Below are 114,589 nucleotides of genomic sequence, written 5' to 3' on the forward strand. Positions count from 1 at the left end.
CGTTCGGACCAGGCGAAAGCCAAGGACGCGACCAAACTTGGCGAGGATGGCTTGCCGGTTCACAGCTTCCGTACGTTGCTCGACGACCTGGCGACGCTTGCGTACAACGTCTGTCACACCCCACTCAACCTGGATGCCAGGCTCGTCATGACGACGCGACCCACACCCGTTCAGGAAAAGGCCTTCCGCCTGCTCAACGTCAGCCCTGTCGCCTGTACCCAGTAATCGCTTCGCTCGCGCGCACATAACCGCGATAAATCAAAGAATTACGCGCGTCGGCGCTCAAAGCTCGGCCTAGCGTTTCCGCGACCGGACTAAACACATCGGCTCCTTCCTGGATCACCGGCTGCAATGCCTGATCTCGTGTCACAAACCTGATGCTCTCGGTCGGCAAATCGGACGCGAAACCTGGGCTGTGCGTGGTCAATAAAATCTGACAGCTGGGTTCGGACGATAGCGTCTTGAATGACTCGATCAGTATGCGTTGATTGTTCGGATGCTGGGCTGTTTCAGGTTCTTCGATCGCGTAAATGATGCTGCGGCTAGTGCCGGCCTTCAGCCGCCGCTCTGCTTCCGCTTTGAAAAAACTGACCAGGACAAGACGGCGTACGCCGCTCCCCCGCTTGTTCAGCGGAATGCCATCATCGGTGTCCATGCTGATTGAAAATAGGCCGATCCACTTAGCCGCTGCGGGCGGCGTAAATTGCGGCGTCAACTCTTTGGCAAGGTTCGGGTCGATCGTCTTCAACGCATCATGGTTGCTCTTTGCAATCAGCTCCGCTTTTTCGCGCACTTTGCAATCAGCTCCGCTTTTTCGCGCACTTTCTCCTGAATGCGGTTGATGTCTTCCTGCACTTCCGCAATGGCAGCGGCAACCGCGGCCTTCATCGGATTTTGCACTTCGCCATCGGAATCACGGCTGCTGCGATCACTCTGGAACAGCGCGTACATCGGCAGATAGTTCTCCAACTGATCCCAGATGCGCTTGCTATCTTCCTTGGGTTTGGTGACCGGCAAGGCAACCTCTTTGAGGCTAAGCTCCCCAGCCGCCGCCCAGAGAGCCTGCCGCATTCCGGGGTTGCCCTTAAGCGCTGCATCGAGCTTCCGGTCCTTGATAAGCTTCTGAAGATCTTTCTCCTTCAGATCGAGCAGATCGGCCACACCCTCGGCCGTAGGATGGCTTGCCAGAATAAAGACTTCACTGGTTGGCGTCTTCTTGCTGCAATCAAAGACCTTCCGAATTTTTAGCGTCCCTTTTGCGGAAAGCAGGTATTCACTCGCGAGCGTGGTCTCCGCGCCGGCATCCAGACTCAGCGTGGCGGGAAGATCTGAAAACTCACACGTGATGGACACAGACTGGTCGTCGCTATAGATATTCGCGTCGCCCTGTTCGATCTTCACCGTCTCGTTGTTGAAAAAGATTTCGAGTGCCTCGAGAATCGAAGACTTCCCGATATCATTTTTGCCGACAAAGGTGGTCAGATTGGACATCGGCACGATGACATCTTCCCGATAGCAACGGAAGTTTTTGATTGAAACAGATTCGAGAGCTGTATGACCGGTGAGGCCTCTGTTTCGGCGACACGTGCGCGATTGACTTCTGTGCTCAGCCGACCGCCGTAGAAGGCTTTCGAGACGATCTCCGCTATGGCCGGATCCATTCGTCGCTGCTCGGTAAGCGTCGCCGCGATCGGACGATGCGTGGGATTGGCGTGCCTGCGCCGCTCGTCGTCCTCAACGAAGGTGCGGAACGGCTCAAGTAGACGCAATGCCATATCTGTCGAGGCCTTCAGTCCGGCTGGATCGGAGGCGATCAGTTCCAGTCCATCGAGTTCACCATCACGCAGTAGTGCGCCCACATATTGGTCGGCAATCGCCAACGCTTCGCTCACTAGGCTCTGGTCACTGAGAATTCGCACAAGCCGGTCAGCCTCGAATGGCGGCAACTGATGGTGATCCCCGATCAGGAGCCGGCGGCCCGATAGCATAAGTGGACCGATCAATTCGGGCCCCGTCGCCTTGGCAGCCTCCTCGACGATGACCCAATCGAATTGCTCTCGCGCCTCGACAAGGCTTTCAATATCGGAAGAGTTGGCCGTTGAGATCACAATGTTCGCTGCGTCCAGCACAAGATGCGACACCGCGCCCAAGCCGGATCGTTGCTCTTTGTTCACGGAGTCTTTCGCTTGTTCGAGGCCGCTCGCAGCAGCCTTTAACTCTGCAATGCGGGCGCGTATCGGTTCTGGCGCTGTGCGAGCGAGAGCGCTTTCAGACAGACGCTCCAGATAGTCGAGTCCAGCTCGATGAACTTCTTCGTTGCTGGCGACTCTCCGCTCGGACGTTGTCGACCGGACAACGAGAACGTCATCTAGTCCTGCTTTCTTAAGGGTCTCCCTGATCTTGTCCTGCAGGTTGTCGAGGGCGTCGTGGCCTTGGGCGCTAATCAGCATCCGGGTCGAGCGATCTGCGGCAAAACGACGTCTAACCACCTCGGTCGCAAGTTTAGTCTTTCCGACCCCGGGCGGTCCCACCACGAAAAACGACGGTAGAGTAGACCAAAGGCCCACAAGGGCGTCCTGCTTTGGTGGATCCAGATCAAGGAACGCTTCATCCATGCGCGCATCTTCGCTGAAGTCTTCTCGGCTTGAGCGTCGAACTCGCCATGGGTCAGCCAGCATTTCAACTAGGTCGACGCGCGTATTCAACGCTTTGATATTGCGCAAGCGCCGGGCGATCACTTGCTCTGTGCCGGTGTCACGCTCGGTACGCAGAAAAAATGGTCCTTCATCGCGAAGGTCCTCGTCGATTTCGAACCGGTAAGCACGTCGGCCGCGATGATCAACGACATCGACAAAGCTCGCCACGACGTCGCTGGTTCGTGTGGATCCCAGTCCGGCCGCCCGGCAAAGTTGCCACTTCGCTTCGGCATCGCGATGCTCTTCTTCGAAGAGGCGCTTAAGAGCAGATGCGCTTTCTGATAATCCGACTTTTTTGGCAACACGGTCCCGTTCGTTGTCGGGTTCGGCTCGAATGGTCACCGATCGGCGACCATTATGTAGGTCGGTATCCAAGATTTCGACCGGGTAGACCTCTAGGGCCTTGACCACCGCTTCGACCGTTTGCACGAGCAGGAGCGCATCACGGATCGTGTCGGCCTCACTCGGTTCCGCTGTATCCCGGACGGGACTCGCGAATGTGCTCCAATCGAGTGCGTCTGCCCCAAAACGACCTCGTGCTTCGCGCGCCTCGCGGACATTTCCCGCGATCATCAAGGGCTGAAGCAAGCTATGTTCTTCGTTGTCGCCCAGGCCGAAAGTCTCTTTCTTGAGTTCGACCTTCTGGCAGATAGCGATGTCCCACACGGCCGATCCTTCGTCCCGAAAGGCAGAGAGCCTGTAGACCATCGTGGCGGTTACAAGTTTGAGTGAACTCGTCGCGGGATCAAAGGATCGAGGGACCAGAAGAGTTGCTCCGCCATCCAGGTCGGCTCGCACCCAATCTAGCTGGCGACGATATTCATCAATCGGAATTTCGCCGTCAGTTGCTTCATAGACTACCTCGCCGAGCTTTGAATGCCGGGCAAAATTCAGGATGAATGTGCCAGCGCGTGCGGACGCGGAATGAGCAACGCTTGCGATCAGATCGTCAATCGCGCTCCCAATCGAGTCTGCGTCGATCTGATCCATTCTTGCTGGCGTAACCAGCCGCTTTAACAAGATGCGTTCGGAGACATTAGGACAATGGCCGGATCGTTGCGGCCTGCGGGATAGACATCGCCTGACGCTTTTACTATGGAATCGAGGCAGTCCGCGATCATTAGGCCGATTGCATGCCAATCTTGCGCGAAGGAGTAGCTTTCGTTCCTGTGGGCAGCGGCAGTCAATCCAAGTTTTGCACGCGACCGGTCAGGAAGCTCGGTGCTCAGCCACAAACTCCATTCGAAGCCTCCGAGCTGGAAGTCCGGTTCGTCGGCGCCCTCAGTCATGACCACGTCTGTCCCGACGTGTCCATGTACCAGACCTTGGGCGTGAACGATGCCGAGTGCGGTGACAACTCGTTTGATGTTCTTCCAGATTAGGATTCGGGGCCGGGAGGCGCCAAGATTGCGCAGCCAGTGCTGGCGCGAAACCCTCTTGAGTTTTTCCGTCAGCGGATGCCCGACCCGCTCCAATAGCACGCCGAAATCCTGCTCGTCCTCGACGAATTCCAGGATATCGACAATTACGTCTCGAGCCCCTGCATAGGACATAACCCGCTGGACCTGGCGCATCTCGTGCAGCCAGAGCTGACGAAGATCGTCATCGAGCTGCGTGCCGGTTTTGCGCCAGAGCTTAAGACTGCGCTCTGCGCCTGAGTCCGTCTCCTCGACCTCGAAGATCGCCGGTCGAAGTGCGGCTCGACTGCCTGGCGCCACGGCGTCACCGACAAAGTCAAATCGATCATCAAGGGAGGCTTTTTTGCGTCTAGCAGTTTTTGCACTTGGCATTCTTATCCCCGATAACCCTGTACAGGGCGATGGTTTGTCTGACTTTATCCGATCGCTGGAGCTTTGAGGGGTTTGTGTCGTCGCGGGTATGGGTCAGGTGTCTCGGTTGATATGCATCCGAGGCCGTTGGCCGGTCGGGCACGGCAACGACAGAAAATTCTTGCGCGGTGAAAAGGTAGCTGCGTATAATTGCGTTCTTCGCTGCTGTGACTCCCGAGACAGGTTGCACGAGGTTGTTTCAGAGCGAGATGTTGCTGGAAAGCGTCAAATCGTAGATCATGTACCCCAAGTCGTACCCGATGGGGTTTGTGATTCACGAGACCCTTTGGTGGCAAAGGTCTGCAGGGAGTTTTTCGATCCCGCTCACCGAAATGAAGCTTTTTAAAGCGCCAGAGCATCGGAAAAAAAGCTTCACAAGAATCACAAAGCTGTTTATAATGTCGTTCTTCGCTGCTGACTGACAAGAAACTGATTAATAAGCTTAAAGTAGTATCAAGCGATTAAGAAAGTATTAATCGAAGTTAATCAGAATCAAGTTGGAGATTAAGCGAAAAGAGTAAAGACATTAACTGAAAAGTTTATGTCCCCATCGTCTAGAGGCCTAGGACATCACCCTTTCACGGTGAGTACAGGGGTTCGAATCCCCTTGGGGACGCCAAAACATCGGCGGCTGCCAGAAGCGCTGCAAGTTTGATGAGCCAACCAACCTCACGAACTGATGGAAAGAAGTGGAGCGGTAGTTCAGTTGGTTAGAATACCGGCCTGTCACGCCGGGGGTCGCGGGTTCGAGTCCCGTCCGCTCCGCCAACAAGTTGTAAAAGAAAATCCAGCTTAAGCTGGATTTTTTTCGTCCCCGTTTTTCCTCTCGTTTTACGTCCGCCTCGTTTCTTCGTACTCTTTCCCGCCATTCCGCCTTCGGTTCCTCCGGCTATTCTTCGTACACCGTCCCCGTTGCACCTTGTTGAACGTGTGGCGTGCGTGACATCGAATTTGCGCGCCCGTAAAACTCTCCATTGCCAGCGCGCACCGGCTGACTTAGTGTTGATGACTTGATTCAGTGCTTTCATCGCGCCATGCTCGATCCCACCGAAGCTCTCTCGCCGTTTCAGTTGCGCCTGGCGTCGATGGACGATTTTTCGTTCGCCGAGGCGCTCACGCGCAACAACATGAACGGCTACTATCGCCGCCACAATCTCGTGTGGCGCAGCGACCTTTTCCTCGGTAGCTGGCGCGAGTCGGAAAACTTCGTGCTCGAGTGCGACGGCCATGCGATTGGCGTCATGCGCGTGACGGAAGAAGACCAGTCGCTGCACATCCGCGACGTACAAGTGGTGGAAGGGTGGCGCAGGACGGGCGCGGGAACATTTCTCCTCGATACCGCGCACCGCTGGGCACGCGCACGCGGATTAAAAGAAACGCAGTTGCGCGTATTCGTCGATAACCCTGCTGCCCGGCTGTATATCCGCATGGGTTATAAAACCGCGGGTTCGCGGCTCGCGCAATTTGGTGCGATCCGCCATATGGTGCGCGGCGTTTAGCATTTCAGCGTTCGTCAGACCCACCGTTTTGACTGTCGTCTCGCGGCTCGCCGTCGCGGACAAAAAATGCCCGCGGACTTTCGCCGAATGCACGTCTGAACATCGCGGAAAAAGCGCTTTGGCTTTGATAGCCGAGCAGCAACGCAACTTGCGCAAGCGGACGGCCCTGGCTCAGTAACGGAATCGCCCGCGCCAGCACGGCTTGCTGACGCCATTGCGAAAAACTCACACCGAGTTCACGCCGGAATAAACGCGCGATCGTGCGCGTGCTTGCGCCTGCGAGCGTCGCCCAATGCTCGAGTGAATCGGCGGAAGCAGGATCGGCGAGGACGGCTTCGCATAATGCGAGCAGGCGTTTGTCGGTGGGCATCGGAATGGAAAGGGGCAGCGGGCGTGAGCGCGTGATTTCGTCGAGTGCGAGCGTGCCGAGCAGGCGTTCACGCTCGCTCGAAATCGTACGATCATCCAGAGCAACGGCCACCTCGCGCAGCAGCGGCGACACTTCCACGACGCGGCACGCATCCAGTCCCGGCGGCACCACGCTTGCATCGATGTACAACGTCCGCAGAAACGCGTCTTCCACGATAACGACTTCATGTGTCACGTTCGGCGGCACCCAGATTGCCCGCGACGGCGGCACCATCCACGTTGACCCTTCCGCTGCGATGCGCAGCACGCCGCGCGTCGTGCATGCGACTTGTGCCCACGCGTGCGTGTGCCGCGCAATCCGGACGCCGGCCGGCACGGGCCGCGAGCGAACCCGAATGGGATGCGCGAGCGTTGGCGACGACTCGGCCGGAATGTCGAGATGCTCGACTTCTTCGGGTTGGGGTTGTTGCAGTGGTTGCAGCGGATGATCAATGGGCGTGAACATGGTTTTTTAAGCGCTCCTCCACCGTGATATTAAATGCATCCGGGCGGCCGGGCTTTGAAGTGGGCGGACGGACGGTTTCTCTCGGCCGAGGCATCACGACATATCGACTGTCTTATGCACTTGGCATAATGCGCGTTGAATCTCACGGAAGGAATGAAGGCATGCAACACGTATTCGTCTACGGCACGCTGCGGGCGGGCGAGAGCAACGACATTCGCCTCGCAGCCGAGCGTAACGGGATCGCGGCGCCCGTACTAATTGGTTCGGGTCATATCAATGGCCGGCTGTACGATTTCGATGCCTATCCAGGCCTCGTGCTCGATCCTGCGGCGGGGCCGGTACATGGCGATATTTATCGAATCGATGAAACGCTTGTGCCCGTGCTCGATGAAATCGAAGAGATCGTGCCGGGTGTGATCGGTTTATACCGCAGCGAGCGCTTGCACGTGACCGTTCACGTGGATGGGCGCGCGCAGGAAATCGATTGCCTGGTTTATCCGGTCAGCGAGGAGGCGGTGGAAGGTTTGCCGCGTATCGATAACGGCGATTGGGTCGCTTATCGAAAATCAAGGTCGTAACTGGTTCATCTCCAATATAAAAGCCGCCCTGAGTTTCCAGAGCGGCTTTGTTTTGCAGAAGAGAAGACCTGCGTTAAGGCTTAAATCTCTTCATAAAGCGGCAACGTCAAAAACTCGGCGAACGTATCCGATGTCGACATCGCTTCGAAGATCGTCGCTGCCCGATCATATGGCGCCGTGTCGCCGGAGACGACCGCCTTCACCTTCACCAATTCTTCCTGCGTGAACGCGCGGACCATTTCAGCGGTCACCTTGCGGCCATCGTCGAGCTTGCCTTTCGGTGAGCGAATCCATTGCCACACTTGCGAGCGCGAAATTTCCGCCGTTGCCGCGTCTTCCATCAGGTTGTGGATCGGCACGCAACCATTGCCCGCAAGCCACGAACCAAGATAGTGGATGCCCACGTTGATATTGCCGCGCACGCCGCCTTCGGTAATGGGATCTTCAGGACGGAAATCGAGCAGATCGGTTGCTGTCACTTGCACGTCGTCGCGTTGCTTCGCGATCTGGTTTGGTTTGTCGCCGAGCACTTTCACGAACTCTTCCATCGCGATTGGCACGAGGCCCGGATGTGCGACCCAACCGCCGTCGTAACCGTCACTCGCATCGCGCGCCTTGTCCGAGCGCACGCCGCCCATGGCCTTGTCGTTGGCTTCGGCGTCGCCCTTGATCGGAATCAACGCGCTCATGCCGCCAATCGCCGGAGCTTGTCGACGGTGACATGTCTTCAATAATTGCAGTGCATAAGCGCGCATGAACGGCACGGTCATCGTGATCTTCGAGCGATCGGCGAGGCAGAAATCGGCGTCGTTCTTGAACTTCTTGATTGCGGAAAAGATGTAGTCCCAACGGCCGGCGTTAAGCCCCGACGAATGCTCGCGCAACTCGTACAGGATCTCGTCCATTTCGAACGCGGCCAAGATGGTTTCGATAAGAACCGTCGCCCGAATCGATCCGCGCGGTACGCCCACCATCTCCTGCGCCGCGACGAAAATCTCGTTCCACAAACGCGCTTCGAGATGGCTTTCCAGCTTCGGCAGATAGAAGTACGGACCGGCGCCGCGAGCCAGTTGCTCCTTCGCGTTGTGGAACAGGAACAGCGCGAAATCGAAGATGCCGCCGGACACACGCTGACCATCGACGGTCACGTGCTTTTCATCGAGATGCCAGCCGCGCGGACGAACGATCAGCGTCGCGGTTTTATCGTTGAGCTTGTATGACTTGCCCTTCTGTTCGAGCGAAATCGTGCCGCGTACCGCTTCCTTCAGGTTGATATGCCCGGTCAACTGGTTGTCCCAGTTCGGCGTGTTCGAATCCTCGAAGTCCGTCATGTACGAATCCGCGCCGGAGTTCAGCGCGTTGATGATCATCTTGCGTTCGACCGGCCCGGTGATCTCCACACGGCGGCGTTCGAGCGCCTTGGGCAAAGGTGCGATGGTCCAGCCGGCATCGCGGATGGATTGCGTTTCGCTCAGGAAATCCGGGCGTTCGCCTGCATCCAGCCGCTTCGTGCGTTCGGCGCGCGCCGCAAGCAAAGCCTGACGACGCGGCTCAAATGCGCGGTGAAGGGTTGCCACCAGCTCCAGCGCCTCGGGGGTCAGGATGGTCTCGTAGCCGGGTTTTATCTCGGCCGTGATGGTCATGCCCTGTGGCACGTGGGTGAGCGTGTTCGCCATGTTCTACATCTCCTTGGTCGGTCAGACGGTTTTGCGTGCTGGGTGAATCGGTGAAATCGATTAGTTGGTGGGACCGCGTGACATGCGCTTTGAAAGATCGAATGTCGTGGCGTGCTGATGCTGGGGGCAGCCTGCATCGATGAAAGCAAGCAGGTCAGTCATAGCGCGTCCCGCGCCGCGCGGCAGGACGCCGAGTTGTTCCGCGGGGAGCGCCATCCGGTTGAGCCAGAAGGTGGCGTAGCCAAACCACCTCGCGCCGGTCACGTCCCAGCCATTCGACGATACAAACACGATCTCCGATGCCGCCACGCCGATCGCTTGCGTTCCGAGCGCATAGGCAGCATAAGCGGGTTTGTAGGCCCGCACGGCGTCAACTGATAGGACGTGATCGAAGAGACCCGACATGCCGGCGCTTTTCACCGCGATGTCCAGCATCTGCGGATTACCGTTCGACAAGATCGCGAGTTTCAAATCCGGGCGTTTGCGTAGCGTTTTCAGTGCGGCAACCGTGTCGGGAAACGCCGCGAGGCAGGCGTATTCGTCCATCAGGCGCTTTTCCGCAGCCGGGGTGAGCGCAAGGTCGAGTTTCAGGCGCGCGGCGGCGTAGCGAAGCGCGTCGAGCGTGATTGCCCAGAACGGCTCGTAACGGGCGCCGGCGGGATCGGAAAGCGTGCGCAACTGCGTGTATTCGATCTGCTTTTGGCGCCACAACTGCGAAAGCGCATCGCCTTGGCCGGGGAATAACTGCTCGGCGGCCGCCACGACCGAATGCACGTCGAACAGCGTGCCGTAGGCATCGAAGATGACTGCACGAGGAGGCGAAATCGATGTCGGTGACATGGCGGGTGCTCCAATAGGTTAGGTCGTCGACTATTCTATTAGTGCGCCAGAACGACCGGAAGATGTATCCAGATCACTTGATCTTTGACTTTTTCGCGCCTAATCTGGGTGCCCAGTCATTCAAACACCGCACGTCTATGGACCGATTCAAGCAAATCGAAACGTTCGTGGCCGTCGTCGCGAAGGGAAGCCTTTCCGCTGCAGCACTGGCCGAGGACGTCGCGCCGGCTGTGATCGGCCGGCGGCTGGACGCGCTGGAAGAGCGGCTCGGCGTGAAACTGCTCGTGCGCACCACGCGTCGGCTGACGCTTACCTTCGAAGGATCGGCGTTTCTGGAGGATTGCCAGCGGGTGATTCACGACATGCAGAGCGCGGAGGCGAGCGTGTCGGCGGGCGGGGTGAAGGCGAGCGGACATCTGCGGGTGTCTGCGCCAGCGGGTTTCGGCAGGCGTCATGTTGCAGCGCTAGTGCCAGTTTTCACGTCGATGCATCCGGATGTATCGATCACGCTCGATCTCACGGACCGCATGGTCGACCTGGTCAATGAAGGTTTCGATTGCGCCGTGCGGCTTGGCGAGTTGCCGGATTCTTCGCTGGTGTCGTTGAAGCTGGGTGAGAACCGGCGGGTTTGCGTGGCGTCGCCTGAATATTTGCGGGTGCGCGGTGCGCCCGCCGATCTCGACGCGCTCGCGCAGCACAACTGCCTGCCGCTCGGGGCGAGCTCGAATCAGCAGCGCGGCTGGGTGTTCCAGAAAGACGGCAAGGTCGTGCAGATGCGCGTTTCCGGCACCATGGAATGCTCGGACGGCGCTGTGCTGCATGAGTGGTGTCTCGCCGGATATGGGCTGGCGTGGCGCTCATGGTGGGAAGTCGGCGATGACATCGCTCAAGGGCGGCTTGTCAGCGTGCTCGATGCTTTCGCCGCACCGCCTATCGGGATTCACGCCGTGTTTCCGCAGCGCCGGCATTTGCCGCTGAGAGTGCGCCTGTTTCTCGACCTGCTCAAACACACGTTCGGCGCGCCGGGGTATTGGGGCTGAATTGCCGGCCGCTTGGCCTGATTCAGTTACTACAATGAAAGTGCACGATGGCCACTGCCGAGGAGTCGACCATGTTCAAGCACATTCTGGTTCCGACGGACGGATCGGTCCTTTCGCAAAAAGCGATTGATGGCGCGATCGATCTCGCCCAGTCGGTGGGCGCGCGAATTACGGCCTACGCTTGCTTGCCGCTGTATCCGTATTCCCCTTTCGCCGATGTCGCCGTCGAGCCGCCCGGGGATTTTCATGAACGCGCCGAGCGTGAAGCACGGGAGCATCTTGGGGCTGTCGAAACGGCTGCTGCCGCTGTTGGTGTTTCCTGCAATTCGGTCACTAGCGTTGAATCCGCGCCTTATATCGGCATTATCGATATTGCGGAACGTGATGGCTGCGATGTGATTTTCATGGCATCACACGGAAGGAGGGGTTTGGGGAGTTTGCTGATTGGCAGCGAGACCCAACGGGTTTTGACTCACACCAAGATTCCGGTGATTGTTTATCGATGAAAGGGCTGCCATTGCTGGCTGATCAGCCTTGCGAGGTGCCGCGCGCCAGCCCCAAAAAAGCGAGCACTGCGCCGCTGGTTTCATTGGCCCGGCTGAACAGCAGCAGATCCGCCGACATGTCGGTCTCGGCAATCGGCCGATAGACCAGGTTCGGGATAGTGACCCGGTCAAGTGGCGCGGGTACCAGTGCCACTCCCAGTCCGGCCGCCGCCAGAGCGAGCACGCTCAACGTGCTGGAGACGCGATGGACTACGTTCGTCGCTTTAATAACGTGCTGTTGCAGCAGCGGAAACGCGTCGTCGCCAACCGCATACAGGATGAGCGTTTCCGTCGCCAGTGACTTGATGGAAACGCGCTTCTTTTTTGCAAGCGGATGGTCGGCCGTCATGGCTACCATAAACGGCCACGTGCCGATCTTTTCGGTGACAAGCCGGGGATAGGAAATGGAGTCGAGACTCGGGCTATATCCCACATCGAGATGGCCGGCAAGGATGGCTTCGCCCTGCAAATGCGGCGCCATTTCTATGATTTGCAACTGAGCTTCCGGATAGCCTCGATGAAAAACGCGCAAGTTGTCGGCCAGCTTGCCGGTCAGGACAGCGTTTCCCGCGAAGCCCACCTTGACGCTGCCGATTTCGCCTCTCAATGACCGTTGGACAACGCTCTTGGCGTGTTCCGCCTGAGCAAGCGTCCGACGCGCTTCGATCAGCAGGAGCGCGCCCGCTTCGGTCAATTCCACACGACGGCTGGTGCGCACGAACAGGGGGCCGCCCATGTCTTCTTCCAGCGCGCGAATTTGCATGCTCAAAGCAGGCTGCACGATATGTAGCCGCTGCGCCGCGCGGCCAAAATGCTTTTCTTCCGCGACGGCGACGAAATAGCGCAGGTGACGCAAGTCCATTCCAGCTCCGGTATCACTTAAACTGATCGATCAATCATATCAATCTATTTCACTTGATAGATGATCGGCGCGACACTCTTATCCATCAACTGGAAATCGAACAATGTCAGTTGAAATAAAAGGGAACTGAACATGAAAACGTATTGGGAAGACCGGCTTAGCATTGCGGACCTGATGACGGGCTGGATTCATCGCGATCTCGCGCAGTGGGATAGCTTGCGCGAACTGTTTCATCCCGACGGAACGATCGAGATAACGTGGTTCGAGGGTCTCTTCAGCGACTTTGTCGATGGCTCCATACGAATGGGCGCGTCCGACCTTCGCACCAAGCATTTCGTCGCAGGGCCGGTGGTGAGCTTTCAGGGCGATAAGGCCATTGTGGAAACCAACGCGATTATTGTCGGCGAGAATGTTCGGCTTGGCCTCGGCTGCAGCTCGCACAACCGTTTTTACGATCGTGTCGAAAAGCGCAACGGCGTATGGAAGATCGTGAAGCGTCAAAGCGTGTATGACATGGGCACATTCACTTTTCCGCGTGGCGTGGTCGACATCGATACTGAGCGCGTTGAACGATATCCGCGTGACTACGCACCGCTTGCTTATTTGCTTGAAGTAAGCGGCTTCCCGGTGCAAAAGACGTTTGCCACGAAAGGCAGCGAACTTGAGCGAACCATGAAGGAAGAAGGGCAGGCCTGGCTGCTTGGCTGACGGACTTGAAGTCTGCTACGCACACACCAGGTTGCGGAAATTAATTCAGGAGTTTTAATCAATGAAAAAATCAGGCGTGGTGCACACTGAAGATGCGGACATAGCGTACGACTGCGAAGGTCAGGGTCCCTTGTTGCTTTTGATCGTCGGCGGCAATGGCGACAGTCGCCGCTATGTCGCGCTATCGGCCCTGATGGCCGGCGCATACACCGTGGTCAGATACGACCGGCGCGCGAATTTCCGCAGTACCGGCGACACCACGGCCGATCTCGATCTGGCGCAACAAGCCCGAGATGCGGCGGCATTGACCCGCGCGATGGACGCGGGGCCGGCCTACGTGTTCGGCAATAGCGCCGGCGCGAATATCGCGATCAAACTCACTGAAGATCACCCGGAAGTGGTCAAGGCGCTGATTGCCCATGAACCGCCTATCGCCGGCATTCTGGCCGATGCCGTCGAGCACGCGGCTATCGCGAACGACATACACGAAACGTTCCTTACCCAAGGCGCCGGACCGGCGATGAAGAAATTCGCGAGTTCCATGGTCGGCGTGGATCGCGGGGCCGCCGCGCCCCCGGATCAGGGCGGAAACATGGACCGTTTCTTGGCCCATGAATTCTTGAGCATCAGCAGCTATGTTCCCGATCTCAACCGCATTCGCCTCAGCGGCGTGCCGGCGGCGACTGCCGTCGGGCGTGCAAGCGGCGACGCCTATTACGTACAAACGGCGCGGGCAATGGCCGAGAAGTTGGGCTGCGCTTGCGTAGAGATGTCCGGCAATCACGTCGCCTTTGCTGTCCATCCCGGCGTCTTTGCCGCGGAGCTGAGCGAGATTCTTGAGGGCTTCCGGGCGCAATCGGCGACGACCGCGGACTGATTCCCGCAGCGACTCTGCCAGCGCAAAAAGGGCATACGGCTTGTGGCCGTATGCCCTTCAAGTTCTCAAACCAGTCTCACCCTGAGCTGCAGCTTGAGTTGCGGCCTTTTAGGCGACTTTCTCCTCGAAGAACTGTTCATCTTCGGTAGAACCGTGCAACGCAGTCGTCGATGCGTCTTTTTCAACCGCTTGCGTCACGGCATCGAAGTAACCCGTTCCCACTTCACGCTGATGCTTCACTGCGGTGAAACCCTTCTCAGCCGCCGCGAACTCCGCTTCCTGCATCTCGACGAACGCGCTCATCTGATTGCGGGCATAGCCGTGCGCCAGGTTGAACATCGAATAATTTAGCGCATGGAAACCGGCCAGCGTGATGAACTGGAACTTGTAGCCCATCGCGCCGAGTTCTTTCTGGAATTTGGCGATGGTCGCATCGTCCAGGTTTTTCTTCCAGTTGAACGACGGCGAGCAGTTATATGAAAGCAGCTTGCCGGGGAATTCGCGATGAATCGCTTCAGCAAACTTCTTCGCGTACGCCAGATCAGGCTTGCCGGTTTCGCACCAGATCATGTCAGCATACGGCGCGTAGGCGAGGCCACGCGAAACAGCTTGTTCGAGGCCCGGCTTCGTGCGGAAGAAACCTTCCACGGTGCGCTCGCCGGTCAGGAACGGGCGATCGTTTTCATCGACATCGGATGTCACCAGATCCGCCGCTTCCGCATCGGTGCGGGCGAGCAGGATGGTTTTTGTACCGGAAACATCGGCCGCGAGACGCGCAGCCGTGAGTTTCGCGATGTTTTCACGCGTCGGCACCAGCACCTTGCCGCCCATGTGCCCACATTTTTTCACCGATGCCAATTGATCCTCGAAGTGCACGCCCGCCGCGCCTGCTTCGATCATCGCCTTCATCAGTTCGAATGCATTCAGCACGCCGCCGAAACCGGCTTCCGCGTCGGCCACGATCGGCTGGAAGAAGTCGAGATAGCCTTCATCGCCCGGATTTTTGCCTTCCGACCACTGGATCTGATCGGCGCGCGTCAGCGTGTTGTTGATGCGCTTGACCACCAGCGGCACCGAATTCGCCGGATACAGCGACTGGTCGGGATACATTTCACCCGCAACGTTCGCGTCGCCCGCCACTTGCCAACCAGACAAATAGATCGCCTTCAACCCGGCCTTGACCTGTTGCATGGCCTGGTTGCCGGTCAGCGCGCCGAGCGCATTGACGAACGGCTCTTCATGAATCGATGCCCACAGCTTCTCCGCGCCACGTTTCGCCAGCGTGTGTTCAACCGGCACCGAACCGCGCAGCCGCACGACGTCGTCGGCGGTATAGCTGCGCTTGATGCCCTTCCAGCGCGGATCCGTGTCCCATTGTTTCTGGAGTTCCTGAGCTTGTTGTTGGCGCGACATGGCGTTTCTCCTTTGATTACCTGACTAATAACTAATGGTGGGTCGTCTGGTTGAGCAGCCGGCAAGTCTTGGTGCTTCTGATTGCTCAACTCTTATATAAGAGTCTAGGGAAAGGAGAGGCGGGAGGCCAGCCACATATTGAAATTCAAGAATATAAATTATCGTTAATAATCAATTGTTTAAAATTTATATTCCACGATATAAAACAATCTTTCCCATACTGAGACGCTCGAACTTGTGCCATGCACCAACGATTTCGCGCCACAAGACCCCTTTCCGCATTGTGAAATTGAGGGCGTGGGCGAAAAAAAACCGACGCGCGAGGCATCGGTTCTTTTTTTGCTGGCGCACGCGAGAAGCGCGCGCTGCATTCTTTACGATTTAGCTGCCGCGACGCGGAGCGCGCGGGCCGTCGTTGCGACGTGCTGCATAACCGTCACGCGAACCGCCACCGAAGCCCGAGCCACCGTCACGCGATCCACCGCCGCTACGATAACCGTCACGCGAACCACCGTCGCGTGAATCGCGAGCACCGCCGGCGCTTGCCGGCTTGTTGCCCCAGCCGCCCGGCTTGGCCGAACCACCGTTGCCAGCACCGCCGCTTCCGAAACGACGACCTGCGCCGCCTGCACCAGCGCCCGGACGGCCACGGCCGCCAAAGCCAGGACGACCGCCGCCACCGCCGGCCGGAGCCGAACGACGCGGTTCGAAACCAGCAATTACGCTGACATTCAGCGGCAAGCGCACGAAACGCTCGATGCGCTTCAGCGCGCCTTGCTCAGCGTGATGCACGAGGCTGATTGCCGTGCCCGTACGGCCAGCACGGCCCGTACGGCCGATACGGTGAACGTAGTCTTCCGCGAACTTCGGCAGATCGTAGTTGAACACGTGCGTGATGCCGGGGATATCGATACCGCGAGCGGCCACATCGGTCGCGACCAGCACGCGCACCTTGCGCTCGCGCAGTGCACGAATCGTGCGGTTACGCGCGCCTTGCGGCAAATCGCCGTGCAGGGCAGCCGATTCAAAACCAGCGTCCGACAAACGGATAGCCAGTTGGTCAGCGTCGTTCTTGGTTGCCGTGAAAACGATAGCCTGATCGAGGCCAGCATCGCGCAACAGATGGTCGAGCAGACGATCCTTGTGATCGCGGTCATCGACGTAATGCACGGTTTGCGCAATGTTGTTCTGCGCTTCGAGCTTCTGAATGATCTCGATGCGTTCCGGGTTCTTCAACAGGCGGCCGGTCAGCGAGCTGATCTTGCCGTCGATGGTCGCCGAGAACAGCAGCGTCTGACGCGTGGCCGGCGTAGCGGCAACAATGGTTTCGATATCGTCGATGAAACCCATGTCCAGCATGCGGTCAGCTTCATCCAGCACGAGGATTTGCAGTTGCGACAGGTCAATACGGCCGCGTTCCAGGTGGTCGAGCAGACGACCCGGCGTAGCAACCAGGATTTCCGGGTTCTTCGCGAGCAGCATCAATTGCTGACCATACGCGACACCGCCGAGAATGCTGACCGTGCGCAACCGGCGCAGGTGCTTGCCGTACGTGGTCGCAGCAGCAGTAACCTGCATCGCGAGTTCGCGGGTCGGCGTCAGGACGAGCATGGTCGGACGAGCGACCGGCTGGGTACGGCGAGCCGGGCGGGCGTTCGGGTCATGCGGTTCACGCGGAGCCGAAGCCTTGGCTTTTTCGAGCTGTGAGAAACGTTCGATAGCCGGCAGCATGAATGCTGCGGTCTTGCCCGAACCGGTCGGGCTGGAAACCAGCAAGTCGCGGCCGGCGAGCGCTGCGGGAATCGCGCGCTGCTGAACCGGCGTCGGCACTTGATAGCCGGAAGCTGTCAGGGCAACAATGATCTCAGGCGACAGGCCGAGCGATTCGAAGCTCGGGCCGGTCTGCACAGCGATAGCAGCGGCGACGGGCGCAACTGAAGAAATAGGGGCGGGGATAGCAGGCGAAACAGATGCTGCCGGCGCGGCGGGTGCGTCTTCACCGAGCGCCAGTGCAGCGATGGAGTCCAGCGGGCTATGGGTGTTGCTCGAAGTCATGTCGATCCTTGAAACGGGGAATAAGGCGTGTGGCGCCAATCGGCATACCCAAGTCGTCAGATTCAGCGAGCAAAGAAGCAGCGAGCAAATCGAAAAACGGGGGCAGCTCGCAACAATAAAGGCGAGCTTTTCGTTAGAAGCTGTATCGGATTCGACAGGCCGAGGCGGCTTTGTCGTCAGCCTGATGCATGATCGGCCGAGAAAGGCCTAGCAGGGAGGGGACAGTTTCTAAACTGGATTGGAGCAAAACGCTACGAGGCGCCGCGCTGCGTGGGTTGAACAGCTAATGAATCGATAAAAAGCATCAATTCACCCGGTCACAGTGAAGCGCAGGCAAGAGTATAGCGGCAATTGTTGCGCTGCGCCAGATTTTAAGACAGTTTGATTCATCTTACAGTTTGTGGGCGGTGGGGAATTTCGCTTGGCGGTCATGGCGCCTACGTCTTGATGAAAGCGTTGCAAGGCGCTTAGTCGCCGGATGGTGGAAGCCGTCCGGCGATTAAGTCCTTCGGTCTTACGCCGATGCGCCGCTTTTCAACGATTCCACCAGCCCGATGTATTGCTGCTTCGCGGTGTCCTGCGGCATGCCCGCGAGCGCGGTCCAAGCGTCGTATTTGTATTTGCCGGCGATATCGGCGAAACCCGGCTTGTCGCCTTGCACATCGCCTACGCTTGCTTGCTTGTAAAGCGCGTAGAGGCGCAGCAGCGTCAGGTTACCCGGACGTTCGGGCAATTCCTTGACGTCTGCCTGGGCATGCGCAAATTGCGCGTCGAGTTCGTTGATTCCGCTCATTCGGTTCTCCGGACATGCTGGTTGAGGACCGCCGATCATAGCAAGCGGGTTGGGCGAGGTTGTCGAGGGTTTCTTCCAGAAACCCCGGGCGAAGAGGCGCAGTAAGCACGGGGCGGCCATTGTCTCCGTGGCGCAGAACGACTCGCGGCTACTCGGTTCCCGCAGTTCACTTTACTTCACGCATTACAATAGCGGCCATGACACGCACTGTTTTGCTCGCCCTCGATACCTCGACCGAATTCTGCTCAGTCGCGCTGCTGATCGCCGACCCGGCGGCCGCTGCCGGGTCCCATGCCGCGCCATCGGCCTATGAAAGCGCGCCTCATTATTCTGCGGGTGAGGTTCACGTCTGGTTCAGTCATGAATTGACGGGACCGGTTTCCAGCACGCGTCTGCTGCCCGCGATCCGCGAATTATTCGATACCGCCGGCCTGAAGCTGCAGGAAAGCAACGCGATCGCGTTCGGCGCCGGGCCGGGTTCATTTACCGGTTTGCGCACGGCGACCGGCGTCGCGCAGGGGCTGGCGTTCGGGCTGAGCGTGCCGGTGGTGCCGATCGGCACCTTGCTCGCGTGCGCGGAGTTCGCGCGCTTGCACGAGCCATCGGCGACCCGCGTGCTCGCCGCGCTCGACGCCCGCATGAACGAGGCGTACTGGGCGGATTTCCGCTGGGACCCAGCGACGGGATCGGCGGGAGAGTGGGCCACGATCCAGGCAGCATCGCTTGATCTGCCAGAGGCTATCGTCCGGCCGGACGAGCCGTTCACGCTGGCGGGCAATGCAGCGGCGGCTTTCGGTGAACGGTTGGCCATGCCGGCTGCCCCGGCGTGCCATATCGATTTCGATGCGCTGCCGCACGCGTTGCCCGTGGCGCTTGCCGGATTACGCGCGCTGCGTGCCGGCCGGACGATCGCGCCGGACCAGGCCGCGCCGGAGTACGTGCGTAACAAGGTCGCGCAGACCACCGCCGAGCGCATGGATGCGCGTGCCGCCAAAGACGCCGCTGCGGCTGCTGCAGGAGAGCAAGCCAATCGGGTCAATCAAGCCGACCCCGCCGCTCCAGTCGTTCCAGCGACGGAGCCTCTACGGTGAGCGGCGTGTTGATGGCGGATCGTTATCTGTCGTCGATGACGGAAGCCGATCTCGATGAGGTCGCTGCCATCGAGAAGCTCGCTTATGAATTCCCGTGGACCCGTGGCAATTTCCAGGATTCGCTGCGCAACGGCTATTTCGGCGTGTGCCTGCGTCATGTCACCGGGACGTTGCTGGGGTATTGCGTGCTCATGCCAGTCGTCGATGAAATGCATTTGCTGAACCTGTGCGTGGCGCCCCAGGCGCAACACGCCGGCGCCGGGCTCACGTTGCTGCGCGAAGCGGTGCGCATCTCGCGGCATCAGAAACTCGATGGCGTGCTGCTGGAAGTGCGGCCGTCGAATCCACGCGCCATCCAGCTATACGAGCGCTTTGGTTTTGCGACCATCGGGCGGCGCAAAAACTATTACCCCGCGCGGCATCGGTCGCGCGAGGATGCACTCGTCATGCGTCTGACGTTTTCAAAGGAGGCCGTGGATGGCGCTGCATAAGTCGATGCTCGAAGAGTTCGGGCTGGGAACGGTCTGGGTGAGGCGGGGGGCCGTGTCGGAATCGCCGGATGCGTCCGCAGCCGTGTCTTCCGATCGTAAAGCTGCGCTCGAGGTGCATCGGTCGGCTTCGCCCATGCCGGTCGAAGCAGCGCACGCGCCGGCGGCCCGGAAAGCTGATCCTGTCGATACGCTCACCGCACTCGATGCCGCTCTCTCCGCTGCGCAAGCGAGCGAGGGCAACGCGCGTCAAGCGCCGTCGGCAAAGATCGATTCGTCTCGTATCGATACCGCCGAGCCGCCCGTCTTCGATGACCTCCCCTGGCTCGACGATGTAGCTCCGCAAGCGCTCGCCGCTTCAGAAACTATCGACGACACCGCCGCCGATATCGCGACCCTCGACTGGGACACGCTGGCTGCTCGCGTCGCCGTGTGCGAACGCTGCCGTTTGTGCGAGCGTCGCACGAATTCGGTGTTCGGCGTCGGTGACCGGGAAGCGGACTGGATGTTGATCGGCGAAGCACCGGGCGAGAACGAGGACAAGCTGGGCGAACCGTTTGTTGGTCAAGCGGGCAAGTTGCTCGACAGCATGCTGCATGCGGTGGCGTTATCGCGTGAAGACAACGTGTTCATTGCAAACGTGATCAAGTGCCGCCCGCCCGGTAACCGCAATCCTGAACTCGATGAAGTCGCGCGTTGCGAGCCGTATCTCAAGCGCCAGGTCGAACTCGTTAAACCCAAGCTGATTGTTGCGCTCGGGCGATTTGCTGCGCAGAGTTTGCTCAAGACGGAAGCGAGCATTGCGACGCTGCGGGGACGGGTGCACGACTATCAAGGTGTGCCGGTGATCGTCACGTATCACCCAGCCTATTTGCTGCGCAGTCTCCCCGATAAAGCCAAGGCGTGGGCCGACCTGTGTCTCGCCCAAGCGACTTATCGCAAGTCGCTGCAGGCGGCAGACGGCCAGTGACGGCTGCCGCCGAGATCACGGCATTCCACGACCCCGCTGTAAGGGATCTCGCGTGGCTGCTGTTCTCGCCGGACTTGCTGAGCACTTCGCACGCGGGCGCGCCGCTCGCGCGGCCAGCCGCAACGGAGAGTGAGCGCGATGCCGTGTTGGCCTGGCTCATCGCGCTCGATCGCGACCCTGGAGAACTTCACGCGCAGGCTCACAAACCATCGCTCACGCGGCTCGGCTTTTACGCCGAAGCGTTACTCGATTACTTTCTGACGCATGGCCCATACGCGCGGCTTATCGCGGCGAATATCCCATTGCGTACGGCAGGACTTACGCTCGGTGAAGTCGATTTCCTGCTGGAGAACGGAAAGGGCGAACGGCTGCACTGGGAGCTCGCGGTGAAGTTTTATCTGCACATCGGCGAAGGTGAGGGGGCTTCTACGTTGGCTCATTACGTCGGGCCTAATCTGCAGGATCGCTTCGACCTGAAGCATGCGCGGCTCTTGAATCACCAACTGGGTTTGAGCGCACGCGATGAGTTCGCATCGCTCGGATTCGAGGGGCCGTGGCGCGCCGAGTTGTTCGTCAAAGGCCGCTTGTTTTATCGCGATGACGATGTCGCTCCTTGCTCAGTATCCGATGCACCGCCCGAGCTTGCCGCAGATCATCTGCGAGGGTGGTGGAAGACGGCATCGGAATGGCATGCTTCGAAAAAGGACGGGCTTTTCGCTTCGTTGCCGAGGTTGGGATGGATGGCAGAACGAACGTTATCGGCGCAAGAGGGTGAGGCGCTGGTTGAGCAGACGGCGGTGCTGTCCGAGCGCATTGCGACGCTGTCTTCACCGATCATGGTTGCGCGCTACGAACATTCCGATAGCGCAACCGGCGTTGTCTGGCGCGAACATTCACGCGGTTTCATCGTGCCCGATGAATGGCCGGAGCGCGCCGCGGAATTTGCGGGTTAAGTCTCGCCGCCGAGCCCGGCACAGCGCCCCTCACCACCACCTGAAAAAATGATGCACCGGGCCCACTCCGTGCCCAACATCAAGCCGCGCGCTCTGCTCGATCGCGCCGGTCAGATAGAGCTTGGCATCGGTGGTGGCGGCAGTCAGTGAGTTGCGTTGGGGCAGCAGCGCCGCAATCGATGACGACAACGTGCACCCCGTGCCATGCGTGTTCTTCACCGGCACGCGCGGTCCGCCAACGCGCAGCGCGCCGCTTTCCTCGATCAGCCAGTCGGGGCTATCGGCGGAACTCAGATGACCGCCTTTCATCAACACCGCCCGCGCGCCCAATGCTCGCAGCGCTTCGCCTTGGCGCACCATCGCGTCTTCATCTTCGGCCGATGCCACGTTCAGCAACGCAGCCGCTTCCGGCAAGTTCGGCGTGACCAGAGTCGCGAGTGGCAGCAGTTCGTCGCGCAACGCGGCCACTGCCTCCGGCGCGAGCAAAGCATGATGGCTCTTGGAAATCATCACGGTATCAAGCACCACATGTTCAGGCCGATATCGACGCAAAGCCGCCGCTACCGCGCGTACCACGTCCGCATTGGCGAGCATGCCGATCTTCACGGCATCGATGCGGATATCGTCGAAAACAGCGTCTAGCTGAGCGGTGACAAACGATGCGTCGGGCGTATGGATGGCCGTCACGCCCCGCGTGTTCTGCGCGGTGAGGGCCGTGATAACGGACAGACCATACGCACCGAGCGCCGAGAACGCCTTGAGGTCGGCCTGGATGCCAGCGCCGCCGCCGGAATCGGAACCGGCAATGGTGAGGACGTTGGGGATTGATTGGGTCATGGTATTCAGGAGGACTCAGGTGGATGCCAGCAATCGTTGCGCGGCGAGCCGTGGGTCGACGGCGGTGCAGATCGCCGATACCACTGCGATCCCGCCCGGCCGCGCGCGTTTGACATCGGCGGCGTTGTGCAACTGGATTCCGCCGATAGCCACCGTCGGGTGAACAGAACGCGCACACAGCGCGGCGAGGCCATCGATACCGCATGCCGCCGATGCGTCCGGCTTGGTGGGGGTATCGAATACCGGTCCCACGCCGACGTAATCGATCATGGCGCCCAGCGTGTTGGCGTGATCGACCTGCTCATCGTTCGATACCGACAGCCCGATCAGCGCCCGCGCTCCAAGCAGCTTCCTGGCGACATCCGGCGGCAAGTCGTTCTGGCCGATATGCACGCCATCGGCGCCGGACGCAAGCGCGACATCTACATGGTCGTTAATGATGAGCGGCACGCCGTACTGGCGCGTCAGCGGCAGCAGATCGAGCGCAAGCTCGAGCCATGCGCGTTTATGCCACTCTGGCGCGCGTAGTTGCACGGTCGTGACGCCGCTGTCGAGCGCGGCTCGAGTGACTTCAAGCGCACGCGCATGACCGCCGCATTGCACGGGATCGAGGACGAGATACAACGAAAGATCGAGCTTCATCACGCGTCGTGCGCGACGTCGCGCGATACGAGCGTGGCGGCGAACAGGTTTGCATCGAGCGATGCCAGCCGGTCGAGATACGCAACCGCGAAACTACCCGGCAACGCAGCGTCGCGCGATGCCAGTTCGCCCGCGATGCTCGAATAGGCGATAGCGGCGACCGTCGCGGCCCAGCGTTCGTCGTTATCGGCAACACCGACAAACGCCGCGACTGTCGCCGATAACGCACAGCCCACACCGGTCACGCGCGTCATCAACGGCGATCCATTCGATAACGAAACCGTCCGGCGGCCGTCGGTGACGTAATCGGTTTGACCCGTGACAGCGACAACGGCGCCTGTATTCAGCGCGAGGAGTTGGGCTGCGTCGAGCGCGGCTTCGGCCAGCGCGGTGCTGTCGACGCCACGTGCACTCGATTCACCGCCCGACAAGCTGATGATCTCCGACGCGTTGCCGCGAATCACGCTCGGATGTGCATCGAGCAGATCGAACGCGAACGCCGTGCGAAAACTCAGCGGGCCGACCGCCACGGGATCGAGCACCCATGGTTTATGCGCGCGATTAGCAGCTTCGACGGCCGCGCGGATCGCCTTGCTTTGCGGCAAGTCGAGCGTGCCGAGATTCACCGATACCGCGTTGACCAGCGGCACGAATTCGCCCACTTCCTCGCGGGCGATGACCATGGCGGGCGCGGCGCCCAGCGCGAGCAGCACGTTCGCCGTGAAGTTCGTGACAACGAGATTCGTCAGGCAGTGGACGAGCGGCGCGCGTTCGCGCACGCGCACGGCGAACGAAAAGAGATCGGCGGCGAGCATGGCAGGGTGTAAAGAAAATGGTGACAAGCGGGATTATCGCGCGCCGGGCGGTTGAATGCCCGGAGGCGTTTCAGACTTTGGGTTTGGCCATGAGCAAACGAGACGCCACGGTCGCCGTTCAAAGCCACCGCTCAATGACGCGATTCACCGATCAGCGCGACCGAGTCGAAGGCCCGCTGATTGGCCTGATGCCGTCGCATGACGAAGTACATCATCAGGCAGACGAAGGTGCCGAACAGCACGATCACGAATTGAATCGGGACGTCGAGCCAGACGAGGACCGCGTATAGGCACAACATCACGAGCACCGAGAGATTCTCGTTGAAATTCTGTACCGCGATGGAGTGACCCGCCGACAACAGCACGTGGCCGCGATGCTGCAGCAGCGCATTCATCGGCACCACGAAAAAGCCCGACAAGCCGCCGACGATCATCAGGAAGATATACGCGACGATCAGGTAACCCGGAACGTGCATGCGGCCGAAATAGATGCCCCAATGCACCGGAAACAGATGCTTCGAATAGAACGCGAGCAGCATCACTGCAATGCCCATCATGATGCCGACCGGCAGCACCGAGAGCGACTTCTTCAGCGGCACGCGGGCGGCCGCGAGGATAGCGCCGACCGCGACGCCGACCGCGATGATCGCCTGCAAGATGGCGGCCTCCGACAACGACATGCCGAGCGACACTTCCGCCCATTTCAGCACGATGAACTGCAGCGTCGCGCCTGCGCCCCAGAACAGCGTGGTCACGGCGAGCGAGATCTGGCCGAGCTTGTCGTGCCAGAGCGCGTTGAAACAATCGGCGAAATCGGTGATCAGTTTGAGCGGACGATGTTCCTGCTTCGGATAACGCGCGCCGGTGTCGGGAATCCGCAGGTTGAAAAGGGCCGCGACAATGTACATGAGCACGATCACGAGCATGGCGGCTTCGGCGGGGGTATCGACCTTCGGGATATGCCACTGAAGAATGTGCGAGGCAATGTGCGGACTGATCAACGCACCGCCCATGACCGTGCCGAGGATGATCGACCCTACCGTGGTGCCCTCGATCCAGCCGTTCGCCGCGACCAGACGGTCGGCGGGCAACAGCTCGGTGAGAATGCCGTATTTCGCCGGCGAATACGCCGCGGCGCCGAATCCGACAATGCCGTAGGCGAGCAACGGATGCGCACCGACCAGCATGGTCAGGCAGCCAACGACCTTGATCGAGTTGGTGACGAACATCACGTGGCCCTTCGGTCTCGAGTCTGCGAAGGCACCGACGAAAGCAGCCAGAACAACGTATGACAGCACAAAGAACAGCTTGAGCAGCGGTGTCATCCAGTTCGGGGCGTGAAGATCTTTCAGCAGTGCGATCGCAGCGATCAGAAGGGCGTTGTCGGCCAGCGACGAGAAAAACTGCGCGGCCATGATGGTGTAAAAACCTTTTTTCATCTGATCCGATGCTAGTCCGCACTGCGGGTAATCCGCCCCGTTCGCACACGGCGCGCTCGTCGCTCGCGTCCGGCTTCGCGCACGGGCTCCCGATCAGGCAATTTCTGTTCGAAATGGGTTGTGTGCACGGCTTTATAACACGAAAATAGGCGCATTCTGCCTAGCAGTAACCTGCATGACAATTCGCAGACGTTCGGGCCGGAACGTCACCGGTCTGCAAGGCGCCTATAAGGTATTGATTCGGGTACTGATTCAGCTATTGAGCCGCTACATCGGCTATTTTCGGATTTATCACCGCGCGCACGGTCTCTTGTTAAACGGCCATTCTATGCAATGATTGGCCGTTGGCACATCTACCCTGGGTTGTTCCGCCATGCTTCCAGGCGATCATCAATAGGGCACGATCGACTGCTGCCATAATGACGTCGGCGCAATGATGTTTGCGCAGAGGTTCAGACATCGTCAAGCTGTGACCGCTCTCGCGTAATCACCTGCTCATCACCTGCTTTTTTCCAACCAAACTTCCATGCCGCGCCCGATATCCGCCACGATCCACACCGCTGCACTCGCCAGCAATCTCGCTGTCGCACGCCGTCACGCGCCGAAATCAAAGATATGGGCTGTGGTCAAGGCCAATGCATATGGCCATGGCGTGGCGCGAGCGTTCCCCGGATTGCGCGCAACAGACGGTTTTGGCCTGCTCGACCTCGAAGAAGCGGTCAAGTTGCGTGAGTTGGGCTGGGCCGGTCCTATTTTGTTGCTGGAAGGTTTTTTCCGTCCGACGGATATCGATGTGATTGATCGATACAGCCTGACGACCGCCGTGCATTGCGATGAACAGTTGCGGATGCTGGAAATGGCGCGGTTGTCGAAGCCGGTCAATATCCAGTTGAAGATGAACAGCGGCATGAACCGGCTCGGTTATACGCCGGAGCGTTTCCGGGCAGCTTGGGAACGCGCGCGGGCAGTGCAGGGCGTTGGCCAGATCACGCTGATGACCCATTTCTCCGATGCCGACGGCCCGCGTGGCATCGATCATCAACTCGAAGCGTTCGAACGCGGTGCCGAAGGCATTGCCGGCGCGCGCAGCCTCGCCAATTCCGCAGCCACGCTGTGGCATGCAGGTTCGCATTTCGACTGGGTGCGGCCGGGCATCATTTTGTACGGCGCTTCGCCGTCGGGCAAAACGGCTGATATCGCCAGCACGGGATTGAAGCCCGCCATGACGCTCGCGTCCGAGCTGATCGGCGTGCAGACCGTGGCGGCGGGGCACTCGGTTGGCTACGGTTCGGTGTTCTCGGCCACAGGTCCTATGCGGATCGGCGTAGTGGCGTGCGGTTATGCGGACGGTTATCCTCGAGTGGCGCCCGAAGGCACGCCGGTTATTGTCGATGGCGTGCTGACGCGGATCGTCGGCCGGGTATCCATGGACATGCTGACGGTGGACCTGACCCCGATCCCAACTGCCGGGATCGGTGCGCCGGTGGAGTTGTGGGGCACGAAATTGCCGATCGATGACGTCGCGGCTGCGTGCGGCACGATCGGGTATGAGTTGATGTGCGCAGTCTCGCCGCGTGTGCCCATGCGTGCGGAATAGAGCGGGTTGTTCGACCAGATAACGACGGAATTCAGGAAGGCGAGTGGCGAAAGTAGCGAAGGTCAAGACACTGTACGTATGTAGCGACTGCGGCGGCCAGGCGCCGAAATGGCAAGGTCAATGTCCAGCCTGCGGAGCGTGGAACACGCTGGTCGAGTCGGTGGCGGAGTCGCCCTCGGCGCATCGCTTTCAAGCGCTCGCGAAGACCTCGCCGGTGCAGCGCTTGTCCGAGATCGAAGCGTCGGACGTGCCGCGCTTTACCACGGGTATCGGCGAATTCGACCGGGTGCTGGGCGGCGGTCTGGTGGCCGGCGGCGTGGTGCTGATCGGCGGCGATCCTGGCATCGGGAAATCCACGCTACTGCTGCAATCGCTGGCGGAAATTGCGCGTGAGCGGCCCGCGCTTTATATCAGCGGTGAAGAGTCCGGCGCGCAGATCGCGTTGCGAGCGCAGCGGCTTGGCTTGCTCGGCGATTCCGGGAATGCAGCGCCTGATTTGCGCTTGCTGGCGGAAATCCAGCTTGAGCGGATTCAGGCGACTATCGATACAGAGCGGCCGGAAGTGGCGGTCATCGATTCAATTCAAACCGTCTATTCCGAAGCGCTGACCTCCGCGCCGGGCTCGGTTGCGCAAGTGCGCGAATGCGCAGCGCAGCTCACGCGGATCGCGAAGCAGACGGGCACCGCCATCATCATGGTCGGGCACGTGACGAAGGAAGGCAATCTCGCCGGGCCGCGCGTGCTTGAACATATCGTCGACACCGTGCTGTATTTCGAGGGCGATACCCACTCATCGTTTCGCCTCGTGCGCGCGTTCAAGAACCGCTTCGGCGCGGTGAACGAGCTTGGCGTGTTTGCGATGACCGAGCGCGGTTTGCGCGGCGTGGCGAATCCATCGGCGCTGTTTTTATCGCAGCATGCGCAGAGCGTGCCGGGTTCGTGCGTGCTGGTGACGCAAGAAGGCTCGCGGCCGTTATTGGTGGAAGTGCAGGCGCTGGTCGATACCGCGCATGTCCCGAATCCGCGTAGGCTCGCCGTAGGGCTGGAGCAGAACCGGCTCGCGTTGTTGCTGGCTGTGTTGCATCGGCATGCGGGCATTGCGTGCTTCGATCAGGACGTGTTCCTGAACGCGGTGGGTGGTGTGAAGATCACGGAGCCCGCTGCCGATTTGGCTGTATTGCTCGCGATTCATTCATCAATGCGTAACAAGGCGCTGCCGAAGGGCCTGATCGTGTTCGGCGAAGTGGGGCTGGCGGGTGAAATCAGGCCGTCGCCACGAGGTCAGGACCGCTTGAAAGAGGCCGCGAAACTGGGCTTTTCGATCGCGCTGATTCCAAAGGCGAACGCGCCGAAGCAACCTATCGATGGGCTGGAAGTGATCGCAGTCGATCGGATTGAAGAAGCGATCGATCGCGTGCGATCACTGGCTTAAGGCTGCCTGGCATCCGTCCCTTAGTAATGTCGTGTAAAAAACCGCGGGGTTCCTGTAACCCACGCGGGGCGTCGTTTTTCTATGCTTGTATCGCGACAAACCCGGATACGAGCGCAAAAAGGAAAAAGGAACCACGCCTTGAAACACGCAGATCAAACCTTGTCTCGCCCAACCTTCCATCTGCGCGGTTGCCGTGTGTCCGCGCCCATTCAGCAGCCATGGGGCGGTGGATGCCGGATCGTCGAGTGGATCGACGCTGAAGGGCAAATATCGCGTCGTGTGGTGGCCGAAGACGTGACGGAAGACGAGGTCGTGGCGACCATTCGGCGACACGTAAAGGGACGCAAGCACGTACTGGTCGATGACGAAGGCATGCCGCGGCAAACGCTGCCCCGGCGCTAGAGGGCGCTACGGCTAGTAATGCAGCGGGCGTTCAGCCAATCTGCTCCAGTTCCTCGTGCGCCTTTAACCATTGCGCTTCGAGCGCTTCCAGCTGACCGTTCACATCGGCCTGACGGCGGATCGATTCCGTGAGTTGCGTCTTCATGGCGGGCTCGTAACTGGCGGCGTCGGCTACGAAAATATCGAGCTGCGCTTTCTCGGCATTCAGCTTGTCCATCTCCTTCTCGATCTTCGAAATCCGCGATTGCAGCGGCTTTTTCAAATGTGAGAGTTTCTGCCGCTCCTGTGCCTCCTGGCGACGCTGCTCCTTGCGGTTCTGCCCCGAATCCAGCGAATCGTCCGCTGAACCGTTGTTGACCATATCCTTGGCCGCCGCCCGCTGCTCGGCCGCGTGTTGCAGCAACCAGTCGCGATAATCGTCGAGGTCGCCATCAAAAGGCTGCAGCCGATGTTTGGCCACGAGCATGAAATTGTCCGTGGTGGCGCGCAGCAAATGGCGATCGTGCGACACCAGGATTAACGTGCCTTCGAACTGCGCGAGCGCCATGGTCAGCGCGTGACGCGTTTCGAGATCCAGATGGTTCGTCGGTTCGTCGAGAAGCAGCAGATTTGGCTTTTGCCAGATGATCAGCGCAAGCGCGAGCCGCGCCTTTTCTCCACCGGAAAACGGCGCGATCTTCGCAGTCGCCATCTCGCCGGAAAAATTGAAGCCACCCAGGAAATCGCGTAGTTCCTGTTCGCGTGTGTCGGGCGCGAGCCGGGCCACGTGCTCCAGCGCCGAGTCTTGCGGACGCAGCGTTTCAAGTTGATGCTGCGCGAAATAGCCAATGCGCAAGCCCTTACCCTCACGCACCTTGCCGCTCAACGCTTCAAGCGTGCCCGCCAGCGTCTTGATGAGCGTCGATTTCCCTTGTCCGTTCGCACCCAGCAAGCCAATTCGCTGGCCGTTCTGAATGGACAGCGTGACGCCTTCCACAATTGGCGCTTCACCAGCGTCCGTGTGATATCCGCAGCGCACGGACTCCATCACCATCATCGGGTTCGGCGCGGCATCCGGCGCGCGGAACTCGAATGTGAAAGGCGAAGAAGCGTGCGCCGGGGCGATGATTTCCATGCGCTCCAGCGCCTTCACACGGCTTTGCGCCTGCTTCGCTTTGGTCGCTTGCGCCTTGAAACGATTGATGAAGCTTTGCAGATGTTCGACGGTCTTTTGCTGCTTCACGTACGCGCTTTGCTGCAACGCGATTTGTTGCGCGCGCAGGATTTCGAACTGGCTGTAATTGCCGCCGTAACGCTTGATCTGCCGGTTTTCCAGATGCAGCGTGACATTGCAGACGGAATCGAGGAATTCGCGATCGTGAGAAATCACGATCAGCGTTCCCGGATACCGGTGCAACCAGTCTTCCAGCCAGATGATCGCGTCGAGATCCAGGTGGTTCGTGGGTTCGTCGAGCAGCAGCAGGTCCGAGCGGCACATCAGCGCTTGCGCCAGGTTCAGGCGCATGCGCCAGCCGCCCGAGAAGCTCGCCACGGGCTCTTTTGTTTGCGCGAGCGTGAAGCCCAGGCCGATCAGCAGGGTTTCGGCGCGGGCGGGCGCGGTATAACCGTCGGCGTCGGCGAAAGCGGCGTGCGCGTCGGCTTCAGCGGCGCCGTCGTGAGCCGCCGATGCCGCCGCAATTCGCGCTTCGATGCGTCGCAATTGCGTGTCGCCGTCAAGCGTGTAGTCGAGCGCGGTGCGATCCACGGCCGGCGTTTCCTGCGCGACGTGCGCGATTTGCCACGACGGCGGCATCGAGAAATCGCCACCGTCGGAGTGCAGATCGCCACGCAGAACGGAGAAGAGCGTGGACTTCCCCGCGCCGTTAGCGCCGATGAGCCCCGCCTTTTCGCCAGGATTGAGCGCGAACGTGGTCTGTTCGAAGAGCGGTTTGGTGCCGCGGGCGAGGCTGAACTGGTTGAAGCGAATCACGGCGTGGAGACCCAGGCAGGTACGGGAAAACGCTATTTTAGACCGGCGCGGGTGCGCGTCACCGGCTCATTGACATTGGGACGCCGTTAGCCGATCGGCCGAGTGTTTTTTGACCCGGGTTTCGCTTAGACTGGATTTTTTCAGGCGGAGCATCGAATGAACCCTATCTACTCGTTTTCGGCGGAAACCCTGGGCGGCGAAACCGTCAGCATGGACAGTTATCAGGGCAAGGTGCTGCTGATCGTGAACACGGCGAGCGAGTGCGGGTTCACGCCGCAGTACAAGGGCTTGCAGGAGTTGCACGAGCGTTATGCGGATCGCGGGTTTGCGGTGCTGGGCTTCCCGTGCAATCAGTTTGGCAAACAGGAACCGGGCGATGCGGCGCAAATTGGCAGCTTTTGCGAGCAGAACTATGGGGTCACGTTTCCCATGTTTGCGAAAGTCGATGTGAACGGGGCGAACGCGCATCCGCTGTTCCGTTATCTGACCGAGGAAGCGCCGGGCGTGCTGGGAACGGAAGGCATCAAGTGGAACTTCACGAAGTTCCTGGTCGACAAGCAAGGCAACGTGATCACCCGGTTCGGCTCGGTGACGAAGCCGGATGCGATTTCGAGTGATATCGAAAAGCTGCTCTGACGCCTGATTGGCGTTAGTGGCTTGATCTGACGGGACCGGATGCTTCGGCTGTCTGGTTCTTTGAAGGCGTCGTCCGGCCGGGCGTCGCCGATCAACATATTCTGTCTGTGTTCCCGGGAACCCATCCGGTGTTTCTGCACGCCTGTATGTCTCCGGAGCGCTCGAGTCGAAGGGCACGTTATAGCGCTCAGACAATCGCCCGGCGGCCCGCCAAGCCCGGCAACGGCTTTCGTCCAATTGCCGTGAGTTGAAATTATGTCGGACATATTCATTTTTTACGGAGAAATTAAGTATGATTTAATTTTTTCTACCCATACCCATTGGCCGTCGCGATGAAACCAGAAAACGCAGGCTCGCCAACCATGACGAAGCTGCATGAGGCGATCGTTGTCCATCTAGTTGACGCGATCGTTTCGGGCGACTACCCCGTTGGCTCGTCCTTGCCAAACGAAATGGAACTCGCCACCGCGCATGGCGTAAGCCGTACGGCTGCCCGCGAGGCGATGCAGAAGCTCGCTTCACTTGGCCTGATCGAGAGCAGGCGACGCAAGGGCGCGACCGTTCTCGCGCGGGAATCGTGGAAATTGCTGGATGCGTCGGTGCTGGACATGGCGGTCTTGCGGGTAGAGGACGTGTCGTTTTTCCAGGCGCTGGTCGAAGCGCGTTTGTTGATCGAACCACGTGCCGCCGAACTTGCGGCAACAAGGGCTTCCGAGCGTGATCTTGCGCGGATCGAAGCCGCGCTGAACGCGATGGCCGGCGAAGCGGACGGCACGCGCGGCGCAGGCTGGGCGGCGGCGGATGTCGCTTTTCACGCCGGCATTATCGAAGCGGCCGGGAATTGGGTCTTCACGCAATTGATCGGCACGGTCCGGGCCGCGCTGGACGCAGGCATTCGCCTGACCGGCAAGCAGGCGCTGTCGGCAGAGGCGTCGCTGGAACAGCATTGCGCTGTATTCGATGCAATCCGGAGCCGCCAGCCCGCAGAGGCGCACGCGGCAATGACGCGGTTGCTGCTCGCCACTCAACGTGACTTCAACGCGCTGGAAAAAGGCGCGGCTCGGTCTGAAGTTGTGACCAGAAAGATGGCTTCTCAAGAACAAGAACAGGACATTGGGTAATCGCGCGCCGTCCTTAAGTCGTCCTTAAACCGGCACGCACATCCATCTCAACACCCCACAACGGCGCTCCGCAACGAGACAAGACATGCGCAAACTTCGCTCGCAACAATGGTTCGGTACACACGGCAAGGACGGTTTCATTCACCGCTCGTGGATGAAAAACCAGGGCATTCCCCACGACAACTTCGATGGCCGTCCGGTGATCGGCATCTGCAACACCTGGTCGGAACTGACGCCGTGCAACGCTCATTTCCGTGAGCTGGCGGAATACGTGAAACGGGGTGTTCGCGAGGCGGGCGGCCTACCGCTCGAATTCCCGGTGATGTCGCTCGGCGAGTCGAACCTGAGACCGACCGCCATGTTGTTTCGCAATCTCGCGTCAATGGATGTGGAGGAATCGATTCGCGGCAATCCTCTCGATGGCGTGATCCTGCTCGTCGGCTGCGACAAGACCACGCCCGCGTTGCTGATGGGCGCGGCATCGTGCAATTTGCCCGCGCTCGCCGTATCCGGCGGGCCGATGTTGAACGGTCGCTATCGCGGCAAGCCGATCGGTTCGGGCACGGGCGTCTGGCAGATGTCGGAGGAAGTGCGCGCGGGCACCATGACGCAAGAGGAATTCACCGAAGCCGAGTCGTGCATGAACCGTTCGCGCGGACATTGCATGACGATGGGCACAGCCTCCACCATGGCGTCGATGGTCGAATCGCTCGGCATGGGCTTGCCGCATAACGCGGCCATTCCCGCCGTCGATGCCCGCCGTCAGGTGCTGGCCCATATGGCGGGCCGGCGTATCGTCGATATGGTGCATGAAGACCTCACGATGGACAAAATCCTCACGCGCGAAGCCTTCGAGAACGCAATTCGCACGAATGCCGCGATTGGCGGATCGACGAATGCGGTGGTGCATCTGATCGCACTCGCCAAGCGCATTGGCGTGCCGCTGACGCTCGACGATTGGGAGCTGGGTTCCGACGTGCCGTGTCTCGTGAATCTCCAGCCTTCGGGCGAATACCTAATGGAGGATTTCTACTACGCGGGCGGTTTGCCGGCCGTGCTGAAGCAGCTTGGCGAACACGGTTTGCTGCACAAGAACGCGCTGACCGTGAACGGCAAGACGATCTGGGACAACGTGTCGAATGCCCGCAACGACGACGAAAAAGTCATCACGCTGTTCGCGGCACCGTTCAAGCCGAAGGCCGGTATAGCAGTGCTGAGGGGCAATCTCGCGCCGAATGGCGCCGTGATCAAACCGTCGGCGGCATCGCAACATTTGCTGAAACATCGCGGCCGCGCGGTTGTGTTCGAAAATGTGGAGGAATTGCACGCGAAGGTGGATGACGAAGCCCTTGATATCGATGAGCACTGCGTCATGGTCTTGAAGGGCGCGGGGCCGAAGGGTTATCCAGGGTTCGCTGAAGTCGGCAACATGCCGCTGCCGAAAAAGGTGCTCCAGAAGGGCATTACCGACATGGTCCGCATTTCGGATGGCCGGATGAGCGGCACTGCGTACGGCGCAGTGGTTTTGCACGTGTCGCCGGAAGCGGCAGCGGGCGGACCGCTCGCGCTTGTGCAGACCGGCGACATGATTGAACTCGATGTCGAAGCGCGCCGGCTGCATCTGGAAGTTTCCGATGAAGAACTCGAACGGCGTCGTGCGTTATGGACCAAGCCGGCGTCGCCACTGCGCGGTTATGTGAAGCTCTACGTCGATCACGTACTGCAGGCGGACCAGGGCGCCGACCTTGATTTCCTCGTCGGCTCAAGCGGCGCGCCTGTGCCGCGCGACTCTCATTGAACATCGAAGATCAGGTCCGACGCATATGACTGCAACAAACGATTTCTCGCCCGCCGGCATCTGGCCGGTTCTCTACGCTTATTTCGATGAACACAACGAGCTCGATCGCGACGCCATGCGCGTGCAAGTCGAGCGGACCATTGCCGCCGGTGCTCCCGGTATCGTGGTACTCGGTCTCGCAACCGAAGTGCAGCGTTTGTCGCGGGCTGAGCGTGAGCAAGTGGTGAACTGGGCGCGCGAGGACATTGAATCTCGCGTCCCGCTGGCGGTGACCGTCACCGGCGACACCGTCCAGGAGCAGACCGAATTCGGCAATTGGGCCGTGGCGCACGGCGCGCAATGGCTGATTCTGCAACCGCCATCCACGCGAACCGAGCCCGAACGCTTTTACTTCGATTTCTTCGCCGCCGTCATGAACGGCTTGACGGACACAGCCGGCGCAGGCATTCAAAACGCGCCGGAATATCTGGGCGTCGGTTTGTCGCCGGAAGCGCTTGCCGAACTGGCGCAGCAGTGCCCGAATTTTCGCTGGTTAAAGGGTGAGGGCCCGGCGACGGTGTTGCGTACGACCATCGACTGCCTGGCGGCGGCCGGCAGCACAATGCCTGTTTTCAATGGGCGCGGCGGGCAGGAGTTGCTCGACAACTTGCGCGCCGGTTGCGCGGGCATGATCGTCGCGCCGGACAGCTTCGATCATCAGGTGGAGATTTTTCGCGCATTCGCGAACGACGATCCGGCCGCGGCGCAGCTGCACTACGAGGAGGTGTTGCCGGCGATTGTCTTCGTGATGCAGTCGCTCGACGCGCTCACGTGTTACGGCAAGCGCATTGCGGCATGGCGAATGGGGTTTGAGGTGAAGCACGATCGCGGGATCAAGCCGACAGCATTCGGCCTGGAATGCGCCCGGCGATTCGCCCATCACCTCGGACCTTACGTGGGCTAAAAGCGGGGCTTAAACCCGCGTCAAAGAATGGGTGAAAACAAGCGCGCGACGTGCATCGCCATGCGGCGCCATGCTGGCGCGCCGAGATAATCGTCGCGGCTGATTTCCCATGATTGCGCAAAGTCATCGAGCAGCATTTTTTCGACTTCGCTCGCAAAGCCCTTGTCCACGGTCAGGACCATGATCTCGAAGTTGAGACGAAACGAGCGGTTATCGAGATTCGCGCTGCCAATGGCGGCGGACATGTCGTCCACCAGCACCACTTTCTGATGCAGGAAGCCCGGGCGATATCGAAAGATCTTCACGCCTGCGAGCAGCGCATCGTAGGCATAGAGTTTCGACGCAGCAAACACCACGCGATGATCGCGGCGGCTAGGAATCAGGATTCGCACGTCGACGCCGCGCAAAACGGCAAGCCGCAGCGCCGAGAACACGGCTTCATCGGGAATGAGATACGGCGTCGTGATCCAGATCCGCGAACGCGCCGCGTTGATTGCTTCGACGAAAAACAGCGAGCACGTTTCCTGATGGTCGGCGGGGCCGCTCGCGAGGATGAGGCAGCTCATATCGTCTGCTGATGTCTTCGACGCTTCCACTTCCGGAATGCGCTGCGTCGCCCAGTACCAGTCTTCGATGAACACAAACTGAATGCTCGCGACCGCCGGGCCGCGCACTTCAATGTGCGTATCGCGCCAGGGCGACAAACGCGGATTCGCGCCGAGATATTCGACGCCCACGTTATGGCCGCCTACAAACGCACATTCGCCATCGACTACCACGATCTTCCGATGATTACGGAAGTTGATCTGGAAGCGATTGACGAACTTGCGCTTGGTCGCGAACGGATGCGTTTGCACGCCGCCCGCGCGCAAGGTGTTGACGTAGCGTTTGGGTAAATCGAAGCTGCCGATGCTGTCGTAGAGAAAATAAACGCGCACGCCTTGCTGCGCTTTTTTGAGCAGCAGGTCTTTCAGTTGATTGCCGAGATCATCGGCGCGGACGATGAAAAACTGCACGACCACATAGCTTTTCGCTGCGTCGATGGCTTTGAAAATTGCATCGAACGTGGCGTCGCCGTTGATCAGCACACGCACGGAATTGCCGCGCAGGAACGGCATGCCGCTCAACCGCGTCAGCGCACGGATAGTTGGATGGCCGAGATATTCCGCCGGATCTCCGGCCGCTGCGCCGCGCAGGCGGGCGGCTTCATCGGGAAAATTCCATTCTGTCGGATGCGCGCTCTTGCGCAGGATCTCGTTTTCCAGCCGGCGCGCGTCGATGTAACCAGCGAACTTGCTGCGCCCGAGAAAGAGATACGGGATCAGCGTGAAGTACGGCATGGCGACAAGCGACACGGCCCACGCGACCGCGCCTTGCGAGGTGCGCGTGTTGAGCACCGCGTGGCACGCGGCGGCCGCGCCCAGCAAATGGGCGAGCATCACGAACGTGCCCAGATGAAGCCAGTCCTGCCACTCGAAGTGCATGTGCGCGCTTGGCCTAAAGTCGAAAGTTACGCCGTCAGCCCGGCAAGTCGGCTGCCTGGATGAGAAACACGTTGTCGTCGCCGGCGCTGGTCGAGAGCCAGACAATGTCGAGGCCGCCGAGCGTGGCTTCAACGTTGGCCCGTTCGTTGCCAATTTCGACGACGAGCACGCCGTCTTCGGTCAGCCACTTGCGCGCTTCGCCCACAATCCGCTTCACGATATCCATGCCGTCCGCGCCGCCCGCGAGCGCAAGTTCCGGCTCGTGGCGATATTCGGCGGGCAAGGTCTGCATGGCCAGCGCGTTGACGTACGGCGGATTCGTGATGATGACTTCGTAGCGGCCCACGGGCAGCGGTCCGAACAGATCACCTTCGTACAACGCGACGCGCGAATCCAGGTCGTAGTCGTCCACGTTTTTATGCGCGACTTCCAGCGCGGGCGCGGAGATGTCGACGGCATCGATGTCAGCATTCACGAACGCCTGCGCCGCCAGAATCGCGAGGCAACCGGAACCCGTGCAGAGTTCGAGCACGCGCGAGACTTCATCCGGGTCCTGCACATACGGCTGCAAGCCATCCTGCAGCAACTCGCCAATAAACGAACGCGGCACGATCACGCGTTCATCGACGTAGAAACGGTGCCCGTGCATCCACGCTTCGTTCGTAATGTATGCCGCTGGCACGCGATCCGTCGCGCGGCGCTCGATCACTTTCATGATGGCGTCAATTTCGGTGTCAAGCAGGCGGGCGTCGAGGAACGGGTCGAGTGTGTCGAGCGGCAAATGCAGGGTATGCAGCACAAGGTACGCGGCTTCATCGAATGCATTCGATGAACCGTGGCCGAACGACAAGTTTGCCTCTGTAAAACGCGAGACGGCAAAACGCAGCAGATCGCGAACGGTGGTGAAGGGAAGCGCCATCGCAGGCTCCTTATAAGGGTGAGTCGGATCAGGCAAGCAGGGTTTCAAGCACGCGTTTGTACACGTTTTTCAATGGTTCGATAAACGCAACTTCAACGTGTTCGTCGATCTTGTGAATGCTGCCGTTGGGCGGTCCGAATTCGACCACCTGTTCGCAGATGCGCGCAATGAAGCGTCCATCTGATGTGCCGCCCGTGGTGGACAGTTCGGTGCGCACGCCGGTTTCATCGAAAATGGCTTGTTCCAGCGCGTTCGACAACGTGCCGCGCGGCGTGAGGAACGGCAGGCCGCTGACGCTCCACGCGAGATCGTAGTCGAGCGCGTGTTTATCGAGGATCGCGTGAACGCGGCTTTGCAGCCCTTCCACCGTGCTTGCCGTGGAAAAGCGGAAATTGAACATCAAGTCGATATGACCCGGGATCACGTTCGTTGCGCCCGTGCCGCTGTGCAAGTTGGACACTTGCCACGTGGTCGGCGGGAAATATTCGTTGCCGTCGTCCCAATGCGTGGAGACCAGTTCAGCGAGCGCTGGCGCGAGCAAGTGAATTGGATTCTTCGCGAGATGCGGGTAAGCAATATGCCCTTGCACGCCTTTCACGACCAGCCTGCCGGACATGGAACCGCGACGGCCGTTCTTGACCATATCGCCGAGCGTGGCGCTTGAAGTGGGTTCGCCCACAATGCAGTAATCCAGCCGCTCGCCGCGCGCTTTCAACGCTTCGATCACTTTGACGGTGCCGTCGGTGGCGGGGCCTTCTTCGTCGCTGGTGATCAGGAATGCAAGCGAGCCGCGATGCGCCGGATGCGCCGCTATGAACTCTTCGCTCGACACGACGAACGCGGCGATCGACGTCTTCATGTCCGCTGCGCCGCGACCGTACAACTTGCCGTCGCGGTGAGTCGGCACGAACGGAGGCGATGTCCATTGTTCCAGCGGCCCGGTCGGCACGACGTCGGTATGACCGGCGAACGCGAGGAGCTTGCCGTCGGTTCCGTCCGTGCCGCGTTTCACGGCCCAGAGATTCGTGACGCCGCCCGACGCGATCGTTTCGCACTCGAAGCCGATCGCGGCCAGGCGCTCGATCAACACGTTCTGGCAATGCTGATCGTCGGGCGTGACGGACGCGCGCGCGATGAGTTGTTCCGAGAGAAGAAGGGTGCCGGACATGGATTCGAGCCACTTTCAATAAAAAATGCCGGCGCGGCGGCCGGCAGGGATCAAGATTCGCGCGCCTTTATTGAAGGGGCACGCGATGCTGCGCTTAAAAGCTTGGAGCTCAATCTTTAAACGAACAGCGTTTCGTACTTCTCGGCATCGAATCCGAGCGATTTCACGCGGCCGTTCACGACCAGCACGGGCCGCTTGATGATCGACGGCTTGTGGATCATCAACGCGATCGCACCGGCGGTGGAACCGGCTTCGTCCTTGTAGGTATCCGACAGGCCGCGCCACGTCGTGCCGCGCCGGTTGATCAGTTCGTCGAGCGTGACGTCCTTCAACCAGTCCTGCAACAAGGCTGTGTTCACCCCGGCTTTCTTGAAGTCGTGGAACTCGAACGGCACGTCATGTTCTTCCAGCCAAACGCGTGCTTTTCGCACGGTGTCGCAATTCGGAATGCCATACACGACGATCTTTTTCGCGGCCATGGATCAATCGCCTCGCAGCAACTCGTTCAGGCCAACCTTGGCACGCGTTTTCGCGTCCACCTTCTTCACGATCACCGCGCAGTACAGGCTGTGCGAACCGTCCTTCGACGGCAGGTTGCCCGCGACCACGACCGATCCCGCCGGGATGCGGCCATACGTGACCGAACCCGTTTCGCGATCATAGATCTTGGTGCTCTGGCCGAGATACACACCCATGGAAATCACGGAGTTCTCTTCCACGATCACACCTTCCACGACTTCCGAACGCGCGCCAATAAAGCAGTTGTCTTCGATGATCACCGGGTTCGCCTGCAGCGGCTCCAGCACGCCGCCAATGCCCACGCCGCCCGACAAGTGCACGTTCTTGCCGATCTGCGCGCACGAACCGACGGTGGCCCAGGTATCGACCATCGTGCCTTCATCGACATACGCGCCGATGTTCGTGTACGACGGCATCAGCACGACGTTTTTAGCGATAAACGCACCGCGGCGGGCAATAGCCGGCGGCACGACGCGAAAACCGCCTGCAGCGAAATCTTCGGCCGTGTAGTTGGCGAACTTCGACGGCACTTTGTCGTAGAACTGGCTGTAACCGCCAGCCGGCATCGGCGCGTTGTCTTCCAGGCGGAACGACAGCAACACTGCTTTCTTCAGCCATTGATTCACGATCCATTCGCCGTCCCGTTTCTCGGCAACGCGGGCCAAGCCTTTATCGAGTTGCTCGATGGCGTGAGCGACAGCCTCGCTCACGTCGGCAGGGGCCGATTTCGGCGACAGCTCGGCGCGGTTGTCCCAGGCGGTATCGATGATCTGCTGAAGTTGTTGCGACATGGTCGTGACTTAAGTGAGTGCTGCGATTTAAGGAGGGAGTTACCGGGCCAACTACCGCTGAGCAAGCGCGCTGCAAAATTCGACGATACGCCGTGCACCTTCCACGCATTCGTCGACATCGGCAACTAGCGCAATGCGAATGAAGCCGCTGCCGGGATTCGTGCCGTGCGCGTCTCGCGCCAGATACGAGCCCGGCAAAACCGTCACATTATAGTCGGCGTGAAGGCGGGCGGCGAACTCGGTGTCGGTGAGTCCGGTGCGCGCCACGTTCGCCCACAAATAGAACGCGGCGTCGGGCAGATGGACGTCGAGCACCTCGGCGAGCATGGGAGTGACGGTCGTGAATTTCCTGAGGTACAGCGCGCGGTTTTCGCGCACATGCGCCTCGTCTTTCCACGCAACCACGCTCGCTGCCTGAAACATGGGTGAGAGCGCTGCGCCGTGATAGGTGCGGTAGAGCAGGAATTGCTTGAGTATCGACGCATCGCCGGCGACAAAACCCGAGCGCATGCCGGGTACGTTCGAACGCTTGGACAAGCTCGACAGCATCACCAGCCGGTCGAAACCGCGGCCGAGCTTGTGGGCGGCTTCCAGGCAGCCCAGCGGAGGCGTGGCTTCGTTGAAATAGATCTCGGAATAGCATTCATCGGAGGCAATCACGAAGCCGTGGCGATCCGAGAGCGCGAACAGCTCGCGCCAGTCTTCCAACGTCAGCACCGCGCCGGTCGGGTTGCCCGGCGAGCAAACGTAGAGCAATTGGGTGCGTGCCCAGACGGCGTCGGGGACGGCTGCGTAATCGCAGGCGAAGTTGCGCGCCGGATCGCTGTTCACGAAGTACGGCTCGGCGCCGGCCAGCAAGGCTGCGCCTTCGTAGATCTGATAGAACGGATTCGGGCAGACCACAATGGGCGCCTCGCCCTTGCTGCGGCTGTCGATCACCGTCTGGGCGAGCGAAAAAAGCGCTTCACGGGAGCCGGAGACGGGCAAGACTTCCGTGGCGGCATTGACCTCGGGCAGGCCGTAGCGCTCTTTTGTCCAGTCAGCAATGGCCTGGCGCAATGGCTCGCTGCCCGCCGTAGCGGGATAGGACGCGAGGCCGGACATCGCGTTCACGACTGCCTCGCGAATCAGCGCCGGCGTTGCATGTTTCGGCTCACCAATACCGAAGCTGATAGGCGTCCAATCGGCGCGCGGCGTGACGCCTTTGAATAGCGCGCGCAATTTTTCGAATGGATACGGCTGAAGTTTCTGGAGAAGTGGATTCACGGCGAAGTCGGTGCAGACGTTGAAAACGACAAGGCTCGGATTATATCCCCCTCGTCGCCCCTGGTTGGGTTTGCAGGGGCGTCAGGGCGGTTTTTGCCGGGGCGGGGAAAGCGGGTTCCAACGCGGGAAGGCGTCCGGCCACGGCCGCCGGCAATCGCGCTGAAATCACCCGGCATCTGCCGTGCAGAACCCGGCAGGCCTGCCGTTGCGAGGAGAAATCCCTGTGTCAGCAAACCAAAAGAATTCAAGACGGGCGATGGTATGATTGTCACCGTTCGCCGGGTTGCGTGCTTGCGGTCGGTTACAGGTTATATAGAAGGGTTATATATAAACCGTCGAGCAATAGCACCACGGGTTGCGCTCCGCCGCTTCGAATCAAGCTCTGATCGCACCGAGCTGATTCAACGGGGTTCGACCCACCACCCGAGCGTTTTCGACCGGCGTTAGTTGTTATCTCCTGCCGCACAAGCATCACGGCTCGGAGGCTCGCCGGCCCGTTCTCCCGAATTCTTTTCAATCAGCGATATCGCCGTGCGTCTGACCTCGATAAAACTCGCTGGCTTCAAGTCCTTCGTCGATCCCACCCATTTCCAGGTCCCAGGCCAGCTTGTCGGCGTGGTCGGCCCGAATGGCTGCGGCAAATCCAACATCATCGACGCCGTGCGCTGGGTGCTCGGCGAATCGCGCGCGTCCGAGCTGCGCGGCGAGTCGATGCAGGACGTGATCTTCAACGGCTCCACGGCGCGCAAGCCGGGCAGCCGCGCCAGCGTCGAACTCATCTTCGATAACGCCGACGGCCGGGCCGGGGGCCAGTGGGGCACCTACGCCGAAATCGCCGTCAAGCGCGTTTTAACGCGCGACGGCACGTCGAGCTACTACATCAACAACCTGCCAGCCCGCCGCCGCGATATCCAGGACATCTTCCTGGGTACGGGTCTCGGACCGCGTGCTTACGCGATCATCGGGCAGGGCATGATTGCGCGGATCATCGAAGCGAAGCCTGAAGAACTGCGCGTGTTCCTGGAAGAAGCCGCGGGCGTGTCCAAGTACAAGGAACGCCGCCGCGAGACCGAAAACCGCCTGCACGATACCCGCGAAAACCTGACGCGCGTGGAAGACATCGTGCGCGAGTTGAGCGCGAATCTGGAGAAGCTCGAAGCCCAGGCGATTGTCGCGACGAAATACAAGACGTTGCAGGCCGATGGCGAGGAAAAACAACGGCTGCTGTGGCTGTTGCGCAAAAACGAGGCGGGCAACGAGTCGGAGCGCCAGCAGCGCGCCATCAGCGACGCGCAGATCGAACTCGAAGCACAAACCGCCAAGCTGCGTGAAGTCGAAGCGCAACTGGAAACGTTGCGGGTGGCGCACTACAGCGCAAGCGACGCCATGCAGGGCGCGCAGGGTTCGCTGTACGAAGCGAACTCGGAAGTGGCCAAGCTCGAGGCTGAGATCCGCTTTATCGTGGAATCGCGTAATCGGGTGCAGGCGCAGATCGCGGCGTTGAGCGCTCAGCGCGAACAGTGGCAGATGCAGGCCGAGAAAGCCCGCGGCGAGATCACGGACGCCGAAGAGGCGCTGGCTATCGGCGAGGAAAAGGCGGCAATCGCGCAAGAAACAGCGGCTGCGAAACACGACGAATTGCCCGCGCTCGAAGCGCGTTTCCGCGATGCCCAGGCCGAGTTGAACGCAGAGCGCGGCGGTATCGCGCAGACTGAACAAGCGTTGAAACTCGAGGCCGCGCATCAGCGCAATGCTGATCAGCAACTGCAGCAATTGCAGCAGCGCCACGAACGCCTGAAAAGTGAAGCGGGCGGCCTGGACGCGCCCGACGAAGCGCAGCTCGAAGAGTTGCGCATGCAACTCGCCGAGCACGAAGAAATTCTCGCTGAAGCGCAAGGCCGCCTCTCCGACGCGCAGGACACGCTGCCGCGTCTGGATGGCGAGCGTCGCGCGGCACAAGAGAAAGTGCAGGCCGAAAGCGCGCAGATTCACCAGCTCGAAGCGCGGCTCGCGGCGCTGAAGCAGTTGCAGGAAAACGTTCAGACTGAAGGCAAGATCCAGCCGTGGCTCGACAAACACGAACTCGGCTCGTTGCCGCGCTTGTGGAAAAAGCTGCACGTTGAAGGGGGTTGGGAAACGGCGCTGGAGTCGGTGCTGCGTGAGCGGATCGCGGCGTTGGAAGTATCGAATCTCGATTGGGTGAAGGCGTTTGCCACTGATGCGCCGCCCGCGAAGCTCGCGTTTTATGCCCCGCCCAACGCCGGTCGTCCTCAGGAAACGCCCGCTGGTTTGCGTCCATTGCTCGCTCTGATCCGTATCGATGATGCCGGTCTGCGCGCCGTGCTGACCGACTGGCTGGGCCAGATTTTTGTCGCCGATGACATCGCCCAAGCGCTTGCCTCGCGTTCGCAATTGCCGGACGGCGCTGCGTTGGTGGTAAAGGCCGGGCATGTGGTGACGCGGGTTGGCGTGCAGCTTTATGCCGCCGACTCCGAACAGGCCGGCATGCTTGCCCGCCAGCAGGAAATCGAAAATCTGACGAAGCAAGTGCGCGCACAGGCGCTCCTCGCCGATGAAGCCAAGGCAGCGGCTATTCGAGCGGAAGCGGCGCATACGCAGGCATCGGCGAGTCTTGGAGACGCCCGCTCCTCCGCCGAACGCGCGACCCAGCGTGTCCACGCCTTGCAAATGGACGTGTTGAAGCTTGCTCAGGCGCAAGAGCGCTATATGCAGCGCAGCACGCAGATCCGCGAGGAACTGGCTGAAATCACCGCGCAAATCGATGAACAGCGTGCATTGCGGGCTGAATCGGAAGCGAATTTCGAGCGCCATGACGGCGAACTCGCTGAGTTGCAGGCACGTTTCGAAGATCATCAACTGGCGTTCGAAGCACTCGACGAATCGTTGACCAACGCGCGCCAGCAAGCGCGCGATCTCGAACGCGCGGCCACCGACGCCAGCTTCGCGGCGCGTGGGCTGGCGGCGAAGATCGAGGAGTATCGGCGCAACATTGAAACGGCGAAGGATCAGAGCGAACGCGTCGCCGGTGCACTGGAAGACGCCCGCGCTGAACTTGAAACGATCAACGAGCAAACGGCGCACACCGGCTTGCAGGACGCGCTCGAATTGCGCGCGGAGCGGGAAGCGGCGCTGCAATCGGCCCGCATCGAACTCGACGACCTCACCGCGCGGCTGCGTCAGGCCGACGAATTGCGGCTTATCGCGGAACGTTCGCTCCAGCCTTTGCGCGACAAGATCAACGAATTGCAATTGAAGGAACAGGCGGCACGCATCAGCGGCGAACAGTTCATCGAGCAACTGGCGGCCGCGGGTGTGGATGAAGCCGAGTTGCAGGCCAAGCTCACGCCGGATATGAAACCGTCGTATTTGCAGGGCGAAGTCACGCGGCTGAACAATGCGATCGCGGCGCTTGGCGCCGTGAACATGGCGGCGCTCGACGAGCTTGCCGCAGCCAGCGAGCGCAAGGAGTTCCTCGACGCGCAATCGGCGGATTTGAACGATGCCATCGGCACGCTGGAAGACGCGATCCACAAGATCGACCAGGAAACGCGGTCGTTGCTGCAAGGCACGTTCGACGAAGTGAACCGTCATTTTGGCGAGCTTTTCCCGCGTCTTTTCGGCGGCGGCCAAGCAAAACTCGTGATGACCGGCGACGAAATCCTGGATGCGGGCGTGCAAGTGCTCGCGCAACCGCCGGGCAAGAAGAATTCGACCATTCACTTGTTGTCGGGCGGCGAAAAGGCCCTCACCGCCACCGCGCTCGTGTTTGCGATGTTCCAGTTGAATCCGGCGCCGTTCTGTCTGCTGGACGAAGTGGACGCGCCACTCGACGACGCCAATACCGAGCGCTTTGCGAATCTTGTACAGGCGATGTCGGAGAAGACGCAATTCCTCTTCATCTCGCACAACAAGATCGCGATGGAAATGGCGCAACAACTGATTGGCGTGACGATGCAGGAACAGGGCGTCTCGCGGATCGTTGCCGTGGATATGGAATCCGCAGCGGGTTTCGCCCAGAATGCGTGAACGTCTGGCCGGGCTTTTTAGAACGGACAGCAAGATTTAGTGTGAAAAAGCAGGGAGAACAGGCCTGGGAGGCCCGTTCTGGCGCGCAGTCGCGGAGTGGCTCCATGCAGATCGATTGATTGGTTCGATACCGCGTGGGCCGCAGATCGCGCAGCGTAAGCTCAACAAGCGCTCAAATATGAGCGCGGGATGCCTCAATAAGCGCTCGCCAAGCGCGCCGAGAGCGCAGCCGGAAAAGAATGACGGAGAGTGCATGGACGAGTTGACACTCGGGTTGATTGGAGCGGGTGCCGTGGTGGTTGGCGGCGTAGTGGTTTATAACGCGTGGCAAGGCGCCAAAGTGCGTCGCAAGATGCCGCGCCCGATGCCTGACGAAGCAGCAGAGTCGCTCGCGCGCAGCGACACCGACGAGGAGCAGCCGTTCATTGAACCGACACGCCCGGTCAGGCGTGAACCCGCCATGGGCGAGGGAGATACACCGGACACACGAGTCGAGCCGAGCTTTGGCGGGGCACCGCTTTCCACGGTCGCACCGGCCGATACCGCAGTCGATATCCAGGCTGAAGCGACCTCGGTGAATGGCGATTTCCCGGAGCCGGATTCATCGGCCATGTCGCCCATTTTGGCCGACGATGACGAACCCGTTTTGCCCGCGGCAACCACGATTTCATCGGCGCCCCCGGCTATCGTGGACCGTCGGATCGATTGCGTGGTGCCCATCCGTTTGCTTGCCCCCATTCCCGCTGAGAAGCTCATCCCGAGCGCGCAAAAGCTGCGCCGCGCGGGCGCGAAGCCCGTGCATATTGAAGGCAAGCCGGAAGGCGGCACGACCTGGGAATTGCTCAAGAACGGCGCGCGTTATGAAGAATTGCGCGCGGCAGTGCAACTAGCCAATCGCGGCGGTCCGCTGAACGAACTGGAATTCTCGGAGTTCGTCACAGGCGTACAGCGTTTCGCCGATGGCATCGACGGTTCCCCCGAATTTCCCGACATGCTTGAAACCGTCGGCATGGCGCGTGAACTCGACGGGTTCGCGGCTCAGTGCGACGCGCAATTGTCGATCAACATTCTCTCCGACGGCGCGCCGTGGTCGGCCAACTACGTGCAGGCGGTGGCCTCGCAAGACGGCTTGCTGCTCTCGCGCGACGGTACGCGTTTCGTCAAGCTCGATGCACGCCAGAACCCGGTGTTCATGCTGCTTTTCGGCGATACCAACTTCCTGCGCGACGACCTGACGTACAAGGGCGGCCAGATGATTACGCTGGTGCTGGACGTACCGGTCGCCGACGAAGACATCCTGCCGTTCCGCCTGATGTGCGATTACGCGAAGTCGCTCTCCGAGCGCGTTGGCGCGCGCGTGGTGGACGACCAGCGCCGGCCATTGCCGGAATCGTCGCTGCTCGCCATTGAAAAGCAGTTGATGACGCTGTACGCAAAGCTCGAACAGGCGGGTATTCCGGCGGGCTCCCCCGCCACGCGGCGCTTGTTCAGCCAGTAAGGATCTTACGGCGGCGGCCGTCTGACAGGTAGCGGTTTCGTAAGGCATCGGCTATACGGCCGATGTCACGATTCACTGATCTCTGAGACAATCGACAGGTCGGTTTCTTCTAACTTTCTAGCCTGTCTCGCCGCATGTCTGCCAAACCGAAAGCCGCTTCTAAAGCGGGTCCTAAAGCTGATCCCAAAGCTGCCTCCGCCACTTCCGCGGCGCGGGGCGCGCCCATCGCCAGCGCCGAGCGGCCGGCTGAGCGCGCCGTCTGGCTGCGCACGGAACTCGAGCGTGCCAACTACGCGTATTACGTTCTCGATCAGCCGGATCTGCCCGACGCCGAATACGACGTCCTGTTCAAGGAACTGCAGCAGATCGAGACCGATCAGCCCGACCTGATTACGCCCGATTCCCCCACGCAACGCGTCGGCGGCCAGGTCGCAACGGGTTTCCAGCCGGTCACGCACGACGTGCCCATGCTCTCGTTGAACAACGGTTTCGCTGACGAAGACATCATCGCCTTCGATAAACGCGTGGCCGACGCGCTCGGTCACTCGCCCGTGGAATATGCGTGCGAACTGAAATTCGACGGGCTTGCCATTTCCCTGCGTTACGACGACGGCATCTTCGTCCAGGCGGCCACGCGCGGCGATGGCGCGACCGGCGAAGAGGTTACCGAGAATGTGCGCACCATCCGCTCTATCCCGCTGAAGCTCAAGGGTAAGAACATCCCGAAGCGGCTCGATGTGCGCGGCGAAGTGCTCATGTTCAAGCGCGATTTTGAAAAGATCAACGCGCGCCAGCGCGAAGCCGAACAACGCGAGTTTGCGAACCCGCGTAATGCGGCGGCTGGCGGTTTGCGGCAACTCGATCCCAAGATGACCGCGCAGCGCCAGTTGTCGTTTTTCGCTTATGGCATCGGTGTACTGGACGGCGCGGAGATGCCGGTGTCGCATTCGGCACTGCTCGACTGGTACAAGGAAATGGGCTTGCCGGTCAACTCGGAACGTGGCGTGGTGCAAGGCGCCGAGGGCCTGCTCGAGTTCTTCCGCAAAACAGGCGAGCAACGCGATGGTTTGCCGTACGACATCGACGGCGTCGTCTATAAGGTCAACCAGCGCGACGAGCAAGACAAGCTGGGTTTCGTCTCGCGTGCGCCGCGCTTTGCGCTTGCACACAAGTTTCCCGCGCAGGAAGCGCTCACGCAGTTGCTGGCAATTGACGTACAAGTTGGCCGTACGGGCGCCATCACGCCGGTCGCGCGCCTTACGCCTGTGTTTGTCGGCGGCGCGACGGTAACGAATGCCACGCTGCATAACGAGGACGAAGTGCGGCGCAAGGACATCCGTATCGGCGACACCGTGATCGTGCGCCGTGCCGGCGACGTGATTCCCGAAGTGGTCGGCGCGATTCTCGACCGGCGTCCGGACGATGCCCGCGAGTTCGTGATGCCGACCGAGTGCCCGGTGTGCGGATCGAAGATAGAAAGGCTTCCTGACGAAGCCATTGCGCGATGCACCGGCGGCCTGATCTGTCCCGCGCAGCGCAAACAGGCGCTTTGGCACTTCGCGCAGCGGCGCGCGCTGGATATCGACGGGCTGGGTGAGAAGATCATCGACCAACTGGTCGACGAGAACATCGTGCGCACGCCGGCGGACTTGTTCAATCTTGGTGTGGCAACGCTCGCTGCGCTGGATCGTTTCGCTGATAAATCCGCTCAGAATCTGTACGATTCCCTCGAGAAGGCGAAACAAACCACGTTGCCGCGGTTTCTGTACGCGCTGGGTATTCGTCACGTCGGGGAATCGACGGCGAAGGACCTCGCCAAGCATTTTGGCTCGCTCGATCCGATCATGGCGGCGAGCGTTGAAGAATTGCTGGAAGTGAACGATGTCGGGCCTGTCGTGGCCGAGTCGCTGCACAACTTTTTTAGCGAAGAACACAATCAGATGGTGATCGACCAGTTGCGCGCGCCGGGCAAGGTGACGTGGCCCGAAGGCCCGCCCGCGCCCAAGGCGCCGCAGGGGGTTCTTGCCGGCAAGACGGTCGTGCTCACTGGCACGCTGCCTAACTTGTCCCGCGAAGACGCGAAGGAAATGCTGGAGGCGGCGGGCGCGAAAGTGGCGGGATCGGTATCGAAGAAAACAGATTACGTGGTGGCGGGAGCGGAGGCGGGCAGCAAGCTTGTGAAGGCTGAAGAACTCGGCGTCCCGGTGCTCGACGAAGATGGTATGCGCAAGCTTTTGGAGGGAGAAACCCCATGATCCGCGAAATCCTCAAAATGGGCGATCCGCGTTTGTTGCGTATCGCCGAGTCGGTTGACCATTTCGATACCCCGGAGCTGCACGCTCTTGTTGAAGACATGTTCGACACCATGCGCCACGCCAACGGCGCAGGGCTGGCCGCGCCGCAGATCGGGGTGGATTTGCAGGTCGTGATTTTCGGTTTTGCGCAAAACGACCGGTATCCGGAGGCTGAACCGGTACCGGAAACGGTGCTGATCAACCCGATCATCACGCCGGTTTCGCACGACATGGAAGAAGGCTGGGAAGGCTGTTTGTCGGTGCCGGGCCTGCGGGGCGCAGTGCAGCGGTACACCATGATCCGTTATCAGGGTTTCGATCAGTACGGTTCACCGATCGAACGGCTGGCAGAAGGGTTTCACGCGCGCGTCGTGCAGCACGAATGCGATCACCTGATCGGCAAGCTTTATCCCATGCGTGTGACGGACTTCTCGAAATTCGGCTTCACCGAGGTCCTGTTTCCAGGGCTCGATCCGAAAAGCGACGATTGATCAATAGGGGACGCCGTGCTGGTCTGAGAGTCTTTTCAGCCATACGATGAAATAAGGGCCGCGAAGAATCGCGGCCCTTTTATTTGGCTAGATGCAGTTCTCGAGCAGCGCGTAACGAAATGGCGATTCGCTCGGCCATGCCGCACAAAACCCGGCCGTTCAGCCGGATGCTTGTTGCACCTGGAAATCACAGCCACCGGAGCCCGGCAGCTTTCATCGTCAAGCGTCAAGCGAAGCTTTTCTTGGGTCCCGACGCCATTGCCGGTTGGCGGAACAATGCGATGTGCTCCGGATTCGCCGATGCCTGCAGGCGTCCATCCGGCAACCGTGCGATAACAACTTCACCCACGCCGGGGCTCGTGACGACGACTTCGTCGCGAACCGCGAGCAGCGCATCGAGTCGACGTCGGCCGCTGACGATTTCGAGGCCGGTTTTCGTTTCGCGAACAATGATCTCAACGGACATGGCAATTCTCCAGTAGCACTGCGCCCAGCACACGCGGCTCGAAGCGGTAAATTGCGCGTGTACCTGACTAACGGTCATGCGTCATATTTTCTTTAATCAAAAAGCTGGCCAAAAAAAATCGATGCGGTCGGCGGGTGCCGTTCGCATCGATTGGTAACAATTTCGTCGTTTTTCCGCGACGCCTGAAGCCCGCGGAAAGCGTGAGCGAAGCTGCTTTTAGAACGCTTCGTCCGCGCCCAGGTAACGCCATTGGCCCTGCGGCAAGGCGCCGAGCGTTACGCGTCCCATCCGGATACGCTTTAGGCCAACCACTTCCAGCCCGACCAGCTCGCACATCCGGCGAATCTGGCGCTTTTTGCCTTCACGCAACACGAAACGCAACTGTTCACCATTTTGCCAACTGACTTGCGCTGTCTTGAGCGGCACGTCGTCGAGCGAGAGGCCGTGGCGCAGCAGCGCAAGGCTTTCAGGCGGGAAATGCGGTTCGATATCGACTTCGAGATCGCCGAATTTCACGCGCACGAGATATTCCTTATCGACGTCCGAATGACCACCGATCAGTTGCTTCGCCACCCGGCCATCCTGGGTCAGCACGAGCAGGCCGGTCGAATCGATGTCCAGACGTCCCGCCGGTGCAAGCGTGCGCAAATGCAGCGGCGTGAAGCGGATGCCTGACTGGTCGTCGGCCCAATGGTTGGACGGATTGACCAGCGTGACAGCCGGCTGATAACCGTCTTCCGCCTGACCCGACACGTAGCCAACCGGTTTGTGGATCAGGATGGTGACCTGCTGCATCTGGGCCGCGTGCGCGGCGGGTGCAATTTCAACGTTCTGGTCGGGACGAATCTTGGTGCCGAGTGTATCGATGACTTCTCCGTCGACCAGCACCCAGCCCTTTTCGATCCATTCATCGGCTTCGCGGCGCGAACACAGGCCGAGCTCCGACATCACCTTCGACAAGCGCACGAGCCCTTCTTCATTTTCGCGTGCGATGCGAGCGGGTGAGGGAGGTGCGTCGGCGTCACGCGGTTTTGACGGCTTCGATACCGGTTTGCGCGCGGCAGGCTTCCGGTCGTCGCCGAAACGTCCGGATGTGTCGCGAGCTGCGTAAGGGCTGTCGCTCGATGGCCGTTGACGGTCGGTGGGAGCGGGGCGCGGGCTGCCGTCGTGCGAGTGATTGCGCTCGCGCGGGGTGCCACGGTCGCCGCCGCGGTCATTGAACGATGGGCGAGGCGTGCGATCGCTGCCCGGACCGCGCGAGTCGTCGCGGGGTTTGAACGGACGGCGTTCGCTGTCGCCTGACGGACGGTCGCCGCGCGGGGCGCCGCGGTCGCCGAACGACGGGCGCGGGCCGCGATCGCTGCTCGGACCACGCGGAGCGTCGCCGCGAGGTGTGAACGGACGGCGTTGGCCGTCGCCCGAAGGCCGATCGCCACGCGGGGCGCCACGGTCGCCAAAGGACGGACGCGGGCCGCGGTCGCTGCTGGGACCGCGCGGAGCATCGCCACGCGGCGTGTACGGACGGCGTTCACCATCGCCAGACGGCCGATCGCCACGCGGGGCGCCACGGTCGCCAAACGAAGGACGCGGCCCACGATCGCTGCTGGGACCTCGCGGAGCATCGCCACGCGGCGTGTACGGACGACGTTCGCCGTCGCCGGAAGAAGGCCGGTCGCCACGCGGAGCGCCACGGTCGCCAAAGGAAGGGCGTGGACCGCGGTCGCTGTTCGGACCACGCGGAGCGTCGCCACGCGGCGCATACGGACGACGTTCACCATCGCCCGAAGGCCGATCACCACGCGGAGCGCCACGATCGCCAAAGGAAGGGCGTGGACCGCGATCGCTGCTCGGACCACGTGGGGCGTCGCCGCGAGGCGCATACGGACGACGTTCCCCATCGCCCGAAGGCCGATCACCACGCGGAGCACCACGATCACCAAACGAAGGGCGCGGACCACGATCGCTGCTCGGACCACGTGGGGCGTCGCCGCGAGGCGCATACGGACGACGTTCCCCATCGCCCGAAGGCCGATCACCACGCGGAGCACCACGATCACCAAACGAAGGGCGCGGACCACGATCGCTGCTCGGACCACGTGGGGCGTCGCCGCGAGGCGCATACGGACGACGTTCCCCATCGCCCGAAGGCCGATCACCACGCGGAGCACCACGATCACCAAACGAAGGGCGCGGACCACGATCGCTGCTCGGACCACGTGGGGCGTCGCCGCGAGGCGCATAGGGACGACGTTCACCGTCGCCCGAAGGCCGATCACCACGCGGTGCCCCGCGATCCTCAAACGAAGGCCGCGCTCCGCGATCCCCCGCGCCACGCGAGTCATCGCTACGCGCCTTGAAAGGTTTCCGCTCGCCCGCACCCGAACCAGCACCCGCTGGCCGTGCACCGCCCGCAGGTTTCTCACTACGCGCTGGCCGCTCGCCGCTCGCTATCTCGGCGCGCGGGGGTTTCTTCCGGCCGGCAGCGCTGCCGGTACGGACGGGGGAACGTGCCGGCGATGCCGGGCGCGGGTGCTTCGCTGTCAGTTTGACGCGCATATATTCTCAGGCTGCGATCGCGCGCAGCAGTTCAGTTTCGACCTGGATCTGTGTCCGGTTGTCGGATAGGGTTTTGCCGTCGAGCAGGAACACGTCTTCCACGCGTTCGCCAAGCGTATTGATCCGCGCCGCGTGGACGCCGATCCGGTGCTGGGCCAGAACCCGCGCGATCGAATAAAGGAGGCCCTGCCGGTCGTTAGCCGATACGGACAGGATGTAATACTGACCACGTTCGTCGGGACGCAAGTCCACGCGCGGCGTGATCGGAAAAGTGCGTACAAGCCGTGAAAGCCGTCCCTTCGACGGTTCCGGCAAGATGCCCTCGGCGGTCAGCAACATACTCAACTGCTGTTCGACGAGATTCGCAATGTCGCGATAATGCCCGTCATGGTCCGGATGCGCGACCAGAAAATTGTCGAGCGCATAGCCGTGCCGCGTGGTCGTCACGCGTGCATCAAGCACGGACAGGCCATTTTTGTCGAAATAAGCACAGATACCGGCGAACAGATCAGGCCGGTCCTGCACGTACACCAGCACCTGGAGCGCGGCGCCAATCGGCGACGGCCGTGCCCGCACAATGGGCTTCTCGCTCTCCACATGCTTATAAAGCACGCGGGTTTGCCAGGCGATATCGGCGGCGTCGTGGCGCAGGAAATAGCCGACATCGAGCTTGTCCCATAACACTTTTTCCGCGTTTTCAGGCACGGTTTCAAGCCGCAGCAACGCGAGCGCGTCTTCCTGACGTGACTTGAGTTCCGAGTGCGCGTGCAGTTCGGCGCCGCCGAGCACGGCGCGCGTGGCGCGGTACAAATCCTCGAGCAGCTTGCCTTTCCACGCGTTCCACACCTTGGGGCTCGTGCCGCGAATATCGGCAACGGTCAGCAGATACAGCGCGGTCAACCGGCGCTCGGTCTTGACCATCGATGCAAATTGCTTGATGACTTCCGGATCGCTCGTGTCCTGCTTTTGCGCAACCTGGCTCATGGTCAGATGTTGTTCCACGAGCCACACCACCAGGTCGCTGTCGTCCGCGCCAACATCGTGTTCACGGCAAAAACGCCGTGCATCCGCCATGCCGAGCACGGAGTGATCGCCGCCGCGGCCCTTGGCAATATCGTGGAAAAGCGCGGCGATGTACAACACCCACGGGCGCTCGAAATTGCCCATTAGCTGGCTGCAGAACGGATATTCATGCGCGTGTTCGGCCATCGCGAAACGGCGGATATTGCGCAACACCATCAGGATGTGCTGATCGACCGTATAGACGTGATACAGGTCGTGCTGCATCTGGCCGACAATGCGCCGGAAGTTGAGCAGGTATCGCCCCAGCACGCTCGTCTGGTTCATCAGCCGCAGCGCGTGCGTGATGCCTTCGGGCTGCTTCAGGATCTCCATGAAGAGGCGCCGGTTCTCGGCGTCCCGCCGCCAGTCGCGGCCCATCAGGTCACGGGCGTTATAGATTGCCCGCAGCGTCCGGGCGGACAAACCCTTCACGCCGCGCGTCTGTTCGTACAGAAGGAACGCTTCGAGAATGGCGTTGGGTTCGCGTTCGAACACGTCGTCGCTGGCAATTTCCAGCATGCCTTGCTTCTCGACGAAGCGTTCGTTGAGCACGCGCGTAATGCCACTCGTCGATGGAAACAGTTGCGCTTCCACGTTCTGGATCAGGATGGTGGCAAGCTGCGTGACGGCCTTCGCGGCCCAGTAATAGCGGCGCATGAGCTGTTCGCTCGCGCGCTTGGACGATGTCGCTTTGTAGCCCAGACTTTCGGCCAATGCCGTTTGCAAGTCGAAGACGAGAATGTCCTGGCGCCGCCGCGCGATCACATGCAGCCGCGCGCGCAGAGTCTTCAGAAAGCCTTCATTTCGACGCAGTTCGCTCGCTTCGCGTTCGGTGATGAGGCCGCGCGAATCCAGTTCACGCCAGCTGCTGCCGAAACCGGCCGCGCGCGAGATCCACAAAATAAGCTGCAAGTCGCGCAGGCCGCCGGGACTTTCCTTGATATTCGGCTCGAGGCTGTACGGCGTGTCCTGATACTTCGCGTGCCGCTGGCGCATTTCCAGGACTTTCGCCTGGAAGAAAGCGCGCGGATCAAGCGTTTGCCGATACCGCGCCTCAAACGTCTCGAACAGGGTTTCACTGCCAACGATGCGCCGCGCTTCCAGCAGGGAGGTCTGGATGGTGATGTCGTTGCTCGCTTCATCGATACATTGCGTCACCGAACGCACGCTGCTTCCGATGTCCAGGCCAAGATCCCACGCCATGCCGATCAGCTGTTCGATGCGCGCGGCCTGTGAGGCAGCGTGGTCGGGCGTCTCGTCATCGGGCAGGAGAACGAGGATATCAACGTCGGAATAGGGCGCGAGCTCGCCGCGCCCGTAGCCGCCGACCGCAACCAGCGCCGCCGATTTTGGCATCGCGCAGGCATCCCAGGCGCCTCGGAGCGCATCGTCGGTCGCGCGCCCGAGGGCGTGCATCAGGCCATCGACGTTGGTGGCGCTTTGGAAACGCTCGAGCAGGGCCGCCTTGGCTGTCTTGTAGGAGGCTTTCAACGAATCAGCGCGGGGCGGGGCGTCGGCAGGTACGCTCATGGGCAGGCGGGTCGTGAGGTCAGTGGGTGAAAATTGATCGTGGCGAACAGGCGGTTCGCAGGCTTTCGGGTTCGCGGCTTTCAACCAGGTCACGGCGATGCAGTCAGCGCGCGTCCCACATTGACCGCTCGCAGCGTATGACACAAACGAATGCCTGCCCAGACTTGACCGCGAGCCTGAGTTGCCCGGGAGACAAGGTGGGATACGGTGCTCTCCCTGACGCAGTATCTATACAGCAAGCTTAAGCTGTCTTTAACCCGGGCGAAATGATTGGCTTCAACGATTCGGCGCAGATTAACGACGAAAATTCAAAACGGGAAAAGCGCTTGCCGGACGGAATGCGATCCAGGTGGCGCGATCTGACCGCTTAAAAACCGTCCAAAACACGATGCGAGCACTGCACGGCCACGCTTCGCTAAATCAGCAACGCGACCGCTCAAACGCAGAACCCCGGCACTCGGGTTCTGCATCAAATCGGCTTCAGGCCGTCGCTGCGATCAGTTGCGATGGCGCTTGCGTACCCGCCGACACGGTCAGCACGTCGTAACCCGTCGGCGTGACCAGCACCGTATGTTCCCATTGTGCGGACAAGCTGCGGTCACGCGTCTTGACCGTCCATTGGTCAGGCATGGTGCGGATATCGCGGCGACCGGCGTTAATCATGGGTTCGACGGTAAAGATCATGCCCGCTTCCAACTCGATGCCCGTGCCGGGCCGGCCGTAATGCAGCACCTGCGGGTCTTCGTGGAAAACCTTGCCCACACCGTGGCCGCAATACTCGCGCACCACGCTGTAACCCTGCGCTTCGGCATATTTCTGGATAGCGTGCCCAATATCACCCAGATGCGCACCCGGCTTGATCTGGTCGATCCCGAGCCACATGCAGTCGAACGTGGTTTGCACCAGGCGTTTCGCCATGATCGACCCTTCGCCGACCAGGAACATCCGGCTGGTATCGCCGAAATAGCCGTCCTTGATCACGGTGATGTCAATGTTCAGCGCGTCGCCGTTTTTCAGCGCCTTGTCGCCAGGAATGCCGTGGCAAATCACGTCGTTCACCGAGATGCAGGTCGCTTTCGGGTACGGCGGATAGCCGGGCGGCTGATAATTCAGCGGCGCGGGCACCGTGCCTTGCTCCTTCACCATGTATTCGTGGCAGAGCCGATCGAGTTCGCCTGTCATCACGCCCGCGACAATATGCGGCGTGATGAAGTCGAGGACTTCGCTGGCGAGGCGGCAGGCGATGCGCATTTGCGCGATATCGTGGTCGTTTTTCAGCGTAATGGACATTAATCCCTCAGAAGCCTTATGGAATAGGGGTTTCCTAGTTTGTCGGATCTGGATTTACGCAAATTCGACCAGAATTCCACCAACAGATATACGAAACCACCAGCCAGCAGGGTTTTTTAGGGGTAAGCGGTGGATGTTCTCACCAGTAACCCGGCAGACCGCTGCATTTCGGGCCGAATCGGCCATTTTAGCACCGGTCTGCCTGATGGACGGGCTGACTGCTTTCGAAATCAAATGCGCGGCCCGACTGCTGGTTGCTGCCAGGCCTGACCTTTGAAACGGGACTTTTCTATGAGCAGGTCATTGACTCGGTCAGGCGCGTCAAACTGGAATTAGTGAGGTCTTCCATCTGACGTTTATCACTTCTGTTCGGCTGATTCTCATGGCGAGGGAAAGTTGCAAATGGCCAAGTCCGCCAGCGTCGGTTTTGCGCTAACTGCATACGCCGCTCATCCAGCTTGTCCCGTTCATACGAAAGAATCGCACCCCCCGCAATTTCGTCAACGATCGATACCGGACAGATCGCACTAGCACTTGTCGCCTTTGTGTAGCCTGCGCGCTGGTAAAAATCATTCACCAGCCAAATCCCGGATGGTTCGGCCCACTAACCGTGGGCGCCGAAAAATTCAGCCGCCACCGCATGCGCCAGCAACATCGGTGGATTCTTCTAACGCGTACCAAGCACATACTGCGCAAGCCGCCGCGGGCACGGACAAACGGGCGTCATATCAATTACACAGGACAACAGAAGGACAAAAATGACTAGGCTTCACGAATCTATCGTGCAGTCCCGTTTTAGCGTCACATTTTTTCGTTAGGTACAATTGCGGCCCACGACGTCTCTAGCAATCATCCGACAAATATTATGGTGAACTCATCGACAGGACTACCAATGCACGCGCTCATTGACAGAGAGCTGACACACATTGAAACGATTATTCAGCACTCACTGTCAGAAATCGAACTCAATCCTTTTTTAACCTCAGACTATTGGCGCAAACGGCTCTCCGATATATTGGATTGCATCGAGCGGTCGCCCTACCTGCTCCGTCGCGCCGACGCACTATTCGTCGCACTTGATCAATTCGACGAGCAGTGCGCGTTTTTGGAAAAGCCGTAAAGAGTGTCCTAGAATTTATGGGTGGGGAATGCCCATAAATATTAAGCGGACACTGACATGCATGCCATTCCTGTTCCATACAAGGGTTGGATCTTGCTGCCCTTGGCCGTCGGTTCTGCGGGGTCATTTGCGTCCATGCTGGTTCTTCGATCACCTGACGGCCATCATCGCGCTATCGGTTCGCTTGGGGATTTTGCCACTGAGAATGAAGCCTGCGAGTGTGCGATCAAATATGGTCGGATGACAGTTGATAAGCAGCACTACAAAAAGAATTCCCACGCGCGAAGGGCGGTAGCATGACGTAACCGCACGCAACCGTTGGCTCTTACCTCGTCTGCTCCTCGTCCGCTTTCTAGCCGATTTCTGCTCGCCTGTCGCCTGCGCTCTCAGTTGCGCGGAAGTCGCGCGGACTCTGCTGCGATGATTGTCGGCAAACATCAGGCGACGCCGATCAGAGCGGGGTTATCGCATGAGCGATAGCGAAACGCATTGCCGCAGACTGTCGGCGCTGAACACGGGACCAAACAGCCACTAAGGCAAGCGCTACACACGAACACTCTCAGGCCGGATGTGCAGCCGCCTGCGATTGCCCGCGGCGAGCTAAGGAAGAGCGGGTGGCTGCCTTCCGAATCCGAAACCGTGTCTTAGGTCCGATGTCGGGGTTGTAAGGTTCTGCTTTCGATTGGGTGTCTGAGGAGCCAATTTCAGGCGCTGATGCAAGCTCGAGGGGCGGGGGCATGACTGCCACCCTCGGAAGTGTGAGAAATCCCACGCAATTTTTACCGATCGCAAGGGCGCCTTAGCCCTCGGCGGGGCGACTGGGATAGCCATCTCTCCGCCTGTTCGGATGAACGGTCATCTTGAGTCGCGTCATTTGAGCGTGATATACTCGCTGGCTAAGTCTGCATCTACTTTGTAATCGTCTTCTCCATAGGTCTTCCCAAGGGTTTCGCTGAAAACAACGTTTTCTCGGAAAGCCGGTGCGAAAGGCGTGCAGAAAGATCGGACTTTGAATCGCAAGCCGGCGCACCCAGGGTGTCCGGCGCTCCGGTCCGGGGAAACTCGGCTAAGAAACACGGGGCGCCCGATGCGGCAGCCGGCTTAAGACCTAACCCTCGCGGAGAACTCTCATGGCAGTAACAATGCGTGAAATGCTGGAAGCCGGTGTCCACTTCGGTCACCAAACTCGCTTCTGGAACCCGAAAATGGCACCGTTCATTTTCGGTCATCGCAACAAGATTCACATTATCAACCTCGAAAAAACGCTGCCGATGTACAACGACGCGCTGAAGTACGTGCGTCAACTTGCGGCCAATCGCGGCACGATTTTGTTCGTTGGCACGAAGCGCCAGTCGCGTGACACGGTGGCAGAAGAAGCGCAACGCGCTGGCATGCCTTTCGTGAATGCACGCTGGCTCGGCGGCATGCTGACCAACTTCAAGACGCTGAAGGTATCGATCAAGCGCCTGAAAGACATGGAAGCAGCGCTGGAAGCGGGTGAAACGGAACGCATGAGCAAGAAGGAAGCGCTCCTGTTCGAACGTGAAATGGCCAAGCTGGTTAAGTCGATTGGCGGCGTGAAGGACATGGGCGGCATTCCGGACGCAATTTTCGTGGTTGACGTTGGTTACCACAAGATTGCCGTGACCGAAGCCAAGAAGCTGGGCATTCCGGTTATCGCCGTGGTCGATACGAACCACTCGCCGGAAGGCATCGACTACGTGATCCCGGGTAACGACGACGCCAGCAAGGCAGTCATGTTGTACACGAAGGGCGTGGCCGACGCGATCCTGGAAGGCCGTTCGAGCGCAGTGAACGAAGTCGTGCAGGCTGTTCGCAGTGGTGATGGCGACGACTTCGTGGAAGTCAACGCAGAAGCGTAAGTCTCTGCATAAGACGCCGACATGATGGTTTCGGCAAAAAAGGGGGCTTTGCGAAAGGCCCCCTTTTTTTAACCGACGGCAACTGCAACATAAAGTAATGACGGCAGTATTCGTGGGCAGCAGAACGCGAAACAGTTGTGAAGTACGCGAGAAGTATCAGGCAGCACCCCCATTCTGGCCGCGGGCAATTCTCGCCGGCGGCGCGTGTCAATAGTGCGATACGTGCGAAAGCACGGCACAGACTCAAGGAGCAAATGATGGCGGCAATTACCGCAAGCATGGTGGCAGAACTGCGCGCAAAGACCGACGCGCCCATGATGGAATGCAAGAAGGCGCTGACGGAAGCTGAAGGCGACATGGAGCGCGCTGAAGAGCTGCTGCGCGTGAAGCTGGGCAACAAGGCAAGCAAGGCAGCATCGCGCGTGACGGCTGAAGGCATCGTGACGTCGCACATCGCCGACGGCGTGGGCGTTTTGGTCGAACTGAACTGCGAAACCGACTTCGTTGCGAAGAACGACGACTTCCTGGCGTTTGGCAAGGCTGTCGCTGAGCTCATCGCGAAGAATCATCCGGCTGACGTGGCCGCTCTCTCGGCCCTGCCGCTGGAAAGCTCGACTGTCGACGCAGTGCGCCTCGCGTTGATCGGCAAGATTGGCGAAAACGTCTCGGTTCGCCGTTTCGTGCGTTTTGAATCCGCCAACAAGCTGGCTTCGTATCTCCACGGTACGCGTATCGGCGTGCTGGTCGAATTCACGGGCGCGGACGAGCAGGTCGGCAAGGACGTTGCCATGCACGTTGCTGCAATGAAGCCGGTTTCGCTGTCGTCGGACGACGTTCCGGCGGAATTGATCGCGAAGGAACGCAGCATCGCTGAGCAGAAGGCCGCGGAATCGGGCAAGCCGGCTGAGATCGTTGCGAAGATGGTCGATGGCAGCGTTCAGAAGTACCTGAAGGAAGTCTCGTTGCTGAACCAGACGTTCGTTAAGAACGACAAGCAGACGATCGAACAGATGTTGAAGGCGGCAGGCGCGTCGGTGCAGAAGTTTGCGTTGTTCGTCGTCGGCGAAGGCATCGAAAAGCGGACGGACGACTTCGCTGCCGAAGTGGCCGCGCAAGTTGCTGCTGCCAAGCAAGGCTAAAGCTTCAAACGGCGGTCACGGTTGCGCAGGCGTTAAGCTAAAGCAGGCGCATCAAGCAACCGTAAAGCAGTGGCGCGAGGCGAATGCGCGCAGCAGTGCGGTGCAGCATCAGCCGGCCCGTCAACCGGGCCGCTCGAAGCCGGCTCACTGACCGCCGAGTCAAAAATGCAGTAAAAAGCAGTTGAATGCGAGTCTGGCGTCACCGTTCGTCACCCATCGGGAAACGTCAGCCTCGCGCCCTCATGGCGGTCAAAACCGCGCCGGACGGGCAAACCGGGGTTGATTCAGGTTGACCGCCTGGTAAATCCGTTACGCCGCCGCGGCTTGTCCAATATGGGATGCTTGCCGGAAATATCGTTTCACCCCTACAGTTCTACGTTGTTGCACTCCCTCTCGGCGCGATCGGAACCCTCATATGCCCACAGCCTACAAACGCGTACTCCTCAAACTCTCCGGCGAAGCACTAATGGGCGACGATGCCTTCGGCATCAATCGCGCGACAATCGAAAGGATGGTGGCAGACGTCGCGGAAGTGGTGCGCATGGGCACGCAACTCGCGGTCGTCATCGGCGGCGGTAATATTTTTCGCGGCGTGGCCGGTGGTGCGGCCGGCATGGACCGTGCGACCGCCGATTACATGGGTATGCTCGCCACCATGATGAACGCGCTTGCATTGCAGGACGCCATGCGTCACGCCGGTATCGAGGCGCGTGTGCAATCCGCGCTGCGCATGGATCAGGTGGTCGAGCCGTACATTCGCCCGCGCGCCATTCGCCAACTCGAAGAAGGCAAAGTGGTCATTTTTGCGGCGGGTACAGGCAATCCGTTCTTCACCACCGACACAGCCGCTGCGCTGCGCGGCTCGGAAATCGGTGCGGAAGTCGTGCTGAAAGCGACCAAAGTGGATGGTGTATATTCCGCCGATCCCAAGAAAGACCCGAGCGCCACGCGCTATAGCACGATCAGTTTCGATGAAGCGATCGGCAAGAATTTGCAAGTAATGGACGCGACGGCGTTTGCGCTGTGCCGCGACCAGAAGCTGCCAATTCGCGTGTTTGCGATCAATAAGCCGGGCGCGCTCAAGCGCATCATTCAGGGCGACGACGAAGGTACGCTCGTCCACGTGTAAACTCTCGCGGTGACAAAGGGTGAGGGCGGGCGCGGTCCCATGGGAACTGCGCCGCCACCGCCGGCACTGCACGCAATAAAAGTACGGAGGCTCAAATGAGTGTGGCTGACATTAGGAAGAGCGTCGATCAGAAGATGCAGAAGTCGATCGAAGCGTTCAAGAACGATCTTGCCAAGATCCGCACGGGCCGCGCCCACACGGGCTTGCTGGACCATATCCAAGTGGATTACTACGGCTCGAGCGTGCCCATTTCGCAAGTGGCGAACATGACGCTGATCGACGCGCGTACGATCGGCGTTCAGGCGTGGGAAAAGAAGATGGTGCCGGTGGTGGAAAAAGCGATTCGCGACTCCGACCTGGGCCTCAACCCGTCCAACCAGGGCGATCAGATCCGCGTCCCGATGCCTGCGTTGACGGAAGAACGCCGCCGCGAGCTGACGAAAGTCGTCAAGAGCGAAGGCGAAAACGCCAAGATTGCGGTACGCAATCTGCGTCGCGACGCTAATGAGCAACTGAAGAGGCTCGTGAAGGACAAGGAAATCTCCGAGGACGACGAACGCCGTGCAAGCGATGACGTCCAGAAGCTCACCGATAAAAACGTCGCGGAAATCGACAAGCTGGTTGTGTCGAAAGAAGCCGAAATCATGACGGTTTGAGACCGTTTCCGGTCTCTTGCGTCGTGCCGGCGCGTCACTCTGTCGATACTTAGATTCAGCGGCCATGACCTATACCAGCTCTACCGTTCGCGTACCCGATGTCGCGGCTATCCCACGTCATATCGCGATCATCATGGACGGCAACGGCCGTTGGGCGACGCAACGGCGCCTGCCGCGCGTCGCCGGGCATACGCGCGGCGTCGACGCCGTGCGGGCTACGGTCGAAAGCTGTGCGCGCCAAGGCGTCGAATTCGTGACGCTGTTCGCTTTCAGTTCCGAAAACTGGCGTCGCCCGACCGACGAAGTTTCCTTTCTCATGCGCCTGTTCGTGACGGCGCTGGAACGGGAAGTCGGCAAGCTGCACGCCAATGGCATCCGTTTGCGCGTGGTCGGCGACACCTCCATGTTCGACGACCGTATCCGTGCGCTGATCCAGCGCGCCGAAACCAAGACAGCGCGCAATACGCGGCTGACGCTGACCATCGCCGCGAATTACGGCGGCCGCTGGGACGTCATGCAGGCGGCAAAAAAGCTTGCGGAACAGTCGGTTCTGGAAGGCCGTGTCGTTCCAGTTGACGAAGCGGCGTTCGAGCAGCACCTCGCCATGGCCTACGCGCCCGAACCCGACTTGTTTATCCGGACGGGCGGGGAGCAGCGCATCAGCAATTTCCTGCTGTGGCAGATGGCGTACACCGAGCTCTATTTCACCGATACCTACTGGCCCGATTTCGACGCCGAAGCACTGGCTCGCGCGATCGAATCGTATGCTGAGCGCGAACGCCGCTTCGGGCGCACCAGCGCGCAGCTCGAACCGCAATCGCAGAAGGCCGACACCCTTTCATGCTAAAGACCCGTGTCATCACGGCAATCGTCCTGCTGGCAGTGCTTCTGCCAATCACGTTATTCGCGCCAGTCGGCGTTTTCGCGGCACTGATCGCCGTCGTGGTCATCTTTGCTGCCTGGGAATGGGCGCGCCTGCTCAAGCTGGGCGGCGGGTCGCCGGTGGTGTACGCGGTGGTTGCCGGCATGGCGCTGATCGCCAGCACGCGGCTCGGGCTGGGTTACAAACCGCTGTATCAGATGGCGGCCATATTCTGGGTGCTGGCCGGGCCGTTCGCGCTTGCGCGCAAGCCCGCTCTCGCCGACGGCGCCTGGCGCGTCTTCCTGCTGTTCGCCGGCATTGTGACGTTCGTGGCATGCTGGCATGCGCTGGTGGCGGCCCGTGCGGTCGGGGTGGCGTTCGTGCTATCGCTTCTCCTAGTCGTATGGCTGGCCGACATAGGCGCATACTTCGCCGGAAAAGCGTTCGGCCGTCATAAACTCGCGCCATCCATCAGTCCGGGCAAAACCCGCGAAGGCGCGGTGGGCGGCTGGCTGGCGGTCATGATCGTCGGCTCTGCGGGCGCGGCCACGCTGGTTTTTGCGCCGACACTTTTTTCGGCGCTGGTGGCGCATCTCGGCTGGGCCGGCGCGCTTCTGTCGCTGACGGTGCTGACCGTATTCAGCGTAATTGGTGACCTGTTCGAATCCCTGCTGAAACGCCAGGCTGGCGTCAAGGACTCGAGCGGATTACTGCCCGGGCACGGTGGCGTTCTCGACCGGATCGACGCCTTGTTGCCCGTATTGCCGATCGCACTCCTGTTGCTCGGTCCTGTTGCCCAGTCAATCGGCTAATCGGCTAAAGAAGGAATTATGCAAAAACGTCTGACTCTGCTCGGTTCCACGGGCTCGATCGGCGAAAGCACGCTCGACGTCGTGGGACGGCATCCGGACCGCTTCAAGGTCTACGCGCTGACCGCGCATCGCAACGGCGACAAGCTCGTCGACCAGTGTGTGCAGTTCCAGCCGGAAGTGGCCGTGGTCGGTGACGCCGATACCGCAGCGAAGGTCGCCACCGCGCTGCGCGCCCAAGGCTGCAGGACCGAGGTGAGCTACGGTCCGCAAGCGCTTGTGGACGTCTCCGAGAGCGCGAGTTGCGACACGGTGGTCGCGGCTATTGTCGGTGCTGCCGGCTTGGCGCCTACGCTGGCTGCCGCGCGTTCGGGCAAGCGCATCCTGCTGGCCAACAAGGAAGCGCTGGTCATGTCGGGCAAGATTTTCATCGACGCGGTGCACGACAACAACGCAGTCCTGCTGCCCGTCGATAGCGAGCACAATGCGGTATTCCAGTGCATGCCGCGTGAGATAGCGCTGCACGGCGGGGTATCGAAGATCATCCTGACAGCGTCCGGCGGCCCGTTCCGCACCCGCGATCCGTCTACTCTGCGCCGCGTCACGCCCGACGAAGCCTGCAAGCACCCGAACTGGGCCATGGGCCGCAAGATTTCCGTCGATTCCGCCACGATGATGAACAAGGGCCTCGAAGTGATCGAGGCACATTGGCTCTTCAACGTTCCGGGTTCGCGCATTGAAGTGCTGATCCATCCGCAAAGCGTGATTCATTCGCTGGTTTCATACGCGGACGGTTCCGTGCTCGCGCAGCTCGGCAACCCCGACATGCGTACGCCGATCGCCTATGCGCTGGCGTTTCCGGAGCGTGTGGACTCAGGCGTTGCTCAACTTGATCTTGCACAAATTGCAACACTTACCTTCGAGAAGCCTGACCTGAAACGTTTCCCTTGCCTCGCGCTCGCGCTGCAGGCGCTGGAAGCCGGCGGCACCGCGAGCGCGGCGCTCAACGCGGCCAACGAGGTCGCGGTGGAGGCGTTCCTTGCTCGCCGTATCGGCTTCATGGCGATCGGGGACGTGGTCGAGCGCGTACTGAATGCGTTGCCGAACGGCAGTGCATCCACGCTCGATGAAGTGCTCGCCGCCGATGCCGAAGCGCGTCGCCTGGCAGGCGAGTTCGCTGCTTTGCTGACAGCCGACGCGCCGCACGCCGAACGCGTCCTGCATTGAGGTCGCCATGAACTTCCTGATCGAAATCGTTGCATTTGTGGTGGCTATCGGCGTGCTGGTCGTCGTCCACGAGTTCGGCCATTACAGCGTCGCGCGGATGTGCGGCGTCAAGGTCCTGCGATTTTCGGTCGGGTTCGGCAAGCCGCTCGTGAAGTGGGTCAGCAAGGGCAGTGGCACCGAATGGACGATTTCGGCGCTGCCGCTTGGCGGCTACGTGAAGATGCTCGACGAGCGCGAAGCGGAAACGAGCATTCCCGAAGCCGATTTGCCGCGCGCATTCAATCGTCAGCCGGTGTTCAAGCGGATCGCCATTGTTATCGCGGGACCGGTGGCGAACTTCATCCTCGCCATCTTGCTGTTTGCCGGCGTGTTCGCGGGTGGCGTGTCGGAGCCTGCTGCCATTATCGCCACGCCCGCGCCCAATACCGTTGCCGCCAAGGCGGGCTTCGAGGGCGGCGAGACAGTCGTTTCAATGCGCGATGTGCAGAGCGACAGCGATGCAAGCGGCGAGACGCATAAGGTGCGCTCATGGTCCGACCTGCGCTGGAAACTGCTGGACGCGTCATTTGATCATCGCCGGGTGGTGCTGACGGCCAGGACGAACAGCGGCACGTTCGATTTCCCGGTGAGCGTGGGCAAGATCGACGATCAGGATGTCGACCAGGATTTCATGGACAAACTCGGTTTCGAGCCGGGTGGCGGAACGTTGGCGGTAGCCGGTGTGGAAGCGGGCAGCGCGGCCGCGAAAGCGGGCTTGCAGGCCGGCGATGTGTTGCGCGCTATCGACGGTAAAAAGATCGATAACGCGATGGGTTTTATCGAGTACGTGCAGCATCGTCCGGGTAAGCCGGTCTCGCTGACCGTTGAGCGCAACGGCGCGCAGCGCGTAGTGCAGATCGTGCCGGAGCTCAAGCAGGACACTGCCACGAACCGCGATGTCGGCCGGATCGGCGCGTCGCTCGCGACCCGGATTCCGTCGGTGGACGTGCGTTACGGTCCGGTCGAAAGCCTGCAGCTGGGCGTGAAGCGGACCTGGGACATCAGCATTTATTCGCTGCGCATGTTCGGGCGGATGATCACGGGCGAAGCATCGCTGAAAAATCTTTCGGGGCCGGTGACGATCGCCGACTACGCCGGCAAGAGCGCGCGGCTTGGATTGTCGGCGTTTCTTTCATTCCTCGCGCTCGTGAGTATTAGTCTCGGCGTCTTGAACTTGTTACCGATTCCGGTTCTTGACGGTGGGCATCTGTTATATTATTTGGTTGAAGCCGCAACCGGCAAGGCCGTGTCAGATCGCTGGCAACTGGTTTTGCAGCGGGCGGGTCTTGTTTGCATCGTTGCGTTGTCGATGATCGCACTCTTCAATGACCTTGCCCGCCTGATCCGCTTTTGATCCGGCTTGGGCGTTTCACCTTGATCCTTTTCCATCTTGTCTGGCGGCGCTTGAACGAACGCCGTCCGGCTTGATGCAGCTATACACACTGGGGAAGCACGTTGTTCAAACCTCATCGCTTTGTTCCTAAGTCGGCTGTGGCCGCAGCATTGGCCGCAACCGGAATGGCGGCGCACGCGACAACGCCGTTTGTCGTGCAGGACATCCGGATTGACGGCCTTCAGCGCATTGAACCCGGTTCGGTATTCGCCTACTTGCCTATCAAGCAGGGCGACACGTTCACCGACGACAAAGCCTCCGAAGCAATTCGCGCGCTTTATGCAACGGGCTTCTTCAACGACGTCCAGATCGCCACACAGGGCAACGTGGTGGTGGTGCAGGTGCAGGAGCGTCCGGCCATTTCGCAGATCGACTTCTCCGGGATCCACGAGTTCGAAAAGGACAACCTAACGAAGGCGTTGCGCGCAGTGGGCTTGTCGCAGGGCCGCTCGTACGACAAGGCACTCGTCGACAAAGCCGAGCAGGAACTCAAGCGTCAATACCTGACGCGCGGGTTCTATGCAGCCGAAGTCACGACTACCGTGACGCCGGTCGATCGTAACCGCGTGCAGATCCTGTTTTCGGTGGCTGAAGGTCCGAGCGCGAAGATCCGCCAGATCAACTTCATCGGCAATAAGGCGGTCAGCACGAGCACGCTGCGCGACGAGATGCAGCTGTCCACGCCGAACTGGTTCTCGTGGTACACGAAGAACGACTTGTACGCGAAGGACAAGCTCACGGGCGACCTTGAAAACGTACGCTCGTACTACCTGAATCGCGGTTATCTCGAGTTCAACATCGACTCGACGCAGGTGTCCATCTCGCCCGACAAGAAGGACATGTACCTGACGATCGCGCTGCACGAAGGCGAACCGTACAAGATCAGCGCGATCAAGCTCTCGGGTAATCTGCTTGACCGCTCGGCCGAGTTGACCAAACTCATCAAGATCAAACCAGGTGACCGTTTCTCGGCTGAAAAGCTGCAGGCGACCACGAAGGCCATCGTCGACAAGCTCGGCGAATATGGTTATGCGTTCGCGCAGGTCAATGCCCAGCCGCAGATCAATCAAGCTGAGCACACCGTTGACCTGACGCTGAATGTGGATCCGAGCCGTCGCGTGTATGTGCGGCGCGTGAACATCGTCGGCAATACGCGTACCCGTGACGAAGTGGTGCGTCGCGAAATGCGTCAGCTCGAAAGCTCGTGGTTCGATTCGAGCCGGCTGGCGTTGTCGAAGGATCGCGTGAACCGTCTCGGCTACTTTACCGATGTCGACGTGACCACGATTCCGGTCGAAGGCACGAACGACCAGGTGGACGTGGACGTGAAGGTCGCTGAAAAGCCGACCGGCGCGATTACGCTCGGCGCGGGTTTCTCGTCAACGGACAAGGTGGTGCTGTCGGCCGGTGTGTCGCAGGACAACGTGTTCGGTTCGGGTACCAGCCTTTCGGTGAATATCAACACGGCCAAGACGTATCGGACGCTGACGGTGACGCAAGTCGATCCGTACTTCACCATCGACGGCATCAAGCGTATTACCGACCTGTACTACCGCACGTATCAGCCGCTGTATTACTCCACGGATTCCAGCTTCAAGATCGTTACCGTTGGTGGTGACCTGAAGTTCGGCATTCCGTTCTCGGAGCAGGACACTGTCTACTTCGGTGCGGGTCTTGAGCAGAACACGCTCGATATCGATTCCGCTACGCCGCAAAGTTATATCGATTACGTGAAGGAATTCGGCCGCGTCGTGAACAACGTGCCGGTGACGGTGGGCTGGTCGCGTGACAATCGTGATAGCGCGCTGGTCCCGAGCCGCGGTTATTACACGCAGACGAACTTCGAATACGGTACGCCGGCGGGTAACACCACCTACATCAAGGCCGACGCGCAAGCGCAGTATTACTATTCGTTCGCGCGCGGCTTCGTACTCGGCTTCAACTTGCAGGGTGGCTACGGTAAGGGCCTGCAAGGCCAGACGTACCCAATTTTCAAGAACTACTATGCTGGCGGTATCGGCTCGGTTCGCGGGTATGAACCGAGCTCGCTGGGTCCGCGTGACACGACCACGGGCGACCCGATCGGTGGTTCGCGCATGGCCGTGGGTAACATCGAGTTGACCTTCCCGTTGCCGGGTACGGGTTATGACCGCACGTTGCGCGTCTTTACCTTCCTCGACGGCGGTAACGTCTGGGGCGATCCGGGTCAGGGCGGTACCAGCACGGGCGCGAACGGCCTGCGGTATGGTTACGGTTTCGGTCTCGCGTGGATCTCGCCAATCGGTCCGCTCAAGTTGAGCCTGGGTTTCCCGGTGACGAAGCATGCCGGAGACCAGTATCAGAAGTTCCAGTTCCAGATCGGTACGGCGTTCTAAACCGCGATCAGGATGTGTTGGTGGCCCGGTTTTCCGCTCTTGTTGCGGAACCGGGGCGCCGGACGCAGTGGCTTAACTGGGTGATCTGATTGCGTGCCTTGATTCAACGGATTGAGCAAGACAAGTCAGTGGAGTAAATAAGTAACGTGAGGAAGACTTTGCGAACCGGTAAGCTTTCGAAACATGTAGCGTTGGCGCTTGTTATGTCGGTGACGCTCGGCCTGATGGGTGCCGCCACGGCGGACGCGCAAGAGACCCGGATTGCAGCCGTCAACTCCGATCGAATCTTGCGTGAGTCGGCAGCGGCCAAGGCTGCGCAGAGCAAGCTCGAACTGGAATTTTCGAAGCGCGACAAGGCATTGCAGGACATGGCAGCACGTCTGAAGACCATGTCGGACGCGATGGACAAGAACGGCGCCACCATGGCGCCTGCCGACCGTGCTGCCAAGCAACGCGATTTGTCGCAGCTCGACCAGGACTTCCAGCGCAAACAACGCGAATTTCGCGAAGACTTGAACCAGCGTCGTAACGAAGAACTTGCTGCAGTGCTGGACAAGGCGAACAAGGTCATCAAGCAGATTGCCGAAGCGCAGCATTACGACCTGATCGTGCAGGAAGCAGTGTACGTCAGTCCGCGTATCGACATCACCGATCAGGTGCTGAAGGCGCTGGCCGCAAATCAGGCGAGCCTGTCGACCAATCCAGCTAGCAGTTCGAACTGATCGGGAGCGGTATCGGATGGCATCAGACAGCACGATTTCACTGGGCGAACTGACGCAGCGCTTCGGCGGAGACATAGCAGGCGATGCAGCGCATCGCGTGAATGGCCTCGCGCCGCTCGACAAAGCGGGCCCCACGCAACTCGCTTTCCTCGCGAACCAGAAATATCTGTCTCAAGTGGAAAGCACGCAGGCCGGTGCGGTGCTGATTTCCCCAGCGGACCTGGAAAAAGTGGCGGCGCCGGAAGGGCGTAACTTTATCGTCACGGCAAATCCCTACGCTTATTTTGCACTTGTGGCGCAGGTTTTCATCGACCTCGCCACGCCGCCGGTCGAACCCGGCGTGCATCCCACGGCGTTTATTCATCCGGGTGCGAAGGTGGCGGCGAGTGCCGTGATTGGGCCGCACGTGAGCGTGGACGCGGGCGCTGAGATTGGCGAACGTGTGAAACTGGACGCGGGCGTGAGTATTGGCCGGGGCGTGAAGCTGGCCGATGACGTCCATCTTTATCCTCACGTGATTGTCTATCATGGCTGTAAGCTCGGCGCGCGCGTGATCGTGCATGCAGGCGCGGTAATCGGTGCGGACGGTTTTGGTTTTGCCGCGGATTTCGTCGGCGACGGCGACGCGCGCACCGGTAGCTGGGTCAAGATCCCGCAAGTCGGCGCGGTGGTTGTCGCGCAGGACGTGGAGATCGGTGCAAACACCACGATCGACCGGGGCGCGATGGCCGACACGGTGATCGAGGAAGGCGTCAAGATCGATAATCAGGTCCAGATCGGGCATAATTGCCGGATCGGCGCTTATACCGTGATTGCAGGCTGCGCGGGCATTGCGGGCAGCACGAACATCGGGCGGCATTGCATGATCGGCGGCGCGGTGGGCATCGCGGGCCACGTGACGCTGGCGGATTACGTGATTGTCACGGCGCAGTCGGGCGTATCGAAATCGCTGCTGAAGCCGGGCATGTACACCAGCGCGTTCCCTGCCGTGAATCACGCCGACTGGAACAAGAGCGCCGCCATTGTGCGCAATCTGGACAAGTTGCGCGAACGCATCAAGACGCTTGAAACAGCCGTAGCCGCGGGCACCAACCCGGATAACACCGCGGATAACATCCCGGGCAGCACTTCAGGCAAGCACTAAGACGGTAAAAACCGGCATCCCACGCGAGTCCGTTTGTTAGGTTCTGACAAGCGGTCTCGCAGTCAACACCCGCGCTGTGAAGCGCGCGAGCAGAACGACTATGAGCACCGAAAAAATCAATCTAGACATTCACAAGATCCTCACGTTGCTGCCGCATCGGTATCCGATCCTGCTCGTCGATCGTGTACTCGAACTCACGCCGCATCAGAGCATCAAAGCGCTGAAGAACGTGTCGATCAACGAGCCGTATTTCCAGGGTCACTTCCCGACACGGCCCGTGATGCCCGGCGTGCTGATTCTTGAAGCGCTTGCGCAGGCAGCCGCGCTGCTGACATTCGCCGAGGAAAAGGAACCGCACGATCCTGAAACGACTCTGTATTACTTCGTGGGCATCGACAAGGCGCGCTTCAAGCGCGTGGTCGAACCCGGCGATCAGCTGATCCTGAACGTGAACTTCGAGCGCTATATGCGCGGCATCTGGAAGTTCAGCGCGCGTGCCGAAGTGGACGGCGCAGTGGCAGCGGAAGCCGAACTGATGTGCACCGTAAAGAACACGGCCGCCGACACGAAGACGCCTGGCACGCCATAAAAGGCGCGGCAGAGCAGGGCAAACTCAGCAACAGAACACCCAAGCGAGGGCGCATGAGCAAGATTCACCCTACCGCGATTATCGAGCCGGGCGCGCAGCTCGACGAATCCGTCGAAGTCGGCCCGTACGCGATCATCGGCCAGCACGTGCAGATTGGCGCGCGCACGACTATCGGCTCGCATAGCGTCATTGAAGGGCATACGGTCCTCGGCAGCGATAACCGCATCGGCCATTACGCATCGGTCGGCGGCCGGCCGCAGGACATGAAGTACAAGGACGAGCCGACCCGGCTTGTGATTGGCGACCGCAATACTATCCGCGAATTCACGACCATTCATACCGGCACGGTGCAGGATACGGGCGTTACCACCATCGGCGACGACAACTGGATCATGGCGTACGTGCATGTGGGCCATGACTGCCAGTTGGGTAACAACGTCATCATGTCGAGCAACGCGCAACTGGCGGGGCACGTGATCATTGGCGACCACGCCATTGTGGGCGGCATGTCGGGCGTGCATCAGTTCGTGCGCATCGGCGCGCATTCCATGCTGGGTGGCGCGTCCGCGCTTGTGCAGGACATCCCCCCGTTTGTGATTGCTGCCGGTAACAAGGCTGAACCGCACGGCATCAATGTGGAAGGGCTGCGCCGGCGCGGTTTTTCGGCTGAGGCTATTTCCGCGCTGCGTTCGGCGTATCGCGTGTTGTACAAGAGCGGCGCGACGCTCGAAGAAGCGAAGGTGCAATTGCGCGAACTCGCGTCTGCAGGTGGCGATGGTGATGCGCCTGTCACGGCGCTGGCTGATTTCATCGACGCGTCGCAGCGCGGCATCATCCGTTGACCGAGCGCCCAATGACGCTGGCTCCCGCCCCTCTGCGCGTAGCGATGGTGGCGGGCGAGCCGTCGGGAGATCTGCTCGCGGCTTCCCTGCTTGAGGGTCTGAACCAGCGCTTGCCGGCCGGGACGCAGTTCAACGGGATTGGCGGTCCACGCATGACGGCGGCCGGTTTCGATGCCCACTGGCCGATGGACAAGCTCACCGTGCGCGGGTATGTCGAAGCGCTGAAGCATATTCCCGAGATCCTTGGCATCCGCAACGAGCTCAAGCGGCAACTGCTTGCGGAACCGCCGTCGGTGTTCATTGGCGTGGATGCGCCCGATTTCAATTTTGGTCTCGAACACGCGTTGCGCGATGCCGGGATTCCGACGGTGCATTTCGTGTGTCCGTCGATCTGGGCATGGCGCGGCGGCCGGATCAAGAAGATCGTCAAAGCAGTCGATCACATGCTGTGCGTGTTCCCGTTCGAAACGGCGCTGATGGAGAAGGCGGGCATTGCGTCTACGTATGTGGGCCATCCGCTCGCCGATGAAATTCCGCTCGTGCCTGACGTTGAGGGCGCGCGCCGCGCATTGGGCTTGCCGGAAGGCGGTCCGATTATCGCAGTGTTGCCGGGCAGTCGACGTTCGGAGATCGCGTTGATCGGCCCTACGTTTTTCGACGCCATGGAGCTCATGCAGCTTCGCGAACCGGGCGTGCGTTTCGTGATGCCGGCGGCGAATGCCGCGTTGCGCGAACTGTTGCAGCCACTGGTGGCCGCGCATCCGAATCTCTCGCTGACGATTACTGAAGGCAAGGCCCAGGTTGCGATGACTGCCGCCGACGCCATTCTGGTCAAGAGCGGCACGGTGACGCTGGAAGCGGCCTTGCTCAAGAAACCGATGGTCATCTCATACAAGGTGCCTTGGCTGACGGGGCAGATCATGCAGCGGCAGGGTTATTTGCCGTATGTCGGCTTGCCGAACATCCTGGCCGGGCGGTTTGTCGTGCCGGAAATTCTGCAGCATTTCGCGACACCCGAAGCGCTGGCGGACGCGACGCTGAAACAGTTGAACGACGATGCAAACCGCGCGACACTGACGGAAATCTTCACGGAAATGCACCACGCGTTGCGTCAGAACACGGCTCAGCGTGCGGCGGAGGCGGTGGCGCAGTTGCTGGAAACGAGGAGGCCGCGGTAATGGCGAAGATCGTCGTGAAAGGCGTGGTTCGGCGGGCGGTGCAGCCTGCGTTCGACTTTGATGTCGATATGCCGTCCGACGTCATTTGCGGCGTGGACGAAGCCGGCCGTGGCCCGCTGGCCGGTCCTGTGGTTGCGGCGGCGGTGATCTTCGATCCATCGAAACCTAAAATTCGCGGACTTGACGACTCGAAGGTGCTGAGCGCCAAGAAGCGCGAGGAGTTGTACGAGAAGATCATCGACCGGGCGCTGGCCTATTGCGTGGCTTCAGCGACGGTCGAGGAAATCGATACGATCAACATTCTCCACGCTACCATGCTCGCGATGAAACGAGCGGTGGAAGGGCTGTCGGTCGCGCCGACGGTGGCGAAGATCGATGGCAACCGGTGTCCTCAATTGTCGATGCGTTCGGTGGCGGTCATTGGTGGCGACGCGTTGATTGCGCAGATCTCTGCAGCGTCAATTCTGGCCAAGGTCACGCGCGACCGGATGCTGCTGCAATTGCACGATGTCCATCCCGTTTATGGTTTTGATGCCCACGCCGGTTACGGCACGCCGCAGCACTTGAGGGCGTTGCTTGAACACGGTCCTTGCGAGCATCATCGGCGTTCGTTTGCGCCTGTTCGTGAAGCGCACGCGCGCTTCGGTCTGCCGCTGCCGGTTGTTGCTGCGCAGGTGCTGGAAGCGGCTGCTGCGGAACAGGGCATCGACTCTCCTCCGTTCTGAATTCCCCCAGTGAAATCCATTACCTCGCGGGATAACCCGCTTTACAAGCGGCTGAAGGCGCTCGCCGGATCGACCGCGCAGCAGCGTCGCAGTGGTCACGCGTTGCTCGAGGGGCTGCATCTGGCCAGTGCATATCTTGATGCAGCTGGGCAACCTGAGACGTGCGTTGTGACCGAGGGTGCGCTTCAGCATGAGGAAGCGCGGCAGATTGTCGATCGGATGGATCCTGCGCACGTCTATACGTTACCTGATGCTTTGTTCGGACAGCTATCGAGCGTCGTGCATGGCATAGGCATGGTGTTGCTGGTCGAGAAGCTTGAGCTGTTGTTGCCTGAGCGCATTGCAGAGACGTGTCTGGTTCTCGATGGTATCCAGGATGCTGGCAATGTTGGATCCATTTTGCGGAGTGCGGCGGCGGCTGGCATTCAGCATGTGTTTTGCGCGCCCGGGACGGTGTATGCGTGGTCATCGAAGGTGCTGCGCTCGGCGATGGGCGCGCATTTCCTGCTGGGCATTTACGAGGACGTTGAGCCGGCGGAATTAACGACGCGACTCTCGCCTGAAGTACGCGTGACGACCACTGATTCGCACGGTGCGGAGGCGATCTACGATGCCGATTTGTCTGGGCGTGTGGCTTGGGTCATGGGCAATGAGGGGGCGGGTGTTTCGCCGTTCTGGCGCGACCACGCAACGTTGCGAGTGACGATACCTCAGCCGGGCGGGATGGAGTCGCTGAATGTGGCGGCGGCTGCGGCGATCTGCATCTTCGAGCAGTGCCGTCAGCAGCGCTTGCGCTAGGAGATGTGCATCGCGGGAGGTTGTCCGCGGATAGCGCGGGGTGGACCAGAAGCAGGTTCAATCACTGGTGGCGAAGCGTGGGGTATCCGTGTTCGGAGAAGGAGGGTTTCACACATCCGTGGCTCTGGCGAGCACCGTGCTTTTGGGGCACCCATGAATGAAAACTGCACGCTGTGGACACTTAGGGTAGAGCGGTGAAAGCGTTTTCTTTGCTTCGTTTCTTTTTCGCTTTGGAAAAAGAAATGACGCGCCGCCACGCGCAGTGGCTAATAGAGCGAAAAAGATCAGCCAGAACGGAACCCGCGAAAACCTAGAAAGCAGCAACCCGGCACCAACCCTGACCGCTGCCCTCAAGAACCCAAACCCGTCCACCGGCGCGAGCAAAACCTAGTAGTACGAAGGCCGCTCCAACCGAATCTCCTGCAGGATAGTCGTAGCGATTTCCTCAATCGACTTATGCGTCGACGATAACCACTTGACCCCTTCGCGTTTCATCATCGCTTCGGCTTCGTTGATTTCATAGCGGCAATTTTCCAGCGCAGCGTACTTACTCCCCGGCCGCCGCTCGTTGCGAATCTCCGCCAGCCGCTGCGGATCAATCGACAATCCGAACATTTTCTCCCGATACGGCAACAACGGCGTAGGCAACCGCCCGCGTTCGAAGTCTTCCGGAATCAGCGGATAGTTCGCGGCCTTGACACCGTACTGCATCGCCAGATAAAGCGACGTCGGCGTCTTGCCGCTGCGTGATACGCCAACGAGAATCACATCGGCATCGGAGAGATTGCGATTCGACTGGCCGTCGTCGTGCGCGAGCGAAAAATTGATCGCTTCGATCCGATTCTTGTATTCGTCGGTATCCGCGTTCTGGTGGACCCGGCCCATTGCGTGCGTCGACTTGATGTCGAGTTCCAGTTCCAGCGGTTCGATGAAAGTCTGGAACATGTTCAGCACCAGCGCATTCGAGCGCTGCACGATCTCGTTGGACGCGCTGTCAACAAGCGTAGTGAACACGATCGGCCGGCGGCCATCCAGCGACACGGCCTCGTTGATCTTCGCGATGGTCGCATGCGCCTTCTCGGTCGAATCGACAAACGGCACGCGCACGAGCCGGAATTTCTGGTCGAACTGGGACAGGATCGAATGCGCGAATGTTTCGGCAGTGATCCCGGTGCCATCGGAAACGATGAATACGGTGGGCGGCATCGGCGTTGAGTGACGTAAATGAACTGACGGTGATTATGATCGGAGAATGCAACTCACGGGAGCAACTTGCGGGACGGTCAGCAGATCTGCGCGAAAGGTCTGCAACAGGTCTGCAAAAGGTCCGCAAAAAGCCCTCATGCAAGCCGCGGCAACGACGGGCGGCGAGCGGCGTTCAGGCGAATATCTTCAAACTACGCATCCACTAAAATGCCCGATGTGCGCCGTCATACCATCGGCGTGTGAAGGGCCTCATTGCTCGGTGCTTTTATGCCCCGCGATGAAACATTTCGAAGAGTTAGCACGGTAGAATAGCGGCAACCTGTTCGATAAGCAATTGCGAACGATTAATCATCGATTCACGGAAGTTAGCGCTCATTGGTGCGTTTTAGAAACAAAACGTAGTTCTTATGGGCAGTTTTAACCGATATCGATGTCTTTCGAAGCTGTGTTTTTCAGCGATGCAGCATGTGCTTATCAAACAGGTTATGCAGGTAGCGGTATGCGCTTCCAATGAGCGCTGCCGTTACGAGCCCACTTGCATGATCGTGAATTCCATCCACCTTAGGGGCTTACATGACTAACGAAGCTAACGTTGCAAAGGACCAGGCGTATGTAGTGCCATTCGAGCAGTTGCGAATGACCGACGTCGACATTGTCGGCGGCAAGAACGCATCACTCGGCGAGATGATCAGCCAGCTCGCCGAAGCCGGCGTGCAGGTGCCAACAGGTTTTGCGACCACGGCGCAGGCGTTTCGCGACTTCCTGCATCACAACAACCTGACCGATCGCATCGCCAAACGTCTGGAACTCTTCGACGTAGACGACGTGAAAGCCCTGGCCGAAGCCGGCAAGGAAATCCGTCAATGGATCGTCGACGCGCCGATGCAACCGCGCCTCGAAGAATTGATCCGCAAGGGCTTTGACACGCTGCAAAACGGCTCGCCGGAAGAGCTTTCGTTCGCCGTGCGTTCGTCGGCGACCGCTGAAGACTTGCCGGACGCATCGTTCGCGGGTCAGCAGGAAAGTTATCTGAACGTGGTTGGCATCGACGAAGTGCTCGATCGCATGAAGCACGTGTTCGCGTCGCTGTATAACGACCGCGCTATTTCGTATCGCGTGCATAAGGGTTTTACGCACGCTGAAGTCGCGTTGTCGGCAGGCGTGCAGCGCATGGTCCGCTCGGACGTGGGCGCAGCCGGCGTGATGTTCACGCTCGACACCGAATCGGGTTTTAAAGACGCCGTGTTCATTACGTCGAGCTACGGCCTGGGCGAAACGGTCGTGCAGGGCGCCGTGAACCCGGACGAGTTCTACGTCTTCAAGACTACGCTCGAACAGGGCAAGTACCCCATCATTCGACGTTCGATCGGCTCGAAGCTCATCAAGATGGAATTCACCAACGCTGGCGAAGCCGGCCGCGTGAAGACCGTCGACGTATCGCACGAGCAGCGCAACCGCTTCTCCATCACCGACGAAGACGTGATCCAGCTCGCGAAGTACGCGGTGATCATCGAAAAGCATTATCAGCGTCCCATGGACATCGAGTGGGGCAAGGACGGCCGCGACGGCAAGATCTTCATTCTCCAGGCACGTCCCGAGACGGTGAAGAGCCAGGCTGCGGGCAAGGCTGAAATGCGCTTCAAGCTGAAGGGCCAGTCGAACGTACTGGCAACCGGCCGCGCGATCGGCCAGAAGATTGGTGCAGGTCCGGTGCGCGTGATTCGCGATCCGTCGGAGATGGATCGCGTGCAGCCCGGCGACGTGCTGGTAGCCGACATGACCGACCCGAACTGGGAGCCGGTGATGAAGCGCGCATCGGCTATTGTGACGAATCGCGGCGGACGGACTTGTCACGCGGCCATCATTGCACGCGAACTGGGCGTCCCGGCAGTAGTGGGTTGCGGCGATGCAACCGACATCCTGAAGGAAGGCCAGTTGGTGACGGTGTCGTGCGCTGAAGGCGACGAAGGCAAGATCTACGACGGCTTGCTCGAAACCGAAGTGACCGAAGTCGAGCGCGGCGAACTGCCCGAGATTCCGGTCAAGATCATGATGAACGTCGGCAATCCGCAGCTCGCCTTCGACTTCTCGCATCTGCCGAATGCAGGCGTGGGTCTGGCGCGGCTTGAGTTCATCATCAACAACAACATCGGCGTGCATCCGAAGGCGATTCTCGAGTACCCGAATGTTGATGCCGACTTGAAGAAAGCCGTGGAAAGCGTGGCGCGTGGTCATGCATCGCCGCGCGCGTTTTATGTCGACAAGTTGACTGAAGGTATCGCGACGATCGCGGCGGCTTTCTATCCGAAGCCGGTGATCGTGCGTCTGTCCGATTTCAAGTCGAATGAGTACAAGAAGCTGATCGGCGGTTCGCGTTATGAGCCGGACGAAGAGAACCCAATGCTCGGCTTCCGTGGCGCGTCGCGTTATATCTCGGAGGACTTCGCTGAAGCCTTCCAGATGGAATGCATCGCGTTGAAGAAAGTGCGCGAAGAAATGGGCCTCGATAACGTCGAGATCATGGTGCCGTTCGTACGTACGCTGGCACAGGCTGAGAAGGTCGTTGGCCTGCTCGAGAAGTTTGGCCTGAAGCGCGGCGTCAACGGTCTGCGGTTGATCATGATGTGCGAGATCCCGTCGAACGCCATTCTTGCCGAGGAGTTCCTGCAGTTCTTCGACGGTTTCTCGATCGGATCGAATGACTTGACGCAGCTCACGCTGGGTCTGGACCGCGATTCGGGCATGGAATTGCTCGCAATTGATTTTGACGAACGCGACCCGGCGGTGCAGTTCATGCTGAAGCGCGCGATTGAAACGTGTCTGCGGCTCGGCAAGTACGTGGGCATTTGCGGTCAAGGCCCGTCGGACCATCCGGACCTCGCCGAATGGCTTGCGAAGGAAGGCATTGAGTCGATGTCGCTGAACCCGGACACGATCATCGATACATGGAAGACGCTGGCGAAGGCTTTGAACAAGTAAGCGCACTAGCTCAGCGCAAGAAGTGAAACATGCGGCTGGATCGAAAGAGTATAAACCTTTCAAAACAGCAAGCGTGCTATAACACCCCGGACGTTCCGGGGTGTTTTTGTTTGGAGGTAACGCATGGCTGCTAACGGACTTTTCTGGTGGATCGGGGCCGGGGTGCTCGTGTTGCTCGAGTTGATGTCCGGCACGTTTTATCTGTTGATGGTGGCGATTGGTTTTATCGCGGGCGGGATCGCGCATTTCTTTGGAGCGGGACTGGAGATCGAACTGCTCGTGGCCGCGTTGGTCGCGATGATCGCGGTCACTGTGTTACGGCGTTCGAAGCTGGGTCATGTCACTCGACGCGATGCATCGCATGATCCGGGCGTGAACCTGGACATTGGCGAGACGTTGAAGGTGAATGAGTGGCATGAAGGCCGCGCGCGGGCGCTGTATCGCGGAGCGGAATGGGACATTGAACTGGCGCCGGGGGAAACCGAAGGCGCACACATGTACGGGATCACGGCATTTTCCGGTAATACGCTGGTGGTGGCGGCAAAACGCTGAGACGCTGGACCGGGGTTTCAGCTTTCCCAAAGTAGGCCAATAAGTAGGCCAATAAGACAGGCAAGACACGCATAACAAGGAGTAGAGATGGACGTGACTATCATCGGGGCTATTTTGTTGATCATCGTCATCGCGATTGCCGCGCAGACGATCAAGATCGTGCCGCAACAACACGCATGGGTGCTGGAACGGCTCGGGCGCTATCACGCGACCCTCACGCCGGGGCTGACGATCGTCCTGCCGTTCATCGACCGCGTGGCCTACAAGCACGTGCTGAAGGAAATTCCGCTCGAAGTGCCGAGCCAGGTCTGTATCACGCGCGACAACACGCAGTTGCAGGTCGACGGCGTGCTGTACTTCCAGGTGACCGACGCCATGAAAGCGTCGTACGGATCGAGCAACTTCATCTACGCGATCACGCAGTTGTCGCAGACCACGCTGCGTTCGGTGATCGGCAAGCTCGAACTCGACAAGACTTTCGAGGAACGCGACTACATCAACCACAGCATCGTCACGTCGCTCGATCAGGCCGCGGCGAACTGGGGCGTGAAGGTGCTGCGTTATGAAATCAAGGATTTGACGCCGCCGAAGGAGATCCTGCACGCAATGCAGGCGCAAATTACGGCCGAGCGTGAGAAGCGTGCGGTGATTGCTGCGTCCGAAGGTCGCAAGCAGGAGCAGATCAATATCGCGTGGGGCGCACGCGAAGCGGCCATTCACAAGTCCGAAGGTGAACGTCAGGCGCAGATTAACCAGGCTGAAGGCGAGGCGTCGGCCATTCTGGCAGTGGCCGTTGCGAATGCTCAGGCGATTGAGAAGATTGGCGCAGCGATACAAACATCCGGCGGCATGGAAGCGGTCAACCTGAAGGTCGCCGAGCAATATGTCACGGCGTTCGGGAACATCGCCAAGCAGGGCAATACGCTGATCGTGCCCGGGAATTTGTCGGAGATGAGTTCGATGATCGCGTCGGCGCTGAGCATCATCAAGGCCGATGGAGCGGGCGGCGGCGTGATTCGTAAGAGCTGAAACATCGCGTTAGCCGAACCCGCTAACGCCAAGAAAAAAGGGCGTCGACTATCTGGTCGGCGCCCTTTTTATGTTGGATATGCTCACTGTCATGCTGATGGTGCTCAATGCTTGGCACCGCGCATGATTTGCGCTTTTTCGCGTTCCCAGTCGCGTTTTTTCTCGGTTTCGCGTTTGTCGTGAAGCTTCTTGCCCTTCGCGAGACCGATTTCGCATTTCACGCGACCGCCTTTGTAATGGAAGTTCAGCGGCACGAGCGTATGACCTTTTTGCTCGACCTTGCCAATGAGCTTCGAGATCTCTTCGCTATGCAGCAGCAGCTTGCGTGTGCGGACCGGGTCTGGATGGATGTGGGTCGATGCTTCAGGCAACGGGCTGATGTGCGCGCCGATCAGGAACAGTTCACCGTCACGAATGATGACGTAACCTTCCTTGATCTGGCCGCGGCCGGCCCGGAGCGCCTTGACTTCCCACCCTTCCAGCACGAGCCCGGCCTCGTAGCGATCTTCGATGAAGTAATCGAAGAAGGCTTTTCTGTTGTCGATGATGCTCATGAATGAAAAGTGCCTAACTCGTTTAAAATCCTGATTTTAGCAGCGCGGGCGAGGTAAAGCCCGCAAAGCTTCCCACTCTTGCCACGCGTTGCGCCCTTTATGGCAGATGTCCAGAAAACTGTATTGATTCGCCATTCTGCAGAGCAGATGTTCGACCTCGTCACCGATGTCCCCGATTACCCGAATTTTTTGCCATGGTGTGGAGGCGTAGAAGTAGGCCGCCACGACGAACACAGCATGGAAGCGAAGATCCACATCAATTTCAAGGGCATCAAGCAGCATTTCGCTACGCGCAACGTCCATACGCGGCCGACCACCATCGATATGGAGTTCATGGACGGCCCTTTCAAGAAGTTCACCGGTTACTGGCGGTTCACGCCGTTGCGAGCCGATGCCTGCAAGATCGAGTTCGCGCTGCACTACGAATTTTCGAACATCATTCTCGAGAAGATCATCGGGCCGGTGTTTAGTCACATTGCGCACACGTTCGTGGATTCGTTCGTGAAGCGCGCCGATCAGCGGTATGGGAAATGATGGCGCTCTCCGTCGAGGTTTGTTATGCGTTGCCGGAGGGAAAGAGTGCGATTTGCGCGCTTTCTCTGGGCGAAGGCGTGACGGTGCGGGAGGCTATCGACGCCAGTGGTTTGCTCGCGCAGTTTCCCGAGATCGATCTGACTGTGCAGAAAGTGGGCGTTTTTGGAAAGATCCAGACGCTGGATGCCGTGCTTGCTGATCGCGACCGGGTGGAGATTTATCGACCGTTAAAGGTCGATCCGAAGGTCGCGCGGCAAAGGCGGGTCGAGAAAACGCGGCGCGGCGGGTCCATAGAAGGGCGCCGGTGGACGCGTAAGGAAGCGCGGTAAGGCAATGCTCCATGCTTCCCTGGGTTTCGCAAAACCGAACTTGTATCGAACGTTAATCGAGCGAAAAAGCGAAACCGCGGGGTAAATCGGTCACGCGTCCAAGGCCCGTAAATTGCGGCGAAAAACGGGAAGCGCCGCGTAAGCTGCTGTTCGGTCAGTGAAAATCCGGGGAACTATCGGTATAATTCGGTTTTGCGCCCATAGGATTTGCCATGCGTCTGATCCAGAAAGCACTCACGTTCGATGACGTGCTCCTCGTGCCCGCGTTTTCCAACGTTCTCCCGCGCGACACCAACCTGAAAACACAGGTTACCCGCAAGATATCCCTGAATATGCCCCTGTTGTCCGCCGCCATGGACACAGTCACCGAAGGCCGGCTCGCTATTGCGATGGCCCAGCTCGGCGGCGTCGGCATCATTCACAAGAACCTTACCGCTGCCGAACAGGCCCGCGAAGTCGCCAAAGTAAAGCGCTTCGAATCAGGCGTCGTGCGCGACCCGATCACGGTTCCGCCGCAAATGAAAGTGCGCGACGTGATCGCGCTCACGCGACAGCACGGTATTTCCGGCTTTCCGGTGGTGGAAGGGCCGCAACTGATCGGTATTGTGACGAACCGGGATCTGCGCTTCGAAGAACGTCTCGACGACGAAGTGCGCAAGATCATGACGCCGCGTGAGCGTCTTGTGACCGTCAAGGAAGGCACGCCGCTCGCCGAAGCCAAGGCGCTGATGCACAGTCATCGGCTGGAACGCGTGCTGGTCGTCAACGACGAGTTTGAATTGCGCGGCCTCATGACGGTCAAGGACATCACCAAGCAAACCGAACACCCGGACGCCTGCAAGGACGAACACGGCAAGCTGCGCGCCGGCGCGGCAGTGGGCGTGGGTCCGGAGAACGAAGAGCGCGTCGAGGCACTGTCGGCGGCGGGCGTGGACATCATCGTGGTGGATACGGCGCACGGTCACAGTCAGGGCGTGCTTGAACGCGTGCGCTGGGTGAAGCAGAACTATCCGCACATTGAAGTGATCGGCGGGAATATCGCCACGGCTGCGGCCGCCAAGGCGCTTGTGGAATACGGCGCCGATGGCGTGAAGGTCGGTATCGGCCCGGGTTCAATCTGCACGACGCGGATCGTGGCGGGTGTGGGCGTTCCGCAAATTACGGCAGTGGCTAACGTGTCGGACGCGTTGCGCGGCTCGGGCGTGCCGGTGATCTCGGATGGCGGCGTGCGTTTTTCCGGCGATGTCAGCAAAGCGCTCGCAGCCGGCGCGGACGCGGTGATGATGGGCAGCATGCTGGCCGGCACCGAAGAATCGCCCGGCGACGTGTTCCTGTTCCAGGGCCGCCAGTTCAAGGCGTATCGCGGCATGGGTTCGGTCGGCGCGATGAAAGACGGTGCCGCGGACCGGTATTTCCAGGACAACTCGGCGAATATCGACAAGCTCGTGCCGGAAGGCATTGAAGGGCAGGTCGCCTATAAGGGCTCGGTCAACGCCATCCTGTTCCAGGTGGTCGGCGGCGTCCGGGCGAGCATGGGATATTGCGGCTGCCGCAATATCGCCGAAATGCACGATAAAGCCGAATTCGTCCAGATCACGGGTGCCGGCATGCGCGAGTCGCACGTGCACGACGTGCAGATCACGAAGGAAGCGCCCAATTACCACGTGGACTGACCATGAAACCGCTGCTGCGCGCTGTTCTTGTCATCAATGCACTGATTTTCCTGGCCTTTGGCGTGCTGTTCCTGCTCACGCCATGGACAGCTTTGTGGGCATCGATGCATCTGGTGACCGTGCAGCCGCCGTTTATCGGACAGTTGTTCGGGATCGCGCTGATCGGGATTGCGTGGCTCGCGGTTCATGCTGCTATCGATGGTGCGCTGACCGCGACTGCCGCGAAGGTATCGGGACATGTGGAGTGGTTGTCGGGCCTCGTGATGATGGTTTGGCTTCTGGGACTGCATACGCCCGAGCTGACGGGGTTTGGTCAGGTGGTCGCGGCGCTGGTTGGCGTGGCCATGCTGGTGCTGGGGCTTGGCAGCGTAAGGCTGTCAGGCGCGGTGCGGCGGCGTGAGCGCGCCGCGCTGGCCGGCGCTGCTGCGGCTGAGCGTGCCGAGAAGCGGGCGGCGAAGACCAAGGTGGATGAACGCGTCACGCCGCCGCCGAGGCCTTTGTCGTCGGACCCCGTTGCGCCGGCGAATCCTCGGTGGGATAACGAGCCCGTTGTAGGCGAGGCTATTGCTCGTCCCGTTGAGCCGGCGCCGTCGGCTACCGCGTTTGATCCTGCTACTGGCCACGTGGTCGATCCGGTTACGGGGCGTTCGCTGGATCCCGCCACGGGCCGCGCATTCGATCCCGTCAGCGGTCACAAGATCGATCCTGAAACGGGTCGTCCGATCGACCCGGTCACCGGGCGTACCGTAGACCCGGTGACTGGCCAGTTTATCGACCCGGTTCGCCGCGATCCACGCTGAAAACTTGTGCTGTGTTGGGTGGGTCGAATATTTATCGATGAACGAAGCGTTTCGTTTTATCGATGAACCTGTCTTGCTGCGGTCGGCTTTGAGCGCCGGCCGTTGAACTTTCTGCCTTACGCTTTGACGATGGCGATGCGCGGAACTTCATTCCTGCTGCGTGCTTTATCGTTTTCGCTTTTTGCCAACCTTTTCTGTTCACTCGCCCTCCGGCCGCTGCCATGCACGACAAGATCCTGATTCTCGATTTCGGCTCCCAAGTCACCCAGTTGATCGCACGACGCATCCGCGAATCACATGTGTATTCGGAGATCCATCCGTACGACGTCGACGACGCATTCATCCGCGAGTTCGCGCCGAAGGGCATCATTTTGTCGGGCGGCCCGAATTCGGTCACCGAACTCGGCTCGCCGCGCGCGCCGCACGCCGTGTTTGATCTCGGCGTGCCCGTGCTCGGCATTTGCTACGGCATGCAGACGATGGCCGTACAGCTCGGCGGCAAGGTCGAACTTGGCAATGTCCGTGAATTCGGTTACGCCGAGGTGCGGGCGCATAACCACACAAGCTTCCTGAACGGCATTGAAGACTTCCAGACGTCCGAAGGTCACGGCATGCTGAAAGTGTGGATGAGCCACGGCGATAAGGTCGCGGACATGCCCGTCGGATTCAAGATGATGGCTTCCACGCCGGCTTGCCCGATCGCTGCAATGGCCGATGACGAGCGCCATTTCTACGGCCTTCAGTGGCATCCGGAAGTCACGCATACCGTGCAAGGGCGCGCGATGCTCGATCGATTCGTGCTCGAGTTGTGCGGTGCGCGGCCGGATTGGGAGATGGGGCATTACATCGACGAAGCGGTCGAGAAGATTCGCGCGCAAGTCGGCGATGAGCACGTGATCCTGGGGTTGTCGGGCGGCGTGGATTCGTCGGTGGCGGCGGCGCTTTTGCATCGCGCGATTGGCGCGCAATTGACGTGCGTTTTTGTTGACCATGGATTGCTGCGGTTGAATGAAGCCGAGCAGGTCATGACGACGTTCGCCGATCACCTTGGCGTGAAGGTGATTCATGTCGATGCGAGCGACGTGTTTTTATCGAAGCTTGCCGGGGTGACTGATCCTGAAGCGAAGCGGAAGATTATTGGCGCTGAGTTTGTTGAAGTGTTCCAGACGGAAGCCAACAAGCTGGCGGACGCAAAGTGGCTCGCGCAAGGGACGATTTATCCGGATGTGATCGAGTCGGCGGGCAAGGGCAAGAAGGGCCACACGATCAAGAGCCATCACAACGTGGGTGGGTTGCCCGAGACGCTGAATTTGAAGTTGCTTGAGCCGCTGCGCGAATTGTTCAAGGACGAAGTGCGCGAATTGGGCGTGAAGCTGGGATTGCCGCCGGCGATGGTTTATCGGCATCCGTTCCCGGGACCGGGATTGGGCGTGCGGATTCTGGGCGAGGTGAAGAAGGAGTTCGCTGAGTTGCTGCGTCACGCGGATGCGATTTTTATCGAAACGTTGAGGAATACCTTCGATAAGGAATCGGGTAAGTCGTGGTATGAGCTCACGAGCCAGGCTTTTGCGGTGTTCTTACCGGTGAAAAGCGTGGGCGTCATGGGCGATGGGCGGACTTATGAATATGTGGTCGCGCTGAGGGCCGTGCAGACGCTGGACTTCATGACCGCGCAATGGGCGCATCTGCCGCATGAATTGTTAGGGCAGGTTTCGAACCGGATTATTAACGAGGTTAGAGGGATTAATCGCGTTGTTTATGATATTTCGGGGAAGCCGCCGGCTACGATTGAGTGGGAGTGAAAAGGAAAATATTCTTTCCTTTTTAGCCTGATAAAGTTGTAATATTGACTTTATGGCTAAGAAAACCGCTCCCTTGCTGCCTGCTACCGAGTTGCGTTTGCAGCAATTTGGGCAACGTTTGCGGCTGGCGCGCCTGCGTCGCTGCTTGACCGGCAAGCAGGTGGCCGAGCGTGCGGGCATGACGCCTATTACGTTGCGTAGCCTCGAAAAAGGCAGCTCGGGGGTCACGATGGGTGCTTACCTGGCAGTTATGCAGGCCTTGGGCGCTGAGAAGGATCTTGATCTTCTGCTCACGGACGACACGCTCGGTCGTGAATTGCAGGATGCCGCGCTGGTGCGGCGCTCAAGCCGACCAAAGCGGGCTGCGGCGTTGCCACCAGAGCGTCGAACATCATCTTCTCCTCAGAACCCAACCATGCCGGAGCCGATCGGCCCCAGTGAGTGGGTGGCGGATCACGCATTCGTGAGCGCTGAAAGTCTGGCGTCCTTGCTCAAGTCTCCTCATTCAAAGAAAAAAGGACCGGAGAGATGAAGGAGGGGTTCGTTGGAATTTATGCTGACTGGGACGGGCTTGCCGAGCCGCTGCGCTTGGGCAGGCTCTATTCGCATCGTGCGGCTGCCCGGGAAGTATTCGAGTACGAATTTGACGCTGATGCGCTGGCTCGTCCCGATATAGCGGGTTTTAAACTCGATCCGCGGCTCGGATGGTTCGCAGGCCGACAGTATCCGCTGGCGGGCCAGGAGACGTTTGGTGTTTTCGCCGACGCCAGCCCGGATCGCTGGGGACGAGTGCTGATGCGCCGCCGTCTTGAGCGCGCGCAGCGTGCCGGCCAGGTTGATCCTAAGGCTCGGCTCTACGAATCCGACTATCTCTTAGGCGTGCATGACATGTATCGCGCTGGGGCTCTTCGTTTCCGCCGCAACGATGAGGGCCCGTTTCTAGACGATCAGAACGATATCGCCGCGCCTCCCTTTGTTCAGCTGCGCACACTCGAGGCCGCGAGCCTGGCCCTGGAGCGCGACGAGGACAATACGGCGACCGAAGCGGACGAGTGGCTGCGGATGCTGATCGCGCCCGGCGGCTCCTTGGGTGGTGCCCGTTCCAAAGCCTGTGTGGTCGATCCAAACGGCCATCTGTGGATTGCGAAGTTTCCCAGCGTTCGAGATGAGTTCGATGTCGGCGCATGGGAAATGGTGGTGTACACGCTGGCTAAGGCCTGCGGCCTTGACGTTCCCGACGCACTGGTACGGCGCTTCAATAGCGCCGATCACACCTTCCTGGTTAAACGCTTCGATCGCACGGTAGCCGGACGGCGGCGGCACTTTGCCTCTGCAATGAACCTGACCGGTCATCAGGATGGCGACGATGCTTCGACCGGCGCCAGCTATCTTGAGATAGCCCAAGTGTTGATGACAGACGGTGCACGTACCAATGCCGATCTGCGTGAGCTATGGTCGCGCATCGTTTTTAATCTGTTGGTATCGAACACGGATGACCACCTGCGTAATCACGGGTTCTTGCTCGAGCCGGGCAGGGGGTGGGCGCTGTCTCCGGCATTCGATATGAATCCCGTACAGCATGCGCATGGCTTGAAACTGAACATTAGCGAGTCGGACAACGCGATTGATTTGGAGTTGGCACGGTCGGTTGCACCTTATTTCAGGTTGTCCACGAGCGAGGCTGACGAAATTATCAGTGAGCAACAGCAACTCATTTCGCAATGGCGAACTATCGCAACATCTTTGGGTATTCCCATCGCTCAGCAACGACAATTCACCACCGCCTTTCGATTATCTGAGCAATAGGCGGGGGGGTAAAGCACATGTCGATCACAGCCGATCCTCCAACCACTCGGCATGGTTGAGTGGGAGTAAACTTCCTGCCAAGAAACCTCATTCGCTCGTTGATCGCCTATCCAGGCCCTGTTTTTACAGGGCTTTATATTTTGTTTTGAGCACCATTTTTGGAATTTCCCCATGGAAATCAAAGTCAACTTTCTCGATAAGCTGCGTCTTGAAGCCAAGTTCGATGACTTCACGGTAGTGGCCGACCAGCCTATCCGCTATAAGGGCGATGGCTCGGCGCCGGGTCCCTTCGATTATTTTCTGGCCTCATCGGCTTTGTGCGCAGCTTACTTCGTGAAGTTGTACTGCGTAACGCGCAATATTCCCACCGAAAACATCCGCCTGTCGCAGAACAATATTGTTGATCCGGAAAACCGGTACCAGCAGATTTTCAAGATTCAGGTCGAGTTGCCGGCGGATATCACGGCCAAGGACCGCCAGGGCATCTTGCGCTCCATCGACCGTTGTACCGTGAAGAAAGTGGTGCAAGCCGGGCCCGAGTTTGTCATCGAAGAGGTGGAGAACCTGGACGCCGATGCTCAGTCCTTGCTCATGCTGAAGCCGGCTTCTGACGCCAGCACCTTCATTGCCGGCAAGGATTTGCCGCTGGAGCAAACCATCGCCAATATGTCGGGCGTTTTGGCGGGCTTGGGCATCAAGATTGAAATCGCTTCGTGGCGCAATCTTGTTCCCAATGTGTGGTCGCTGCATATCCGCGATGCACACTCGCCGATGTGTTTTACCAATGGCAAGGGAGCGACCAAGGAAAGCGCGTTGGCATCGGCGTTGGGAGAGTACATCGAGCGGCTGAATTGCAACCATTTCTATGCCGGCACGTTTTGGGGCGAAGACATCGCCAATGCGGCATTCGTACATTACCCGAATGAGCGCTGGTTCAAGCCTGGCCGTAAGAATGCGCTGCCGGCTGACATCCTGGATGCATACTGCCTGGAAATTTATAATCCCGACGGCGAGTTACGCAGCTCGCATCTAGTCGACACCAACTCCGGCAATGTGCAGCGCGGTATCTGTTCGCTGCCGTTCGTGCGGCAGTCGGACGGAGAAGTGGTGTATTTCCCGTCCAACCTCATCGAGAACCTGTTCGTCAGCAACGGCATGAGCGCCGGTAATACGCTGGCCGAAGCGCAGGTGCAATGTCTGTCGGAAATTTTCGAACGGGCGGTAAAGCGTGAAATTCTCGAAGGTGAAATCGCATTGCCTGATGTGCCGCATGAAGTGCTGGCGAAATATCCTGGCATTCTGGCCGGGATTCAGGGGTTGGAAGAGCAGGGCTTTCCGGTGCTGGTAAAGGATGCGTCGCTGGGTGGAACCTACCCGGTGATGTGCGTCACATTGATGAACCCGCGGACCGGCGGTGTCTTCGCCTCGTTCGGCGCGCATCCAAGCCTCGAGGTGGCGCTGGAACGGAGCCTTACCGAGTTGCTACAGGGCCGCAGTTTTGAAGGCCTGAACGAACTGCCTCGGCCCACCTTTGCCAGTGAGGCCGTGACTGAGCCCAATAACTTTGTCGAGCACTTCATTGATTCCAGCGGAATTGTGTCATGGCGCTTTTTCAGCGCCAAAGCGGATTTCGATTTTGTTGAATGGGATTTTTCTGGTCAGGGTGCAAACTCCAATGCCGACGAAGCCGCAACCTTGTTCGGTATTCTCGACGAAATGGGCAAAGAGATATACGTGGCGACGTATGACCAGCTGGGCGCGGTGGCCTGCCGGATTTTGGTGCCCGGGTATTCAGAGGTTTATCCGGTAGAGGATTTAGTCTGGGATAACACGAACAAGGCGCTGTTGTTCCGAGCCGATATCTTGAACTTGCATCGTCTGGACGATGCCGGCCTGACAGCGTTAATTGAGCGGTTGGATAACAACGAACTGGATGAGCACTCCGATATTGCCACTTTGATCGGCATCGAGTTTGACGAGAATACAGACTGGGGGCAGCTCACCGTTCTCGAGTTGAAGCTGCTGATTCATCTTGCTCTGAAGCAATTTGAGGAGGCACAAGAGCTGGTGGGAGCCTTCCTGCAGTACAACGACAACACGGTCGAACGCGGATTGTTTTACCAGGCCTTGAACGTGGTGCTGGAGGTGCTGCTCGATGACGACCTGAACCTGGACGACTACGTCGTCAACTTCCGTCGCATGTTTGGTAATGCTCGGATGGACGCAGCAATGGGGTCGGTGGACGGCAGCGTGCGGTTCTATGGCTTAACGCCGACGAGTATGAAACTGGAGGGTCTCGACAGGCACCACCGCCTGATCGACAGCTACAACAAACTGCATAAGGCGCGGGCCAATGCGGCGGTTACTGCGAGTTAGGGTCACGAGTCATGGCTGGATGTGATGACGCCGTTCATCCTCCAGCACAGACGGTCGTGGTGCGTCGGGTCGCAGAACGATTCCGTCCATCTATATCACCGAGCTGATTAGCCGGCAGATGGAAGATTGATCCCCGCCAATCTGCTGTCTGAGCCGATCTGCCTGGGCGTAAGCGTAAGGAACGAGGCGAATTCACGGCCAGAACTGCACACGGGTGTGCCCGCTGCGAAGCATTGGGCCGAAATCTAAAACTCCGCGAGATTGGCGGTAGCCGCTCCACAGGCTATCGATCCCAAACCCTCAACGCGCCAGATCTCCCAGCAACTCTTCGCTCAACCCTTCTTCCGCAAAAGCCTGCCCATGCTCGCGCATCGACGGCGCGAGCGCGGTATCCCAAAACGCCTCGACGATCGAGCCGGCCAGCCGGTGTTCGGAGCGTGCATGCTTTTCAACCGCCGTCTTATAGTCGGCAGAAGTGAACCGCCATGGTCGAGCACCATATACCCGCATCATGTAGTTCGCGATCGGCACACCTGCCCAATCGAAATCACCGTGATAAAGCAATTGCCCACCCTCGTTGACGATCTGGCCGAGCAAGGCGCGCTGCGCGGCCGCCGGCATGCCGTCCGTGCAGATCAGAGGCGCGCAATGGCGCCCGAGTTGGTCTGCAGCTATCGCGACGAGGTTGGGATTTTCGCAGACGAAGATGTCATGGCCACGCGCCGCCCAGCGAGGTGGAGAGCGCAGCAGCATGCGCAACGAAGCGTAGCCCGGCTCGCCCGCTGGCGAGAGCGGCTGAAACCCGTCAGCCATAGGCAGATTCATGAACAGGACCGGTCGCGCCAGCTCATTGATCAGTACGCCGGCGCGCGCCCAGACATCGCGGATGCGCTCATCGCCTGGAGGGGTATCAAAGGCGTCTTCGGCATCGGGCAGCATGCTGCGCCCTTCATGCTGCCGCCATGCGGCGAGGACGAGCGACGCGGTGGGCTGTCCCTCATCGAGCGCGTGCGCGTCACCGAGCGTCTGTGCAGCCAGTTGCGCGCGGGGTAGGCCAGCCGCAGGAAGCCGTTTCAGCACAGCGTCAGCGCGCTCCCGCAGTCGGACGCCCATGGCTGGATCTTGTCGTGCAAGCCGCTTCAAGAGGCCCATTCCTAATGGCGTGCGCAGACATCCGGCAAGACCTTCGTGCAGGGCGTCGGCCGCGACATCTGCCCAACGCGCCTGAGCCTCGGCGCGAACAGCCGGTGCATGGACGATCGGACCGTCGAGTTGTTCGAGTGCGTTTCGCAGCGATTCGGCGACGCCGGCCCGACGCAAGGCGGTATCGATGAGATCAATCTCGAGCAATATCGAGTTCGAAATGCTCGGCTTTTTACCCATCAGCGACGCCAATATTTCGTGCTCATGCGGCGACAGTCCGGTCATGCGAAACGCAGCGGCGCGCTCGCCCGCTTCCCGGCTTCCAAGCGTGCGACGCAGACGCCTTCGCAACGCCGACAGCATGGGACCGCCAAGCAGCCGTTCGAGCCGGGCATCGACAGGCGCCGTCATGGCGCTGGAAACCGGCGGCCGGGGTCGGCGTCGCGCGCTTTGGTGCGCCCGTCCCAAGTCCAGCGCGAGACGATTACCGCATCGATACCTTCACGCCGTTGCAACTGGCAGATCGCGACCCCTGGCAACGTCGCGTAGCAACCCCATTCGCGCTCGCTCGTGATGACAAAGTCGAGATCGAATTCGCGAATGAGACCCATGCAGTAGGCGCGGGCTGTGTCATCGATACCGGCGAACGCTTCGTCGAGCAGCATCAGGCGTGGCGCCAGCGCAAAGTTGCCGTGGCTGTAGAAGCTGGCGACTGCGGCAAAGAGCGGTACGGTCAGGCCCAGCGCCCGCTCACCGCTCGAGGCGGGACCGGATAGTTTACGCCACTGGCCATCCTGCCAGCGCTCGACCCGGAACCGGTGCCATCGACGATAGTCCAGTGGCGCGTGCCAGCTGATCGAGGAGACTGCCACTGTCGTCTTTGCGGGCGCCCGAATCTGCTCGTTCGCGCTCACATGCCGGAAGAGGTTAGCAGTATCGGCGGTATTGATTGATGCGGGCATCGGCGTCTCGGATCCCGGTTGCATGTCGTCACGGGCGCATCCGCGTTATGCGTGTCCGGAAGCGCTCGCGTTGTGCGAGATTCGTTTGATTCTGGCACTTACTGCGGCTCAATTGATCGAGACCACGTTGGGATGCCTTTCGCGGCCGTGCGAACAGATTCGAGTGAGCGGCACGCGATCTTTACCCCTTCACATTCTACCCACACCGCCGGTGGTGCCTTCGTTGCCGTCGCCCAGCAGGTTCTGTATGGTGGATCAAACAGATGCTGCATCCTCGGCAGCATGACACCACGGATAATGAATGACTTCTGAAGCAGACACTCGCGTCGATGGATTAATGGCGCCATTGCGTACCGACGTACTGATTGTCGGCGCGGGACCCGTGGGCCTCTTTGCGGCATTCGAGGCGGGTGTGATTGGTTTATCGTGTCAAATCGTCGATACGCTCGAACGGATCGGCGGCCAATGCATCGAGTTGTATCCGGATAAACCCATCTACGATATCCCCGCCATTCCTTCGTGCACCGCACGCGAGCTGGTCGACCGGCTCATGGAGCAGTGTCGCCCCTTCGATGTCCCGATTCACTTAGGTCAACGAGTCGAAACCGTTCAGCAACGCGAAGACGGCCGCTGGACAGTCACGACAAACCAGGGCCTCCTATTCGATACCGCCGCGATCATGCTGGCTGCCGGGAATGGCGCGTTCGTACCGCAACGTCTGGCGCTCCCCGAAGCAACACCGCTTGAAGATAGCCACGTTCATTACAGCGTGCGCAATCTCGCCGATTTCGCCGATAAGACCGTGATAGTCGCCGGCGGCGGCGACTCCGCGCTCGACTGGGCGCTGGCGTTGCGCAAGGTCGCGCGCCGAGTCGTGCTGGTGCATCGGCGCAATGGCTTCAGCGCGGTGGCATCGAGTGTCGATGCGATGAGGCGCGCGGTGGACGCGGGAGAAATGGAGTTCATGGTCGGTTCTATCGGTGCGTTGTCAGCGCCTGAGGACAAGCTGGCATCGATAGAGATCCGGCAGATTGGCGGTACGGCGCAGATCAATGCGGATCATCTGGTCGTGTTGTACGGTCTGGTCGCCGACCTCGGACCAATCGCGAACTGGGGTTTGAAAGTCGTCGGCGGCCGAGTCGATGTAGATACGTCGAACTATGAAAGCTCACGACCGGGAATCTTCGCGGTGGGAGATATCGCGAACTATCCGAACAAACAAAAGCTGATTCTTTCGGGCTTTCACGAAGCGTCGCTGGCACTGCGGAAGGCGTACACCTACGCGTATCCTGACAAAAAGCGGGTGCATGTGCATTCCAGTTACGACGCCGGCTTGGCTGAGCGCATTGCCACGGGTTCGGCGCATCAGGAGTGAGCGGCGACTGAGCCGGCTGGCATAAACTACAAGCTCAACCCCGCCACGCATCACCCTTTTTCAGGGAGCGTCGCATGATCACTCTCTTTTCGTACCCTGGACTGTACGGTCTCGAAGACAACAACCCGTATGGTCTGAAGGTATTCGCGTTCCTCAAGCTGTGCGGATTGCGGTTCGAGCATCGGCATATTGTCGATACAAAATCCGCGCCTCGCGGACAGCTTCCCTACGTGACCGATGACGGCGAATCGATTGGCGACAGCGACGCCATCATCGCTTATTTCAAGCGGGAGTACGGCCTCGATATCGATCAGGCGCTGACACCCATGCAGCACGACCTGGACTTCCTGATCAGGAGAGCGCTCGACGATCTGTATTGGGTCATGTCGTATTCACGCTGGAGCGATCCGCGTTTCTGGCCGCTCTTCAAACATGCGTTCCTGTCGGCCTATCCGGATATCACCGCAGACAGTCTCGACGCGGCGCGACAATACAACTTCGAGCGATATCGATATCAAGGCATCGGGCGCTTTGAAACCGAGGCGGTCTACGCGCGGGGTATCGCCGATTTGCAGGTGGTGTCGAACCTGCTTGGCGGCAATGAATTCCTGTTCGGCGCGCAGCCTGCGAGCATCGATGCGTGCGTCTATGGCTTCGTGGCAAACATCTTTTTCTACGACATAGACACGCCGCTCAAGCAGTTCGTTTTGACACGACCGGATCTTGTGCGGCACTGCCGCGCAGTACGTGCGGCGATAGCCACGCCGGCTTGACTACGGCGCATACCGGAGCAATTTGGCAGCGAGCGCTTCGGGCGCGCTGATCATTGCGTCGTGTCCGGTTTTTATTTCGTCCCACGTCCAGTCTTCTTGAGCACGCACGAAGTCGCGGCTGGCTTGCAACGCTTCGTATACCGGATCAATGCACTGGATGTACACCTTCGGGATCGTGCCGCCCACGGGTCCGTTGAGCATCATGGGGTCATTGAAGGTCTTGAGCGGATGCGGCGTACAGTTGCGTTCCAGCAGCGCCACCTGGGCGGCGTCGAACACGCCAAACGCGCTCGCGGGCGGCGCGGGTATGGAGAGGCCGCCGCTCATTTCGTTCGATTGCGCGATACGTCGCGCCACGATCTCAGGCGCGAGCCGGGAGAAAGCCGCTTGTCCGTGTCCGAGCACAACGGCGTCAAGAAAGACAAGCTGCCGGATGCGCTGAGGCACGCGATCGGCCGCACCGGTGATCGGCAGTCCGCCAAAACTGTGGCCGACCAGAACGACGTTGGTCAGGTCTTCGTACTCGAGGACATTGATCACGTCCTGAATAAAGACGCCGAGATCAATCGCCTTCGAAAGCAGATGCGCACGTTCGCCAAGGCCGCTGAGCGTAGGGGTAAAAACCTCATGCCCATGCGCGCGCAGGATTCGCGCGACGGCTTTCCAGCACCATCCGCCGTGCCAGGCACCGTGAACCAGTACGTAGGTCGTGCCCTTGCGGGCAGTGGTTGCATCGATCAGGTTGTCTGGGGTGGCCAAGTGCATCTCCGTCTCTTTCTCTGTTTGATGGGGCGTTACGCAGTGATCGTTTTAGATTTGGCCTTCAAACCGCACCGCGTTCCTCTAGCGAGCGCTGATTTGGTGGCCTCATCGACAACGAGACGATAGCCGCAAACCCGCCGCCCTCGCGCTGCATCAACTGAAGTTCACCGCCATGCAGCTTTGCGATCCTTTCGACAATCGCCAGGCCCAACCCGGTACCGCCCGGATGCGTACCCGTCGATCGCCCTCGTTTGAACGGTGCTCTCAACGCGTCCAGATCGCCGCCGTTCACGCCTTTGCCGCGATCGGCGATCTCCACGTACGCGGTGTGACCGGCAGCGTCGGTCCACGTCCGTGCCGACAACCCCACGCGCCCGTATAGCACCGCATTCTGCATCAGGTTCATCAACACGCGCATGACACTGATCGGGCGGAACGCGAACGGTCGCAAGTCGCCCAGAGTGAGTTCGAACACATGACCAAGACCCGCGAAGTCGGCGGCGAGATTGTTGACCAGCGCGTCGAGGTCGCTTATTTCCGCCGCCTCACGCGCGCCGCTACCGGCGTAGTCCATGAACTGCTGGAGGATAGCGTCGATCTGATCGAGATAATGATCCGTCGATATCGCGAGTTCAGCGTGTTCTTCCGATGGCGATGTCATCGCCACGGCGAGGCGCAGCTTGGTCAATGGCGTGCGGATATCGTGGGAGATACCGGCGAGCATCAGGGATCGGGTTGCATCGGCTTCCTGCAGCGCGTGGACCATCTGGTTGAACGCGACACTGACCTGCGCGATCTCGGTCGGTCCATCCACGCGCAGCGCTTGCGGCGCCTCTCCTGAGCTCAAGCGGTTGGCAGCGTTTGCGAGCTCCTGCAACGGCCGGTTGATGTGGCGCTGGATCAGATACGCGGTGACGATGGCAAGCGCGGCGAGCGCGAACGATAGCGCGACAGCCGAGAGCATGCCGTCGTTGTGTGCGGCTTCAGGAACGGGCAGCGCGATCCAGTAGGGTTCATGACCCAGATGTGCGCGAATCCAAAGGCGTTGTTCACCCGCTGTTTGCCATTGAACCTGCATGTTGGAGGGCAGATGCTGGCGCAAGGTATCGATAAAAACATCGCGCTGATAAGTCCGATAGAAATTGCGCCATGTCACTTTAGGCTCGGAGGCCGCGCCGGCGGGGAATTGCCGGCTGGCTTCGAAACGAACCGCGAGTCCGCTCTGTGCGTCAGGGGTGGCGGTCTCTAACAGGTCATCCAGCGTTTGCACGTAGATCGCAAAAGTTTCGGCGGCGCGTTCTATCCGCGGTCTCTGGACGAAGTGGATTAGTACGCTTAACGAACTAATCTGACTGACAACGACCAGCACCACGAGCAGCGCGATATTGCGTGCGAACAACGAGCGCAGCAGCGTCATTGGACCGGTGCGAGGACTGATAGGAGGGTTCACTGTTCGACTTCCGCGACCAGCATGTAGCCAACGCCCCACACCGTTTTGACGAAGCGCGGCTTCGACGGATCGGCTTCCACGATCTGCCGCAGCCGCAGCACTTGCACATCGATACTCCGGTCAAGTGCATCGTGGTCGCGTCCGCGCGAGCGGGCGATCAGGTTGTCGCGGCTCACGGGCCGGTTCGGTGACGAGCCTAGCGCGTTCAATAGCAGCATCTGGGTCGAATGAATCTCGAACAACTCGCCCGACTTGTACAGGCGTTGTTTGCCGAGATCGAGGCAATAGTCGCCAAAACGCACGGTCTGCGATCTGAGTACGGGTTCGCCCGCAGCGATCTTCTGGCGTCTCAGCAAAGCGCGAACGCGCGCAACGAGTTCACGCGGCAGGAACGGTTTGGCGAGGTAGTCATCAGCACCGGTTTCGAGGCCAATGACCTTGTCGACCGGATCGCCCTTGGCGGTAAGGATGAGAATGGGCAGCGTCTGGCCTTCGGCACGCAAGCGGCGGCAGACCGACAAGCCGTCCTCGTGATCCATCATCAGGTCGAGGATCAGTAAGTCGAACGGCTCGCGCTGCAGATAGCGATCAAGCCGCTTGCTGTCGGCGACTACCCGGACTTCGAATCCGTGACCGCTCAGGAAACGCTGCAGCATGTTGCGCAACTCGGCTTCATCGTCGAGAACGATGATCTTCGGCTGACTCTCCATTCACGCCTCCTTCTAGGTGTCGATATGCAGCACGGTCAGGCATCGTGACGTTCGGCAAGCCGCTAAAGCAGTGCCTGGAACGGCTGGCTTTCAAACCACGGGTTCTGAGGGCCGGCCATCACGCAGTCGGCCAGCGTCAGGAAGAACGCCAGGCTGGCTGCACGAGGAAGGCAAACGAGAAGGCAAAGCGACCCTCCGTTCAAAGACAATAGTTCAATAGTCGAGTAAGCACAGGACAAAAAGCTTCCCCCGCCGTTGCGTCGCCGTCAGTGCGATGTCGCGCGCTGCTGCATGAATTGCTCGATTTGCGGGAGGGTGATGTAGCCGGCCTTTTGCGTGTCGATCTGATCGAAGTTCCGCGCGACCATCGGCATGCCTTGAGCTGCTTGCGCCTGGGTCAGCTTGCCGTCGTGCGTGGTGTTGGCCGCGGCGAAGCGCACCTGCAATTGTTGCATCGCATGCTCCATGCGTTGCGAGCTGACCGCGGGTTGCGGTGCGGTTTGCGCCTGTGCCATGGCGGCCGTGCTGGCGAAGGAAGCGGCAATGGACAGGATAAAGACGGCGATCGCGTTTTTCATGAGGTTCTCCAGTGGATTCCAGTGAATGAGGGGTTTGTTTGCCATTGGTTGCGGGTGTTTGCTGAAGTTCCGTTGGGCCGCTTGAAGCGGTCCCGATCAATGACAGACCGAAGCTTATCGGCCGACGCTGGGAAATGAATGACAAACCGGCTACGAATCATGTCGCCGCGTGTCATGCATCGGACACGAAAAACTAAGCATCTGCTCCCTACAAAAATGCGTGCTCCGGCGTCTGCAGGCCAGTGATCCGTGACATCGAATGAAATATGTTTTGACGTGGTTTTCAGCCACAGTTTGCGTATCTTTCGATGGTCGACGCCACGAGCGCTTCAACGGATTCGCAAGGCTCTCAGTAAGGCTATCAAGCGATGCGAATCATCCGGCGGAACGGCTTCCAAAGCGAAGACGCAACCTGCCGCTCGAATCTAAGGGAATCCAAATGAACATTCGTCTTATCAGTGCATCCGCCGCCACGGCTCTCGGCCTGTTGCTTTCCACGGGCGCCGAAGCGCGAACATTCGTTGTCTACAGCGGACCGGCAGTGGTCTATGTACCGCCGCCACGTCCGGTCTATTACGCCGTTCCGGTTCAGCCCAGATACGTCGCGGTGGTGTCCGCGGCTCCTGTTGTTGCAGTGCCCGTGCCGGCGCCGGCGCCGAAACCAGTGGTCTATGTGCCGGTGCAGCGGAGCTACGCTGCCGTGCCAGTGGCGAACGTAAGGTACGTACAGCCCGTCACCATGGTTCCGGTTGCCGGAATGCAATAAGCGAGTCGACGGTTTTTGCAGCTTGATAGCCGTCATTAGCGGGGCGCTGGCTACCGCGTTTTATTCCTCTGGAGGAGGTGATCCATGTGCGTTCATTCGATGTGTTCTTTGTCACGGCGGCGCGCGCTCTTTGCCGGTGTGGCGTCCGCGACGCTTGCTGCATTTTCGCTGCACGATGCGCGTGCCGATCAACCTTCAACGGGGCCTGGTCCCAACGCGATTGCACCGTCGGACGTGCTCGCCCGCCTGCTGCAAGGCAACGGCCGATATGCTGCTAATATGCCTGCAAACAAGGACTATTCCGCTGGCCGGGCCGCCCGGGTCACGGCCCAATATCCTGTTGCAGCGATTGTCGGTTGCGCGGATTCGCGGGTCTCGCCTGAATTGGCGTTTGATCAAGGTCCGGGCGATTTGTTCGTCGTACGAGTCGCTGGAAATTTCGTCAACGACGATGGACTCGCGAGCCTGGAATACGGGGTGAAGTTTCTGGGTGTACCGTTGATCATGGTGCTCGGACATACACATTGCGGGGCAGTCTCCGCTGCGGTCAAAGCGGTCCGCGAACACGCCGTCCTGCCGGGCCATTTGCCAGAACTGGTCAGGGCGATCCGGCCGGCCGTCGAGATTGCCGGGGCGCACGGGAATGGCGATCTGGTAGCGGACGCCACTATCGAAAATGTGCGGCTGAATGCCAACCGTTTGAGGGTCTCGAAGCCGCTGATCGGAGCGTATGTGAAAGAAGGCAGGGTGCAAGTAGTCGGAGCGATCTACGATCTCGCTTCGGGGAAGGTCCGGATGGTCGATTGAAGCGATGGCATTGGGTGCCGGTCGAGCGGAGGGTCCCGAATGACCGCTTGTGGCATGAGTTATCGGAGCGGTCGCGGCGCGTGAAGGCAATGAACGATCAATGTCCCTGCTCACCAAAGCAAGCGGCTTAACTCACGTTGAAATGCACGCGCACATCCTGATGACTCTCCACAGGATGTCCTCCTTGCATCGCGGGGAAAAACCGCCATTTGTGCAGCGTTTCCAGCAGTATCGCGTTCAGGCGAGGATTCTGTGTCGGCTTTGAAAGTTCTACATCGGTCGTTCCATCTGCGTGGATATCGAAACGCGCGACGGCGGCTGCCTGATAGGCGTCTTCACGAAGATCGTCGGGCAGAGACGGCATTGGCTGACTAACGACACGCGCGGCGGAGCCCGTTGACGGAGCCGCCGGACTGCTTGACGACGTCGGCGCACTCGCAGTAGATGTCGCGGGAGGGCTCGTTTCCGATTGCGCCGGCGGTGCCGGTTGATCCGCTTTCGCAATGGAACGATTCTCGCTCGGACGCTGGATCTCGCGCGGTTTCACCACTCGGATTGGCGTTGAATCCTGTCGCCGTGCGCGCGCTTGCGGGGTGACTGCAGCGGCGGGCGCTGAAGGGGCAGGAGGCGTATTTGCAGGAGGCGCAGCCAATTCGACAAGACGCATTTCCATGGTCGTTTGCACCGGGGCGATAGGGCTCGGCAGAGGCCGCAAGAGCGGGTTCAAGAACTGGGTCAGCAGAATGGCCCAAAGGACAATCGCCATCAGAACGGCCACGCTAAATCTGATTCGCGGCGCATCCATCAAACTGGCCCGTCTCTCCATCCCGCTACTCACGATGTACAGCGATCAGAAAATGTTCCGCGCCTGCACGGCGTGCGGCCAACATGGCTTGAACCACGGCGCCTTGGGACGCGGCATCGTCAGCGGCAATGACCACGTTATGATCCGGCTTCAGCAGCCGCCTGACGCTGGCTTCCACCTGATCGAGACGCATGGGCTGACGATCGAGAAAGATTGCGTTGGAGCGATCGACCGCCAGCGTCAACGGCTGATCTTCCGACATCTGCTGTGCCTGTCCCGACGGCAAATCGACCTTGACGGCATCCAGCCGTTGCATAGCCAGCGACGCCAGCATGAAGGTGGCGAGCAGAAAGAACATCACGTCAATCATCGGAATGATCTCGATGCGCCCACGCTTCGACGCCCGCGAGCGCCGTAACTTCATTGCGCGTCCCCGGTGGCCACTAACGCACTTTCCGCTTTCAGCCGAATCTCGCTGAGACGCTCGTTCGCGTGCACTTCGAGGTCGTCGATAAGACGTTCAAGCCGTCGCGAGAAATAGTTGAACGCGAAAAGCGCGAACAGCGCGACGACCAGTCCAATAGCCGTGGCCACTAGCGATTGCGCCACGCCACCGGTTACGCCGCCCGGATTAACCAGGCCGTTGCCGCCGAAAAGCTGGAACGAATGCATCATCCCGACAATGGTCCCCAGCAGCCCGAGCAAGGGGGCGGCCGTCACGATAGTCTCCAGCACCCAGAAGCCGCGGCTCATGTCCCGTTCAATCCGCGCGGCGACCGATTGCGCACGGGCTTCGACCAGCCATAGCGGTGTTCCTGCGGGAGTGGTTACTGTCACGTCGAGGCGTTTAAACGCGTGCTGTTGCGGCAGCGAAGTGAGGTTTTCTCCCGGCTGGCTTGCAAATCGCACAAACACGTATGCGCGATCGATTATGATAGCCATCGCCAGCACGGCAAGCAGCGTGAGCGGGTACACCACCCAGCCACCGACCTGTGCCGCGGCAGTAATACCTGCCCAATCCTGCATGATCAAAGCCTTTTCGTTAAGTTATCCAATCTATTAAAAATTCTTCGTGATGCCCGCGTAGACGGCAATGTGCGGGCCATACTGCGGCGCGCCCACGCCAATGCCCGAGCCATCGCGCAACTCATAGACGCGGTTGAACGCGTTGATTAGTAACAGGCGTGCGTCGAACTTGCCGATCAGCGGGTCGTTGAAGTTGAAGTGATGGATCACGCCGAGATTGACCTGCGTGTACACAGGCAAGCGGTCCGTGTTGGCGAAGCCGCTGCGCAGGCCGCTACCCACAATGCCATCGAAAGTGAAGGTGGTCTTGCCCAACTGGTAAGCGCCGCCGAACGAAGCGGTCACGCGCTGGTCGTGATCGAGGAACACGTAGTGGTTGCTGATGAAGGCGAGTTCATCGGCGTCGAAATTGAACTGCGCCGAGTCGATGTCCTTGCCCTGCGCGCGGCTGAACGCGACGTTCATGTACGCCGAAATATTGCCCTGCTTATAGTTGCTGGTGAGCTCGACCCCGTAAACGCGGCCGTATTGATAGTTGAAAGGCGTGAAGATCAGTGCAGTGCCGAACTGTCCTTCGTCGAGCAGGTTCGTCGATTTTTTATAATAGGCATCCACGCCTACCGTGAGAGTCGAACTCAATCGCTGAGTGATGCCAAGATCGAAATAGTTGCTGCGTTCCGGTTGTACGGGATCGTTTTGGGCCGATGTCTGAGCGGTCGTGCCGGCAAAGCGCGCAATGTCTTCGCCCGACACAAGCTCGAACGCAGGCGGTGTGAAATAGCGGGAATAGCCGGCGTGAACTGTTGTTGACGGCGTCAACGCATAGACGAGACCCACGCGCGGACTCAGCTGACTTGCGCTGACGTACTCGTCCATCTTGTCGTAGCGCAGGCCGTAGTTGATCGTGAGTTTATCGGTGAGTTTCCACTCGTCCTGAATGTACGCGCTATACAGATAACCCGTCTTGCTGCTCGAATCAGGTACGTTGAACGGCTGGTCGGAGAGCTGGTTGCCGTCGGCATCGGCGGGGAAGACGCTCAGGTTATTGTCAAAGACCGCATGTTCTTGTTGGAACGAAATGCCAGCACGAAGCGTGTGGTTTTCATTGAGCCGATAGGTCGTATCCGCCTGTACTCCGTTGGCGCTGTCGCTGTGAAAATCGTTTGCTGCGACGCCATTGAACAGCAAATCGCCTACAGGATCAGGATTGAATTGGGTGCGCGAGTAGCGCGTGAAGAGTGCGACCTGATAGTCCAGCGCACCACCGTTGGTACCTTGCAGCGCGACGATCGCGAACTCGTTGAGTTCGGATTGTGTCTCGTTGAGCTTGCTCGAATCGAACGTCGTGTTGCCGTTCAAGGTAAAGGCGGTCGGCAGGCCGGGCGTATTGGGAATCTCGAACTGGTTGCTGGTTGTGCCGAACATCAGGCTCACGCGGGTGAGCGGATTGATGATGTAGGACATGAGGCCGAACGCATCGCCCTGACGCGTGTGATCGTGAAGCGGACTCGCGCTTGACGTTGGATTCTCTATGCCGAGATTGTTCTCGCCCAGCGAGCCGCTGAAATAGTAGCTGAACGGTCCCTGGCTACCGAAGACATCGGCGCTGGTCTTGATGGTCTGGTGACTGCCGCCGAAGACGTCGATAGAACCGCCATTGCCCTGGTCGCCGTTCTTCGTATGGATATCGACAATACCCGCCGTGCGGTCGCCGTATTGCGCGGGCAATGCGCCGGTCAAAAGATTGAGCTGGTCGATAATGCGCGTGTCCAGCGACTGGCCGAAACCGCTGATTGGCTCCGGAATGATGATGCCGTTGATACGGTATTGCAGATTCGCGTGATCGCCGCGCACATGTAACTGGCCATACGAATCGCTTGCCACGCCGGGCGCTTGCAGCAGCACCTGGTTAAGCGGCGTGTCCTGGCCGGCGGGGAGGGTGTCAATATCGGCCTGGTTGAAACGATACACGCTACTGCCCGTTTCAGGCAGCAGGCCGTTGCGCGCGCGATCGAGCCGCTTCGCATTGACCTGCACATCGATAGCGTCGCTCTTGCTGAGCGCCACCGACACGGACGCATCCGCGCCCTCGCTGGTTGTCGCAATGCTGCTGCCGCTTGCGTAGCCCGGCGCCGCGACGACGACAACGTAGGTTCCCGGCGCGACATGATGGACTGCGAAGTGTCCGCTGGCGTCCGTGCTCGTGGCGCCGACGGACGCACCGCTGGCATTTTGCAGGACCACGCTGGCGTTGGCGACGGGCTTGCCGGAACTATCCGTGACGGAGCCTGACACGGCGCTGTCAGAACCTGCTGCATAAACAGGTCCGGCGGATATCTGCGCGAACAACAATAGGGCCGCGTGGGCGATGAGCGTACGATTTTTCATCGATTATTCTTCTGAGTGTGTCGTGTTAGATGTGCGCTGCCCGCTGACGTCGCGGGGTCGCCAAGGGTTGATTTAGTTGTTAAAACGTAGTCCTAATCGATCTTTGGCAGGTGCCTCGTGCAGGCATATCAAGTCTCGCGGGCGACATTGCGGGCAGCGTATCGCCGTAAGGAGAAAAAGTTCACTAAGTTGTGAATGCAATGTTATAACATTCGTTACCAATTGTGCGAGAACTTTTTGGACGGAAAGAAATGGACAAGCTGCCGGTAACTGTTTTGTCGGGTTTCCTGGGCGCAGGAAAGACCACGTTGCTCAACCACATCCTTAACAATCGGGAGGGCAGGCGAGTGGCGGTGATCGTCAACGACATGAGCGAGGTCAATATCGACCCGCGCTGATACGCGACGGCGGCGCTGAACTGGCGCGTACGGACGAAAGGCTGGTTGAGATGAGCAACGGCTGCATTTGCTGCACGCTGCGCGAAGACCTTCTCCTCGAGGTGAACCGGCTCGCGAAGGAAGGGCGCTTTGACTATCTCGTGATTGAATCGACCGGCGTTTCGGAGCCGCTGCCGGTGGCTGAGACTTTTACTTTCGCCGACGAGCACGGCCAAAGCCTGTCCGATATCGCGCGTCTGGACACCATGGTGACGGTGGTCGACGCGTTCAACTTCCTCAAGGACTATAGCTCTGCCGACAGCCTGCAAACACGGGGTGAATCGATGGGTGACGAAGACACGCGTACGGTCGTCGACCTGCTGGTCGAGCAGGTCGAGTTCTGCGATGTAATCGTTTTGAACAAGGTGGACCTTGTCAGCGAAGCGGATCGCAGACGCCTGATGACGATCTTGAAAGGGCTGAATCCACGGGCGAGCATCGAAATTGCGGAGTTCGGCAAGCTCGGTCTGGACAAGGTCCTGGATACACGCCTGTTCGATTTCGAGGAAGCGTCCAAGGCGCCCGGCTGGCTGAAGGAATTGCGAGGTGAACACACACCCGAGACGGAGGAATACGGCATCACCCATTTCGTTTATCGCGCGCGGCGGCCGTTTCACCCCGAGCGGTTCTGGCAATTGATCGCGAGTCAATGGCCGGGCGTGGTGCGCTCGAAAGGTTTCTTCTGGCTGGCTAGCCGGCCGACCTATGTAGGATCCTGGTCGCAGGCGGGCGGCGTATGCCGGCACGGCGGGATGGGCTTATGGTGGGCCGCCGTGCCGAAAGCCTGGTGGCCGGAAGATGCTGAATCGCTGAGATCGATTGATGACGATTGGGACCCGCAAGTCGGCGACGCGAGGCAAGAGTTGGTGTTGATCGGCATCGATATGGATGAAGGGGCCTTACGCGCACGCCTGAACGCGTGCTTGCTCAATGACGCGGAAATGGCGCAAGGCCCGCAGGCATGGCAGCGATTCGCTGACCCGTTTCCTGCGTGGGATAACGACGCTCAGAACGCGGAATAAACCGCGCTCCAGGTCAGGGCGTTGGAGCATCAGCCGCCGCACGAGGGCAGTTCGGCCACTTGCAATACTTCCCCCGTCGCTCCGCGCTCGACGAACGCCACCACGCCTTCGTGGCCATCAGCCGATACATAGTCGCCGCTAATTAACGCGCGGCCGTCGACTATCCGGACCGGTCCAATCCATCGACGGACCACGCGGTCGTGATGCAACGTAACGCCGCTGTTTTCGCCGCCTTTCACCGCACTGACGAGCTGGTTTTCATACACGGCGGCGTAAGCTACCGCGTCGTCGGGAAGGTTCTTGCGGGCGGTAAATGCAGCGTCGAATACAACGCGGCCGGGTGCGGAAGCATGGCCGTCGATGTGGATATCAGCGAGCGGGGTTTCGCTATTTAACTGCTGAATACGCGACTCGAAGCTTGCGTCGTTCGACCAACTGCGCAACTCGCGTCCGCCTACGAAAATCTCCGGCGTGTACACCACATGCCCGCCGCCCGTGGAGGTCAGTTGTTGCTGTCGCGTGGTGAATGCGGACTGCGCAAAGCGATCTTTCCACGCCCAGCTATCCCAGTAGTCCACGTGCAGCGCAAGCGGTACGATGGTGCTGGTCTTGCGGGCATGATCGAGTTCGCTCAACCAGTTGTCGGCGGGCGGGCAACTGTTGCAACCCTCGCTCGTATAGAGTTCGACAAGCGCGGCGCGATGCTCCGGGCTTGTTGCGCTGCAAGCGTTCGCGGAGGCGGCGTTGGCAGTGGCGGCGGAGAAGGCAACGAGCAACGCGGCAAGAGACAGGATTAATGAAGCACGCATGACGGACTCCGAAGGAATCAGGAAGAATGGCCGTTGACCGGGAGGCGGTTGGGCATGAAAGCGCTGCAAGTCGGGCTGGCGAACGCCCGATCAAGAAGTCGCGGGCCTGATAGTTATTTCGGTGATTCATAAAGACCGGTTACAGCCAGCGTGAAATTGTCCGGGTTCGCATGTCCGTGTAACCGCATCGAAGGATTAACCGAACTACTAACACTACCTTTGCCGCCAGTCGTTCCGCGCGCGATGATTCAGCCCGCGCAACGAAGCTTGAATCATCCAAAAAGCATCAGGAGAGCGCCATGACCCCGGACATCGCAGCGCCTATTGAAGCCGGGCAGTTGTTGCCGTTCCGCGAGTCGGTACTGGCGATGCTCGGTGTATCGTTTGTTGCGATGCTGGTCGCCCTTGATCAGACGATTGTGGGGACAGCGTTGCCGCGTATCGTCGCCGATCTCAAGGGGTTCGACCTGTATGCGTGGGTGGCCACGTCATACATGCTGACATCGGTTATCACGATCCCGATCTTCGGACGATTAGGCGACTTGTTTGGCCGCAAGCCGTTTTTAATGGCCGCGATAATTCTCTTCACCATCGCGTCGGTCATGTGCGGCATGGCGGCCAACATGCTGTTCCTCGTGATCGCGCGCGGCCTGCAAGGGATTGGCGGCGGCATCCTGGTGGGCACGATGTTCGCCACTGTCGCCGATCTTTTCCCAGACCCAAAGCTTCGCCTGCGATGGCTCGTGTTTGTCAGTTCGGCATTTGCATTGGCGAACATCGTTGGCCCAACGCTAGGCGGCGTGCTGACCCAGTACGGTGGATGGCGGCTCGTGTTTTTCGTCAACCTGCCGGTGGGCATCGTCTCGTTGCTGTTCGTGCGCGCCTTCCTGCCGAATCTCCGGCGGCCACGTTCAGCCGCTCCGGTGAAACTCGATTGGGTCGGGGCGCTGGTACTGGCGTCAACATTTGGCGGGTTGCAACTGTTGATCGAATGGGTCCCCAATGAAGGCATCACGCTTGTGACCTGCGTGTTGGCTTTGCTTACCTTGGGCGGCGCCGTCGTGCTGCTGTTTTGGGAAAAGCGCATGGCTTTTCCGATCGTTCCAATCGACATGCTGATGGACCGGAAGTTGGCGGCGTTGTTCGCCATGTCCGTACTCGGTGGTTTCTCGCTGTTCTCGCTGGTCTTCTACGTGCCTCTGCTTTTTCAAGGCGGTTTTGCGATGTCGCCGCATGACTCCGGCATGCTGATTACGCCATTGCTGCTGGGTACGACCGTGGGCAGCGTGGTGAACAACCGGATCGTCACGCGCATCAAGCAAGCGAACGGCGTGATGTATATCGGTTTCGCGCTGTTCGCTTGCGCCGCGCTTTGTCTTGTCGCGATCACCGGGACTGTGCCTCATCTTGTGTGGATGGCATGCATGGGATTCAGCGGCGTCGGGCTCGGTCTTGTCGCGTCGAATCTCACGCTCTTTTCGCAACAACTCGTTGCTCGCGATCATCTCGGCGCGGCTACTGCGCTGCTTCAATCGCTGCGGATGTTCGGCGGCATGCTTGGCACGGCGATGACAGGCGCGTTGCTTGGCCGCCTCTATACGAGCGGCGTGCACCGGTCGCTGGATACGTATCAGGCGACGCAGTGGTTCAAGTCATTCGCGAGCCCCGAGTTGCTGGTCGATCGTGCGGAGCAGGCGGCGCTGATCGGTCGCCTGATCATGGCGGGTCATGCCGGCGACGCGATGATGCAGTCAGCGCGCGGCGCGTTGATCGAATCGATACACGTGGGGCTTGGAGTGGCCGCTGCCGCGGCGATCGCGGGGCTTTGTCTCGCGTGGTTCGTGCCGCCGGTGCGGGTTGATCGGCTGGATACGGGGAAGCGTAGTCGTTGAAGCTGTGGCATCGGTTTTCGTTTCACCACCGCAGCACCCTTGGTCCAAGCAATGCGCCAAGTATCGTCGGCACCGCCATGCCCAGCACGTACCATACGCCCCAGAACGGCGCGGTCATCTCGACGCAATAGAGCGTATAAACGAGCACCGCTTGCGCCCCGCTTAGCAGGCCGGCTGCCGCGCCCGCGATAACCGGCTGCGTCGGCGCCAACCCTTTCATCGCCCAGAACACGGCGATAAACGTAGGCGCTGACAAGATCACGATGTTCATCGTGCAGACCTGCCAGGTCTTCCCAAGTACAAGCTGAAGCCGCAGCGACGGCGGAGCCGCAACAATCACGACCAGCGCCGTCATCCAGATCAGCACGAGTGGAATGGCAAGCGTCACCCAGGCCATCGCCGTGTTCGCACCAGGACGTGACAGCCGCATCGCGACGAACAGCGACGCGCCTACGACCGCGAGCGGGAACGCAACCTTCAACCAGAAGAGGGGAGTGGTCAGCATTTGCGGCATGTCTCCGCGCACGCCGTAGATGGCGACTACCATGCAGGCGGCGCCGGTCAATCCGAAGAACAGGGCCGTTGCAAAGCGTCGCGCGATGACATGCGGATGGGTCGGGACGATGCCCGTTGCAAGCATCGATACGAACTCGCTGGTTTTCATGACCACTCCGCTGATAAGAAACGACACGCGCTAACGCATGATTTCTATTCGCGTCGAGGAGTGGCCGGGTTACGCCCGCGTCATAATTTATATACTTAACGCGACTTACCAGCGCAATAAACGCGGCCCGAGCGATGCGCCGATCAGCGTCGCAAGCGTCATGCCGAGCAGGTACCAGACGGCCCAGAACGCGACGCTCATCTCTGGGCAGTGGAAGCAATAGGCCATCGTCGCGAGCGTTCCCGCGAGCATGCCGCCTGCGCCGCCAGCGAGCCTTAGCCGGGTTGGCGCAAGCCCCCTGATTGCCCAAAACACGGCGACAAACGCCGGCACCGACAACAACAAAATATTGAATGGGCACGTACGCCACGTGTGGCCCAAGACAAGCGGTATGCGTGCGTCGGGCGAGGTGAGACACAAGAGCGCCACTGCGGCGCTCCACACAACGAGCACGGGCACCGCAGGCATTGCCCAAAATTTGCCGATGGTCGTCCCGGGCCGCGAGAGCCTCAGCGCGAGGAACAATGCCGTTGCGGCAAGCGATGCCGGAAACGCGAACCTGGCCCAGAAAAGCGGCGTGCGCGAAACGACGGCGATGTCAGGCCGAACGCCAAACGTCACCGCCATCAGCACGAGCGCGCCGAGCCCGCCCAATACGACTGCACGTCCGAAGCGCCTTGCGGACACTCGTGGGTCGACTGGCGCTACGCCGGTCGATAGAAGCGAAATCAGGTCCTCGGTTTTCATACGGTGCCTCGAATCTTTGCTGCCAGCGCTTTCAGTCCACGGTGAATGCCCACTTTAACCGCCGACTCCGACATCCCCGTGAGCGCCGCGGTTTCGGTCACGGAGAGCCCTTGCAGTTTCACGTGAACGATCGGCAGCCGATGACGGTCCGGCAATTGTTCAAGCAGCTTGCCGACATCGCGTTTGGCATCAGCGGGTTCTTCATCCGAGGTCGCGAAGATCTCGAGCGCGTCGTCCAGCGGATCGTTCAATGCTTCGCGCCGCGATCTCGCGCGGAAAAAATCCATCAACTTATAACGGGCGATCCCATGTACCCAGGCAGTCAACGGCTCGTCCGGGCGATACGTGTGGCGGCTGTTATGCACGGCGAGCAGGATTTCCTGCACGACATCCTCGATGTCATCCTGCAGGTAATAAATGCGCTTTCTCAGGAAACCGCGCAGGTGTCCCGTCAGGTCGTCGAGGAAGTTTCGATACGCTGCCGCGTCGCCATTCAACCCGCGAACGAACAGGGCTCTCAACCGTTCTTCGACATTAGGCACAGAGCCACTTTGATTTATTCGCTTCATCGCGGAATCGGGTTACAGCGGGCTTCAAATAAATTGCGACGGCCTGGCCGACGAAGGTCGACGTTCCCGTCGGCGGGAATGGAGTCGGAATAGGTTCTGAGGCGGGAGACTACCCGATTTTAATGTCGGGGTCGGTATTAACTGCGCTGCCGTCGCGCGCCGGGCGCGAAAATCTTCGGTCCACGCGAGCTGCTGCTCAGGGCGTGGCCTCAGGATAATTCGACGGAAACATCGCGCGCCGGGTCTCCTCGTCCACCTCGCGCTTGAACGTAAATTCGCGGCCGACCGCTCGCGCGCGGGCAACGGCAGGGCGTGTGCAGATGGCGTCGAAGAAGCGGCTCAGATTAGGGAAGGCGGCAAGCGGCGCATCGGTCGCCAGCACGCGCGACGCACGCTCCAGCCAGCCCCAGGCGGACATATCGACGATTGAATACGCGTCGCCCACTATGTATTCGCGTCCTGCCAAACGCTCGTCAAGCACGCGATAGTGACGCTCGATCTCCCGCCGATACCGGTTGATCGCGTACGGAATCTTCTCGGGCGCGCCGTGCTGGAAGTGCACCGCCTGGCCGGAGAAGGGGCCAACGCCGGAACTGATAAAGAAGAGCCATGACAGCAATTCGGGGCGGTCCGAAGGCTTGCCCGCGAAACGCTGGGTCTTCTCTGCGAGATACAAGAGGATCGCGCTGGAATCAAACACCCGTGCTTCGGTTCCGCCGGGACCGTCCGTATCGATGATGGCGGGCACCTTGCCGTTCGGATTGATGCTCCTGAAGGCCGGCAGATGCTGCTCGCCCTTGCTGGTATCGACGGGAAACACTTTGTACTCGAGGCCTGCCTCTTCGAGAAAGAGCGCAACTTTCGCGGGATTGGGTGTCGGATGGAAGTAGAAACGAATCATGTCGTCCTTGGGGGGTGGAGTGGGCCGCATTGGAAACGCAGGCGCGCGGCCATGAAATGTATTTGTAAGACTTGCCCGCGTAATGCCGTCTTTGCCGCCGGACGCGCGTTGTGATTTATATTTTAGATCGATCGATTTAGAATATCGTATCGAAAATGGAATGGCAATCTCGCCGGGTTCAAGGAAATAAACGGGGTTAAAGGACTGCATGCCAAGGCCAAGGGAGTTCGACGAAGCCGCCGTGCTCGACGCCGCGGTCCTGTGTTTCTGGAACCGTGGCTACGAAGCCACCTCGGTTCGCGAGCTGGCAGACAGCATGGGCATCACGGGCGCGAGCCTTTACAACGCATTTGGCGACAAACACGCGTTGTATGGAAAGGCGCTCGCCCATTACGTGTCGAGAAGCGTGGAAGATCGCATCCGGCGATTCGAAGGGGCGCTGTCGCCGCTTCAATCGATCAAATCCTTCTTCGATGAGATCGTCCACCGCACGCTCAGTGACAAGGACCGCAAAGGCTGCATGCTGGTGAACTCGGCACTGGAAATGGCTCCGCACGATCCCGAGTTCCAGCGAGTCGTGGCTGGCGTGCTCGTCAAGCTCGAAGCTTATTTCGGCCGCTGCGTGGCCGCGGGTCAGCAAACGGGCGAGATTTCATCCGCGCAACCTGCTGAAGATTTCGCGCGTCTTTTGCTGGCAGTCTTGCTGGGCATTCGAGTCCTGGCGCGTAGCCGGCCGGAACCGGCATTGCTGGAAGGACTTTTGCGACCGGTAATCGCGTCGCTCGATGGCGGGCTGTTGTCGAATAACTGAGCGGCCGCCCTGGCGTCGCTCTTCTTTTCATCACCTCGCTGACCTTTTTCAAGGGTCACGCAGTCACTGCTTCTGGTCGATCGCAGTAAAAAAATTAACTCGCTGTAACCGGCCGGCCTTCCTCGACGAACTAACTCACATAAGCGCACGGATTGACAGGTTTCGCGCTCTTAAAAGATTTCGTCGAGCGATGTAACCGGGTTGGTAACCGGAACGAATTAACTAGCAACGAACGACACGTTTTGAGCGTCTCTCGCAGACGAAAAAAGAGCGCATCGCTTTTTAGCGAAAGTCCAATCTGCCGCCAACGAAACAAAGTCATGGACGGAGGCCCAAATGAACGCAACACCAGAAGCCGCGCGCATAAGCGCCTCCTTGCGGACTATTCAGCCTGTCTGGGTACGGATTACGCACTGGCTGAATGCACTGGCAGCGATCCTGATGATGCTGTCGGGATGGCGGATCTACGACGCCTCGCCGGTATTCAAGGGCTTTGTGATCCCGCCGGGCATCACGTTAGGCGGATGGCTCGGCGGCGCGCTGCAATGGCACTTCGCCGCCATGTGGCTGCTGTTCTTCAACGGCCTTTTCTATCTCACGATGAACATTGTCACGGGGCGCATCAAGCGCAAGTTTTTTCCGCTCTCGCCACGCGCAATCTTGCATGACTTGGGTGAAGCGCTTAAGGGCCATTTGTCGCATGCGGACCCGAGCAAGTACAACGCAGTGCAGAAGTTCGCATACCTGTTCGTGATGCTCGATATTGCAGTGCTGATCCTGTCCGGCCTTGCCATCTGGAAGTCGGTGCAGTTTCCGCTGCTGCGCGAGCTGATGGGCGGTTATGATTTTGCGCGCGTCGTGCACTTCTCGGCCATGTCGTTGCTGGCGGCCTTCATTGTCGTGCATCTCGTGATGGTGTCGCTGGTGCCGCGCTCGCTGCTCACCATGATCCGCGGCCGCTAATTCAGCCGCACGCTAACCCGCTAAAGTAACTTAAGGATTCGAGGAATCTCGATCATGAAACCCGTGAAGCCAAACCGCGTGAGCGTAGACCGCGAGTCGCTGATCATTGACGTTCGCCGCGAACTGGACATGCCTTCCCGGCGCCTCTTCGGCAAACGAATTGTGACGCTCGGCGGCCTTGCAATGCTGGCCGGCTGCAGCATCTCGGACGATAAATCCGTCGAGACTTTCCTCAGCCGCGTCTCTCGACTTAACGATACCGTGCAAGGCTGGCTCTTCGATCCGAACCGTCTCGCGCCAACTTACACGGAAGCGCAGATCACGCGGCCGTTCCCATTCAACGCGTTCTACGGGGTAGATGATGCTCCTGTGGTCGATGGCTCCGACTTTCGCCTGAAAGTAAGCGGACTGGTGCAGAACACGAAGACGTGGACCTTGCCCGAGCTTTATGCGTTGCCGAAAGCCGAGCAGATCACGCGGCATATCTGCGTCGAAGGATGGAGTGCGATCGGACGATGGGGCGGCACGCCGTTTTCGGAGTTCCTGAAGCGGGTAGGGGCGGACACATCGGCGAAATACGTTGGTTTCAAGTGTGCGGACGACTATTACGAAAGCATCGACATGCCGACTGCCTTGCATTCGCAGACGCTGCTGACGTTCACCTTCGACGGGCAGCAATTGCCGCCGAAATATGGTTACCCGATGAAACTAAGGATGCCTACGAAATTAGGCTATAAAAATCCGAAGCACATCATGGAGATTTTCGTCACGAATAAATTCCCTGGCGGCTATTGGGTCGACCAGGGCTACAACTGGTTCGGAGGTTCCTGACGTCACGAAAAAATCGAGACATCGCGGCGTCAGGTACTTCGATTTACCCCGGCACGACCGGATACTTTTAATCAAAAAGAGGTTGATATGAAACTGTTCATCACCGCAGCACTCGCAGCAACGTTGGCCCTGAGCGGCTCCATGGCATTCGCCCAGGCAAGCGACGCAATGGCCCACGATTCCATGGCGAAGGACAGCATGTCCAAGGACTCGATGTCGAAAGACACCATGTCGAAAGACTCGATGTCCAAGGACTCGATGAAGAAGGGTGACAAGATGAAAAAGCAAGACGCAATGGGCATGAGCCACGCCGCTTCGGGCGCGATGGC

102 protein-coding genes, 2 tRNA genes and 3 pseudogenes (1 of these 107 cut by a window edge) are annotated in these 114,589 nt (G+C 59.8%); 63 read left to right on the forward strand and 44 right to left on the reverse strand.

Going from position 1 to position 114,589, the window contains the following annotated elements:
* A pseudogene (locus tag ACMX25_RS04330) lies at positions 1 to 225 on the forward strand (IS1634 family transposase); the annotation flags it as partial.
* Here the strand turns inward: ACMX25_RS04330 and ACMX25_RS04335 are convergent.
* Genes ACMX25_RS04335 through ACMX25_RS04350 form a run of 4 tightly spaced genes read right to left on the reverse strand, consistent with a single transcriptional unit; the run spans position 200 to position 4,486 of the window.
* Positions 200 to 793 carry an ATP-binding protein gene (locus ACMX25_RS04335; RefSeq protein ID WP_414948315.1) on the reverse strand — a complete coding sequence of 198 codons (594 nt, stop codon included), beginning with the start codon at positions 791 to 793 and terminating at the stop codon, positions 200 to 202. The pseudogene ACMX25_RS04330 and the gene ACMX25_RS04335 sit on opposite strands and share 26 nt — an antisense overlap.
* The gene (locus ACMX25_RS04340) at positions 772 to 1,491 is read right to left on the reverse strand and encodes an AAA family ATPase (protein WP_414948316.1); all 720 of its coding nucleotides are present in this window, start codon (positions 1,489 to 1,491) and stop codon (positions 772 to 774) included. Before ACMX25_RS04340 ends, ACMX25_RS04335 begins: the two co-directional genes overlap by 22 nt.
* Complete coding sequence (locus tag ACMX25_RS04345) at positions 1,479 to 3,686, reverse strand: AAA domain-containing protein (protein WP_414948317.1); 2,208 nt, start codon at positions 3,684 to 3,686, stop codon at positions 1,479 to 1,481. Before ACMX25_RS04345 ends, ACMX25_RS04340 begins: the two co-directional genes overlap by 13 nt.
* A 23-nt stretch (positions 3,687 to 3,709) precedes the next feature.
* Positions 3,710 to 4,486, reverse strand: a complete 777-nt coding sequence (locus tag ACMX25_RS04350; RefSeq protein ID WP_414948318.1) for a hypothetical protein — start codon at positions 4,484 to 4,486, stop codon at positions 3,710 to 3,712.
* 582 nt (positions 4,487 to 5,068) lie between these two features.
* On the opposite strand from ACMX25_RS04350, the gene ACMX25_RS04355 reads away from it, so the two are divergent.
* From ACMX25_RS04355 to ACMX25_RS04365, 3 genes are all read left to right on the forward strand, one after another.
* Positions 5,069 to 5,144: transfer RNA gene (locus ACMX25_RS04355), tRNA-Glu, on the forward strand.
* 72 nt (positions 5,145 to 5,216) lie between these two features.
* Positions 5,217 to 5,293 (forward strand) — tRNA-Asp (locus ACMX25_RS04360).
* Between the two features lie 266 nt (positions 5,294 to 5,559).
* Positions 5,560 to 6,024, forward strand: coding sequence for a GNAT family N-acetyltransferase (locus ACMX25_RS04365; RefSeq protein ID WP_414948319.1), 465 nt, complete (start codon positions 5,560 to 5,562; stop codon positions 6,022 to 6,024).
* Between the two features lie 4 nt (positions 6,025 to 6,028).
* On the opposite strand, the gene ACMX25_RS04370 is transcribed toward ACMX25_RS04365, so the two are convergent.
* Positions 6,029 to 6,898, reverse strand: a complete 870-nt coding sequence (locus ACMX25_RS04370) for an AraC family transcriptional regulator (protein WP_414948320.1) — start codon at positions 6,896 to 6,898, stop codon at positions 6,029 to 6,031.
* Between the two features lie 161 nt (positions 6,899 to 7,059).
* Here ACMX25_RS04370 and ACMX25_RS04375 point away from each other — a divergent pair, with 161 nt between their 5' ends.
* Complete coding sequence (locus ACMX25_RS04375) at positions 7,060 to 7,476, forward strand: gamma-glutamylcyclotransferase family protein (protein WP_414948321.1); 417 nt, start codon at positions 7,060 to 7,062, stop codon at positions 7,474 to 7,476.
* Between the two features lie 80 nt (positions 7,477 to 7,556).
* Here ACMX25_RS04375 and aceB read toward each other — a convergent pair whose 3' ends face one another.
* Both aceB and ACMX25_RS04385 read right to left on the reverse strand, forming a co-directional pair.
* Positions 7,557 to 9,152, reverse strand: a complete 1,596-nt coding sequence (aceB, locus tag ACMX25_RS04380; RefSeq protein ID WP_414948322.1) for a malate synthase A — start codon at positions 9,150 to 9,152, stop codon at positions 7,557 to 7,559.
* A gap of 60 nt (positions 9,153 to 9,212) precedes the next feature.
* The gene (locus tag ACMX25_RS04385) at positions 9,213 to 9,992 is read right to left on the reverse strand and encodes a haloacid dehalogenase type II (RefSeq protein WP_414948323.1); all 780 of its coding nucleotides are present in this window, start codon (positions 9,990 to 9,992) and stop codon (positions 9,213 to 9,215) included.
* 137 nt (positions 9,993 to 10,129) lie between these two features.
* On the opposite strand from ACMX25_RS04385, the gene ACMX25_RS04390 reads away from it, so the two are divergent.
* On the forward strand, positions 10,130 to 11,032 hold the full coding sequence (locus ACMX25_RS04390) for a LysR family transcriptional regulator (protein ID WP_414948324.1): 903 nt from the start codon (positions 10,130 to 10,132) through the stop codon (positions 11,030 to 11,032).
* 71 nt (positions 11,033 to 11,103) lie between these two features.
* The gene (locus tag ACMX25_RS04395) at positions 11,104 to 11,538 is read left to right on the forward strand and encodes a universal stress protein (protein ID WP_414948325.1); all 435 of its coding nucleotides are present in this window, start codon (positions 11,104 to 11,106) and stop codon (positions 11,536 to 11,538) included.
* A 22-nt stretch (positions 11,539 to 11,560) separates the two neighbouring features.
* Here the strand turns inward: ACMX25_RS04395 and ACMX25_RS04400 are convergent, their stop codons facing one another.
* Positions 11,561 to 12,439: a LysR substrate-binding domain-containing protein gene (locus ACMX25_RS04400; protein ID WP_414948326.1), complete on the reverse strand. Its 879-nt coding sequence runs from the start codon at positions 12,437 to 12,439 to the stop codon at positions 11,561 to 11,563.
* A gap of 132 nt (positions 12,440 to 12,571) precedes the next feature.
* Between ACMX25_RS04400 and ACMX25_RS04405 the strand changes: the two genes are divergently transcribed.
* Positions 12,572 to 13,147, forward strand: coding sequence for a nuclear transport factor 2 family protein (locus ACMX25_RS04405; RefSeq protein ID WP_414948327.1), 576 nt, complete (start codon positions 12,572 to 12,574; stop codon positions 13,145 to 13,147).
* A 61-nt stretch (positions 13,148 to 13,208) separates the two neighbouring features.
* Positions 13,209 to 14,024: an alpha/beta fold hydrolase gene (locus tag ACMX25_RS04410; protein WP_414948328.1), complete on the forward strand. Its 816-nt coding sequence runs from the start codon at positions 13,209 to 13,211 to the stop codon at positions 14,022 to 14,024.
* Between the two features lie 108 nt (positions 14,025 to 14,132).
* Here ACMX25_RS04410 and aceA read toward each other — a convergent pair whose 3' ends face one another.
* The 3 genes from aceA to ACMX25_RS04425 all read right to left on the reverse strand — a co-directional run bounded on the left by aceA (position 14,133) and on the right by ACMX25_RS04425 (position 18,285).
* Positions 14,133 to 15,437 carry an isocitrate lyase gene (gene aceA, locus ACMX25_RS04415; protein ID WP_414948329.1) on the reverse strand — a complete coding sequence of 435 codons (1,305 nt, stop codon included), beginning with the start codon at positions 15,435 to 15,437 and terminating at the stop codon, positions 14,133 to 14,135.
* Positions 15,438 to 15,818: 381 nt separating this feature from the next.
* Positions 15,819 to 17,492 carry a DEAD/DEAH box helicase gene (locus ACMX25_RS04420; protein ID WP_414948330.1) on the reverse strand — a complete coding sequence of 558 codons (1,674 nt, stop codon included), beginning with the start codon at positions 17,490 to 17,492 and terminating at the stop codon, positions 15,819 to 15,821.
* Between the two features lie 514 nt (positions 17,493 to 18,006).
* Positions 18,007 to 18,285, reverse strand: coding sequence for an acyl-CoA-binding protein (locus ACMX25_RS04425; RefSeq protein ID WP_414948331.1), 279 nt, complete (start codon positions 18,283 to 18,285; stop codon positions 18,007 to 18,009).
* A 197-nt stretch (positions 18,286 to 18,482) separates the two neighbouring features.
* On the opposite strand from ACMX25_RS04425, the gene tsaB reads away from it, so the two are divergent.
* Genes tsaB through ACMX25_RS04445 form a run of 4 tightly spaced genes read left to right on the forward strand, consistent with a single transcriptional unit; the run spans position 18,483 to position 21,787 of the window.
* Positions 18,483 to 19,376: a tRNA (adenosine(37)-N6)-threonylcarbamoyltransferase complex dimerization subunit type 1 TsaB gene (gene tsaB / locus ACMX25_RS04430; protein ID WP_414948332.1), complete on the forward strand. Its 894-nt coding sequence runs from the start codon at positions 18,483 to 18,485 to the stop codon at positions 19,374 to 19,376.
* On the forward strand, positions 19,373 to 19,867 hold the full coding sequence (gene rimI, locus ACMX25_RS04435) for a ribosomal protein S18-alanine N-acetyltransferase (protein WP_414948333.1): 495 nt from the start codon (positions 19,373 to 19,375) through the stop codon (positions 19,865 to 19,867). Before tsaB ends, rimI begins: the two co-directional genes overlap by 4 nt.
* Entirely contained in the window at positions 19,854 to 20,834 is a 981-nt protein-coding gene (locus ACMX25_RS04440) for a uracil-DNA glycosylase (RefSeq protein ID WP_414948334.1), read from the forward strand. The genes rimI and ACMX25_RS04440 overlap by 14 nt, the downstream gene beginning before the upstream one ends.
* Positions 20,831 to 21,787: a DUF1853 family protein gene (locus tag ACMX25_RS04445; RefSeq protein WP_414948335.1), complete on the forward strand. Its 957-nt coding sequence runs from the start codon at positions 20,831 to 20,833 to the stop codon at positions 21,785 to 21,787. The genes ACMX25_RS04440 and ACMX25_RS04445 overlap by 4 nt, the downstream gene beginning before the upstream one ends.
* 30 nt (positions 21,788 to 21,817) lie before the next feature.
* Here the strand turns inward: ACMX25_RS04445 and thiD are convergent, their stop codons facing one another.
* From thiD to lplT, 4 genes are all read right to left on the reverse strand, one after another.
* The gene (thiD, locus tag ACMX25_RS04450) at positions 21,818 to 22,624 is read right to left on the reverse strand and encodes a bifunctional hydroxymethylpyrimidine kinase/phosphomethylpyrimidine kinase (protein WP_414948336.1); all 807 of its coding nucleotides are present in this window, start codon (positions 22,622 to 22,624) and stop codon (positions 21,818 to 21,820) included.
* A 15-nt stretch (positions 22,625 to 22,639) separates the two neighbouring features.
* The gene (gene thiE, locus ACMX25_RS04455; protein WP_414948337.1) at positions 22,640 to 23,266 is read right to left on the reverse strand and encodes a thiamine phosphate synthase; all 627 of its coding nucleotides are present in this window, start codon (positions 23,264 to 23,266) and stop codon (positions 22,640 to 22,642) included.
* Positions 23,266 to 24,081 carry a hydroxyethylthiazole kinase gene (thiM, locus tag ACMX25_RS04460; RefSeq protein WP_414948676.1) on the reverse strand — a complete coding sequence of 272 codons (816 nt, stop codon included), beginning with the start codon at positions 24,079 to 24,081 and terminating at the stop codon, positions 23,266 to 23,268. Before thiM ends, thiE begins: the two co-directional genes overlap by 1 nt.
* 131 nt (positions 24,082 to 24,212) lie before the next feature.
* Positions 24,213 to 25,520: a lysophospholipid transporter LplT gene (lplT, locus tag ACMX25_RS04465; protein WP_414948338.1), complete on the reverse strand. Its 1,308-nt coding sequence runs from the start codon at positions 25,518 to 25,520 to the stop codon at positions 24,213 to 24,215.
* 526 nt (positions 25,521 to 26,046) lie between these two features.
* Between lplT and alr the strand changes: the two genes are divergently transcribed.
* The 3 genes from alr (at position 26,047) to ACMX25_RS04480 (ending at position 28,951) form a co-directional block, all read left to right on the forward strand.
* Entirely contained in the window at positions 26,047 to 27,117 is a 1,071-nt protein-coding gene (gene alr, locus ACMX25_RS04470; RefSeq protein ID WP_414948339.1) for an alanine racemase, read from the forward strand.
* Positions 27,118 to 27,160: 43 nt separating this feature from the next.
* Positions 27,161 to 28,549, forward strand: coding sequence for a DNA repair protein RadA (radA, locus tag ACMX25_RS04475; RefSeq protein ID WP_414948340.1), 1,389 nt, complete (start codon positions 27,161 to 27,163; stop codon positions 28,547 to 28,549).
* Positions 28,550 to 28,687: 138 nt separating this feature from the next.
* Positions 28,688 to 28,951, forward strand: coding sequence for a DUF2866 domain-containing protein (locus tag ACMX25_RS04480; protein WP_213763131.1), 264 nt, complete (start codon positions 28,688 to 28,690; stop codon positions 28,949 to 28,951).
* 31 nt (positions 28,952 to 28,982) lie between these two features.
* On the opposite strand, the gene ACMX25_RS04485 is transcribed toward ACMX25_RS04480, so the two are convergent.
* Entirely contained in the window at positions 28,983 to 30,920 is a 1,938-nt protein-coding gene (locus ACMX25_RS04485; RefSeq protein WP_414948341.1) for an ATP-binding cassette domain-containing protein, read from the reverse strand.
* A gap of 156 nt (positions 30,921 to 31,076) precedes the next feature.
* Between ACMX25_RS04485 and ACMX25_RS04490 the strand changes: the two genes are divergently transcribed.
* The 4 genes from ACMX25_RS04490 to ACMX25_RS04505 all read left to right on the forward strand — a co-directional run bounded on the left by ACMX25_RS04490 (position 31,077) and on the right by ACMX25_RS04505 (position 35,418).
* Positions 31,077 to 31,556 carry a glutathione peroxidase gene (locus ACMX25_RS04490; protein ID WP_414948342.1) on the forward strand — a complete coding sequence of 160 codons (480 nt, stop codon included), beginning with the start codon at positions 31,077 to 31,079 and terminating at the stop codon, positions 31,554 to 31,556.
* Between the two features lie 332 nt (positions 31,557 to 31,888).
* A complete protein-coding gene (locus ACMX25_RS04495) occupies positions 31,889 to 32,677 on the forward strand; it encodes a FadR/GntR family transcriptional regulator (protein ID WP_414948343.1) in 789 nt (262 codons plus the stop codon).
* An 85-nt stretch (positions 32,678 to 32,762) separates the two neighbouring features.
* A complete protein-coding gene (locus ACMX25_RS04500; protein ID WP_414948344.1) occupies positions 32,763 to 34,475 on the forward strand; it encodes an IlvD/Edd family dehydratase in 1,713 nt (570 codons plus the stop codon).
* Between the two features lie 25 nt (positions 34,476 to 34,500).
* Entirely contained in the window at positions 34,501 to 35,418 is a 918-nt protein-coding gene (locus ACMX25_RS04505; RefSeq protein WP_414948345.1) for a dihydrodipicolinate synthase family protein, read from the forward strand.
* Positions 35,419 to 35,438: 20 nt separating this feature from the next.
* On the opposite strand, the gene cls is transcribed toward ACMX25_RS04505, so the two are convergent.
* The 6 genes from cls to dapC form a co-directional block, all read right to left on the reverse strand.
* Entirely contained in the window at positions 35,439 to 36,902 is a 1,464-nt protein-coding gene (gene cls / locus ACMX25_RS04510; RefSeq protein ID WP_414948346.1) for a cardiolipin synthase, read from the reverse strand.
* A 34-nt stretch (positions 36,903 to 36,936) separates the two neighbouring features.
* On the reverse strand, positions 36,937 to 37,821 hold the full coding sequence (gene prmB, locus ACMX25_RS04515) for a 50S ribosomal protein L3 N(5)-glutamine methyltransferase (RefSeq protein WP_414948347.1): 885 nt from the start codon (positions 37,819 to 37,821) through the stop codon (positions 36,937 to 36,939).
* Positions 37,822 to 37,849: 28 nt separating this feature from the next.
* Positions 37,850 to 38,989, reverse strand: coding sequence for a succinyl-diaminopimelate desuccinylase (dapE, locus tag ACMX25_RS04520; protein ID WP_414948348.1), 1,140 nt, complete (start codon positions 38,987 to 38,989; stop codon positions 37,850 to 37,852).
* A gap of 116 nt (positions 38,990 to 39,105) precedes the next feature.
* Complete coding sequence (locus ACMX25_RS04525) at positions 39,106 to 39,468, reverse strand: ArsC family reductase (protein ID WP_414948349.1); 363 nt, start codon at positions 39,466 to 39,468, stop codon at positions 39,106 to 39,108.
* Positions 39,469 to 39,471: 3 nt separating this feature from the next.
* The gene (gene dapD / locus ACMX25_RS04530) at positions 39,472 to 40,299 is read right to left on the reverse strand and encodes a 2,3,4,5-tetrahydropyridine-2,6-dicarboxylate N-succinyltransferase (protein ID WP_414948350.1); all 828 of its coding nucleotides are present in this window, start codon (positions 40,297 to 40,299) and stop codon (positions 39,472 to 39,474) included.
* Positions 40,300 to 40,350: 51 nt separating this feature from the next.
* Positions 40,351 to 41,565, reverse strand: a complete 1,215-nt coding sequence (gene dapC, locus ACMX25_RS04535) for a succinyldiaminopimelate transaminase (RefSeq protein WP_414948351.1) — start codon at positions 41,563 to 41,565, stop codon at positions 40,351 to 40,353.
* 531 nt (positions 41,566 to 42,096) lie between these two features.
* Here dapC and smc point away from each other — a divergent pair.
* The 4 genes from smc to def all read left to right on the forward strand — a co-directional run bounded on the left by smc (position 42,097) and on the right by def (position 49,895).
* On the forward strand, positions 42,097 to 45,612 hold the full coding sequence (gene smc / locus ACMX25_RS04540; protein ID WP_414948352.1) for a chromosome segregation protein SMC: 3,516 nt from the start codon (positions 42,097 to 42,099) through the stop codon (positions 45,610 to 45,612).
* 253 nt (positions 45,613 to 45,865) lie between these two features.
* Positions 45,866 to 47,110, forward strand: coding sequence for a cell division protein ZipA C-terminal FtsZ-binding domain-containing protein (locus tag ACMX25_RS04545; protein WP_414948353.1), 1,245 nt, complete (start codon positions 45,866 to 45,868; stop codon positions 47,108 to 47,110).
* A 134-nt stretch (positions 47,111 to 47,244) separates the two neighbouring features.
* Positions 47,245 to 49,365 (forward strand): NAD-dependent DNA ligase LigA, encoded by a 2,121-nt coding sequence (gene ligA / locus ACMX25_RS04550; RefSeq protein ID WP_414948354.1) that lies wholly within the window; start codon positions 47,245 to 47,247, stop codon positions 49,363 to 49,365.
* On the forward strand, positions 49,362 to 49,895 hold the full coding sequence (def, locus tag ACMX25_RS04555) for a peptide deformylase (protein WP_414948355.1): 534 nt from the start codon (positions 49,362 to 49,364) through the stop codon (positions 49,893 to 49,895). The genes ligA and def overlap by 4 nt, the downstream gene beginning before the upstream one ends.
* Before the next feature lie 226 nt (positions 49,896 to 50,121).
* On the opposite strand, the gene ACMX25_RS04560 is transcribed toward def, so the two are convergent.
* The 5 genes and pseudogenes from ACMX25_RS04560 to map all read right to left on the reverse strand — a co-directional run bounded on the left by ACMX25_RS04560 (position 50,122) and on the right by map (position 56,799).
* The gene (locus tag ACMX25_RS04560; protein ID WP_414948356.1) at positions 50,122 to 50,361 is read right to left on the reverse strand and encodes a hypothetical protein; all 240 of its coding nucleotides are present in this window, start codon (positions 50,359 to 50,361) and stop codon (positions 50,122 to 50,124) included.
* A gap of 216 nt (positions 50,362 to 50,577) precedes the next feature.
* Positions 50,578 to 51,342: pseudogene (locus ACMX25_RS04565) on the reverse strand (pseudouridine synthase); the annotation flags it as partial.
* Positions 51,309 to 52,703 carry a hypothetical protein gene (locus tag ACMX25_RS04570; protein WP_414948358.1) on the reverse strand — a complete coding sequence of 465 codons (1,395 nt, stop codon included), beginning with the start codon at positions 52,701 to 52,703 and terminating at the stop codon, positions 51,309 to 51,311. The gene ACMX25_RS04570 and the pseudogene ACMX25_RS04565, both read right to left, overlap by 34 nt.
* A 220-nt stretch (positions 52,704 to 52,923) precedes the next feature.
* On the reverse strand, positions 52,924 to 55,509 hold the full coding sequence (locus tag ACMX25_RS04575; protein ID WP_414948359.1) for a [protein-PII] uridylyltransferase: 2,586 nt from the start codon (positions 55,507 to 55,509) through the stop codon (positions 52,924 to 52,926).
* Positions 55,510 to 55,989: 480 nt separating this feature from the next.
* Positions 55,990 to 56,799 (reverse strand): type I methionyl aminopeptidase, encoded by an 810-nt coding sequence (map, locus tag ACMX25_RS04580; protein WP_414948360.1) that lies wholly within the window; start codon positions 56,797 to 56,799, stop codon positions 55,990 to 55,992.
* 892 nt (positions 56,800 to 57,691) lie between these two features.
* Between map and ACMX25_RS04585 the strand changes: the two genes are divergently transcribed.
* The 18 genes from ACMX25_RS04585 to ACMX25_RS04670 all read left to right on the forward strand — a co-directional run bounded on the left by ACMX25_RS04585 (position 57,692) and on the right by ACMX25_RS04670 (position 75,429).
* Positions 57,692 to 57,919, forward strand: a complete 228-nt coding sequence (locus ACMX25_RS04585) for a hypothetical protein (protein ID WP_414948361.1) — start codon at positions 57,692 to 57,694, stop codon at positions 57,917 to 57,919.
* 57 nt (positions 57,920 to 57,976) lie between these two features.
* A complete protein-coding gene (locus ACMX25_RS04590) occupies positions 57,977 to 58,219 on the forward strand; it encodes a hypothetical protein (RefSeq protein WP_414948362.1) in 243 nt (80 codons plus the stop codon).
* Positions 58,220 to 59,049: 830 nt separating this feature from the next.
* Entirely contained in the window at positions 59,050 to 59,802 is a 753-nt protein-coding gene (gene rpsB / locus ACMX25_RS04595) for a 30S ribosomal protein S2 (RefSeq protein ID WP_031364008.1), read from the forward strand.
* A 257-nt stretch (positions 59,803 to 60,059) separates the two neighbouring features.
* Positions 60,060 to 60,941, forward strand: coding sequence for a translation elongation factor Ts (gene tsf / locus ACMX25_RS04600; protein ID WP_165093098.1), 882 nt, complete (start codon positions 60,060 to 60,062; stop codon positions 60,939 to 60,941).
* 415 nt (positions 60,942 to 61,356) lie between these two features.
* Positions 61,357 to 62,070 (forward strand): UMP kinase, encoded by a 714-nt coding sequence (gene pyrH, locus ACMX25_RS04605; protein WP_165088963.1) that lies wholly within the window; start codon positions 61,357 to 61,359, stop codon positions 62,068 to 62,070.
* A 95-nt stretch (positions 62,071 to 62,165) separates the two neighbouring features.
* Positions 62,166 to 62,726, forward strand: coding sequence for a ribosome recycling factor (gene frr / locus ACMX25_RS04610; RefSeq protein WP_089159881.1), 561 nt, complete (start codon positions 62,166 to 62,168; stop codon positions 62,724 to 62,726).
* 64 nt (positions 62,727 to 62,790) lie between these two features.
* On the forward strand, positions 62,791 to 63,573 hold the full coding sequence (uppS, locus tag ACMX25_RS04615) for a polyprenyl diphosphate synthase (RefSeq protein ID WP_414948363.1): 783 nt from the start codon (positions 62,791 to 62,793) through the stop codon (positions 63,571 to 63,573).
* Positions 63,567 to 64,400 carry a phosphatidate cytidylyltransferase gene (locus tag ACMX25_RS04620; RefSeq protein WP_414948364.1) on the forward strand — a complete coding sequence of 278 codons (834 nt, stop codon included), beginning with the start codon at positions 63,567 to 63,569 and terminating at the stop codon, positions 64,398 to 64,400. Before uppS ends, ACMX25_RS04620 begins: the two co-directional genes overlap by 7 nt.
* 18 nt (positions 64,401 to 64,418) lie before the next feature.
* Entirely contained in the window at positions 64,419 to 65,624 is a 1,206-nt protein-coding gene (locus ACMX25_RS04625) for a 1-deoxy-D-xylulose-5-phosphate reductoisomerase (RefSeq protein WP_414948365.1), read from the forward strand.
* 7 nt (positions 65,625 to 65,631) lie between these two features.
* The gene (gene rseP / locus ACMX25_RS04630; protein WP_414948366.1) at positions 65,632 to 67,017 is read left to right on the forward strand and encodes an RIP metalloprotease RseP; all 1,386 of its coding nucleotides are present in this window, start codon (positions 65,632 to 65,634) and stop codon (positions 67,015 to 67,017) included.
* 101 nt (positions 67,018 to 67,118) lie between these two features.
* Entirely contained in the window at positions 67,119 to 69,431 is a 2,313-nt protein-coding gene (gene bamA, locus ACMX25_RS04635; protein WP_414948367.1) for an outer membrane protein assembly factor BamA, read from the forward strand.
* Positions 69,432 to 69,634: 203 nt separating this feature from the next.
* On the forward strand, positions 69,635 to 70,153 hold the full coding sequence (locus ACMX25_RS04640; RefSeq protein ID WP_414948368.1) for an OmpH/Skp family outer membrane protein: 519 nt from the start codon (positions 69,635 to 69,637) through the stop codon (positions 70,151 to 70,153).
* A 16-nt stretch (positions 70,154 to 70,169) separates the two neighbouring features.
* Positions 70,170 to 71,297 (forward strand): UDP-3-O-(3-hydroxymyristoyl)glucosamine N-acyltransferase, encoded by a 1,128-nt coding sequence (gene lpxD, locus ACMX25_RS04645; RefSeq protein WP_414948369.1) that lies wholly within the window; start codon positions 70,170 to 70,172, stop codon positions 71,295 to 71,297.
* Positions 71,298 to 71,397: 100 nt separating this feature from the next.
* Positions 71,398 to 71,886 carry a 3-hydroxyacyl-ACP dehydratase FabZ gene (fabZ, locus tag ACMX25_RS04650; RefSeq protein ID WP_299715542.1) on the forward strand — a complete coding sequence of 163 codons (489 nt, stop codon included), beginning with the start codon at positions 71,398 to 71,400 and terminating at the stop codon, positions 71,884 to 71,886.
* Positions 71,887 to 71,939: 53 nt separating this feature from the next.
* The gene (lpxA, locus tag ACMX25_RS04655) at positions 71,940 to 72,728 is read left to right on the forward strand and encodes an acyl-ACP--UDP-N-acetylglucosamine O-acyltransferase (RefSeq protein ID WP_414948370.1); all 789 of its coding nucleotides are present in this window, start codon (positions 71,940 to 71,942) and stop codon (positions 72,726 to 72,728) included.
* 11 nt (positions 72,729 to 72,739) lie between these two features.
* A complete protein-coding gene (gene lpxB, locus ACMX25_RS04660) occupies positions 72,740 to 73,906 on the forward strand; it encodes a lipid-A-disaccharide synthase (RefSeq protein ID WP_414948371.1) in 1,167 nt (388 codons plus the stop codon).
* Positions 73,907 to 73,974: 68 nt separating this feature from the next.
* On the forward strand, positions 73,975 to 74,631 hold the full coding sequence (gene rnhB, locus ACMX25_RS04665; protein ID WP_414948677.1) for a ribonuclease HII: 657 nt from the start codon (positions 73,975 to 73,977) through the stop codon (positions 74,629 to 74,631).
* 9 nt (positions 74,632 to 74,640) lie between these two features.
* The gene (locus tag ACMX25_RS04670; protein ID WP_414948372.1) at positions 74,641 to 75,429 is read left to right on the forward strand and encodes a TrmH family RNA methyltransferase; all 789 of its coding nucleotides are present in this window, start codon (positions 74,641 to 74,643) and stop codon (positions 75,427 to 75,429) included.
* 387 nt (positions 75,430 to 75,816) lie between these two features.
* On the opposite strand, the gene ppsR is transcribed toward ACMX25_RS04670, so the two are convergent.
* Positions 75,817 to 76,635: a posphoenolpyruvate synthetase regulatory kinase/phosphorylase PpsR gene (gene ppsR, locus ACMX25_RS04675; RefSeq protein WP_062086846.1), complete on the reverse strand. Its 819-nt coding sequence runs from the start codon at positions 76,633 to 76,635 to the stop codon at positions 75,817 to 75,819.
* Between the two features lie 573 nt (positions 76,636 to 77,208).
* Between ppsR and ppsA the strand changes: the two genes are divergently transcribed.
* From ppsA to ACMX25_RS04690, 3 genes are all read left to right on the forward strand, one after another.
* On the forward strand, positions 77,209 to 79,614 hold the full coding sequence (gene ppsA, locus ACMX25_RS04680) for a phosphoenolpyruvate synthase (RefSeq protein ID WP_414948373.1): 2,406 nt from the start codon (positions 77,209 to 77,211) through the stop codon (positions 79,612 to 79,614).
* A gap of 123 nt (positions 79,615 to 79,737) precedes the next feature.
* The gene (locus ACMX25_RS04685) at positions 79,738 to 80,166 is read left to right on the forward strand and encodes an NfeD family protein (RefSeq protein WP_414948374.1); all 429 of its coding nucleotides are present in this window, start codon (positions 79,738 to 79,740) and stop codon (positions 80,164 to 80,166) included.
* 87 nt (positions 80,167 to 80,253) lie between these two features.
* A complete protein-coding gene (locus ACMX25_RS04690; RefSeq protein WP_414948375.1) occupies positions 80,254 to 81,195 on the forward strand; it encodes an SPFH domain-containing protein in 942 nt (313 codons plus the stop codon).
* A gap of 104 nt (positions 81,196 to 81,299) precedes the next feature.
* On the opposite strand, the gene smpB is transcribed toward ACMX25_RS04690, so the two are convergent.
* A complete protein-coding gene (smpB, locus tag ACMX25_RS04695; protein ID WP_047896703.1) occupies positions 81,300 to 81,749 on the reverse strand; it encodes an SsrA-binding protein SmpB in 450 nt (149 codons plus the stop codon).
* A 99-nt stretch (positions 81,750 to 81,848) separates the two neighbouring features.
* Between smpB and ACMX25_RS04700 the strand changes: the two genes are divergently transcribed.
* From ACMX25_RS04700 to ACMX25_RS04735, 8 genes are all read left to right on the forward strand, one after another.
* A complete protein-coding gene (locus ACMX25_RS04700) occupies positions 81,849 to 82,283 on the forward strand; it encodes a type II toxin-antitoxin system RatA family toxin (RefSeq protein ID WP_414948376.1) in 435 nt (144 codons plus the stop codon).
* Positions 82,280 to 82,612 (forward strand): RnfH family protein, encoded by a 333-nt coding sequence (locus ACMX25_RS04705; protein WP_414948377.1) that lies wholly within the window; start codon positions 82,280 to 82,282, stop codon positions 82,610 to 82,612. Before ACMX25_RS04700 ends, ACMX25_RS04705 begins: the two co-directional genes overlap by 4 nt.
* Positions 82,613 to 82,824: 212 nt before the next feature.
* Entirely contained in the window at positions 82,825 to 84,285 is a 1,461-nt protein-coding gene (guaB, locus tag ACMX25_RS04710) for an IMP dehydrogenase (RefSeq protein WP_414948378.1), read from the forward strand.
* A 2-nt stretch (positions 84,286 to 84,287) separates the two neighbouring features.
* Positions 84,288 to 85,085, forward strand: coding sequence for a hypothetical protein (locus tag ACMX25_RS04715; protein WP_414948379.1), 798 nt, complete (start codon positions 84,288 to 84,290; stop codon positions 85,083 to 85,085).
* Between the two features lie 221 nt (positions 85,086 to 85,306).
* Positions 85,307 to 86,887: a glutamine-hydrolyzing GMP synthase gene (gene guaA, locus ACMX25_RS04720; protein ID WP_414948380.1), complete on the forward strand. Its 1,581-nt coding sequence runs from the start codon at positions 85,307 to 85,309 to the stop codon at positions 86,885 to 86,887.
* A 97-nt stretch (positions 86,888 to 86,984) separates the two neighbouring features.
* Entirely contained in the window at positions 86,985 to 87,419 is a 435-nt protein-coding gene (locus ACMX25_RS04725) for a helix-turn-helix domain-containing protein (protein ID WP_414948381.1), read from the forward strand.
* Positions 87,416 to 88,693: a type II toxin-antitoxin system HipA family toxin gene (locus tag ACMX25_RS04730; protein WP_414948382.1), complete on the forward strand. Its 1,278-nt coding sequence runs from the start codon at positions 87,416 to 87,418 to the stop codon at positions 88,691 to 88,693. The genes ACMX25_RS04725 and ACMX25_RS04730 overlap by 4 nt, the downstream gene beginning before the upstream one ends.
* A 171-nt stretch (positions 88,694 to 88,864) precedes the next feature.
* Positions 88,865 to 91,069 carry an OsmC domain/YcaO domain-containing protein gene (locus ACMX25_RS04735; RefSeq protein ID WP_414948383.1) on the forward strand — a complete coding sequence of 735 codons (2,205 nt, stop codon included), beginning with the start codon at positions 88,865 to 88,867 and terminating at the stop codon, positions 91,067 to 91,069.
* Positions 91,070 to 91,369: 300 nt separating this feature from the next.
* Here the strand turns inward: ACMX25_RS04735 and ACMX25_RS04740 are convergent, their stop codons facing one another.
* The gene (locus tag ACMX25_RS04740) at positions 91,370 to 92,623 is read right to left on the reverse strand and encodes a TIGR02679 family protein (protein WP_414948384.1); all 1,254 of its coding nucleotides are present in this window, start codon (positions 92,621 to 92,623) and stop codon (positions 91,370 to 91,372) included.
* Complete coding sequence (locus ACMX25_RS04745; RefSeq protein ID WP_414948385.1) at positions 92,620 to 93,174, reverse strand: SbcC/MukB-like Walker B domain-containing protein; 555 nt, start codon at positions 93,172 to 93,174, stop codon at positions 92,620 to 92,622. The genes ACMX25_RS04740 and ACMX25_RS04745 overlap by 4 nt, the downstream gene beginning before the upstream one ends.
* Positions 93,175 to 93,475: 301 nt before the next feature.
* On the opposite strand from ACMX25_RS04745, the gene ACMX25_RS04750 reads away from it, so the two are divergent.
* Together ACMX25_RS04750 and ACMX25_RS04755 are read left to right on the forward strand one after the other, a co-directional pair.
* Positions 93,476 to 94,549 carry an NAD(P)/FAD-dependent oxidoreductase gene (locus ACMX25_RS04750; RefSeq protein ID WP_414948386.1) on the forward strand — a complete coding sequence of 358 codons (1,074 nt, stop codon included), beginning with the start codon at positions 93,476 to 93,478 and terminating at the stop codon, positions 94,547 to 94,549.
* A gap of 74 nt (positions 94,550 to 94,623) precedes the next feature.
* Positions 94,624 to 95,322, forward strand: coding sequence for a glutathione S-transferase C-terminal domain-containing protein (locus ACMX25_RS04755; RefSeq protein WP_414948387.1), 699 nt, complete (start codon positions 94,624 to 94,626; stop codon positions 95,320 to 95,322).
* Here ACMX25_RS04755 and ACMX25_RS04760 read toward each other — a convergent pair whose 3' ends face one another.
* The 4 genes from ACMX25_RS04760 to ACMX25_RS04775 all read right to left on the reverse strand — a co-directional run bounded on the left by ACMX25_RS04760 (position 95,323) and on the right by ACMX25_RS04775 (position 98,822).
* Complete coding sequence (locus ACMX25_RS04760; RefSeq protein ID WP_414948388.1) at positions 95,323 to 96,081, reverse strand: alpha/beta fold hydrolase; 759 nt, start codon at positions 96,079 to 96,081, stop codon at positions 95,323 to 95,325.
* 64 nt (positions 96,082 to 96,145) lie between these two features.
* Positions 96,146 to 97,501 carry an ATP-binding protein gene (locus ACMX25_RS04765; protein WP_414948678.1) on the reverse strand — a complete coding sequence of 452 codons (1,356 nt, stop codon included), beginning with the start codon at positions 97,499 to 97,501 and terminating at the stop codon, positions 96,146 to 96,148.
* 29 nt (positions 97,502 to 97,530) lie between these two features.
* Positions 97,531 to 98,244, reverse strand: coding sequence for a response regulator (locus ACMX25_RS04770; RefSeq protein WP_414948389.1), 714 nt, complete (start codon positions 98,242 to 98,244; stop codon positions 97,531 to 97,533).
* A 266-nt stretch (positions 98,245 to 98,510) separates the two neighbouring features.
* A complete protein-coding gene (locus tag ACMX25_RS04775; RefSeq protein ID WP_414948390.1) occupies positions 98,511 to 98,822 on the reverse strand; it encodes an EF-hand domain-containing protein in 312 nt (103 codons plus the stop codon).
* A gap of 439 nt (positions 98,823 to 99,261) precedes the next feature.
* On the opposite strand from ACMX25_RS04775, the gene ACMX25_RS04780 reads away from it, so the two are divergent.
* Both ACMX25_RS04780 and ACMX25_RS04785 read left to right on the forward strand, forming a co-directional pair.
* A complete protein-coding gene (locus ACMX25_RS04780) occupies positions 99,262 to 99,588 on the forward strand; it encodes a hypothetical protein (RefSeq protein ID WP_414948391.1) in 327 nt (108 codons plus the stop codon).
* 84 nt (positions 99,589 to 99,672) lie between these two features.
* Entirely contained in the window at positions 99,673 to 100,395 is a 723-nt protein-coding gene (locus tag ACMX25_RS04785) for a carbonic anhydrase (RefSeq protein ID WP_414948392.1), read from the forward strand.
* Between the two features lie 127 nt (positions 100,396 to 100,522).
* Here the strand turns inward: ACMX25_RS04785 and ACMX25_RS04790 are convergent, their stop codons facing one another.
* The 4 genes from ACMX25_RS04790 to ACMX25_RS04805 form a co-directional block, all read right to left on the reverse strand.
* Positions 100,523 to 101,161 (reverse strand): TonB family protein, encoded by a 639-nt coding sequence (locus ACMX25_RS04790; protein ID WP_414948393.1) that lies wholly within the window; start codon positions 101,159 to 101,161, stop codon positions 100,523 to 100,525.
* Between the two features lie 64 nt (positions 101,162 to 101,225).
* The gene (locus ACMX25_RS04795; protein WP_414948394.1) at positions 101,226 to 101,624 is read right to left on the reverse strand and encodes an ExbD/TolR family protein; all 399 of its coding nucleotides are present in this window, start codon (positions 101,622 to 101,624) and stop codon (positions 101,226 to 101,228) included.
* Positions 101,621 to 102,226, reverse strand: a complete 606-nt coding sequence (locus ACMX25_RS04800; protein ID WP_414948395.1) for a MotA/TolQ/ExbB proton channel family protein — start codon at positions 102,224 to 102,226, stop codon at positions 101,621 to 101,623. Before ACMX25_RS04800 ends, ACMX25_RS04795 begins: the two co-directional genes overlap by 4 nt.
* A gap of 33 nt (positions 102,227 to 102,259) precedes the next feature.
* Complete coding sequence (locus ACMX25_RS04805) at positions 102,260 to 104,614, reverse strand: TonB-dependent receptor (protein WP_414948396.1); 2,355 nt, start codon at positions 104,612 to 104,614, stop codon at positions 102,260 to 102,262.
* Between the two features lie 251 nt (positions 104,615 to 104,865).
* On the opposite strand from ACMX25_RS04805, the pseudogene zigA reads away from it, so the two are divergent.
* A pseudogene (gene zigA / locus ACMX25_RS04810) lies at positions 104,866 to 106,073 on the forward strand (zinc metallochaperone GTPase ZigA).
* A 29-nt stretch (positions 106,074 to 106,102) separates the two neighbouring features.
* Here the strand turns inward: zigA and ACMX25_RS04815 are convergent.
* Positions 106,103 to 106,882, reverse strand: coding sequence for a DUF1223 domain-containing protein (locus tag ACMX25_RS04815; protein ID WP_414948397.1), 780 nt, complete (start codon positions 106,880 to 106,882; stop codon positions 106,103 to 106,105).
* 299 nt (positions 106,883 to 107,181) lie between these two features.
* On the opposite strand from ACMX25_RS04815, the gene ACMX25_RS04820 reads away from it, so the two are divergent.
* Positions 107,182 to 108,774 (forward strand): MFS transporter, encoded by a 1,593-nt coding sequence (locus ACMX25_RS04820; RefSeq protein WP_414948398.1) that lies wholly within the window; start codon positions 107,182 to 107,184, stop codon positions 108,772 to 108,774.
* A 22-nt stretch (positions 108,775 to 108,796) separates the two neighbouring features.
* Here the strand turns inward: ACMX25_RS04820 and ACMX25_RS04825 are convergent, their stop codons facing one another.
* The 4 genes from ACMX25_RS04825 to ACMX25_RS04840 all read right to left on the reverse strand — a co-directional run bounded on the left by ACMX25_RS04825 (position 108,797) and on the right by ACMX25_RS04840 (position 111,655).
* Entirely contained in the window at positions 108,797 to 109,438 is a 642-nt protein-coding gene (locus ACMX25_RS04825; RefSeq protein ID WP_414948399.1) for a DUF1109 domain-containing protein, read from the reverse strand.
* A 105-nt stretch (positions 109,439 to 109,543) separates the two neighbouring features.
* Positions 109,544 to 110,185: a DUF1109 domain-containing protein gene (locus tag ACMX25_RS04830; RefSeq protein WP_414948400.1), complete on the reverse strand. Its 642-nt coding sequence runs from the start codon at positions 110,183 to 110,185 to the stop codon at positions 109,544 to 109,546.
* Positions 110,182 to 110,754, reverse strand: a complete 573-nt coding sequence (locus tag ACMX25_RS04835) for a sigma-70 family RNA polymerase sigma factor (protein ID WP_414948401.1) — start codon at positions 110,752 to 110,754, stop codon at positions 110,182 to 110,184. The genes ACMX25_RS04830 and ACMX25_RS04835 overlap by 4 nt, the downstream gene beginning before the upstream one ends.
* Before the next feature lie 196 nt (positions 110,755 to 110,950).
* Entirely contained in the window at positions 110,951 to 111,655 is a 705-nt protein-coding gene (locus ACMX25_RS04840; protein WP_414948402.1) for a glutathione S-transferase family protein, read from the reverse strand.
* Positions 111,656 to 111,863: 208 nt separating this feature from the next.
* On the opposite strand from ACMX25_RS04840, the gene ACMX25_RS04845 reads away from it, so the two are divergent.
* From ACMX25_RS04845 to ACMX25_RS04860, 4 genes are all read left to right on the forward strand, one after another.
* The gene (locus ACMX25_RS04845; RefSeq protein ID WP_414948403.1) at positions 111,864 to 112,466 is read left to right on the forward strand and encodes a TetR/AcrR family transcriptional regulator; all 603 of its coding nucleotides are present in this window, start codon (positions 111,864 to 111,866) and stop codon (positions 112,464 to 112,466) included.
* Positions 112,467 to 112,802: 336 nt separating this feature from the next.
* Positions 112,803 to 113,429 carry a cytochrome b/b6 domain-containing protein gene (locus ACMX25_RS04850; protein WP_414948404.1) on the forward strand — a complete coding sequence of 209 codons (627 nt, stop codon included), beginning with the start codon at positions 112,803 to 112,805 and terminating at the stop codon, positions 113,427 to 113,429.
* A 54-nt stretch (positions 113,430 to 113,483) separates the two neighbouring features.
* Positions 113,484 to 114,260 (forward strand): molybdopterin-dependent oxidoreductase, encoded by a 777-nt coding sequence (locus ACMX25_RS04855; RefSeq protein ID WP_414948405.1) that lies wholly within the window; start codon positions 113,484 to 113,486, stop codon positions 114,258 to 114,260.
* An 87-nt stretch (positions 114,261 to 114,347) separates the two neighbouring features.
* Positions 114,348 to 114,589, forward strand: partial view of a pentapeptide MXKDX repeat protein gene (locus tag ACMX25_RS04860; protein ID WP_414948406.1) — the 5' portion only. The gene runs 7 nt beyond the window's last position; 242 of the gene's 249 nt are visible here — the first part of the coding sequence; it begins with the start codon at positions 114,348 to 114,350; its stop codon lies beyond the right edge, outside the window.

The sequence above is a fragment of the Caballeronia eucalypticola genome (assembly GCF_047608185.1).
Taxonomy (GTDB): domain Bacteria; phylum Pseudomonadota; class Gammaproteobacteria; order Burkholderiales; family Burkholderiaceae; genus Caballeronia.

Bases quoted from the DNA above. Each gene is read 5' to 3' on its own strand.
- ACMX25_RS04340 (WP_414948316.1), bottom strand. From the start codon at position 1,491: ATGTCCAATCTGACCACCTTTGTCGGCAAAAATGATATCGGGAAGTCT.
- ACMX25_RS04345 (WP_414948317.1), bottom strand. From the start codon at position 3,686: ATGGATCAGATCGACGCAGACTCGATTGGGAGCGCGATTGACGATCTG.
- ACMX25_RS04350 (WP_414948318.1), bottom strand. From the start codon at position 4,486: ATGCCAAGTGCAAAAACTGCTAGACGCAAAAAAGCCTCCCTTGATGAT.
- ACMX25_RS04365 (WP_414948319.1), top strand. From the start codon at position 5,560: ATGCTCGATCCCACCGAAGCTCTCTCGCCGTTTCAGTTGCGCCTGGCG.
- ACMX25_RS04370 (WP_414948320.1), bottom strand. From the start codon at position 6,898: ATGTTCACGCCCATTGATCATCCGCTGCAACCACTGCAACAACCCCAA.
- ACMX25_RS04375 (WP_414948321.1), top strand. From the start codon at position 7,060: ATGCAACACGTATTCGTCTACGGCACGCTGCGGGCGGGCGAGAGCAAC.
- aceB (WP_414948322.1), bottom strand. From the start codon at position 9,152: ATGGCGAACACGCTCACCCACGTGCCACAGGGCATGACCATCACGGCC.
- ACMX25_RS04385 (WP_414948323.1), bottom strand. From the start codon at position 9,992: ATGTCACCGACATCGATTTCGCCTCCTCGTGCAGTCATCTTCGATGCC.
- ACMX25_RS04390 (WP_414948324.1), top strand. From the start codon at position 10,130: ATGGACCGATTCAAGCAAATCGAAACGTTCGTGGCCGTCGTCGCGAAG.
- ACMX25_RS04395 (WP_414948325.1), top strand. From the start codon at position 11,104: ATGTTCAAGCACATTCTGGTTCCGACGGACGGATCGGTCCTTTCGCAA.
- ACMX25_RS04400 (WP_414948326.1), bottom strand. From the start codon at position 12,439: ATGGACTTGCGTCACCTGCGCTATTTCGTCGCCGTCGCGGAAGAAAAG.
- ACMX25_RS04405 (WP_414948327.1), top strand. From the start codon at position 12,572: ATGAAAACGTATTGGGAAGACCGGCTTAGCATTGCGGACCTGATGACG.
- ACMX25_RS04410 (WP_414948328.1), top strand. From the start codon at position 13,209: ATGAAAAAATCAGGCGTGGTGCACACTGAAGATGCGGACATAGCGTAC.
- aceA (WP_414948329.1), bottom strand. From the start codon at position 15,437: ATGTCGCGCCAACAACAAGCTCAGGAACTCCAGAAACAATGGGACACG.
- ACMX25_RS04420 (WP_414948330.1), bottom strand. From the start codon at position 17,492: ATGACTTCGAGCAACACCCATAGCCCGCTGGACTCCATCGCTGCACTG.
- ACMX25_RS04425 (WP_414948331.1), bottom strand. From the start codon at position 18,285: ATGAGCGGAATCAACGAACTCGACGCGCAATTTGCGCATGCCCAGGCA.
- tsaB (WP_414948332.1), top strand. From the start codon at position 18,483: ATGACACGCACTGTTTTGCTCGCCCTCGATACCTCGACCGAATTCTGC.
- ACMX25_RS04440 (WP_414948334.1), top strand. From the start codon at position 19,854: ATGGCGCTGCATAAGTCGATGCTCGAAGAGTTCGGGCTGGGAACGGTC.
- thiD (WP_414948336.1), bottom strand. From the start codon at position 22,624: ATGACCCAATCAATCCCCAACGTCCTCACCATTGCCGGTTCCGATTCC.
- thiE (WP_414948337.1), bottom strand. From the start codon at position 23,266: ATGAAGCTCGATCTTTCGTTGTATCTCGTCCTCGATCCCGTGCAATGC.
- thiM (WP_414948676.1), bottom strand. From the start codon at position 24,081: ATGCTCGCCGCCGATCTCTTTTCGTTCGCCGTGCGCGTGCGCGAACGC.
- lplT (WP_414948338.1), bottom strand. From the start codon at position 25,520: ATGAAAAAAGGTTTTTACACCATCATGGCCGCGCAGTTTTTCTCGTCG.
- alr (WP_414948339.1), top strand. From the start codon at position 26,047: ATGCCGCGCCCGATATCCGCCACGATCCACACCGCTGCACTCGCCAGC.
- ACMX25_RS04490 (WP_414948342.1), top strand. From the start codon at position 31,077: ATGAACCCTATCTACTCGTTTTCGGCGGAAACCCTGGGCGGCGAAACC.
- ACMX25_RS04495 (WP_414948343.1), top strand. From the start codon at position 31,889: ATGAAACCAGAAAACGCAGGCTCGCCAACCATGACGAAGCTGCATGAG.
- ACMX25_RS04500 (WP_414948344.1), top strand. From the start codon at position 32,763: ATGCGCAAACTTCGCTCGCAACAATGGTTCGGTACACACGGCAAGGAC.
- ACMX25_RS04505 (WP_414948345.1), top strand. From the start codon at position 34,501: ATGACTGCAACAAACGATTTCTCGCCCGCCGGCATCTGGCCGGTTCTC.
- cls (WP_414948346.1), bottom strand. From the start codon at position 36,902: ATGCACTTCGAGTGGCAGGACTGGCTTCATCTGGGCACGTTCGTGATG.
- prmB (WP_414948347.1), bottom strand. From the start codon at position 37,821: ATGGCGCTTCCCTTCACCACCGTTCGCGATCTGCTGCGTTTTGCCGTC.
- dapE (WP_414948348.1), bottom strand. From the start codon at position 38,989: ATGTCCGGCACCCTTCTTCTCTCGGAACAACTCATCGCGCGCGCGTCC.
- ACMX25_RS04525 (WP_414948349.1), bottom strand. From the start codon at position 39,468: ATGGCCGCGAAAAAGATCGTCGTGTATGGCATTCCGAATTGCGACACC.
- dapD (WP_414948350.1), bottom strand. From the start codon at position 40,299: ATGTCGCAACAACTTCAGCAGATCATCGATACCGCCTGGGACAACCGC.
- ACMX25_RS04545 (WP_414948353.1), top strand. From the start codon at position 45,866: ATGGACGAGTTGACACTCGGGTTGATTGGAGCGGGTGCCGTGGTGGTT.
- ligA (WP_414948354.1), top strand. From the start codon at position 47,245: ATGTCTGCCAAACCGAAAGCCGCTTCTAAAGCGGGTCCTAAAGCTGAT.
- def (WP_414948355.1), top strand. From the start codon at position 49,362: ATGATCCGCGAAATCCTCAAAATGGGCGATCCGCGTTTGTTGCGTATC.
- ACMX25_RS04560 (WP_414948356.1), bottom strand. From the start codon at position 50,361: ATGTCCGTTGAGATCATTGTTCGCGAAACGAAAACCGGCCTCGAAATC.
- ACMX25_RS04570 (WP_414948358.1), bottom strand. From the start codon at position 52,703: ATGACTCGCGTGGCGCGGGGGATCGCGGAGCGCGGCCTTCGTTTGAGG.
- ACMX25_RS04575 (WP_414948359.1), bottom strand. From the start codon at position 55,509: ATGAGCGTACCTGCCGACGCCCCGCCCCGCGCTGATTCGTTGAAAGCC.
- map (WP_414948360.1), bottom strand. From the start codon at position 56,799: ATGTCCATTACGCTGAAAAACGACCACGATATCGCGCAAATGCGCATC.
- ACMX25_RS04585 (WP_414948361.1), top strand. From the start codon at position 57,692: ATGCACGCGCTCATTGACAGAGAGCTGACACACATTGAAACGATTATT.
- ACMX25_RS04590 (WP_414948362.1), top strand. From the start codon at position 57,977: ATGCATGCCATTCCTGTTCCATACAAGGGTTGGATCTTGCTGCCCTTG.
- rpsB (WP_031364008.1), top strand. From the start codon at position 59,050: ATGGCAGTAACAATGCGTGAAATGCTGGAAGCCGGTGTCCACTTCGGT.
- tsf (WP_165093098.1), top strand. From the start codon at position 60,060: ATGGCGGCAATTACCGCAAGCATGGTGGCAGAACTGCGCGCAAAGACC.
- pyrH (WP_165088963.1), top strand. From the start codon at position 61,357: ATGCCCACAGCCTACAAACGCGTACTCCTCAAACTCTCCGGCGAAGCA.
- frr (WP_089159881.1), top strand. From the start codon at position 62,166: ATGAGTGTGGCTGACATTAGGAAGAGCGTCGATCAGAAGATGCAGAAG.
- uppS (WP_414948363.1), top strand. From the start codon at position 62,791: ATGACCTATACCAGCTCTACCGTTCGCGTACCCGATGTCGCGGCTATC.
- ACMX25_RS04620 (WP_414948364.1), top strand. From the start codon at position 63,567: ATGCTAAAGACCCGTGTCATCACGGCAATCGTCCTGCTGGCAGTGCTT.
- ACMX25_RS04625 (WP_414948365.1), top strand. From the start codon at position 64,419: ATGCAAAAACGTCTGACTCTGCTCGGTTCCACGGGCTCGATCGGCGAA.
- rseP (WP_414948366.1), top strand. From the start codon at position 65,632: ATGAACTTCCTGATCGAAATCGTTGCATTTGTGGTGGCTATCGGCGTG.
- ACMX25_RS04640 (WP_414948368.1), top strand. From the start codon at position 69,635: ATGTCGGTGACGCTCGGCCTGATGGGTGCCGCCACGGCGGACGCGCAA.
- lpxD (WP_414948369.1), top strand. From the start codon at position 70,170: ATGGCATCAGACAGCACGATTTCACTGGGCGAACTGACGCAGCGCTTC.
- fabZ (WP_299715542.1), top strand. From the start codon at position 71,398: ATGAGCACCGAAAAAATCAATCTAGACATTCACAAGATCCTCACGTTG.
- lpxA (WP_414948370.1), top strand. From the start codon at position 71,940: ATGAGCAAGATTCACCCTACCGCGATTATCGAGCCGGGCGCGCAGCTC.
- lpxB (WP_414948371.1), top strand. From the start codon at position 72,740: ATGACGCTGGCTCCCGCCCCTCTGCGCGTAGCGATGGTGGCGGGCGAG.
- rnhB (WP_414948677.1), top strand. From the start codon at position 73,975: ATGCCGTCCGACGTCATTTGCGGCGTGGACGAAGCCGGCCGTGGCCCG.
- ppsR (WP_062086846.1), bottom strand. From the start codon at position 76,635: ATGCCGCCCACCGTATTCATCGTTTCCGATGGCACCGGGATCACTGCC.
- ppsA (WP_414948373.1), top strand. From the start codon at position 77,209: ATGACTAACGAAGCTAACGTTGCAAAGGACCAGGCGTATGTAGTGCCA.
- ACMX25_RS04685 (WP_414948374.1), top strand. From the start codon at position 79,738: ATGGCTGCTAACGGACTTTTCTGGTGGATCGGGGCCGGGGTGCTCGTG.
- ACMX25_RS04690 (WP_414948375.1), top strand. From the start codon at position 80,254: ATGGACGTGACTATCATCGGGGCTATTTTGTTGATCATCGTCATCGCG.
- smpB (WP_047896703.1), bottom strand. From the start codon at position 81,749: ATGAGCATCATCGACAACAGAAAAGCCTTCTTCGATTACTTCATCGAA.
- ACMX25_RS04700 (WP_414948376.1), top strand. From the start codon at position 81,849: ATGGCAGATGTCCAGAAAACTGTATTGATTCGCCATTCTGCAGAGCAG.
- ACMX25_RS04705 (WP_414948377.1), top strand. From the start codon at position 82,280: ATGATGGCGCTCTCCGTCGAGGTTTGTTATGCGTTGCCGGAGGGAAAG.
- guaB (WP_414948378.1), top strand. From the start codon at position 82,825: ATGCGTCTGATCCAGAAAGCACTCACGTTCGATGACGTGCTCCTCGTG.
- ACMX25_RS04715 (WP_414948379.1), top strand. From the start codon at position 84,288: ATGAAACCGCTGCTGCGCGCTGTTCTTGTCATCAATGCACTGATTTTC.
- guaA (WP_414948380.1), top strand. From the start codon at position 85,307: ATGCACGACAAGATCCTGATTCTCGATTTCGGCTCCCAAGTCACCCAG.
- ACMX25_RS04730 (WP_414948382.1), top strand. From the start codon at position 87,416: ATGAAGGAGGGGTTCGTTGGAATTTATGCTGACTGGGACGGGCTTGCC.
- ACMX25_RS04735 (WP_414948383.1), top strand. From the start codon at position 88,865: ATGGAAATCAAAGTCAACTTTCTCGATAAGCTGCGTCTTGAAGCCAAG.
- ACMX25_RS04740 (WP_414948384.1), bottom strand. From the start codon at position 92,623: ATGACGGCGCCTGTCGATGCCCGGCTCGAACGGCTGCTTGGCGGTCCC.
- ACMX25_RS04745 (WP_414948385.1), bottom strand. From the start codon at position 93,174: ATGCCCGCATCAATCAATACCGCCGATACTGCTAACCTCTTCCGGCAT.
- ACMX25_RS04750 (WP_414948386.1), top strand. From the start codon at position 93,476: ATGACTTCTGAAGCAGACACTCGCGTCGATGGATTAATGGCGCCATTG.
- ACMX25_RS04755 (WP_414948387.1), top strand. From the start codon at position 94,624: ATGATCACTCTCTTTTCGTACCCTGGACTGTACGGTCTCGAAGACAAC.
- ACMX25_RS04765 (WP_414948678.1), bottom strand. From the start codon at position 97,501: ATGACGCTGCTGCGCTCGTTGTTCGCACGCAATATCGCGCTGCTCGTG.
- ACMX25_RS04770 (WP_414948389.1), bottom strand. From the start codon at position 98,244: ATGGAGAGTCAGCCGAAGATCATCGTTCTCGACGATGAAGCCGAGTTG.
- ACMX25_RS04775 (WP_414948390.1), bottom strand. From the start codon at position 98,822: ATGAAAAACGCGATCGCCGTCTTTATCCTGTCCATTGCCGCTTCCTTC.
- ACMX25_RS04780 (WP_414948391.1), top strand. From the start codon at position 99,262: ATGAACATTCGTCTTATCAGTGCATCCGCCGCCACGGCTCTCGGCCTG.
- ACMX25_RS04785 (WP_414948392.1), top strand. From the start codon at position 99,673: ATGTGCGTTCATTCGATGTGTTCTTTGTCACGGCGGCGCGCGCTCTTT.
- ACMX25_RS04790 (WP_414948393.1), bottom strand. From the start codon at position 101,161: ATGGCGATTGTCCTTTGGGCCATTCTGCTGACCCAGTTCTTGAACCCG.
- ACMX25_RS04795 (WP_414948394.1), bottom strand. From the start codon at position 101,624: ATGAAGTTACGGCGCTCGCGGGCGTCGAAGCGTGGGCGCATCGAGATC.
- ACMX25_RS04800 (WP_414948395.1), bottom strand. From the start codon at position 102,226: ATGCAGGATTGGGCAGGTATTACTGCCGCGGCACAGGTCGGTGGCTGG.
- ACMX25_RS04805 (WP_414948396.1), bottom strand. From the start codon at position 104,614: ATGAAAAATCGTACGCTCATCGCCCACGCGGCCCTATTGTTGTTCGCG.
- ACMX25_RS04815 (WP_414948397.1), bottom strand. From the start codon at position 106,882: ATGCGTGCTTCATTAATCCTGTCTCTTGCCGCGTTGCTCGTTGCCTTC.
- ACMX25_RS04820 (WP_414948398.1), top strand. From the start codon at position 107,182: ATGACCCCGGACATCGCAGCGCCTATTGAAGCCGGGCAGTTGTTGCCG.
- ACMX25_RS04825 (WP_414948399.1), bottom strand. From the start codon at position 109,438: ATGAAAACCAGCGAGTTCGTATCGATGCTTGCAACGGGCATCGTCCCG.
- ACMX25_RS04830 (WP_414948400.1), bottom strand. From the start codon at position 110,185: ATGAAAACCGAGGACCTGATTTCGCTTCTATCGACCGGCGTAGCGCCA.
- ACMX25_RS04835 (WP_414948401.1), bottom strand. From the start codon at position 110,754: ATGAAGCGAATAAATCAAAGTGGCTCTGTGCCTAATGTCGAAGAACGG.
- ACMX25_RS04840 (WP_414948402.1), bottom strand. From the start codon at position 111,655: ATGATTCGTTTCTACTTCCATCCGACACCCAATCCCGCGAAAGTTGCG.
- ACMX25_RS04845 (WP_414948403.1), top strand. From the start codon at position 111,864: ATGCCAAGGCCAAGGGAGTTCGACGAAGCCGCCGTGCTCGACGCCGCG.
- ACMX25_RS04850 (WP_414948404.1), top strand. From the start codon at position 112,803: ATGAACGCAACACCAGAAGCCGCGCGCATAAGCGCCTCCTTGCGGACT.
- ACMX25_RS04855 (WP_414948405.1), top strand. From the start codon at position 113,484: ATGAAACCCGTGAAGCCAAACCGCGTGAGCGTAGACCGCGAGTCGCTG.